At 71.2% G+C, this 115,343-nt stretch carries 90 protein-coding genes, 1 tRNA gene and 2 pseudogenes (2 of these 93 only partly in view); 72 read left to right on the top strand and 21 right to left on the bottom strand.

The genetic code is table 11. The annotated features are described in order from the left end of the window. The 8 genes from ruvB to GGQ54_RS00685 form a co-directional block, all read left to right on the top strand. Positions 1 to 253, top strand: the 3' portion of a protein-coding gene (gene ruvB / locus GGQ54_RS00720) for a Holliday junction branch migration DNA helicase RuvB (RefSeq protein WP_343045808.1). 818 nt of this gene lie to the left of the window's left edge; the window shows 253 of its 1,071 coding nt (coding positions 819–1,071); its start codon lies off the left edge, out of view; it ends in the stop codon at positions 251 to 253. A 149-nt stretch (positions 254 to 402) separates the two neighbouring features. Then, positions 403 to 807 (top strand): preprotein translocase subunit YajC, encoded by a 405-nt coding sequence (gene yajC / locus GGQ54_RS00715; protein WP_179443640.1) that lies wholly within the window; start codon positions 403 to 405, stop codon positions 805 to 807. Positions 808 to 830: 23 nt separating this feature from the next. After that, positions 831 to 2,486 carry a protein translocase subunit SecD gene (gene secD, locus GGQ54_RS00710; RefSeq protein ID WP_343045807.1) on the top strand — a complete coding sequence of 552 codons (1,656 nt, stop codon included), beginning with the start codon at positions 831 to 833 and terminating at the stop codon, positions 2,484 to 2,486. Position 2,487: 1 nt separating this feature from the next. Beyond that, entirely contained in the window at positions 2,488 to 3,729 is a 1,242-nt protein-coding gene (gene secF, locus GGQ54_RS00705) for a protein translocase subunit SecF (protein ID WP_246292502.1), read from the top strand. After that, a complete protein-coding gene (locus GGQ54_RS00700; protein ID WP_179443639.1) occupies positions 3,726 to 4,283 on the top strand; it encodes an adenine phosphoribosyltransferase in 558 nt (185 codons plus the stop codon). The genes secF and GGQ54_RS00700 overlap by 4 nt, the downstream gene beginning before the upstream one ends. A gap of 9 nt (positions 4,284 to 4,292) precedes the next feature. Then, a complete protein-coding gene (locus GGQ54_RS00695; RefSeq protein ID WP_179443638.1) occupies positions 4,293 to 5,405 on the top strand; it encodes a potassium channel family protein in 1,113 nt (370 codons plus the stop codon). 103 nt (positions 5,406 to 5,508) lie between these two features. Next, positions 5,509 to 7,848: a RelA/SpoT family protein gene (locus tag GGQ54_RS00690; RefSeq protein WP_179443637.1), complete on the top strand. Its 2,340-nt coding sequence runs from the start codon at positions 5,509 to 5,511 to the stop codon at positions 7,846 to 7,848. Positions 7,849 to 7,979: 131 nt separating this feature from the next. Next, positions 7,980 to 8,885: an intradiol ring-cleavage dioxygenase gene (locus tag GGQ54_RS00685; RefSeq protein ID WP_179443636.1), complete on the top strand. Its 906-nt coding sequence runs from the start codon at positions 7,980 to 7,982 to the stop codon at positions 8,883 to 8,885. A 128-nt stretch (positions 8,886 to 9,013) separates the two neighbouring features. Here GGQ54_RS00685 and GGQ54_RS00680 read toward each other — a convergent pair whose 3' ends face one another. Beyond that, positions 9,014 to 9,703 (bottom strand): DedA family protein, encoded by a 690-nt coding sequence (locus GGQ54_RS00680; RefSeq protein ID WP_179443635.1) that lies wholly within the window; start codon positions 9,701 to 9,703, stop codon positions 9,014 to 9,016. Between the two features lie 131 nt (positions 9,704 to 9,834). After that, positions 9,835 to 11,202, bottom strand: a complete 1,368-nt coding sequence (locus GGQ54_RS00675; protein ID WP_179443634.1) for a DUF349 domain-containing protein — start codon at positions 11,200 to 11,202, stop codon at positions 9,835 to 9,837. 87 nt (positions 11,203 to 11,289) lie between these two features. On the opposite strand from GGQ54_RS00675, the gene hisS reads away from it, so the two are divergent. From hisS to GGQ54_RS00590, 18 genes are all read left to right on the top strand, one after another. Further along, entirely contained in the window at positions 11,290 to 12,615 is a 1,326-nt protein-coding gene (hisS, locus tag GGQ54_RS00670) for a histidine--tRNA ligase (protein ID WP_179443633.1), read from the top strand. Between the two features lie 72 nt (positions 12,616 to 12,687). After that, on the top strand, positions 12,688 to 13,374 hold the full coding sequence (locus GGQ54_RS00665) for a DUF899 family protein (protein ID WP_179443632.1): 687 nt from the start codon (positions 12,688 to 12,690) through the stop codon (positions 13,372 to 13,374). A gap of 91 nt (positions 13,375 to 13,465) precedes the next feature. Then, positions 13,466 to 14,779, top strand: a complete 1,314-nt coding sequence (locus tag GGQ54_RS00660) for a hypothetical protein (protein WP_179443631.1) — start codon at positions 13,466 to 13,468, stop codon at positions 14,777 to 14,779. Positions 14,780 to 14,932: 153 nt separating this feature from the next. Next, positions 14,933 to 16,771 carry an aspartate--tRNA ligase gene (gene aspS / locus GGQ54_RS00655; protein WP_179443630.1) on the top strand — a complete coding sequence of 613 codons (1,839 nt, stop codon included), beginning with the start codon at positions 14,933 to 14,935 and terminating at the stop codon, positions 16,769 to 16,771. Further along, a complete protein-coding gene (locus tag GGQ54_RS00650) occupies positions 16,768 to 17,142 on the top strand; it encodes a DUF4870 domain-containing protein (protein WP_179443629.1) in 375 nt (124 codons plus the stop codon). The genes aspS and GGQ54_RS00650 overlap by 4 nt, the downstream gene beginning before the upstream one ends. Before the next feature lie 37 nt (positions 17,143 to 17,179). Continuing rightward, a complete protein-coding gene (locus GGQ54_RS00645; RefSeq protein ID WP_179443628.1) occupies positions 17,180 to 17,830 on the top strand; it encodes an alpha/beta hydrolase in 651 nt (216 codons plus the stop codon). Further along, entirely contained in the window at positions 17,827 to 19,188 is a 1,362-nt protein-coding gene (locus tag GGQ54_RS00640; RefSeq protein WP_179443627.1) for a replication-associated recombination protein A, read from the top strand. Before GGQ54_RS00645 ends, GGQ54_RS00640 begins: the two co-directional genes overlap by 4 nt. 70 nt (positions 19,189 to 19,258) lie before the next feature. Continuing rightward, positions 19,259 to 21,256 carry an acyltransferase family protein gene (locus GGQ54_RS00635; protein WP_179443626.1) on the top strand — a complete coding sequence of 666 codons (1,998 nt, stop codon included), beginning with the start codon at positions 19,259 to 19,261 and terminating at the stop codon, positions 21,254 to 21,256. A 45-nt stretch (positions 21,257 to 21,301) separates the two neighbouring features. After that, a complete protein-coding gene (locus GGQ54_RS00630; RefSeq protein ID WP_218843577.1) occupies positions 21,302 to 21,757 on the top strand; it encodes a DUF948 domain-containing protein in 456 nt (151 codons plus the stop codon). Next, a complete protein-coding gene (locus GGQ54_RS00625) occupies positions 21,754 to 22,047 on the top strand; it encodes a hypothetical protein (protein WP_179443625.1) in 294 nt (97 codons plus the stop codon). The genes GGQ54_RS00630 and GGQ54_RS00625 overlap by 4 nt, the downstream gene beginning before the upstream one ends. 672 nt (positions 22,048 to 22,719) lie before the next feature. Next, positions 22,720 to 25,398 carry an alanine--tRNA ligase gene (gene alaS / locus GGQ54_RS00620; RefSeq protein WP_179443624.1) on the top strand — a complete coding sequence of 893 codons (2,679 nt, stop codon included), beginning with the start codon at positions 22,720 to 22,722 and terminating at the stop codon, positions 25,396 to 25,398. Between the two features lie 5 nt (positions 25,399 to 25,403). Next, on the top strand, positions 25,404 to 25,889 hold the full coding sequence (ruvX, locus tag GGQ54_RS00615) for a Holliday junction resolvase RuvX (RefSeq protein ID WP_179443623.1): 486 nt from the start codon (positions 25,404 to 25,406) through the stop codon (positions 25,887 to 25,889). Beyond that, positions 25,886 to 27,070, top strand: coding sequence for an endolytic transglycosylase MltG (gene mltG, locus GGQ54_RS00610; protein ID WP_179443622.1), 1,185 nt, complete (start codon positions 25,886 to 25,888; stop codon positions 27,068 to 27,070). The genes ruvX and mltG overlap by 4 nt, the downstream gene beginning before the upstream one ends. Continuing rightward, positions 27,064 to 27,921 (top strand): shikimate dehydrogenase, encoded by an 858-nt coding sequence (locus tag GGQ54_RS00605; protein WP_179443621.1) that lies wholly within the window; start codon positions 27,064 to 27,066, stop codon positions 27,919 to 27,921. Before mltG ends, GGQ54_RS00605 begins: the two co-directional genes overlap by 7 nt. 13 nt (positions 27,922 to 27,934) lie before the next feature. Next, on the top strand, positions 27,935 to 29,146 hold the full coding sequence (aroC, locus tag GGQ54_RS00600) for a chorismate synthase (RefSeq protein ID WP_179443620.1): 1,212 nt from the start codon (positions 27,935 to 27,937) through the stop codon (positions 29,144 to 29,146). Further along, positions 29,143 to 29,643: a shikimate kinase gene (locus GGQ54_RS16635; protein ID WP_343045806.1), complete on the top strand. Its 501-nt coding sequence runs from the start codon at positions 29,143 to 29,145 to the stop codon at positions 29,641 to 29,643. Before aroC ends, GGQ54_RS16635 begins: the two co-directional genes overlap by 4 nt. After that, positions 29,640 to 30,725, top strand: coding sequence for a 3-dehydroquinate synthase (gene aroB, locus GGQ54_RS16630; RefSeq protein ID WP_343045805.1), 1,086 nt, complete (start codon positions 29,640 to 29,642; stop codon positions 30,723 to 30,725). Before GGQ54_RS16635 ends, aroB begins: the two co-directional genes overlap by 4 nt. Beyond that, positions 30,722 to 31,357, top strand: a complete 636-nt coding sequence (locus GGQ54_RS00590) for an alpha/beta fold hydrolase (RefSeq protein ID WP_179443618.1) — start codon at positions 30,722 to 30,724, stop codon at positions 31,355 to 31,357. The genes aroB and GGQ54_RS00590 overlap by 4 nt, the downstream gene beginning before the upstream one ends. Positions 31,358 to 31,393: 36 nt before the next feature. On the opposite strand, the gene GGQ54_RS00585 is transcribed toward GGQ54_RS00590, so the two are convergent. From GGQ54_RS00585 to GGQ54_RS00565, 5 genes are read right to left on the bottom strand one after another with little or no spacing between them, the layout of a single operon-like run. After that, positions 31,394 to 32,038 carry a pentapeptide repeat-containing protein gene (locus GGQ54_RS00585; RefSeq protein WP_179443617.1) on the bottom strand — a complete coding sequence of 215 codons (645 nt, stop codon included), beginning with the start codon at positions 32,036 to 32,038 and terminating at the stop codon, positions 31,394 to 31,396. Then, positions 32,035 to 32,862 carry a DeoR/GlpR family DNA-binding transcription regulator gene (locus GGQ54_RS00580; RefSeq protein WP_246292500.1) on the bottom strand — a complete coding sequence of 276 codons (828 nt, stop codon included), beginning with the start codon at positions 32,860 to 32,862 and terminating at the stop codon, positions 32,035 to 32,037. The genes GGQ54_RS00585 and GGQ54_RS00580 overlap by 4 nt, the downstream gene beginning before the upstream one ends. 5 nt (positions 32,863 to 32,867) lie before the next feature. Beyond that, positions 32,868 to 33,737 (bottom strand): carbohydrate ABC transporter permease, encoded by an 870-nt coding sequence (locus tag GGQ54_RS00575; RefSeq protein ID WP_179443616.1) that lies wholly within the window; start codon positions 33,735 to 33,737, stop codon positions 32,868 to 32,870. Beyond that, positions 33,737 to 34,672, bottom strand: coding sequence for an ABC transporter permease subunit (locus tag GGQ54_RS00570; RefSeq protein ID WP_218843575.1), 936 nt, complete (start codon positions 34,670 to 34,672; stop codon positions 33,737 to 33,739). The genes GGQ54_RS00575 and GGQ54_RS00570 overlap by 1 nt, the downstream gene beginning before the upstream one ends. Continuing rightward, positions 34,669 to 35,964, bottom strand: a complete 1,296-nt coding sequence (locus tag GGQ54_RS00565; RefSeq protein WP_218843573.1) for an extracellular solute-binding protein — start codon at positions 35,962 to 35,964, stop codon at positions 34,669 to 34,671. Before GGQ54_RS00565 ends, GGQ54_RS00570 begins: the two co-directional genes overlap by 4 nt. A 193-nt stretch (positions 35,965 to 36,157) precedes the next feature. Here GGQ54_RS00565 and galT point away from each other — a divergent pair, with 193 nt between their 5' ends. Continuing rightward, positions 36,158 to 37,318 carry a galactose-1-phosphate uridylyltransferase gene (galT, locus tag GGQ54_RS00560; RefSeq protein ID WP_343045804.1) on the top strand — a complete coding sequence of 387 codons (1,161 nt, stop codon included), beginning with the start codon at positions 36,158 to 36,160 and terminating at the stop codon, positions 37,316 to 37,318. Then, entirely contained in the window at positions 37,315 to 38,433 is a 1,119-nt protein-coding gene (locus GGQ54_RS00555) for a galactokinase (protein WP_179443613.1), read from the top strand. Before galT ends, GGQ54_RS00555 begins: the two co-directional genes overlap by 4 nt. Positions 38,434 to 38,451: 18 nt before the next feature. On the opposite strand, the gene GGQ54_RS00550 is transcribed toward GGQ54_RS00555, so the two are convergent. From GGQ54_RS00550 to GGQ54_RS00540, 3 genes are all read right to left on the bottom strand, one after another. Then, positions 38,452 to 40,386 (bottom strand): CocE/NonD family hydrolase, encoded by a 1,935-nt coding sequence (locus GGQ54_RS00550; RefSeq protein ID WP_218843571.1) that lies wholly within the window; start codon positions 40,384 to 40,386, stop codon positions 38,452 to 38,454. Positions 40,387 to 40,660: 274 nt separating this feature from the next. Continuing rightward, entirely contained in the window at positions 40,661 to 41,818 is a 1,158-nt protein-coding gene (locus GGQ54_RS00545; RefSeq protein ID WP_179443612.1) for a pyridoxal phosphate-dependent aminotransferase, read from the bottom strand. Between the two features lie 32 nt (positions 41,819 to 41,850). After that, positions 41,851 to 42,765: a LysR family transcriptional regulator gene (locus GGQ54_RS00540; RefSeq protein WP_179443611.1), complete on the bottom strand. Its 915-nt coding sequence runs from the start codon at positions 42,763 to 42,765 to the stop codon at positions 41,851 to 41,853. Between the two features lie 82 nt (positions 42,766 to 42,847). On the opposite strand from GGQ54_RS00540, the gene GGQ54_RS00535 reads away from it, so the two are divergent. From GGQ54_RS00535 to nusB, 7 genes are all read left to right on the top strand, one after another. Then, entirely contained in the window at positions 42,848 to 44,035 is a 1,188-nt protein-coding gene (locus GGQ54_RS00535; protein ID WP_179443610.1) for an NAD(P)/FAD-dependent oxidoreductase, read from the top strand. 29 nt (positions 44,036 to 44,064) lie between these two features. Continuing rightward, on the top strand, positions 44,065 to 45,528 hold the full coding sequence (gene hglS / locus GGQ54_RS00530) for a 2-oxoadipate dioxygenase/decarboxylase (RefSeq protein WP_179443609.1): 1,464 nt from the start codon (positions 44,065 to 44,067) through the stop codon (positions 45,526 to 45,528). Then, the gene (gene amaB / locus GGQ54_RS00525) at positions 45,525 to 47,048 is read left to right on the top strand and encodes an L-piperidine-6-carboxylate dehydrogenase (protein WP_179443608.1); all 1,524 of its coding nucleotides are present in this window, start codon (positions 45,525 to 45,527) and stop codon (positions 47,046 to 47,048) included. The genes hglS and amaB overlap by 4 nt, the downstream gene beginning before the upstream one ends. Positions 47,049 to 47,141: 93 nt before the next feature. Further along, positions 47,142 to 48,668 carry an amino acid permease gene (locus tag GGQ54_RS00520; RefSeq protein ID WP_179443607.1) on the top strand — a complete coding sequence of 509 codons (1,527 nt, stop codon included), beginning with the start codon at positions 47,142 to 47,144 and terminating at the stop codon, positions 48,666 to 48,668. Then, complete coding sequence (locus tag GGQ54_RS00515) at positions 48,649 to 49,614, top strand: ornithine cyclodeaminase family protein (protein ID WP_179443606.1); 966 nt, start codon at positions 48,649 to 48,651, stop codon at positions 49,612 to 49,614. The genes GGQ54_RS00520 and GGQ54_RS00515 overlap by 20 nt, the downstream gene beginning before the upstream one ends. Before the next feature lie 87 nt (positions 49,615 to 49,701). Next, positions 49,702 to 50,259 (top strand): elongation factor P, encoded by a 558-nt coding sequence (efp, locus tag GGQ54_RS00510; protein ID WP_179443605.1) that lies wholly within the window; start codon positions 49,702 to 49,704, stop codon positions 50,257 to 50,259. Between the two features lies 1 nt (position 50,260). Then, entirely contained in the window at positions 50,261 to 50,725 is a 465-nt protein-coding gene (gene nusB / locus GGQ54_RS00505; protein ID WP_343045803.1) for a transcription antitermination factor NusB, read from the top strand. A 579-nt stretch (positions 50,726 to 51,304) separates the two neighbouring features. Here the strand turns inward: nusB and GGQ54_RS00500 are convergent. From GGQ54_RS00500 to GGQ54_RS00490, 3 genes are all read right to left on the bottom strand, one after another. Beyond that, the gene (locus tag GGQ54_RS00500; protein WP_179443604.1) at positions 51,305 to 51,781 is read right to left on the bottom strand and encodes a ribose-5-phosphate isomerase; all 477 of its coding nucleotides are present in this window, start codon (positions 51,779 to 51,781) and stop codon (positions 51,305 to 51,307) included. Further along, the gene (locus tag GGQ54_RS00495) at positions 51,774 to 53,525 is read right to left on the bottom strand and encodes a dihydroxyacetone kinase family protein (RefSeq protein ID WP_179443603.1); all 1,752 of its coding nucleotides are present in this window, start codon (positions 53,523 to 53,525) and stop codon (positions 51,774 to 51,776) included. Before GGQ54_RS00495 ends, GGQ54_RS00500 begins: the two co-directional genes overlap by 8 nt. 175 nt (positions 53,526 to 53,700) lie before the next feature. After that, positions 53,701 to 54,840 (bottom strand): PQQ-dependent sugar dehydrogenase, encoded by a 1,140-nt coding sequence (locus tag GGQ54_RS00490; protein WP_179443602.1) that lies wholly within the window; start codon positions 54,838 to 54,840, stop codon positions 53,701 to 53,703. A gap of 118 nt (positions 54,841 to 54,958) precedes the next feature. Here GGQ54_RS00490 and carA point away from each other — a divergent pair, with 118 nt between their 5' ends. The 10 genes from carA (at position 54,959) to metK (ending at position 75,888) form a co-directional block, all read left to right on the top strand. Beyond that, positions 54,959 to 56,107, top strand: a complete 1,149-nt coding sequence (gene carA, locus GGQ54_RS00485) for a glutamine-hydrolyzing carbamoyl-phosphate synthase small subunit (protein ID WP_179443601.1) — start codon at positions 54,959 to 54,961, stop codon at positions 56,105 to 56,107. Further along, positions 56,107 to 59,484: a carbamoyl-phosphate synthase large subunit gene (carB, locus tag GGQ54_RS00480; protein WP_179443600.1), complete on the top strand. Its 3,378-nt coding sequence runs from the start codon at positions 56,107 to 56,109 to the stop codon at positions 59,482 to 59,484. Before carA ends, carB begins: the two co-directional genes overlap by 1 nt. Continuing rightward, positions 59,481 to 60,566: a quinone-dependent dihydroorotate dehydrogenase gene (locus tag GGQ54_RS00475; protein WP_343045802.1), complete on the top strand. Its 1,086-nt coding sequence runs from the start codon at positions 59,481 to 59,483 to the stop codon at positions 60,564 to 60,566. The genes carB and GGQ54_RS00475 overlap by 4 nt, the downstream gene beginning before the upstream one ends. 2 nt (positions 60,567 to 60,568) lie before the next feature. Beyond that, positions 60,569 to 61,378, top strand: coding sequence for an orotidine-5'-phosphate decarboxylase (gene pyrF, locus GGQ54_RS00470; protein ID WP_179443599.1), 810 nt, complete (start codon positions 60,569 to 60,571; stop codon positions 61,376 to 61,378). Positions 61,379 to 61,525: 147 nt separating this feature from the next. Next, entirely contained in the window at positions 61,526 to 72,025 is a 10,500-nt protein-coding gene (locus GGQ54_RS00465) for a DUF7507 domain-containing protein (protein ID WP_179443598.1), read from the top strand. A 59-nt stretch (positions 72,026 to 72,084) separates the two neighbouring features. Beyond that, entirely contained in the window at positions 72,085 to 72,396 is a 312-nt protein-coding gene (gene mihF, locus GGQ54_RS00460; RefSeq protein ID WP_179446336.1) for an integration host factor, actinobacterial type, read from the top strand. Next, positions 72,393 to 72,965, top strand: coding sequence for a guanylate kinase (gene gmk, locus GGQ54_RS00455; RefSeq protein ID WP_179443597.1), 573 nt, complete (start codon positions 72,393 to 72,395; stop codon positions 72,963 to 72,965). Before mihF ends, gmk begins: the two co-directional genes overlap by 4 nt. Before the next feature lie 79 nt (positions 72,966 to 73,044). Continuing rightward, positions 73,045 to 73,395 carry a DNA-directed RNA polymerase subunit omega gene (rpoZ, locus tag GGQ54_RS00450; protein ID WP_246292498.1) on the top strand — a complete coding sequence of 117 codons (351 nt, stop codon included), beginning with the start codon at positions 73,045 to 73,047 and terminating at the stop codon, positions 73,393 to 73,395. 42 nt (positions 73,396 to 73,437) lie between these two features. After that, complete coding sequence (coaBC, locus tag GGQ54_RS00445; RefSeq protein ID WP_179443595.1) at positions 73,438 to 74,652, top strand: bifunctional phosphopantothenoylcysteine decarboxylase/phosphopantothenate--cysteine ligase CoaBC; 1,215 nt, start codon at positions 73,438 to 73,440, stop codon at positions 74,650 to 74,652. Positions 74,653 to 74,697: 45 nt separating this feature from the next. After that, the gene (gene metK, locus GGQ54_RS00440) at positions 74,698 to 75,888 is read left to right on the top strand and encodes a methionine adenosyltransferase (RefSeq protein ID WP_179443594.1); all 1,191 of its coding nucleotides are present in this window, start codon (positions 74,698 to 74,700) and stop codon (positions 75,886 to 75,888) included. A 32-nt stretch (positions 75,889 to 75,920) separates the two neighbouring features. Here the strand turns inward: metK and GGQ54_RS00435 are convergent, their stop codons facing one another. Beyond that, positions 75,921 to 76,751, bottom strand: a complete 831-nt coding sequence (locus GGQ54_RS00435) for an LLM class flavin-dependent oxidoreductase (RefSeq protein ID WP_179443593.1) — start codon at positions 76,749 to 76,751, stop codon at positions 75,921 to 75,923. 98 nt (positions 76,752 to 76,849) lie between these two features. On the opposite strand from GGQ54_RS00435, the gene GGQ54_RS00430 reads away from it, so the two are divergent. Next, the gene (locus GGQ54_RS00430; RefSeq protein WP_179443592.1) at positions 76,850 to 78,850 is read left to right on the top strand and encodes a primosomal protein N' family DNA-binding protein; all 2,001 of its coding nucleotides are present in this window, start codon (positions 76,850 to 76,852) and stop codon (positions 78,848 to 78,850) included. A 12-nt stretch (positions 78,851 to 78,862) separates the two neighbouring features. On the opposite strand, the gene GGQ54_RS00425 is transcribed toward GGQ54_RS00430, so the two are convergent. Then, positions 78,863 to 79,591, bottom strand: a complete 729-nt coding sequence (locus GGQ54_RS00425) for a Type 1 glutamine amidotransferase-like domain-containing protein (RefSeq protein WP_179443591.1) — start codon at positions 79,589 to 79,591, stop codon at positions 78,863 to 78,865. Positions 79,592 to 79,701: 110 nt separating this feature from the next. On the opposite strand from GGQ54_RS00425, the gene fmt reads away from it, so the two are divergent. The 4 genes from fmt to GGQ54_RS00405 are packed head-to-tail and all read left to right on the top strand — an operon-like array spanning position 79,702 to position 83,427. After that, on the top strand, positions 79,702 to 80,625 hold the full coding sequence (gene fmt / locus GGQ54_RS00420; protein ID WP_179443590.1) for a methionyl-tRNA formyltransferase: 924 nt from the start codon (positions 79,702 to 79,704) through the stop codon (positions 80,623 to 80,625). Next, on the top strand, positions 80,618 to 81,994 hold the full coding sequence (locus GGQ54_RS00415; protein ID WP_179443589.1) for an RsmB/NOP family class I SAM-dependent RNA methyltransferase: 1,377 nt from the start codon (positions 80,618 to 80,620) through the stop codon (positions 81,992 to 81,994). Before fmt ends, GGQ54_RS00415 begins: the two co-directional genes overlap by 8 nt. A gap of 37 nt (positions 81,995 to 82,031) precedes the next feature. Beyond that, complete coding sequence (gene rpe, locus GGQ54_RS00410; RefSeq protein ID WP_218843922.1) at positions 82,032 to 82,670, top strand: ribulose-phosphate 3-epimerase; 639 nt, start codon at positions 82,032 to 82,034, stop codon at positions 82,668 to 82,670. A 16-nt stretch (positions 82,671 to 82,686) separates the two neighbouring features. Then, positions 82,687 to 83,427 (top strand): siderophore-interacting protein, encoded by a 741-nt coding sequence (locus GGQ54_RS00405; protein ID WP_179443587.1) that lies wholly within the window; start codon positions 82,687 to 82,689, stop codon positions 83,425 to 83,427. 10 nt (positions 83,428 to 83,437) lie between these two features. Here GGQ54_RS00405 and GGQ54_RS00400 read toward each other — a convergent pair whose 3' ends face one another. Both GGQ54_RS00400 and metH read right to left on the bottom strand, forming a co-directional pair. Beyond that, a complete protein-coding gene (locus tag GGQ54_RS00400) occupies positions 83,438 to 84,292 on the bottom strand; it encodes a PAC2 family protein (protein ID WP_179443586.1) in 855 nt (284 codons plus the stop codon). A gap of 115 nt (positions 84,293 to 84,407) precedes the next feature. Continuing rightward, complete coding sequence (gene metH, locus GGQ54_RS00395) at positions 84,408 to 88,133, bottom strand: methionine synthase (RefSeq protein WP_343045801.1); 3,726 nt, start codon at positions 88,131 to 88,133, stop codon at positions 84,408 to 84,410. Positions 88,134 to 88,208: 75 nt separating this feature from the next. Here metH and GGQ54_RS00390 point away from each other — a divergent pair, with 75 nt between their 5' ends. From GGQ54_RS00390 to GGQ54_RS00350, 10 genes and pseudogenes are all read left to right on the top strand, one after another. After that, complete coding sequence (locus tag GGQ54_RS00390) at positions 88,209 to 88,937, top strand: HAD family hydrolase (RefSeq protein ID WP_246292496.1); 729 nt, start codon at positions 88,209 to 88,211, stop codon at positions 88,935 to 88,937. After that, positions 88,934 to 90,397 (top strand): ABC transporter substrate-binding protein, encoded by a 1,464-nt coding sequence (locus tag GGQ54_RS16785; protein WP_246292494.1) that lies wholly within the window; start codon positions 88,934 to 88,936, stop codon positions 90,395 to 90,397. The genes GGQ54_RS00390 and GGQ54_RS16785 overlap by 4 nt, the downstream gene beginning before the upstream one ends. Then, positions 90,283 to 91,326: pseudogene (locus tag GGQ54_RS16780) on the top strand (tRNA (adenine-N1)-methyltransferase); the annotation flags it as partial. The gene GGQ54_RS16785 and the pseudogene GGQ54_RS16780, both read left to right, overlap by 115 nt. A gap of 96 nt (positions 91,327 to 91,422) precedes the next feature. Further along, positions 91,423 to 93,120 (top strand): proteasome ATPase, encoded by a 1,698-nt coding sequence (gene arc, locus GGQ54_RS00380; protein WP_179443584.1) that lies wholly within the window; start codon positions 91,423 to 91,425, stop codon positions 93,118 to 93,120. After that, positions 93,117 to 93,551 carry a DUF3054 family protein gene (locus GGQ54_RS00375; RefSeq protein ID WP_179443583.1) on the top strand — a complete coding sequence of 145 codons (435 nt, stop codon included), beginning with the start codon at positions 93,117 to 93,119 and terminating at the stop codon, positions 93,549 to 93,551. The genes arc and GGQ54_RS00375 overlap by 4 nt, the downstream gene beginning before the upstream one ends. Continuing rightward, positions 93,548 to 95,065 carry a depupylase/deamidase Dop gene (gene dop / locus GGQ54_RS00370; RefSeq protein ID WP_179443582.1) on the top strand — a complete coding sequence of 506 codons (1,518 nt, stop codon included), beginning with the start codon at positions 93,548 to 93,550 and terminating at the stop codon, positions 95,063 to 95,065. Before GGQ54_RS00375 ends, dop begins: the two co-directional genes overlap by 4 nt. A gap of 68 nt (positions 95,066 to 95,133) precedes the next feature. Then, positions 95,134 to 95,331 (top strand): ubiquitin-like protein Pup, encoded by a 198-nt coding sequence (locus GGQ54_RS00365; RefSeq protein ID WP_179443581.1) that lies wholly within the window; start codon positions 95,134 to 95,136, stop codon positions 95,329 to 95,331. 35 nt (positions 95,332 to 95,366) lie between these two features. Then, positions 95,367 to 96,155, top strand: coding sequence for a proteasome subunit beta (prcB, locus tag GGQ54_RS00360; RefSeq protein WP_179446333.1), 789 nt, complete (start codon positions 95,367 to 95,369; stop codon positions 96,153 to 96,155). A 46-nt stretch (positions 96,156 to 96,201) separates the two neighbouring features. Continuing rightward, entirely contained in the window at positions 96,202 to 96,924 is a 723-nt protein-coding gene (prcA, locus tag GGQ54_RS00355) for a proteasome subunit alpha (RefSeq protein WP_179443580.1), read from the top strand. Beyond that, complete coding sequence (locus GGQ54_RS00350; RefSeq protein ID WP_179443579.1) at positions 96,921 to 98,000, top strand: prephenate dehydrogenase; 1,080 nt, start codon at positions 96,921 to 96,923, stop codon at positions 97,998 to 98,000. Before prcA ends, GGQ54_RS00350 begins: the two co-directional genes overlap by 4 nt. 14 nt (positions 98,001 to 98,014) lie before the next feature. Here the strand turns inward: GGQ54_RS00350 and GGQ54_RS00345 are convergent, their stop codons facing one another. Next, a complete protein-coding gene (locus GGQ54_RS00345) occupies positions 98,015 to 99,544 on the bottom strand; it encodes a glutamate synthase-related protein (RefSeq protein ID WP_343045799.1) in 1,530 nt (509 codons plus the stop codon). A gap of 192 nt (positions 99,545 to 99,736) precedes the next feature. On the opposite strand from GGQ54_RS00345, the gene cmk reads away from it, so the two are divergent. The 3 genes from cmk (at position 99,737) to der (ending at position 104,380) form a co-directional block, all read left to right on the top strand. Beyond that, on the top strand, positions 99,737 to 100,456 hold the full coding sequence (gene cmk / locus GGQ54_RS00340; RefSeq protein WP_343045798.1) for a (d)CMP kinase: 720 nt from the start codon (positions 99,737 to 99,739) through the stop codon (positions 100,454 to 100,456). Between the two features lie 58 nt (positions 100,457 to 100,514). Beyond that, positions 100,515 to 102,914 carry a glycoside hydrolase family 84 protein gene (locus tag GGQ54_RS00335; RefSeq protein ID WP_179443576.1) on the top strand — a complete coding sequence of 800 codons (2,400 nt, stop codon included), beginning with the start codon at positions 100,515 to 100,517 and terminating at the stop codon, positions 102,912 to 102,914. 110 nt (positions 102,915 to 103,024) lie between these two features. After that, entirely contained in the window at positions 103,025 to 104,380 is a 1,356-nt protein-coding gene (gene der, locus GGQ54_RS00330) for a ribosome biogenesis GTPase Der (protein WP_179443575.1), read from the top strand. Here der and GGQ54_RS00325 read toward each other — a convergent pair. Beyond that, positions 104,377 to 104,814, bottom strand: a complete 438-nt coding sequence (locus GGQ54_RS00325) for a DUF2231 domain-containing protein (protein WP_179443574.1) — start codon at positions 104,812 to 104,814, stop codon at positions 104,377 to 104,379. The genes der and GGQ54_RS00325 overlap by 4 nt on opposite strands. Before the next feature lie 53 nt (positions 104,815 to 104,867). Here GGQ54_RS00325 and GGQ54_RS00320 point away from each other — a divergent pair, with 53 nt between their 5' ends. Together GGQ54_RS00320 and GGQ54_RS00315 are read left to right on the top strand one after the other, a co-directional pair. Beyond that, complete coding sequence (locus GGQ54_RS00320; RefSeq protein WP_218843568.1) at positions 104,868 to 105,389, top strand: DUF3995 domain-containing protein; 522 nt, start codon at positions 104,868 to 104,870, stop codon at positions 105,387 to 105,389. Positions 105,390 to 105,420: 31 nt separating this feature from the next. Next, positions 105,421 to 105,494, top strand: a tRNA-Pro gene (locus GGQ54_RS00315). Between the two features lie 461 nt (positions 105,495 to 105,955). Here the strand turns inward: GGQ54_RS00315 and dnaE are convergent. After that, positions 105,956 to 108,018: pseudogene (gene dnaE, locus GGQ54_RS00310) on the bottom strand (DNA polymerase III subunit alpha); the annotation flags it as partial. 218 nt (positions 108,019 to 108,236) lie between these two features. Here dnaE and GGQ54_RS00305 point away from each other — a divergent pair. The 3 genes from GGQ54_RS00305 (at position 108,237) to GGQ54_RS00295 (ending at position 111,242) form a co-directional block, all read left to right on the top strand. Beyond that, positions 108,237 to 109,175 (top strand): LysR family transcriptional regulator, encoded by a 939-nt coding sequence (locus GGQ54_RS00305; protein WP_179443573.1) that lies wholly within the window; start codon positions 108,237 to 108,239, stop codon positions 109,173 to 109,175. A gap of 152 nt (positions 109,176 to 109,327) precedes the next feature. Further along, positions 109,328 to 110,578 carry a PIN-like domain-containing protein gene (locus GGQ54_RS00300; protein WP_179443572.1) on the top strand — a complete coding sequence of 417 codons (1,251 nt, stop codon included), beginning with the start codon at positions 109,328 to 109,330 and terminating at the stop codon, positions 110,576 to 110,578. A 55-nt stretch (positions 110,579 to 110,633) separates the two neighbouring features. Then, positions 110,634 to 111,242, top strand: coding sequence for a relaxase domain-containing protein (locus tag GGQ54_RS00295; protein WP_246292492.1), 609 nt, complete (start codon positions 110,634 to 110,636; stop codon positions 111,240 to 111,242). Between the two features lie 78 nt (positions 111,243 to 111,320). Here the strand turns inward: GGQ54_RS00295 and GGQ54_RS00290 are convergent, their stop codons facing one another. Further along, complete coding sequence (locus tag GGQ54_RS00290) at positions 111,321 to 112,370, bottom strand: DUF4062 domain-containing protein (protein WP_179443571.1); 1,050 nt, start codon at positions 112,368 to 112,370, stop codon at positions 111,321 to 111,323. 373 nt (positions 112,371 to 112,743) lie between these two features. Here GGQ54_RS00290 and GGQ54_RS00285 point away from each other — a divergent pair, with 373 nt between their 5' ends. The 4 genes in view from GGQ54_RS00285 to GGQ54_RS00270 are tightly spaced (at most 53 nt apart) and all read left to right on the top strand, a layout consistent with a single transcriptional unit that may run on beyond the window. Then, positions 112,744 to 113,073 carry a sulfate permease gene (locus GGQ54_RS00285; protein ID WP_246292490.1) on the top strand — a complete coding sequence of 110 codons (330 nt, stop codon included), beginning with the start codon at positions 112,744 to 112,746 and terminating at the stop codon, positions 113,071 to 113,073. 53 nt (positions 113,074 to 113,126) lie between these two features. After that, the gene (locus GGQ54_RS16625; protein WP_218843567.1) at positions 113,127 to 113,633 is read left to right on the top strand and encodes a helix-turn-helix domain-containing protein; all 507 of its coding nucleotides are present in this window, start codon (positions 113,127 to 113,129) and stop codon (positions 113,631 to 113,633) included. A gap of 12 nt (positions 113,634 to 113,645) precedes the next feature. Further along, positions 113,646 to 115,148 carry a hypothetical protein gene (locus GGQ54_RS00275; protein ID WP_179443569.1) on the top strand — a complete coding sequence of 501 codons (1,503 nt, stop codon included), beginning with the start codon at positions 113,646 to 113,648 and terminating at the stop codon, positions 115,146 to 115,148. Then, positions 115,145 to 115,343 carry the 5' portion of a DNA adenine methylase gene (locus tag GGQ54_RS00270; RefSeq protein WP_179443568.1) on the top strand. Its footprint extends 722 nt past the window's final position, so 199 of the gene's 921 nt are visible here — the first part of the coding sequence; the start codon lies at positions 115,145 to 115,147; the stop codon falls past the right edge of the window. Before GGQ54_RS00275 ends, GGQ54_RS00270 begins: the two co-directional genes overlap by 4 nt.

Here is a 115,343-nt window from a genome sequence, read left to right as displayed (position 1 = left end):
CCGGCTCGACCGTGGTGTCCTGGAGGCCATGTGTCGGCGCTTCGCCGGCGGACCGGTCGGACTGTCCACGCTGGCCATCGCCGTGGGCGAGGAGCCGGAGACGGTCGAGGAGGTTGCCGAACCGTTCCTGGTTCGGGAAGGGTTGATGATGCGTACCCCCCGCGGACGGGTCGCAACGCCCGCGGGCTGGGCGCATCTCGGCCTGCTGCCGCCGAACAATCGCAGCGATCCGAGCCTGTTCGACGCCGACTGAGCGCAGCGGGTCGGCGCGGCCGGTGCGGGATTCACGGGTTGTCTGGGTAGACTCCGGCGGTCGGAAGGCACGAGTGTGCGCGCCGTGCCCGCCGGGTAGGCGCGGGGACACGTGCGCAACGAGCAGAGCACCGCCGAACGAGGAGCCGAATGAATCTCGAGAACCTGACCACGCTCGGGCTGATCGCCCTGATGGTCGTCGGTTTCTACTTCCTGATCATCCGCCCGACCCGCAATCGGCAGAAGGAACAGGCGCGGACCCTCGAGTCGGCCACCGTCGGCGCCCGCGTGATGACGGCGTCGGGGGTCATCGGCACCGTCGCCGAGGTCGGCGACCGGCAGGCCCGGATCGAGATTGCCCCCGGGGTGATCGTGACCGTGGTCAAGCAGGCGATCGTGCAGGTGCTGCCCGATGGCGACGGCGACGAGTTCACCGACGTGCCGGCGGTCGAGGATCCGGCAGCGGAGCCCGCCGGACCCGAGAGCATTCCGCCGGCATCCGACCCGGTGAACGACCAGGACACCGGCGGTGCCAAGCCACCCGCCGACCGCTGAACGGCTGATGAGGTAACCGATCCGTGGCAGCACGAAAGATTCATCCTGTCCGCACGCTGATCATCTTCGGCGTGGTGATCGCGGCCCTGGCCGGCGCGATGGCGGCCTTCGGGACCTGGGTGCCCCGGCTCGGGCTCGACCTGCGCGGCGGCACCACCGTCACCCTGACGGCCACCAACACCACTGGAACCGGCGCCGTCGACCCGACCAGCCTGGAACAGGCCCGCCAGATCATCGAGCAGCGCGTGAACGGGCTCGGCGTCGGCGAGGCGGAGATCACCACCTCCGGTGACCGGCAGATCGTCGTCGCCGTGCCGAACGTCGACCAGGAAGAACTGGTCCGCCTCGTCGGCACCACCGCGCAATTGCGGTTCCGGCCCGTGTACCAGATGGAATCGGTGACCCCGCCGCCGAACGCCGGCGGTCAGCCCGGCGCCGAGGCGACCGCACCGCCGGAGGAACCACCGCCGGCCGAGGGCAACCGGCGTCCCGGGCCCGGTCTGCCGACGGCCCCGCCGGAGCCGCTCGCGCCGCGCCCCAGCGTCGAGGGCCAGCCGGGCGCGACGGCGCCCGACCAGGCGCTCAACTGGCAGCCCTCGGAACAAGACCTCGCCGACTTCGCCCAGTGGACCTGCGGTCAGCCGTTCCCGGACGTGGCCGACCAGCCGCTGTTCTCCTGCGACACGGCCGGGACGGCGAAGTTTCTGCTCGGTCCGATGCTGATCAGCGGCCAGGACGTGACCGGCGCGCAGGCGGGCATCCCGCAGGGCCGCTTCGAGTGGGTTGTCACGCTCCAGTTCAACGGTCAGGGATCGGCCGCCTTCGAACGGGCGACCGGTACGCTGGCCACGAAGCAGCAGCCACAGAACCAGTTCGCGATCGTGCTGGACGGCGACACCGTCTCCGCGCCGAGCGTCAACCAGCCCATCGCCGGCGGCCAGGCCGAGATCTCCGGCTCCTTCAACCAGGACAGCGCCAACGAGCTCGCCAACGTGCTGAAGTACGGCGCGCTGCCGTTGTCGTTCACGGTCGACTCGGCGGAGACGGTGTCGCCGACGCTCGGTGCGGACCAGTTGCGCGCCGGCCTGATCGCGGGCGCCGTCGGTCTGCTGCTGGTGCTCGGCTACTGCTTCCTCTACTACCGCGCGCTCGGCATCGTGGTGGTCGCCACGCTGGTGATCGCGGGTGCGCTGACGTATGAGGCAATGGTGCTGCTGGGTTCGATCACCGGTTTTGCGTTGAACCTGCCGGCCATCGCCGGGGCGGTGGCGGCGATCGGTCTGACGGCGGACTCCTTCGTCATCTACTACGCCAAGATCCGCGACGAGGTCCGCGAGGGGAGGACCCTGCGCTCGGCCGTGGAGACGGCGTGGGTCAAGGCCCGGCGTACCATCATGATCGCCAATGCGGTCTCGCTGCTCTCCGCGATCGTGTTGTTCATCCTGGCGATCGGTGGCATCCGCGGATTCGCGTTCACGTTGGCCCTGACCACGCTGATCGACCTCGCCGTGGCGTTCTGGTTCACCAAGCCACTCATGTCGTTGCTGGTGCGGACGCGATTCTTCGGTTCCGGCAAGTACCGGCTGTCCGGCCTGAGCGCTGACCACATGGGCGTCCGCCGACTGCCCGGCGGGCGGACCCGCGGCGCGGAACCCGCACTCGCCGGGAAGGGGGCCTGACATGGCAACCAAGCAGACCGATCCGACCGACGACACGTCGGGCGAGCCGATGGAGGCAGCCGAACGGACCACCGGGCCGGACCGGGGCGGCAGCGCCCTCGGCCGGCTGGCGCACCGGTGGTGGACCGGAAATCTGGCCTTCGAGTTCATCCGCGTCCGCAAGCGCTGGTACGCCGCCTCCGCCGTCGTCATCCTGATCTGCCTGATCGGGTTGTTGGTGCGCGGCCTGTCGCTCGGCATCGAGTTCACCGGCGGCGCCGCCTTCACCGCTCCGGCGCCCGACGCCGCCGCGGCGGTGCCGGTGGTGCGCGAGGCGGTCCAGAACTCCGGCGTACCCGACATGCAGGAGGTCACCGTCCAGGTGACCGGCGCCAGCGTCCGGGCCCAGACCCGTGCCCTGACGCCCGAGGAGACCACGACGGTTCGCACGGCGATCGCCGACAGCCTGCAGATCCCCCCGGACCAGGTCGCCAACAGCGTGATCGGCCCATCGTGGGGCCAGCAGGTGTCCAGCAAGGCCGCGCTCGCGCTGGGCATCTTCCTGGCCCTGGTGATGATCATGATCGCCATCTACTTCCGGGACTGGAAGTACTCGGCGGCGGCCATCGTCGCCTTGATGCACGACCTGATCCTGACCGTCGGTGTCTATGCGCTGCTCGGCTTCACCGTCACCCCGACCACGGTGATCGGCGTGCTGACGATCCTCGGCTACTCGCTCTACGACACCGTGGTGGTCTTCGACCGGCTCCGGGAGAACACCCGCGAGCTGTCCCGCAAGACCTATGCCGAGGAGGCCAACGACGCGGTCAACCAGGTGCTGATCCGGTCGCTGAATACGACCATGATCGGCATCCTGCCCGTCGTCGCGCTGCTCTTCACCGGCGCCGTGCTGCTCGGCACCGGACCCCTGAAGGATGTCGGCCTGGCCCTGTTGGTGGGCATGCTCGCCGGCGCCTACTCCTCGATCTTCATCGCCACGCCGCTGGTGGTGGACTTCAAGCGCCGCGACGAAGACGTGGTACGCCAGGACAAGCGGGTGCACAAGCGCCGCGACGAGGCCGAGCTGAAGGCCCGCAATGCCTCCTCGGCCAAGGTCAGCATCACCGAGACCGCCGACGAGGAAGGCACACCCGACGGCTCGGTACTCACGATGCCGCGGACCAAGGTCGACGATCTCAGACGCGGCGCAGCGGGGCGCCCACAACCCAGCCGAAAGACCCGCAGCGAGAGGAAATCTCGATGACATCTGTGACCCAGAGCCCCAGCGAGGCGAATGCCGGACTGATCGCGGACCTGATCCGCGACGTGCCCGACTTCCCCAAGCCCGGAATCATGTTCAAAGACATCACCCCGCTGCTGGCCCGCCCGTCGGGGCTCGCCGCCGCCGTGACCGAGCTGGTCGCCGCATCGCCGCGCGATGTGGACCTCGTGGTCGGGATGGAAGCGCGCGGGTTCATCTTCGCCGCCCCGATCGCGCTGGCGCTGGGGGCTGGGTTCGTGCCCGTCCGCAAGCCCGGAAAGCTGCCCGGCGCAACGGTTTCGGAGACCTTCGCCCTGGAGTACGGCACCGAGACCCTGACCGTGCACTCCGATGCCATCCCCGCCGGTGCGCGGGTGCTGGTGGTCGACGACGTGCTCGCGACCGGTGGCACGGTGGCCGCCACGGCCGCGCTGTTGAAGCAGCTCGACGCCGAGCTGGTCCAGGTGTCGGTGCTGTTGGAGCTGACCGCGCTGGACGGTCGCGCGAAGCTCGCCGAGCACGGGATCGAGCGGGTCTCCTCGGTGCTGCGCGCCTGAGGCGGGGCGATGCGCAATCCGGTGCGGGCGGGATGGAGTGCCCAGAAGATCCTGGTCAATCTGCCGGTTCGCGACGCCTCCCCGGTCCGCCAGCTCGCCATCCGCGCGCTGGTCGCGGTCGCCCTGGTGACGATCTCGACCGCGCTGGTCTGGTTCGACCGGGACGCCTACATCGACAACACCAACAGCGACGGCGTCTCGCTGATCGACGCGATCTACTACTCGACGGTCACCGTGACCACCACGGGCTACGGTGACATCACCCCGATCGAGCCGCACTCGCGGTTGATCAACGCGCTGGTCGTGACGCCGCTGCGTATCGCCTTCCTGGTGTTGTTGGTCGGCACCACCCTGGAGGTGCTGGCCAACCAGGGCCGGCGCATGTGGCTGGACAACCGCTGGAGGAAGAGGATGCGCAATCACACGGTGGTGGTCGGCTACGGCACCAAGGGCCGCAGCGCGGTCGGCACGCTGCGCCGACACGATGCCGATCTGGCGAAGGTGGTCGTGATCGACCAGAGCCCGGTGGGCATCGAGGACGCCAGCCTGGACGGGGTGGCGTCGATCCAGGGCGACGGTACGCGGCGCGACGTGTTGCGCCGCGCCGAGATCTCCAAGGCCCGCGAGGTGATCATCACCCTGGACCGCGACGACGCTGCCATCTTGTGCACGCTGACCGTGCGTCAGTTGAACCCGAGCGCGCATGTCGTCGTCGCCGTCCGCGAACAGGAGAACGGCTCCCTGCTGCGGCAGTCCGGCGCAGACTCGGTGGTGACCTCCTCCGATGCGGTCGGCCGCCTGCTCGGGCTGTCGGCTGTCAGTCCCGACATCGGCACCACCATCGAGGACCTGCTGGCCTCCGGCGAGGGCCTGGAGGTGGCGGAGCGGCTGGTGCGACCCGACGAGGTCGGCCGCTCGCCGGTCGAGATCGCCGGCGAACAGGTGCTGGCCGTGGTCCGCAACAAGACGCTGCGCCGGTTCTACGATCCGTCGGTGAAGACGCTCGCGACCGGGGACCAGTTGATCGTGGTACGCCGGTCCGAGGCCGAGGTGGCACGGCTGCGGGGCGGCGAGAGCTCGGCCCCCGGCCCCGGACGCGAATCCCGCGCCGAACTGGACTGAGGCCCCCGCCCGCCCTCGCGCACCGCCACGGCTGACTAGACTGGACCGACTGGTCAAAGCCGGCCCGACTCGCCGGGCCGAGCCCGAGGCGGGAGGGGTGCGGATGAGCGATGCGACACCGGACGATGCGCGCGCCGACGCACGGGAGCGGCCCGTGCCCGCGCCGGTGGACGTGCTCGCCGAGCCGATCGGGCGTACCAATCGATTGAGCTCCGGGCCCGAGCAACCTCGGTTGCGGATGCGCCAGCGGCTGGCGCGGCTGGGCGCGTCGCGCAGCCCGCAGATGGCCGTGCTGGATCCGCTGCTGAAGGTGATCAAGTCCCATCACCCGAAGGCGGACACCGCGCTGATCGAGCGGGCGTACCGCACCGCCGAGCACTATCACTCCGGTCAGCAGCGCAAGTCCGGCGACGCCTACATCACCCACCCGCTCGCGGTGACGACGATCCTTGCCGAACTCGGCATGAACGAGCCGACGCTGTGTGCCGCGCTGTTGCACGACACCGTCGAGGACACCTCCTACACGCTGACCCAGCTCGAGGCCGACTTCGGCGCCGAGGTGGCCCAGTTGGTCGACGGGGTGACCAAGCTGGACAAGGTTCGTTACGGCGACTCGGCGAAGGCCGAGACCATCCGCAAGATGGTGATCGCGATGTCGCGCGACATCCGGGTGCTGGTGATCAAGCTCGCCGACCGGCTGCACAACATGCGCACGCTGCAGTTCCTGCGGCCGGACAAGCAGCGCCGGATCGCGCGCGAGACGCTGGAGATCTTCGCCCCGCTGGCCCACCGGCTGGGCATGAACACCGTCAAGTGGGAGCTGGAGGATCTCGCGTTCTCGGTGCTGCATCCCAAGATCTACGACGAGATCGTGCACCTGGTCGCCGAACGGGCGCCGTCGCGGGAATCATTCCTGCGCGAGGTCACCGCGCAGGTGAATGACGACCTTCGCGATGCCAAGATCAAGGCGACCGTGCAGGGGCGGCCGAAGCATTACTACTCGATCTACCAGAAGATGGTGGTCCGCGGCCGCGACTTCTCCGACATCTATGATCTTGTGGCGCTGCGCATCCTGGTGGACAACCCGCGCGACTGCTATGCGGCTCTCGGCGTGATGCACGTGCGGTGGAACCCGCTCCCCGGCCGGTTCAAGGACTACATCGCGGTGCCGAAGTTCAACATGTACCAGTCGCTGCACACCACCGTGCTGGGGCCGAAGGGTGCCCCGGTCGAGCTGCAGATCCGGACCTGGGACATGCACCACAAGGCCGAGTACGGCGTCGCGGCCCACTGGAAGTACAAGGAGACCAGGAACGGCCAGGGCCAGGCGCCGGGCACCGAGCTGTCCTGGGTGCGGTCGCTGACCGAGTGGCAGCGGGAGACGACCGATCCCGGCGAGTTCCTGGACTCGCTGCGGTTCGAGATCAACACCTCCGAGGTGTACGCCTTCACGCCGAAGGGCGACGTGCTGGCGTTGCCGCAGGGGGCGACCCCGGTCGACTTCGCCTATGCCATCCACACCGAGGTCGGGCAGCGCTGCATCGGTGCCCGCGTGAACGGGCGTCTGGTCCCGCTGGAATCGGTGCTGAGCAACGGCGATGTGGTCGATATCCTGACCTCGAAGGCCGAGAACGCCGCGCCGAGCCGCGACTGGCTGAACTTCGTCAAGAGCCCCCGCGCGCGGAACAAGATCAAACACTGGTTCACCCGGGAGCGCCGCGAGGAGGCCATCGAGAACGGCAAGAACGCGCTCGCCCGCGAGCTGCGCAAGGCGGGCCTGCCGCTGCAGCGGCTGCTCACCGGCGCACATCTGGCGGAGGCGGCCCGGCACAACCGGCTGCGCGACGTGGACGCCCTGTACGCGGCCATCGGCGAGGGCAATGTCACCGCCGCATCGGTGGTCAGCCGGCTGCTGGTGCTCGAGGGCGGGGAGTCCGAGGACGAGACCGCCACCGATGTCGGGGTGGAGCGTCGGCGCTGGACCGACAAGGCCTCCGGGACGGGCGTTGCCGTGCACGGCGCCACGGATCTGTGGGTGAAGCTGGCCAAGTGCTGTACGCCGGTGCCGGGCGATCCGATCCTCGGGTTCGTCACCCGCGGCGCGGGCGTGTCGGTGCACCGCCGCGACTGCACCAATGCCGCGGCGCTGCTCGACCAGCCCGAGCGGCTGGTCGAGGTGTCGTGGGCGCCGACCGCGCAGAGCAGCTTCCTGGTCTCGCTGCAGATCGAGGGCCTGGACCGGCACGGCCTGTTGTCCGACGTGACCCGGGCCGTGACCGAGCATCACGTGTCGATCGTCTCCGCGAACGTGAACACCGGCCGCGACCGGGTGTGCAAGATCAGGATGAGCTTCGAGACCTCCGACCCCAAGCATCTGGACGCCCTCGCCAAGGCCGTGCGCCGCGTCGAGGGCGTCTACGACGTCTACCGCGTGACGTCCTAGCTCGCGGCGCGATCCGCGCGCAAACACGGGCACCGCGCCCGGGCAGGTTCACAGCCGCGCCAGCGGCGCCGCACAGCATCCCGCGCGCCCGCGGGGCTAGCTTCGGCCCCGATGAGGCGGAAAGGATGATCATGAACGAACCGACGAGCTATCGGGGCCGGCCGCTGCCCCGGCCGGGCGAGGACGTCGAGGACCAGGGGCTGGCCTTCGATCTCGGCACCCTGTTCGGCCGGCGCCGCATGCTGGCCCTGATCGGCGCCGCGGGCGCCGGGCTCGGGCTCGCGGCCTGCGGGGCGCTCCCGCAGGCCGGCGCGGAGGGTGCCGGAACGGGGGAGATCCCCGACGAGACGGCCGGCCCGTATCCCGGCGACGGTTCCAACGGCCCCGACCTGCTGGAGCGCAGCGGGGTGCTGCGCAGCGACATCCGGTCGAGCTTCGAGACCGGCAGCGCGACCGCGGTCGGCGTACCGATGAAGCTGGAGTTGATCATCACCGACCTCGCCGCGGGTACGCCCTTCGCCGGCGCGGCCGTCTATGTCTGGCACTGCGACCGGGAGGGCCGGTACTCGATGTATGCCGAGGGGCTGGAGGACGAGAACTACCTGCGCGGCGTGCAGGTCGCCGACGCCGAGGGCCGGGTCGGCTTCACCAGCATATTCCCCGCCTGCTACGACGGGCGCTGGCCGCACATCCACTTCGAGGTCTATCCCGCCGCGGACACGATCACCGACGCCGCGAACGCGATCGCCACCTCCCAGGTGGCGCTCCCGCGAGACGCCTGCGAGGCGGTGTACGCGACGGACGGCTACCAGACCTCGGCGGCCAACCTGGCGCGGGTCAGCCTCGCCACGGACATGGTGTTCGGCGACGACGGGGGAGCCTCGCAGCTCGCCACGGTGACCGGGGACGCCGAGACGGGCTATCGGGTCGAGCTGACCGTCGGCGTCGACACCCGGACCGCCCCCGCGACGGGTGGCGGGGGCCCCGGTGGGGCCGTGCCTCGGGCCTCGGGAGCACCGCCGCAGCCTCGCCGATGATCTTCTCCTCGGCCCCGCGGGCGGCGTGAGCACTTTGTGGTCACCTCAGGGCGCGTGAGTGACCACAAAGTGATCACGGCGCCGGGCCGCGCGTCTTGGTGACGCGGACGCCGGCGCAGGGACCGGGGTCAGCGCGGCGAGGAGCTGGACGCGGGGTCGGGTGCGGGGGCGTCGGGGCCGCCCGGCGTACCGACCCCGCGGCGGCGGTTGAACCACTCGAGCACCCGGTCCAGCGCGAAGCCGAGGACCAGCGCGAGGGCCACGGCGAGGGCGGCGGCGAGCAGCGGCTGGTCCTTCACCCAGCTCCCGGCCACGGTGCCGATGCCGATGCCGTACGCGGCCCACAGCGTGCCCGCCAGGATCGTCAGCGGCACGAACCGGCGCCGGGGATAACCGGTCGCCCCGGCCATCATGTTCACCGCCACCCGGCCGACCGGGATGTGCCGGGCGACCAGGATCATCACCGCCGCGCGGTGTTCGAGAGCACGCCGCGCCCACGCGAACGCTCGGGCCATTCGCTCGCCCCGCAGGAATCGGGGTCCGCGCTCGCCCCCGGGATGCAGCACCCGGCCGATCTGGTAGGCGACGTTGTCACCGGCGACGGCACCGAGGGCCGCCGCCAGGAAGAGCAGCGGCAACGAGGGGTTCCCGTCGCTCACCGACAGCGCGGCGAGGGACACCACGACCGATTCGCTCGGCACGGGGGGGAAGAATCCGTCGATGGTGGTCAGCGCGAGGACCACCGGGTACACCCACGGCGTGCTCGCCAGCGCGGTGATGGTTTCGGTGAGGTGCGACAGCACCGCGAGCAGGTCCATGACGCTGATTCAACCCATCAGCGCGCCCCGCCACCAGCCGAGAGCGGTCCCGCGCCGACCTTCCCGGGTCGGACCGGGGTCGGAGTGCGGGTGGTTCGGGGCGGCCGGACGCTGACCGGCCGGACGGCCGACTAACGGGAGAAGTCCTGCACGGCCTTCTCGGCCTGCTCCAGCCAACTGCGGTAGGTCGCCGCCGAGTCGCGCGCCTTCCGGGCCGCCGACGCATCGCCGCGTGCCTCGGCCTTCGCGGCCTTCTCCTCCAGCCCGGCGATCTGCGCGGTCAGCTTGTTCGCCGTGTCCTCCGCGCGCGCCCGGGCCTGCGGATCGGTACGCTTCCACTCCGCGTCCTCGGTGCTCCGCAGCGACTGCTCCATCGCCCGCACCCGGCCGTCCAGCGGCCGGATCGCATCGCGCGGCACCTTGCCGATCTCCGACCAGCGCTCCAGGAACTCCCGGAACGCGGCCCGCGAGCCGGCCAGGTCCTCATCGGGGCGGACCCGCGGCTCGTACTCCGCGAGCAGCGCCTCCTTCGCCTCCTGGTTGCCGCGAAACTCCTCGTCCTGGGCGCTCATCGCGGCATTGCGGGCCTCGAAGAACTGGTCCTGCAGGCCGCGGAAGCGCTGCCAGAGCTTCTCGTCGACCTCCCGCGGCGCCGGGCCCGCGGCCTTCCACCGCGACATCAGGTCCCGGAAGGCACCCGCCGTCGGGCCCCACTCGGTCGAGGTGGCCAGGCCCTCGGCCTCGCGGATGATCTTCTCCTTGACGCCCTTGGCCTGCTCGCGGCGCTCCGCCTGCTGGGCGAACTGGGCCTTGCGGCGCTTCGTGTACTGCGTGCGCGCGGAGGAGAACCGGTGCCACAGCTCGTCGTCGGTCGCCCGGTCGATCCTGGGCAGGCCCTTCCACTCCTCCAGCAGCGCCCGGAACCGGTTCACCCCGCCCCGCCAGTCGTTGCCGGCGGCGAGCTTCTCCGCCTCGGTGACCATCCGCTCCTTGGCCGACCGGGTCTCGGCCTGGTTGCGGGCGCGCTCCTCGCGGCGCTGCTGCTGCGCCTGGGCCAGCACCGGCTCCAGCCCGTCCAGTCGCGCGAGCAGTCCTGGCAGGTCGCCGACGGCATTGGCGCCGTCGATGCTGCGGCGTACCGTCCCGACGGCCTTGCGCGCCTCCTCCGGAGACAGCGCGCCGCCGCGGACCCGCGTCTCCAGTAACTGCACCTCCAGCGCCAGCGCGTCATAGCGCCGGGTGAAGAAGGCCAACGCCTCCTCCGGGGTCGTGTCCGGCACCTGGCCGACCGCGCGCTCGCCCTCGTCGGTCCGCAGATAGACCGTGCCGTCCTCGGCGACCCGGCCGAACGAGTCCGGCGCAGGTCCGGGGGCGGCGGCTTCCGGGGACGGAGCGGTGGGCAGCGGGGCGGCGCCCGGAACGGGCGGGCCGGCCGGCGACCCGGCGGCCGGCGCGGGGCCGGGCGGCGGGGCAGGGGTCGGCTTGTCGGACTCGGTCATGGATCCATACTGCCGCATCCGGCACTCCCGTCCCGGGCAGTGCACGAGGCCGGGCGAGCGGTCGCGCCGTGGCTAGGCTGGGCCGCCATGAGCCCGCGCGTGACCGCCCTGTCCGGATACCCCGAGTACCTGCCCGCGGGGCGCATCGTTGAACAGCGCGTGCTGGACCTGCTGCGGGAGACCTTCGAGCTGCACGGCTTCGGCTCGCTGGAGACCCGAAGCGTCGAGCCGCTGTCGGTGCTGGCCGGCAAGGGCGAGATCGACAAGGAGGTCTATGCGGTACGCCGCCTGCACGCCGACGCCGAGACCGAGGCCGAGCTCGGACTGCGCTACGACAACACCGTCCCGTTCGCCCGCTATGTCACCGAGTTCGCCGGCAAGCTGAACTTCCCGCTGCGCCGCTACCAGATCCAGAAGGTCTGGCGCGGCGAGCGACCGCAGCAGGGCCGCTACCGCGAGTTCACCCAGGCCGACATCGACATCGTCGGCGCCGATCAGCTCGCGGCCCACCACGACGCGGAGATTCCCCTGGTGATGCTGGAGGCATTCGGCCGGCTGAGCGACGAGCTGGGCCTGCCCGAGGTCACCATGCACGTGGCCAACCGCAAGCTGGCCGAGGGCTACTACCGGGGACTCGGCATCGCCGAGCCCGCCGGGGTGCTGCAGCGCGTCGACAAGCTGGACAAGATCGGGTCCGAGAAGGTCGCCGCGTTGCTGGTCGACGAGCTCGGGCTGGACACCGACACCGCGGCCGCCTGCCTGCGACTGGCCGAGATCCGGACCCCCGACACCGGCTTCGTCGAGCGGGTACGCGCCCTCGGCGTGTCCCACGAACTGCTGGACGAGGGGCTCGCCGAGCTCGCCGCGGTGATCGAGACGGCTCGTGCGTACCGGCCCGGCGGCGTCGTTGCCGATCTGCGGATCGCGCGCGGGCTCGACTACTACACGGGCACCGTCTACGAGACCGAGCTGGCTGGCCACCCCGAGCTCGGCTCGATCTGTTCCGGCGGACGCTACGACTCGCTGGCCAGCGATGGCAGGCACAGTTGGCCGGGTGTCGGGATCAGCGTCGGCGTGACCCGGCTGCTCGCCCCGCTCGTCGCCGCGGGGTGGGCCGACGCGTCGCGCAGCGTACCGACCGCGGTGCTCGTCGCCGTCGACGACGAGGCCAGCCGGCCCGCCGCGATCGACATCGCCGGCCGGCTGCGCGCGCGGGGGATCGCCACGGAGGTGGCGCCGAGGGCGGACCGGTTCGGCAAGCAGATCAGGTACGCCGAGCGGCGCGGCATCCCGTTCGTCTGGTTCGGCTCCGGTGAGGTCAAGGACATCCGCAGCGGCGAGCAGGTCGCGGCCGATCCCGATGCGTGGCAGCCGCCAGCGGGCGACCGGCGGCCGGCGGTACGCCTGCACTGAGCCGCAAGATCGGAGAAGCGCGCCCCCTCGCGACGGCCTAGGTTCGCAGAAACCACCGATCGAGGAGGGCACATGCCAACCGCGCTTCCGCCGGTCGCCGACGCGGCGACCTGGCAGGCCGAACTCGACGCGCTGCGCGCGCGGGAGAAGGCCGCGACCCACGAGCTGGACGCGATCGCCGCCCAGCGCCGCCGGCTGCCGATGGTGCAGATGCCGGACTACACGCTGGTCGGTGCCGACGGCCCGGTCCGGCTGGTCGACATCTTCGGCGACAAGCGCCAGTTGATCACCTATCACCACATGTGGTCGCCGGGACAGGAGTGGCAGTGTGCCGGCTGCACCGGGCTGACCAGCCAGTACACGCGGCTGGGCTTCCTGGACGCCTACGACGCCCGGTTCGTGATCGTCACGCAGGGTGCCATCGACGAGGTGCTGGCCTACCGGGAGAAGGTCGGGAACCGGATGGAGTGGTACTCGACGGCCGACAGCCCGTTCGGGGCCGACGTCGGCGCGCCGCCCGGCGGCGGATTCGGGTTCAACGTGTTCCTCCGCGACGGCGATCAGGTCTATCGCACCTGGACCACCGGCGGGCGCGGCGCGGAACAACTGAGCTTCAGCTTCGCGCTGATCGACGTCCTGCCCTACGGCAGGCAGGAGGACTGGCAGGATTCGCCGGACGGCTGGCCCCGGTCGCCGGCGTATTCGGGATGGCTCGGCTCGGAGCAGATCGCGAGGCTCTACGGCGACACCCGGGACTGAGCGGGTCGGGTGGCCCGTCGCGGAGTTAGTCTCGGCGTACCGCTGCCGGGCCCCCGCCCGCAGGTCCCCGCGCATGTTCCAGGGAGTCTCGATGAGCCAGCCGCCGCAACCGCCCAACGGTCCCGGATGGGGCCCCAGCGGGCCCGGTCAGGGACCGCAACAGCAGCCGCCGTGGCAGGGCCCGCCCAACCAGGGGCCACCGCATCGACCGCCCTACCAGGGGCCGCCCAACCAGGTTCCCCCGAACCAGCCCGGCCCGAACCAGCCCGGCCCGAACCAGCCCCCGCCGTCCTACCAGGGCCCGCAGCAGGGATACGGGCAGCAGGGGCACGGGCAGCAGGGGCACGGGCAGCAGGGGCACGGGCAGCAGGGCTACGGCCCGATGCCGCCGGGTGGCCCGGCCCCGAAGAAGTCGCGCAAGCTGCTGATCGGAATCGCGGCCGGCGTGGTCGGGCTGATCGTGCTGATCAGCGGGGGTGTGTTGATCAAGGGACAGCTCGACCGGCAGGCGGCCGAGCAGGCCGCGGCCGCCCACGAGGCGGAGAAGCAGCGTCGTGCGGACGGCGCGACCGAGACGGTCGAGCGGTATTTCGCCGCGCTGTCCGACGGCAATGCCGCCGACGCGCTCGGCCTGCTGAGCAACGTGCCGGACGATGCGCCGCTGTTGGCGGACAAGGCCGTCAAGCAGTCCCGCGACATCGCCGCGGTGGGCGGCGCCGAGGTCGGCGAGGTCACCGTCTCCGACGCGCTCGACAGCGCCCAGGTGGATGCGACCTACACCGTCGGCGGGGACTCGCAGAGCTACACGTTCGAGCTCACCAGTACCGGCGACGGCTGGATGATCGACAACGGGCTCGCAGAACTCACCCTGGTCTCCGACGGGGCGCTGCAGGTGAACGGCCAGGCGATCGAGTCCGGATCGGCTGCGCTGGCACTGCCCGGCGGGTACGCCATGACGACCGGCTCGGACCGGGTGCAGTACACCGAGCGGGAGATCGTGGTCGGCAAGCCCGGACCGGCCGAGTGGACCGGCACGATGGAGCTGACCGACAACGGCCGCAAGTTCGCCCTGGACCAGGCAAAGCGGTCGCTCGACAAGTGCGCCTCGGCCAAGGAGCTCGCGCCGGAGGGGTGCCCGTTCGGCATTCAGGCGGGCACCAGCCAGAAGGTCGACTCGGGCAGCATCGACTGGAACATCAAGAACGACCCGATGCGGGGCGCGAAGGTCGAGTACAGCCCGGACGTGGCGACGATCCGGACCACCGTGAAGTGGGAGTTCAGCGCCACCGGCACCTGCCGCGGTGGAGCGTCGTGCACCTTCGAAAGCGATGGCGAGCCGACGGCGTCCTTCGTGCTGACCGGGGTCAGCGGGGGCAGGCCCACCGGGCAGTGGCTGCCGTTCTGATGGCGCTCGCCGGTGGCGGCGTACCCACCTCGCCGATGCTGAGGTGATGCCGGGGTAATGGGTGTGCGCCGGCTGCCGGGCGGGGCATAGCATCGCCCTGACCGGCGCCCGCACCGTCGATGCGGGGCCACGACGAGAGGAACAGCGACACCCGTGATGCGCACCCACGAGGCCGGGACCCTGACCGCGGCCGATGCCGGAACCACCGTCACCCTCGCCGGCTGGGTGGCCCGGCGCCGAGATCACGGCGGCGTCGCCTTCCTCGACCTGCGCGATGCCTCCGGGATCGCCCAGGTGGTGGTCCGCGACGAGGTGCTGGACGCCTCGGGCGCGCACGACCTGCGCAACGAGTTCGTGATCAAGGTCGTCGGCACCGTGGAGCTGCGCCCCGAGGGCAACGCGAACCCGGACCTGCCGACCGGCGAGATCGAGGTGGTGACCAGCGAGCTGGAGGTGCTCAATCCGTCCGCCCCGCTGCCGTTCCAGATCGATGATCGCTCCGGGGTGGGCGAGGAGGCGCGGCTGCGCTACCGATACCTGGACCTGCGCCGCCGCTCGGCCGGCGACGCGCTGCGGCTGCGCTCGCAGGTCAGCCGGGTCGCCCGCGACGTGCTGGGCCGGCGCGGCTTCGTCGAGATCGAGACCCCGACGCTGACCCGCTCCACGCCGGAGGGGGCCCGCGACTTCCTCGTGCCCGCCCGGTTGGCGCCCGGTTCCTGGTACGCGCTGCCGCAGAGCCCGCAGCTGTTCAAGCAGTTGCTGATGGTCGCCGGGATGGAGCGCTACTACCAGATCGCGCGGTGCTATCGCGACGAGGACTTCCGGGCCGACCGGCAGCCGGAGTTCACCCAGCTCGACATCGAGATGAGCTTCGTCGACCAGGACGACGTGATCGCCCTGGGCGAGGAGCTGGCCCGCGAGATCTGGGCGCTGAAGGGCGTCGAGCTGACCCCGCCGTTCCCGCGGATCACCTGGCACGACGCGATGGATCGCTACGGCTCCGACAAGCCGGACCTGCGGTTCGGCAACGAGATCGTCGAGGTGACCGACTTCTTCGCCGACACCCCGTTCCGCGTCTTCCAGGCCGACTACGTGGGCGCGGTGATCATGCCCGGGGGCGGCGACCAGCCCCGCCGGCAGTTCGACGCCTGGCAGGAGTGGGCGCGCCAGCGCGGCGCGAAGGGGCTGGCCTACGTCACGGTCGGCGCGGACGGCGAGCTCGGCGGCCCGGTCGCCAAGAACATCTCCGACGCCGAGCGCGCCGGCCTGGCCGAGCGGGTCGGGGCGCAGCCCGGTGACGCGATCTTCTTCGGCGCGGGGGAGCGCCGCGGTTCCCAGGAGCTGCTCGGCGCCGCCCGGGTCGAGATCGCCCGGCGTACCGGCATGATCGAGCCCGGCGCCTGGGCCTTCTGCTGGGTGGTCGACGCGCCGCTGTTCGAGCCCGCCGCCCAGGCGGTGGCCTCGGGCGATGTCGCGGTCGGCTCGGGCGCCTGGACGGCGGTGCACCACGCGTTCACCTCGCCGAAGCCGGAATCGATGGACACCTTCGACACCGATCCCGGCTCCGCGCTGGCCTATGCCTACGACCTGGTCTGCAACGGCAACGAGATCGGCGGCGGCTCGATCCGTATCCATCGCCGCGACGTGCAGGAGCGCGTGTTCAAGGTGATGGGCCTGAGCGAGTCCGAGGCGACCGAGAAGTTCGGCTTCCTGCTCGACGCGTTCGCCTACGGCGCGCCGCCGCACGGCGGCATCGCGTTCGGCTGGGACCGGATCGTCGCGCTGCTGGCCGGCACCGACTCGATCCGCGACGTGATCGCCTTCCCGAAGTCCGGCGGGGGCTACGACCCGCTCACCGGCGCACCCGCGCCGATCACCAGCCAGCAGCGCAAGGAGGCCGGCGTCGACGCGCGGCCGGAGCAGGCCGACAAGACCGATCGACCCGCGCAGGACGGCGACCGGACCACCGAGCCAGGTGAGGAGCAGAGATGACGGGCGACATGCGGGCGGGCGGCGACGACCGGACGCTGGCGGTGCTGGCGCACCTGTCCGCGATCATTGCCATGATCATCTCCGCGGGCTGGCTGAGTTTCGCCGGGCCGCTGCTGATCTGGCTGCTGTTCCGCGGGCGCGGGCCCCTGGTCCGAGGTTCGGCGGCCGGTGCGTTCAACTTCAACCTGTGGGCCTGGCTGATGACGGTGATCGGCTGGATCCTGTTCATCACCGTGATCGGGATCCCGGTCGCGATCATCCTCTGGGTGATCGCCGCCGTGCTCACCGTCGTCTGTCACGTCATCGGCGCCCTGCGAGCATCCCGCGGCGAGCTGTACCGCTACCCGGCACAGATCCCGATCCTGCACTGAGCGGTCGTTGTCGGACCGTCCCCCTAACATGGCGGCCATGTCTGCCCTGACCCCAGATCCGGCCGAGCTGCAGGTGCGATTCTCCGCCGACCCGTCGACCTCGGGCGCTGACCGGCTGGTGGTGCTGCTGCACGGTTTCGGGGCCGACGAGGCCGACATGCTCGGTGTCGCGCCGCACCTCCCGGACGGCTTCGTCGTCGCCGCTCCGCGCGCGCCGTTCGCGCTGCCCTGGGGTGGCCGCGCCTGGTATCCGCTGGAGCTGGTGCCGGGCGGGATCGTCGACGCCCCGGCCTATGCCACGCAGGCCGCGGCGGCCGCAGCGACGGTGCTGGAATGGCTGGCTGGCCAGTCCGGGCGCTGGCGCGAGGTCTTCATCGGCGGCTTCTCCCAGGGCGCGAGCGTCGGTCTCGCCGCGATGGCGGCCCGACCGGAGGCCGCGGAGGGCTGGCTGGTCCTGTCGGGCTTCGTGGCGCCGGGTACGCCCGAGCCCGCGCCGGCCGACCCGCTGCCGCGGGTCTTCTGGTCGCGCGATGTCGCGGACCCGGTCGTGCCGGCCCGCTGGGCCGAGGCGACGCAGACCTGGCTCGACGGACACGCGCGGGTCGATGTCCACACCTATCCCGGGCTCGGCCACTCCCTCGACGCGCGGGTGATCGCCGACCTCGATGCGTTCCTGGTCGCCGGATGAGCGAGGACCTCTTCGGCAACACCACACCGGCCGCGACCGGGCGTGGCCGCGGCGGCGGCAGCCTCGATGCCGACCACGACCGGCTGCCGCTGGCGGTGCGGATGCGCCCGCGTACCGTCGACGAGATCCTCGGCCAGCAACACCTGCTCGCGCCGGGCGCGCCGCTGCGCCGCCTGGCGACCGGCGAGGCCGCGATGTCGGTCTTCTTGTGGGGCCCGCCCGGCGTGGGAAAGACGACCATCGCGAGCGTGGTGTCGCAGACCGCCGATGCCCGGTTCGTCGAGCTGTCGGCGGTGACCGCGGGGGTCAAGGAGGTCCGCGCGGTGCTGGAGGAGGCCCGGCGTGATCTCGCGCGCGGCGTACCCACCGTGCTCTTCGTCGACGAGGTGCACCGCTTCTCCAAGGCGCAACAAGACGTGTTGCTGCCGGCGGTGGAGAACCGGATCGTCACCCTGATCGCCGCGACGACGGAGAATCCGAGCTTCTCGGTGATCAGCCCCCTGCTGTCGCGATCACTGCTGCTCACCCTGAAGCCGCTCACCGATGACGACATCGGCACCCTGATCGACCGGGCCCTGGTCGAGCAACGCGGTCTCGGCGGGCGGTACGCCCTGACCGCCGACGGCCGCGAGACGCTGCTCCGGATGGCCGGAGGCGATGCGCGTCGCGCGCTCACCTTCCTCGAGGAGGCCGCCGCCGGGGCGAGCGCCGAGGGCTCGACCAGCATCGACCCGGCGACCATCGAGCGGGCCGTCGACGTGGTCGCGGTGCGCTACGACCGCGACGGCGACCAGCACTACGACGTGATCAGCGCCTACATCAAGTCGATGCGCGGCTCCGACGTGCAGGCCGCATTGCACTACCTGGCGCGGATGTTGCAGGCCGGCGAGGATCCCCGGTTCATCGCGCGCCGACTGGTCATCGCGGCCTCCGAGGACATCGGGATGGCGGACTCCAGCGTGCTGCAGACCTGCGTCGCCGCCGCCCAGGCCGTGCAACTGATCGGCATGCCCGAGGCCCGGATCAATCTCGCCCACGCCACCGTCGCCTGCGCGATGGCGCCGAAGTCCGATGCGGCCTACCAGGGGCTGGAGCGCGCCAGCGCCGATGTCCGCGCCGGCCGGATCGGGCAGGTCCCGCCGCACCTGCGCGACGCCCACTACGCCAGCGCGAAACAGCTCGGGCACGGCGTGGGCTACCGGCACGCGCACAATTCCCCGCACGGCGTCGCCGAGCAGGCCTATCTGCCCGACGAGCTGGCCGACGCCCGCTACTACGAGCCGACCGAGCACGGGCGCGAGGCCGCCGTTGCCGAGCGGCTGCGGGTGATCGAGGAGCTGCTCGGCCGGAGGCGCTGAGCGGGTAGGGTGGGCGACTGTTTGTCGACACCGACCGCCGAGTACGGACCCAGACCAGCGAGGTGCCCGGATGACGTTCCGCCCCGAGATCCACGGCCTGCGCGCCGTAGCCATCGGGCTGGTCGTGCTGCACCACGTCTGGTTCGGGCGGATCTCCGGTGGAATCGACGCGTTCTTGCTGATCGGGGCATTCCTGCTCACCGGGACCTTCCTGCGCCGGCATGACCGGGGCGAGGACGGACGGCCGCTGCAGGTGCTGTTCTCGCGGATGCTGCGCCTGGTGCCCGCGGCCGCGGTGACCGTGGCGGCGGTCGTGCTGGCCACCCCGTTCCTGATTCCCGGTACGCGCTGGGCCGCGATCTGGCAGCAGGCCGTCGCGGCGCTGACCTTCCGGCAGAACCAGGTGCTGATCGACTCGGCCGTGAACTACTACACCGCCGCCTCGGAGCTGACCAGCCCGCTGCAACATTTCTGGTCCCTGTCCATCCAGGGGCAGGTGATCATCGCCTTCTGCCTCGGCCTCGGGGCGATCACCACCATCCGCGACGGGCGGCGAATGCGGCGGGTGCTGGCCGCGGCGTTCGGCGTGCTGTTCGTGGCGTCCTTCGCCCACGGGGTCGCGAGCACCGCGCAGGCGCCGGTCGCGGCGTACTTCGCGACCAGCGGCCGGTTGTGGGAGTTCGCGCTCGGCGGGCTGCTGGCCCTGGCGGTCGAGCGCTGGCAGGTCGGTGGCCGGGCCGGCACCGTCCTCGGCGCGCTGGGGCTGACGACGCTGCTGGGCGCCGCATTCGTGCTGCCCGCCGATGTCCGCTATCCGGGTGTGGTCGCCCTGGTTCCGACGCTGGCGACCGCGGCAGTCATCCTGAGCGGCGGTGGCGGGCAGATCACCCGGGGCCTGCTGCAGCACCGCGTGACGGGCTGGCTGGCCGAGCGTTCCTACGGGCTGTTCCTGTGGCACTGGCCGCTGCTCACGTTCTGGATCATCGTCACCGACGACCCGTCCGTCGGGGTGGTCCAGGGTGCCGCGGTGATCGCCGCGAGCCTGGTCCTGGCGGCGCTGACCCGCCGCTTCGTCGAGGTGCCGCTGCGGGACTGGCGCCCGCGGTTCGGCCCGCTGCCGGGGTGGACCCGAGACGGCGCGGTGGCCGGCGTGACGCTGGTCCTGGTGGTCGGCCTGGTGCTCGGCGTCCAGCGCTGGGAGGACGCGGAGGCCGCCCGGGCGTCGGCGCAGCCCATCTCGGCGAATCCGGGCGCGCGGGTGCTCGAACCGGGCTACGACCCGGCCGACGCGGTGCCCGGGCCGCTGCTGCCGCTGCCCAACCGGCTGTCGGCCGAATGGGCGCCGGAGATCGACGTGTGCCCGGACTATGCCTTCGGCGAAGGCGTCGCCGCCCGCTGCAAGCTGTTCGAACCCGAGGGGGAGACGACGGCGACCGTCGCGGTGGTCGGCAGTTCGCACGCCGCGCAGTGGGTGGGTGCCCTGCTGCCGATCGCCCGGGACCGCGGCTGGCGGCTGCTGCAACTGGAGATGGCCGACTGCGAGCTGCGCGGCGAGCTGGACGACGCCGCCGCCGACTGCGCGGCCTTCAACCGGGAGGCCACCCAGAAGGTGCTCGACGAGCGCGCCGACGCCGTGCTGACCGTGGCGACCCGGACCGGCTGGCAGGAGCCGGACGAGATTGCCGTTCCGGGGTACGCCGAGGCGGTCGCCCCGTTCGTGCAGGCCGGGATGACCGTGCTGGCGGTCCGGGACAACCCGCGCTGGGCCAAGGATCCCGCGGAGTGCCTGGCCCGGTACGGCAGCGATTCACCGCTGTGCGGGGCGCCGGCCGAGGAGATGCTGGCGGCGGATTCGCCGCTGGCCGAGGTGTCCGGCGACCCCCGGGTGGTCGGCATCGATTTCACCGACCTGCTGTGCCCGGACGGGTACTGCCCGGCCGCCATCGGCAATGTCGGCGTCTACCTCGACACCCACCACCTCACCCGCAGCTATCTGCAGACCGCGCGGCCGCAGGTGGAGAAGGCCCTGGACCGCGCGACGGGGTGGACCGTCGACGGGCCGCGGTGACCACCGGGCGACCCCGGCCGGCGCCGGACGGCTAGGCTCGCGGCCATGACTGTGACCCTTGGCGGAGTGGCCGGCCTGCTGGCCGCCATTGCCCTGTTGATCTTGGTCGGTTTCCTGGCGGTGCCGCTGTACAAGCTCGGCAAGCTGTTCGACTCGATGCGGGAGACCGTCGACGAGATCGGCGACGAATCGGTGCCGATCCTGACCGAGCTGCAAGGCACCGTCCAGGCGACCAATGTCGAGCTGACCAAGGTCGGAGTGGTCACCGACGATGCCGCGAAGCTGTCCGGCAGCGTGAGCACCATCGCCGAGAACGGCGCCCAACTGTCCAATCTGATGACCACCGCCGTCGGCGGCCCGATCATCCGGCTGACCGCCTTCGTGCACGGGCTCCGGCTGGCCGTGGGGCAGCGGCGTCGGCGTGGCGAACGCAGGCGGGCGCGCGGCCCCCGTCCCGATCGGGCCGACATCGTCACCCGGACGGATCTGGAGCCCCGGTGATCCGCAATGTCGTCCTGCTCGGCGTCGGCGCCGTCGCGGGGGTGCTGGTCTTCCGCTGGGCCCGACGCAAGGTGGATGCCGTGATCGCCGAGACCCGGCCGGACGCCGTCGTGGCCCGCGTCGCCCGCGGGGCCCAGCACGTCGGCAACCAGATCGCCGACTTCGCCGACGATGTGTTGATCAACACCCGCCGCCGCGAGTCCGAGATCCGGGCCGAACTGGGCATGGCCCCCGTCGTCGAGCAGATCGACCCGGAGCCGGCCGAGTCGTTGGCCCGCCGCCGCGCCTGAGCTGGTCGAGCCTCGTCGGTCAGCCCGGCAAGATTGGTTGGTCGAGCCTGTCGAGACCGGACGGGCGCTTCGCGCCGAAAGCGACCACTCGTCGGGCTTTCGGCTGCCTTGGGCCTGGGAAGTCCACCACAATCGGGGCGAGTGGTCGGTTTCGGCGGGCGGGGTGGGTACGCCGCGCGCTCGGGCTGTGCTCGGGGCTTGGTCGGCGCTGGCTTCCTCGCTTGCTCGACCGGCGCTGGCTTCCTCGCTTGCTCGACCGGCGCTGGCTCCCTCGCTTGCTCGACCGGCGCTGGCTCCCTGCTTGCTCGACCGGCGTTGGTCGAACCTGTCGAGACCGCTCGGGGCGCTTCGCGCCGAAAGCGACCACTCGTCGGGCTTTCGGCTGCCTTGGGCCTGGGAAGTCCACCACAATCGGGGCGAGTGGTCGGTTTCGTCGGGCGGGGTGGGTACGCCGCGCGCTCGGGCTGTGCTCGGGGCTTGGTCCCGACGGCGCCCGCTTCGCGAGCTTGCTCGACCGGCGGTGGATGGGTGGTCTCGACGGCGCCCGCTTCGCGAGCCTGCTCGACCGGCGGTGCGATCGCTGCTCGACAGGCGTTCGGCGGGCGCGGCGCTAGGCTGTACGCCGCCCGCCCGCGCGGGCGTACCCACATCGCTCGACCCCGAAGGAACTCGATGAAGACGGCCGACATCCGGCGTACGTTCCTGGACTTCTTCGTGCGCAACGGCCACGAGCTGGTCCCGTCGTCGTCGCTGGTCTACCCGGACCCGACCCTGTTGTTCGTGCCGGCCGGGATGGTGCCGTTCAAGCCGTACTTCACCGGCGAGGAGAAGCCGCTGTGGGACCGGGCCACCAGCGCCCAGAAGTGCGTGCGGACGCTCGACATCGACGAGGTCGGCAAGACGACCCGGCACGGCACGTTCTTCCAGATGCTCGGCAACTTCTCCTTCGGCGACTACTTCAAGGCCGACGCCATCCGCTACGCGTTCGAGCTGATCACCACCCCGCAGGGCGCCGGCGGCCTCGGCTTCGACCCCGACCAGCTCTGGGTCACCGTGCTCGGGCCGGGCCACCACCCGGACTATCCGGACGGCGACGTGAAGGCGCGCAAGCTGTGGCGCAAGGTCGGCATCCCCGACGAGCGGATCCAGGGCCGGGGGCTGGCCGACAACTTCTGGCAGATGGGCGTACCGGGCCCCGGCGGCCCGTCCTCGGAGATCTACATCGATCGCGGGCCGGCCTACGGCCCGGACGGCGGCCCGATCGTCGACGAGGACCGGTTCCTGGAGATCTGGAATCTGGTGTTCATGTCCGAGGAGCTGTCGGCCGTGCGGTCGAAGTCCGACTTCGACATCGCGCACCCGCTGCCCAGCAAGAACATCGACACCGGCATGGGGCTGGAGCGCACGGCGTACCTGCTGCAGGGCGTCGACAACATGTACGAGATCGACGAGATCTTCCCCGTCATCGAGCGCGCTGCACAGCTCGCGGGCAAAACCTACGGCGCGGACCGTGAGGACGATGTGCGGCTGCGCGTCGTGGGCGACCACGTGCGGTCCTCGCTGATGCTGCTCACCGACGGGGTACGCCCCGGCAACGAGGCCCGTGGCTACGTGCTGCGCCGCCTGCTGCGCCGCTCGGTCCGCGCGATGCGGCTGCTCGGCGTCGACACCGCGGTGCTGCCCGAGTTGTTGCCGGTGAGCAAGGACCTGATGGCGCAGTCCTGGCCGGAGGTGGAGGCCAACTGGGACGGCACCTCGACCGCGGCCTATGCCGAGGAGGGCGCCTTCGCGCGTACCCTCACCGCGGGCACGCAGATCTTCACCGGCGCCGCGGCCCGGACCCGCGCGGCCGGCGGCGACACGCTGTCCGGCGAGAGCGCGTTCCAGTTGCACGACACCTACGGCTTCCCGGTCGACCTGACCCTGGAGATGGCGGCCGAACAGGGGCTCAAGGTCGACACGGAGGCGTTCGCGTCGCTGATGGCCGAGCAGCGCGACCGCGCGAAGGCCGATGCCCGCGCCCGCAAGGGGCTCGCGACCTCGACCGAGGCCTACCGCCAGCTCCGCGCCGACGGCGAGACCCGGTTCACCGGGTTCACCGAACTCGGCGAGGAGACCCGGATCCGCGGCCTAATCCGCGACGGCGCGGTGGTCCCCGCGGCCACGGCCGGCGAGGTCGTGGAGGTCGTGCTGGAGGAGACCCCGTTCTATGCCGAGGCCGGCGGGCAGGACTCCGATTCCGGCACCATCCGCGCCGACGGCGCCGACCTCACGGTGCTGGACGTGCAGCGGCCGGTGCCGGGGCTGATCGTGCACAAGGTCCGCCTGGAGGCGGGCGAGCTGCACCCCGGGCAGCGGGTCACCGCCCAGGTGGATGCCGACAACCGGCGCGGCGCCTGCATGGCCCACACCTCGACCCACATCATCCACGCGGCGCTGCGCGAGGCGCTCGGCCCGACGGCGGTCCAGGCCGGCTCCTACAACCGGCCCGGCTACCTGCGCTTCGACTTCCGCAGCAACCAGCCGCTGAGCAAGGACCTGCGCGACCAGATCGAGGGGCGTTCGGCCGAGGCGATCGGTGACGACCTGCCGGTCAGCGCGACCGAGATGAGCCTCGACGAGGCCAAGGCGCTCGGGGCGATGGCGATGTTCGGCGAAAAGTACGGCGAGCGGGTCCGGATGGTCGAGCTGGGCGGTGCCTGGTCGCGGGAGCTGTGCGGCGGTACCCACGTCGCCGACACCTCCCAGATCGGCCTGCTGACCCTGACCGGGGAGTCCTCCGTCGGTTCGGGGGTACGCCGGGTCGAGGCGCTGGTCGGCCGCGACGCCTTCGACCGGCTGGCCGCCGAGCGCAGCCTGGTGCTCGGCCTGGCCGACACCCTCCGGGTCCAGCCGGACCAGCTCGCCGACCGGGTCTCCCGGATGGTCACCCAGCTCCGCGAGGCCGAGAAGGAGATCGCGGCCCTGCGCGCGGAGCGGGCGCGGGCGGCGATCGGGGACCACCTGGCCGGGGCCAAGGACCTCGGCGGCGTGGCCTTCGTCGGCGTGCGGGCCGACGCCGCCGGCAACGACCTGCGGACGCTCGCCCAGGAGGTACGCGACCGGCTGGGCGAGCGGCCCGGCGTGGTGGCCCTGATCGGCGGGCCGGACGACAAGCCGGGCATCGTGGTCGCGGTCAACGGCCCGGCCCGCGATCGCGGGCTGAACGCCGGGGAACTGGTCCGGGTCGGCGCGTCCGAGCTGGGCGGCAAGGGCGGCGGCAAACCCGACCTGGCCCAGGGCGGCGGCACCGACGGGTCCCGCGCCGACCAAGCGCTCGGGGCGGTCGAGCGCGCCGTGTCCGGCGGCTGAGCGCCATGCGGACCGGGACCCGGCTCGGGATCGACTGGGGCGAGGCACGGATCGGGGTCGCGGCCTGCGACCCGCGCGGCGCCCTGGCGTACCCCGTCGAGACGGTGCCCGCCTCGCCGGCCCCGGTGGACCGGATCGTTGCGCTGGTCGCCGAGTACGATCCGATCGAGATCGTCGTCGGTCTCCCGCGCTCGCTCGCCGGCGGTGAGGGTCCGGCGGCGGCTCGCATCCGGGAACACGCAGCACAGCTCGCCCGGGCGTTGCCCGAGGTTCCGCTACGGTTGGTGGACGAACGATTGACCACCGTCAGCGCCTCGCGGATGCTGACCGGTCAGGGTCGCAAGGCCCGCCGGCAGCGCTCCGTGATCGACCAGGCTGCGGCGGTGGCGATCCTGACCGACGCGCTGGAGGCCGAGCGCTCGACCGGGCAGCCGCCCGGCGAGGAAGTGACGATCCGGCGAGAGCCGGACCGGGGAGGTACGCAACAGTGAGTGACCCGGTGGACACCAGACCGCACGGGCGGGGCGCGGCGGGCGAGGCGCCGGAGCCGCGCGACGGCCGCGGCGAGCTGCCCACCCCGCCGTCGGGGGTCAATCTGCGTTCGGTCGCCTATCACGGCAAGAGCGCCATCGCCGTGCTGATCTCCCTCGCTGTGCTGGTCGGTGGCGGCTGGTTCGCGATGACCAAGCTGCAGAGCGGCATCGAGGGCTTCCTGACCGCGGAGGACTATCGCGGCCCGGGCGAGACCGAGATCCTCGTCGAGGTGCCGTCCGGCTCGAGTGTCAGCGAGATCGGCGCGCTGCTGGTCGAGAAGGATGTGATCAAGTCCACCGAGGCCTGGCGCAATGCCGTCCGCAACCGCACCGACGAGGTGAACCTGCAGGCGGGCTACTACCAGTTGCTGACCCAGATGAGCGCTGCCCAGGCGCTGGACCGGATGCTCGCCCCCGATGCGCTGAAGCAGGAGAAGGTGACCATCCGCGAGGGCCTGCGGATCGGCGAGCAGTACGAGGCGCTGGCCAAGGCGACCGGGATGAGCGTCGAGGAGTTCGAGGCGGCGGCCAAGGACGGCAAGTCCTACGGGCTGTCGCCGTGGGCCGAGGGCAATCCCGAGGGCTTCTTGTTCCCCGACACCTACAACGTGCAGGTGGCCGCCGGCCCGACCCCGGTGCTGGCCGCGATGGCCGGCCAGTTCGACAAGGTGGCGGGCGACATCGACCTGGAGAAGCGGGCGAAGGAGCTCGGTCGCTCGCCGCGCGAGATCGTCACCGTGGCCTCGATCATCGAGGAGGAGGTACGCCGCGACGAGGACCGGCCGAAGGTCGCACGGGTGCTGTACAACCGCCTGGACAAGGGCATGAAGCTGCAGCTCGACACCACGGTCATGTACGCCAACAACAAGCGGGGCGGCGCGTCCACCAGCGAGGAGATGCGGAAGAACCCCTCGCCCTACAACACCTATGTCGCCGACGGCCTGCCGCCGGGCCCGATCGCGGCGCCCGGCAAGGCCGCGCTGGAGGCGGCGGCGAATCCGGCCGACGGCAACTGGCTCTACTTCGTCGCGGTGAACCTGGAGACCGGCGAGACCAAGTTCGCCGACGATGCCGCCGGGCACCAGCGCAATGTCGAGACCTGGCGACGCTGGTGTTCTGAGAACAAGGGCAAGTGCTGAGGCCGGAGATCTCCCTCGCGATCCGGCGCTGTGCGGTGATCGGCAGCCCGATCGCGCACTCGCTGTCGCCGGCCATGCACCGCGCCGCCTATGCCGAGCTCGGCCTGGACTGGGAGTACGGCGTGGTCGAGGTGCCGCGCGGCGGGGTGGCGGCACTGATCGAGGGCCTCGACGTGAGTTGGCGCGGGTTGAGCGTGACGATGCCGAACAAGCCCGAGCTGCTCGATCTGCCCGGCGCCAGCATCGACCCGGCGGCCCGGCTGGCCGGCGGCGGCAACACCGTGATCCTGGACGCGCCGGCGGACCGGCGTACCGTCACCGTGTACAACACCGACATCGCGGGGCTGGCCCGCGCCGTGCGCCGCTGTGCCCCGGGGCTCGCGCCGCGGACGGCGCTGCTGCTCGGCAGCGGCGCGACCGCCCGCTCGGCGCTGCTCGGGCTGGCCGACCTCGGCGTCAGCCGGGTGCTGGTCGCCGCGCGGGCACCGGAGAAGGCGGCCGCGCTCGGCGAGCTGGCCGCGCGCGCCGGGGTGGGCCTCGAGATCGCGGACTGGTCCGCGGCGGCACCGCCTACCGATCTGGTGGTCAGCGCGCTGCCCGGCGGTGCGCTGACCGAGGCGGTCGCGGCGCGGTTCGCGACGGCGCCGGTGGTCTTCGACCTCGCCTACGACCCCTGGCCCAGCACCCTCGCCGCCGTCGCCGCCGAGCGCGGGGCGCAGGTGCTCGACGGGCTCGAGCTGCTGGCCGACCAGGCCGTGCTGCAGCTGGAGCTGATGATCGGCCGCGGCGTGCCCGCGGCGACGCTGGTGACCGCCGGCCGGGCGGAACTGCGTCGGCGCGCGGCCCCGTGACACACTGGCGCCCATGCTCCGCTGGATGACCGCCGGCGAATCCCACGGGGAGGCCCTGGTGGCCATCATCGAGGGATTGCCCGCGCACGTGTCGATCACCACCTCCGAGATCTCCGAGGCGCTTGCGCGCCGCCGGCTCGGTCACGGTCGCGGGGCGCGGATGAAGTTCGAGGCCGACCGGGTGCGCCTGCTGGGCGGGGTACGCCACGGGCAGACGATGGGCTCGCCCGTCGCGATCGAGGTCGCCAACACCGAATGGCCCAAGTGGCAGACCGTGATGTCGCCCGATCCCGTCGACCCGGAGGAGTTGGCCGGGCAGGCGCGCGGCGCGGCGCTGACCCGGCCGCGGCCCGGGCATGCCGATCTCGTCGGGATGCAGAAGTACGCCCACGACGAGGCCCGGCCCGTGCTGGAACGCGCCTCGGCGCGCGAGACCGCCGCGCGGGTTGCCGTCGGGCGGGTGGCGCAGAACTTCTTGTCCCAGGCGTTCGGCGTCGCGATCCTCTCCCATGTCGTGGAGCTCGGGCCGGTCTCGGTGGCGCCCGGCACGCTGCCCGGGCCGGGTGACCTGGCGGCGATCGACGCCGACCCGCTGCGCTGCCTGGACCCGGAGGCGGCCGCGGCGATGTATGCCGAGGTCGAGGCCTGCCAGAAGGCGGGCGACACCCTCGGCGGGGTGGTCGAGGTCGTCGCCTGGGGGCTGCCGCCCGGCCTCGGCAGCTACAGCCAGGGCAATCGGCGCCTGGACGCGCGGCTGGCCGGCGCGCTGATGGGTATCCAGGCGATCAAGGGCGTCGAGATCGGCGACGGTTTCGCGCTGGCCCGCACCCGGGGCTCCCGGGCACACGACGAGATCGAGCCGGCGGCCGGCGGGGTGCGGCGCGCCAGCGGTCGCTCCGGCGGCACCGAGGGCGGGATGAGCACCGGCGAGGTGCTGCGGGTACGCGCGGCGATGAAGCCGATCGCGACGGTGCCGCGCGCGCTGCGTACCGTCGACACGGCCACCGGCGAGGCGGCCTCGGCGCACCACCAGCGCAGCGATGTCGCCGCCGTCCCGGCTGCCGGCGTGGTGGCCGAGGCGATGGTCGCGCTGGTGCTGGCGGAGGCGGCGCTGGAGAAGTTCGGCGGCGACTCGGTCGGCGAGACCCGGCGCAATGCCGAGGCCTATCTCGCCGACATCGCCGCGCGTGGACTGGCGGTCGCGCCGGCGGAGGTGCACGCGTGAGCCTGGTCCTGGTCGGCGCCCCCGGCTCGGGCAAGTCGACGGTCGGCCCGGCGCTCGCCGAGCGGCTCGAGCTGCCCTTCGTCGATGTCGATCAACTGATCGAGGCCGGCACCGGCCGCGCGATCGCGGAGATCTTCGCGACCGACGGCGAGAAGGCGTTCCGGGACCTGGAGCGCGAGGCCACGCTGGCGGTGCTCGCGGAGCCGGGGGAGCGGGTGGTCTCCCTCGGCGGCGGTGCCGTGCTGGACCCGCAGGTCCGCGACGCGCTGGCCGCCCACGAGGTGGTGTGGCTGAAGGTGAGCGCGGGTCGCGCCGCCGATCGAGTGGGCCTGAACGTGGCGCGGCCGCTGCTGCTCGGCAACGTCCGCGGCCGGTTGATCAAGCTGCTCGGCGAGCGAACCCCGCTGTATGCGGCCGCGGCCGGACTGACCGTCGACACCGACGACCTGGCCGCCGCCGAGGTGGCCGACCTGATCATCGCGGAGCGCTCCGGGTGAGCACGATCGAGGTGGCCGCCGAACGGCCGTACCCGGTGATCATCGAACGCGGCGCCAGTGAGCGGCTGGGCGAGCTCGCGGGCGATGCGTCCCGGGTCGCCGTCCTGCACCCGGCCGTGCTGGCGGAGCGGGCGGAGCGGCTCGCGGCGGATCTCGGCGTACCGGCCAGCCTGATCGAGGTTCCCGACGCCGAGGCGGCGAAGACCCGGACGGTGCTGGCGCGGTGCTGGGACCGACTGGCCGCCGACGGATTCACCCGCTCGGACCTGGTCGTCGGTCTCGGCGGCGGTGCGACCACCGATCTGGCGGGATTCGTCGCGGCGAGCTGGCTGCGGGGGGTACGCCTGATCACGATCCCGACCACCGTGCTCGGCATGGTCGATGCCGCGGTCGGCGGCAAGACCGGGATCAACATCGCCGCCGGCAAGAACCTGGTCGGGGCCTTCTGGGAACCGTCCGGGGTGCTGTGTGACCCCGCGCTGCTGGACACCCTGCCGAGGGCCGACCTGGTCGCCGGGCTGGCCGAGGTGATCAAGTGCGGACTGATCGCCGACCCGGAGATCCTGGACCTGATCATGGATGATCCGGCCGACGCGGTACGCCCGGACTCGGCGCGGCTGACGGAGTTGATCACCCGCGGCGTCGCGGTCAAGGCCCGCGTGGTGTCGGCCGATCTTCGTGAGGCGACCTCGGAGGGTACGCGGGTCGGTCGGGAACTGTTGAACTACGGGCACACGCTGGCGCACGCGATCGAACGGGTGCACGAGTACCGCTGGCGGCACGGCGAGGCGGTCGCGGTGGGCATGGTCTATGCGGCGCTGCTGGCGCGCCGGCTGCGGCTGGCCGACGATGCGCTGGTGGACCGGCACCGGGAGGTGCTTGCCGCGGTGGGGCTGCCCACGACCGGGGCGGGTGCCGGGGAGTGGTCCGGACTGCGCGCGGCGATGGCTTTGGACAAGAAGGCTCGCGGCGCGGTGCTGCGCTTCGTGCTGTTGGACGGGCTCGCGAGCGCGTGCGTGGTCGCCGGCCCGGACGAGTCGGCGCTCGCCGCGGCGTACCGAGAACTCGGAGGTGACGCGTGAGCGAACCGCAGCCGGAGCCCGGCGCGCAGGATGCCCCACGGCTGCTGGTCTTCCTGCACGGACTGGGGGAGACGCCGCTGGTCTGGCAGGACCAGGTGGTGGCGATGGCGCCGGGTTGGCAGCCCCTGACGCCGTGGATCGCGGGAACCAAGCCGACCGACAGCGGCGCGTTCGATCTGGGCGCGGCGGTCGACGCGCTGGCGCGGCTGCCGCAGTTGCACGGTGTGCAGCGGATCAGCCTGTGCGGGCGCAGCCTCGGCGCGGCGGTCGCGATCCGGCTGGCCGCCGACCATCCCGAGCTGGTCGACCGGCTGGTGCTGGTGGATCCGCTGCTCGGCCTGCCGGGCTGGGCCCGGGCGAGCCAGCGGATGGCGGTGAAGCTGATGCCGCGCAGCCGCCTCGCCGACCGCAATATCGACAAGGACCGGCTGCTGGCCGCCATCGATGCGCTCGGCCGGGTCGATGTCACCGGGCGCCTCGGGGAGGTGCGGGCTGCGTCCCTGGTCCTCGCCGATGGTGCCGACGAGCGCGCGGTCCGGCTGGTCGAGCGTGGATTGCCCGACGGGCGGTACGCCCGACTCGGTGACGGGGGCCTGAATGCCGCCATCTGGGAGTTCCTCGAGCCCGCCTGAGCGCCCCGGTGCCGCGGGCGCAGGTGTGGCTGCGGGTCAGGCGTCGTTCTTGACGACCAGCTCGATGCCGAGGGCGCCGGCGAGCTGCCCGGCGAGCTCGGCGAGATTCACCGGTTCGATACGGGCGCCGGCGAGCGAGGCGACGCCGGTCAGCCCGGTCATCGTGCAGCCGACGAACCGGACCGAGGACAGCCGCGCCCCGGCGAACCGCGCGTCGGTCAGGTCGCAACGATCGAAGGTGACCGACTCCAGCTCGGCGTCACCGAAGTCGGCCCCGGACAGCCGGCAGCCCGTGAACGCCGCCCGGCGCACGCGCGCCTGCCGCCAGTTGGCGAGCTCGGCGACGGTATCGACCACCGTCAGATCGGCGATCCGGCAGCCCGCCAGCATGAGCCCGGTGGCGCGGCAACGCTCCAGCGCGACCCGCGACCAGATGCTCTCCCGAAGCACCAGATTCGCCAGATCGGACCCGACCACCTCCACGTCGGTCCAGCGCGTCCGATAGAGCTGCGCGTCCGCGAGCGAGCCGCCGTGCAGCGCGACCTGCAGCAGCTCGGCGAACTCGGTGTCGGTCGCCGCCCAGCCGGGTGCGTCCACGGACACGGCCTCCAGCACCGTGTCCGAGCGCAGCTCCGCGCGCGTGCCGACCGGCTCCCCGAGCCGCGGACGCGCCGGCCTCATCCGTCTCCGCCGGTGAGCACCAGCGGCTCGCCGGCGCCGGGATCCACCAGGGTGAGCCGCCCGACCCCGTCGGCCAGCAGCGCGCGCGCCCCCTGGTCGAGACCGACATCGCTGATCACCTCGTCGACGTCGTCGAGGCCGGCGAAGGAGCTGATCCCGAGCAGGCCCCACTTGCTGTGGTCGGCCAGCACCACCCGCCGGCGCGCCGATTCCAGGAACGCGCGGTTGGCATCGGCCTCCAGCATGTTCGGCGTGGTGAACCCGGCGCGTTCGTCGATGCCGTGCACCCCGACGAACAGCAGGTCGATGTGCAACTGGCGCAGCGCCGACACCGCGATCGGACCGACCAGCGCGTCGGAGACGGTTCGCTGGCCGCCGGTGAGCACGGTGCTGGCCCCGGCATGTTGCCGCAGGGCCTCGGCGATCGGCACCGAGTTCGTCACCACGGTGAGCTCGCTGACCCGGCCGAGCAGGCGCGCCAGCGCGAGTGTGGTGGTGCCGGCCGACAGTCCGACGGCCTGTCCCGGCTGGATCTGGGCCAGCGCCGCCTCGGCGATCGCGGCCTTCTCGGCCTGCTGCTGCCGTGCCTTCTCGCCGGGCCGGGGCTCCTCCGTCGCGCCGTGTCGGGCCAGCCGGGCGCCGCCGTGCACGCGTTCCAGCAGCCCCTGCTCGTGCAGCCCGTCGATGTCGCGGCGGATGGTCATCGGGGAGACCTCGAAGTCGTCGGCAAGATCGCTGACCCGGACGATCCGTCGCTCGCGTACGGTCTGCATGATCGCGGCCTGCCGCTCGGCGGCGATCATCGTGCGCGTGCGTTGGTTCATCGCTCTCATCCTTTGCTCGATCCCAGCGTAAGCCCGGCGACGAAGTGGCGTTGCAGGAGCAGATAGACGATCAACGTTGGGATGAGAGTGATCAGCGCGCCCGCGGCCAGCAGGTTGTAGTCGCTGAAGAACTGGCCCTGCAGATTCTTGATCGCCGTGGTCACCGGTAGCCGGTCCCCGGAGGTGATGAACAGCAACGGCCAGAAGAAGTCGTTGTAGATGAAGATGATCTCCAAGGTGGCCAGCGCGGCCAGCGCGGGTCGGCACAGGGGAAGCACGATCGACCAGTAGCGACGCCAGACGCCGGCGCCGTCGACCAGGGCGGCCTCGGTGAGATCGGGGGAGAGCGCCTTCATGTAGTTGGCGAGCACGAAGGTGCAGAATCCGACCTGGAAGGCCAGGTTCACGATGATCACCGAGATGTAGGTGTTGAGCAGCGAGCCGGAGTCGGAGAACCAGTAGGGCAGTCGCAGGTTCTTGAAGATCGCGAACAACGGGGCGGCCAACACCTGGGGCGGCAGCAGGTTTCCCGCGGTGAAGGCGATCAGCAGCGGGATGCTGAGCGCCCAGCGCACCCGGGTCACCGCATAGGCCATCATCGACGACAACGCCAGGGTGAAGAAGACGGTCGGGACCACGATGATCACGGAGTTCGTCAGGTAGGTGAGGAATCCGCTCTGGGTCCACGCCCTGGCGAAGTTGTCCAGGTTGTACTCGCCGCCGACCGAGAAGTAGCCGAGGCGCTGGGTGGAGCCGTAGGGCCGCAGCGCGGTGTAGGCGGCCCAGAGCAGCGGGGCCAGCCACATCACGGACATGGTCAACAAGAACAGATGGGTCCCCCATCGGGGTCGGATGGTACGCGCGGTGGTCGCCATCAGTCCTCCCTTCCGAAGGCGCGGGTGAGGTAGAAGATGATCGGCCCGAGGGAGACGACCAGCAGGATCACCGCCAGCGCGGAGCCGATGCCGATCACCTGGCCCTCGCCGACCAGGTTCTGCACGACCAGCGCGCCGAGCAGCTCCAGGCCGTTCGTGCCCCGGTTGATCACATAGACGATGTCGAAGGCGCGCAGGCACTCGATGATCGTGATCACCACGATGATGATGTTGATCGGTCGCATGGCGGGGAAGACGACCCGGAAGAACGTCTGCCAGCCGTTCGCGCCGTCGATCGCGGCGGCCTCGCGCAACGCCGGGTCGACGCCCTTGAGGCCGGCGAGATAGAGGATCATCACATAGCCCGCGTGCCGCCAGGTCGCCGCCACCATCGCCGCCAGCAGGTTGACATCTGGATCGCCGAACCAGTCGATCGCGGCCGGCGTACCTGCCGTGCCGAGGACGTTGTTCAGCAGGCCGTTGTCGCGCTGGTAGAACAGTTGCCAGATCACGCCCGTCAGAGCCAGCGAGATCATCACCGGGACGAAGAACACGCTCTGGTAGATCCGGCTGCCGGCGAGCTTGCCGTCCAGCAGCACGGCGAGCAGCAGCCCGAGCGGAGTGGCGATGCCGGCCAGGAAGAGCAGCCAGATGACGTTGTGCGCCACGGCGGGCCAGAACGGCGGGTAGAGCGAGACGATGTAGTCGTAGTTGGCCAGTCCCGCCGGCTCGATGCGGTCGAGATCGATCCCGTTCCACCGGGTGAAGGACAGGCCGATCGAGGCCAGTGCGGGCAGCCAGACCAGCAGCAGTTGCACCAGCGTCGGGACGCCGACCATGATCGCCAGCGCGATCTTGTCGGTGATCGAGAGCGTGCGCAGGGGGCGGCGCGGCCGGACCCGGTCGCGGGCCGGCGCATCGAGCGTTGCGGTCACTGGGCTGCGTAGAGCTGGGCGGCCTGCGCCTCGATGTTGGCGAGGTCGATCTTGCCGTCGCGGGTGAACTCCTGCAGGGCCGGAGCCAGGACATTACTGGCCATCGCCGGCAGGGCATCGCGGTCGAAGAACTGGCTCACCGCACTCGCCCCGGCGATCAGCTCGGCCGCCTTGGTCAGCATCGGGGTCAGATAGCTGCGATCGGCCTCGGCTGCCGTCGGCAGGTTGGACGTGTCCTTGGCGGAGTAGGCATCCTGCCCCTGCGGCGTACCGACGAACTTCGCGAAATCGCGGGCGACCGGATTCTCCCCGCCGCGGCGCGACAGCAGCAGCCCGTCGATCGGCGCCTCGACCGCGCTCTGCCCCTCGTCGCCGATCGCCGGGAACGGGAAGAAGTCGATGTCGTCGAGCACCTCGTTGTTGTCGGCGTACTCCTGGGTGACGAAGGTGCCGATCAGGTACATGGCCGACTTCTTCTCGCCCAGGTTCGCCGCACCGTCCTGCCAGGTCATGCCCAGCGCGCCGGGATTCTGGAAGGGCAGGATCTCGCGCCACCCGTCGAAGACCGCGGCCACGTCCGGGCTGTCCCAGCTCGACCGGTGGGCGCACAGGTCGGCATGGGCCTGGTAGCCGTTGGTCCGCATGTTGAGGTAGTCGAACATGCCGAACGCGGGCCAGCCCTCCTTGTTGGTGAACTCGATCGGAATGATCTTGTCGCCCTGGATCTGCTTGCAGAGCGCGACGAACTCGTCCCAGGTCGTCGGCACCTGGTAGCCGCGCTCGGCGAACAGGCTCTTGCGGTAGTGCACGACCCACGGATAGTTGTAGTTCGGCACCAGGTACTTCTTGCCGTCCAGCCCCGTCGAGGCGGCCGCCAGAGCCGGTGAGAAGTTTGAGCCGATCTCGGCCCAGACGTCGTCCACGTCCGCCAGCACACCCTGCTCGGCGTAGTACTGCATCCGGTAGCCGGCGAACCAGGTGAAGACGTCGTCCGGGCTGCCCTGCAGGTAGGTGCTGATGTTGTTCTGGAAGTCGTTGTGCGGGACCGTGTTGGTGGTCACGGTGTTGCCGCCGGCGGAGTAGGCCTCGACCACCGCGGCATAGGCCGCCCGGGGCACCGGGTCGGAGGCGTTCGAACCGAAGGTGGCCGAACCGGTGGCCCCCGGCGAGCCCGCGCCCGGCGGGGTCGTGGTCCCGGTGCAGGCACCGAGCGCTGGTACGGCGCCGATGGCGGCGGCCCCGAGTCCGAGCCCGAGAAGGCGGCGGCGGGTGAGGGCGGGATGAGTGGTCACGCTGACTCCTGACGACATTGTCCAGACCGACGCGGCCGACCGCGGCGGGTGAACGCCGACTGACGTTCTGAAACGACCATAAACGAAAAAACCTGCACATGGTTGGTGCGTATGAACGCGTTTGTGTAACGAAGTGTTAGTTTTGCCCCCGAAACGGGGTCGGCGGGGGCGTGGCGGCGGGAGGATGACACACGTGGCATCGCGCAGCGGACGAGTGGCGACGACCCGGCGGGAGCCGGCATCGGAGGTCACGCAGCGCGCCGGGCGGCTGGCCGACGGCCGCGAGATCATCTACTTCGACGACCCGGGTACGCCTCCGCGCCCGGTGCCTTCGGTTGACCGCCGCAGCCTCGCGCCGCGCCCCGAGACGCCGCAACTGCGGCGCGATCCGCTGACCGGCGACTGGATCACGATGGCCACGGCCCGCCAGGCCCGCGCCGTGCTGCCCACCCTGGATCCGCTCGCACCGCAGGGCACCGACAACCCCAACTCGGAGATCCCGGACGACTACGACGTCGCGGTCTTCGAGAACCGGTCGCCCGCCTTCGGCCCGGACGTCGCGGAGTCGGTCGGCGCCGGCCCCGGCGATCCCGGCCTGTTCGACCATCGGCGCGCGGTCGGCCGCTGCGAGGTGGTCTGCTTCAGCCCCGACAGCACGGGCTCGTTCGCCACCCAGACCGCGACCCGCGCGCGGACCGTGGTCGAGGCGTGGGCCGCGCGCACGGCCGCCCTGAGCCGGGTGCCCGGGGTCGAGCAGGTCTTCGCGTTCGAGAACCGGGGTGTGGAGATCGGCGTCACCCTGCACCATCCGCACGGTCAGATCTACGGCTATCCCTACATCACTCCGCGGACATCGGCCCTGCTGCGCCAGATCGACAGCTACGGCCCGACGCTGATGGGCGACATCGTCGCCGCGGAGCTGTCCGGGCCGCGCGTGGTCCTGCGCGGTCAACACTGGTCGGCCTATGTCCCGTTCGCCGCCCGCTGGCCGCTGGAGGTGCATCTGGTCCCGCATCGGCAGCTTCCCGATCTCGCCGCGACCAGTTCCGAAGAGCGCGCCGAGCTGGCGGTTGCCACGCTGGAGCTGCTGCGCGGGGTGGACGCGCTCTACGACACCCCGACGCCCTATATCGCCGGCTGGCACCAGGCCCCGGTGCACCAGCACCGTGACACGGTACGCCTGACCTGGCAGATCACCTCGCCGCGCCGCGGCCCGGACAAGCTGAAGTACCTCGCCGGCAGCGAGGCCGCGATGGGTGGCTGGGTCGGTGACGTGGCCCCGGAGGAGCAGGCCGACCGGTTGCGCGAGGCGATCGCCCGGGCCGAGCGGGAGCATCCGGTGGTCGCGCGATGAGCACGACCTGGTCGGCGCCCGGCCGGGTGACCCTGATCGGCGATCACACCGACTACAACGCCGGCCTGTCGCTGCCGTTCGGCCTGGACCGCAGGACGTCGGTCACCGTGCGCCGCGCCGACGAGCCGATCCTGCGGGTGCGCAGCGACAGCCCGGGTGCCGGGCCGGTGAGCGTCCCCGCCCGGGTCCTGGAGCTGCCCGAACCCCCGGCCGTCGACGGCTGGGCGGCGTACCCGATCGGGATGGCGTGGGCGCTCGCACAGGCGGTGCCGGGGGCGATCGGGCCGTTCGAGGCGACCGTCACCTCCGACGTCCCGGTCGGCATCGGCGTCTCGTCGTCGGCCGCCCTGGAGATGGCCGTCGGGACCGCGCTGGCCGAGCTGTTCGGGCTGGACCTCGGTCCCGCCGAGCTCGCGGCGGCCGGTCAGCGGGCGGAGAATGTCGCGGTCGGCGCACCCACCGGCATCCTCGACCAGACCGCCGTGATGTTTGCCCGGCGCGATCACGGCGTACTGATCGACTTCGCCGATCTCGCCCGGCGTGCGGTCCCGCTCGGCCTGGCCGCCGCGGGGCTCGGCGTGTTGATCATCGACTCCGGGACCCGGCACGAGCACGGCACGGGCGGCTACGGGCAGCGTCGGGCCGAGTGCGCGGAGGCGACCTCGGTGCTCGGCCTGACCTCGCTGCGCGAGCTGGGCGTCGATGATCTTGATCGGGTACGCCCGCGCCTGGCCCCGAATGTGTTTCGCCGGGTCCGCCATGTCGTCACCGAGAACGCCCGCACGGCCCGGGTGACCGAGCTGTTGGACGCCGGCCGCGCGGCCGAGATCGGCGACCTGCTCACAGCCTCGCACGCCTCGATGCGCGACGACTTCGAGAACTCCGTGCCCGCGATCGACGCGGCCGTGGCGGCCGCCGTCGATGCGGGTGCGCTCGGGGCCCGGCTGTTCGGCGGGGGATTCGGCGGTGCGTGCCTGGCACTGGTGCCGACCGACCGCGCGGAGCAGCTCGCGGCCGCGATCACCGCCGGGGTCGTCGCGGGCGGGCACCCGGACCCGGTGATCCGGCTCGCGGCGGCGGCCGACGGCCCCCGCCGCGAGCCCGATCCGGGCTGACCTACCTGCCGGACAGACTCACTTGCCCGGCAGGGCCAGGCGGAACCTGCCCTTGGCCGGTGGAGTCATCGGCTCGTCGGCGGTGTAGGCGGCGATGTAGCGATCGAGGAACGGTGCGCGCTCGCCCTCGGCCGCCACGTCATCGGTCGTCGACTGCAGGGCCAGGTCGAGCTTGGCCGACTGCACGGTGACCTGTTGCCCGGAGGGCTCCGGCCACCAGTAGCCGTCGGTGAGCGTACCGATCGTCACCGCGAGCGAGTCGCCCCGATGGAGCGTCCACTCCATCGACTTCAGGTCGAAGCGGGTCCTCCCGTCGGCCTCCAGCACCGCGACATTCTCGTTGATCATCACCGCGGTGCCGTCCGGCGAGACGTCCCACAGTCGCACCATCACGTTGCGCTCGCCCTTGGTCTTGAGGTTGATCGCGGGCGTACCGGTCAGGCGTACCTCGCGGCGCACCGGATCGGAGAAGGTCGCGTAGTTCTGGCCGACCTCGCCGTGCCGCGGGCCGCCACGCTTGTCCCGGTCCTTGCGCAGGCCCGGGGGCGTGCGCTCGACATACTCCATGTCGCCCTCGCGGGCGGCACCCTCGCCGGATCGGCCCCGGTCCGCCTGCTTCTGGTCTGCCTGCCTCTGGTCTGCCTGGGTCCGGTCTGCCTGGGTCCGGTCCGGGGCGGGGCCCTGGGCCACGCCGTCGTCGAGATAGCGACCGCCGCCGAGGCTGACCGAGACGGTGCGGGCCTTGCCGGGCCAGGTCTCCTGGCCGCGCCAGTTGCCGTCGCTGTCCTGGATCAGGAAGTTCGGGTAGTCGACGGTCGGCTCGACGCCTTGGAGGTACTCGTCGTAGAACGACATCACCTCGTCGAACCAGCCCTCGCGGCCCATCGCGAGCGGGCTGTTCGGATCATCGGGGTCGTCGAGATCGTTGCCGCGGACGTGGTTCCACTGGCCGAGCCAGCCGCGCTGCGGGCCGGCGTGGTTGGCCAGGTAGGTGTCCATGTCCTCGGGCTTGGTGTTGGTCTCGATGAAGCCCTGGGTGACGAACAGCGGCACGGTCGAACCCTGCGCCTGCGCCGCGAGATCGCGGGCCTGCCAGTACGCCGTGTCGAGGCTGGTGTTCTCGGCGGGCTCGCGGGAGTTCGTCTCGTAGCAAGCGCCGGCGGGCGTACCCGTGTAGGCGGCGTTGTCGCGGTAGCGCTGGCTGTCCTCGGGGAAGCCCGGGATGCTGGCGATCGAGTTGTACGCCGAGGGCGTGTAGATCTGGTTGGGCCGCGGCACGTTGTTGGAGTACAGGTAGTTGTACATGTTCCACACCGGCTCCTGGGCGATCACCGCCTCGAGCCCGTCGGGCTGCAGGTTGGCACCGATCAGGCCGGTGACGGCGTCGTAGGACTTGCCGTACATGCCGACCTTGCCGTTGGACCATTCCTGGTCGGCGGCCCACTCGACGGCCGCCTTCACGTCGGCCTGCTCGCCCGGCCCCGCCCAGTCCAGGCAGCCCGAGCTGCCGCCGAAGCCGCGCAGGTCGACCATCACGAAGGTGTAGCCGCGATCCATCAGGTCCGCGCCCTCGATCAGGTCGTTGAACCGCTCCGAGGGGCCGGTCGCCGACTGCTCGACGCTGGTCTGTCCGGCGTGGGCGAAGTAGGGCCCGACGGACAAGATCACCGGGGTTTGCTGGTCGGCCGGGATGTCGGCCGGCCGGATGACGTCGGCATGCAGTTCCACGGGGCTGCCGTCGTTGGAGGCGACGGGGGAGTCGAAGTACTGCTCGTACCAGACGGCGCCCTCGGGTACGCGGGGATTCTCCGCGCGGGTGATCCCGTCGGCGGGATCGAGCGGGTCGGCGCCGGCGATCTGTGGCGGCGACGCCACGAACAGGCCGGCGGCGGCGAGCGGCACGGCGGCGATGGCCGCGGCGAACCGCCGCGGGGCGGATCTGTACATCGGCATTGATGTTTCCTTCGGTCGGACGGTCGGGGGTGCCGGCCACCCGCGAGTGGCAGCCGGAAAGGTCAAACCACTGCGACCCTAACCGTCACCGCCCGAGTGCCGCCAGCCTTTGGGCAGCCTCGGCCGACGCGATTCGAAGCCGTCGACATCGCGCCGCCACAACCGCGACCAGTGGTCGGTAACGGCGAGTGCGAACGCCGCAGGCCGGACCAAACCCCGACCAGTGGTCGGTTGTGGCGCGCTCTGCCGCCGACCCGGACCGCGACCTCGGCGATCAGCGATGCAGCGCCGACAGCCGGTCCGCGGCCTCGGCCAGCACGTCGGGTCGCTTGCAGACCGCGAAGCGGACCAGCGGTCGGGGCGTCTGCTCGGCGTAGAACACCTGGCTGGGGATCGCCGCGACGCCGCACCGCTCCGGCAGGGACCGGCAGAAGGCGAGCCCGTCGCTCTCGCCGAGCGCCGACACGTCCGCGGTGACGAAATAGGTGCCCTGGCTCGGCAGCACGTCCAGGCCCGCCTCGGCCAGCGCCGGCACCAACACGTCGCGACCGGCCTGCAGGTCGGCGCGAATCTGCTCGAACCGCTCGGGCGGCAGCCCCAGCCCGGCGGCGATCGCGTGCTGGAACGGCGCGCCGTTCACATAGGTCATGAACTGCTTGACCGTGGTGACCGCGTTGATCAACTCGGGCACCGCGCAGACCCAGCCGATCTTCCAGCCGGTGACCGAGAAGGTCTTGCCGGCAGACGAGATCGAGATCGTGCGGTCCCGCATGCCGTCGAACCCGGCCAGCGGAAGGTGGGCATGATCATCGAACGTCAGGTGCTCATAGACCTCGTCGGTCACCACCAGCAGGTCGCGTTCGGTTGCCACGTCGGCGATCGCTTGCAGCTCGGTGCGATCGAGGACGCGGCCGGTCGGGTTGTGCGGGGAATTGACGATGATCAACCGGGTACGCGGACTCACCGCGGCGCGCAGGAGATCGGGGTCCAGGCGCAGGTCGTGGCCCTGCAGCGGGACCGGCACCGCCCGCGCGCCGGCCAGGGCGATCGAGGCCCAGTAGGAGTCGAAAGCGGGCTCGAGCAGGATCACCTCGTCGCCCGGCTCGCACAGGGCGAGGATGGTGGCGGTCATCGCCTCGTTGGCGCCGGCGGTGATCAACACCTCGGTGTCGGGATCCCAGTTCTGGCCGTACCAGGCGCGCTGGTGTTCGGCGACCGCGCGGCGCAGGGCCGGGATGCCCCGGCCCGGCGGGTACTGGTTGTGCCCGTCGGTGATGGCCCGTTGCGCGGCCTCGAGCACCTCGGGTGGTCCGTCGGTGTCGGGAAAGCCCTGGCCGAGATTGATCGCCCCCGTGGCGTCGGCGAGTGCCGTCATCTCGGCGAAGATCGTCGTGCCGAAGCCCCGCATCCGATCGACCAACGGGTTGTGCATGCTGCCTCCCTCGCTCGCGTGCCCGGCCGACGTTACGGCACGCCGGCGGCGCCCCCGGCCGTGCCGATCGTCGCGCGGGTGAGCGCGTCCGCAACGGCACGCACGCTCGGTCGCGACAACTGGGCCCGCCGCGCGCGAATCACGACCTGTCGGTACGCCGGGACCGGCAGCGGCACCAGCGGTGAGCTCGTCGGGCGCAGCCGCACCATGCGGGCGGTGACGGGAGTGATGCCCGCGCCGGCCTCGGCCAGCGCGATCGCCACGGCGGTGTCGGTGACCTCGTGTCGCACCCGCGGCGTGATGCCGGCACGCCCGCAGGCGACCCGGACCGCCCGACCGAAGTAGGAACTCGCCGGCCCGAGAATCCAGTCGAGCCGATCGGCCAGCGCGGCGCGGCCGGCCGGATCCGGATCCGATCCCGGGGGCAGCGCCAACAGCAGCTCCTCGGTCTGCAGCACCTCGGTGTCGACGCCGCGCAGGGGCGGTTCCGGCGCATCGGCGTACCCCACTCCGAGGCCGAGATCGACCCGGCCGGCGGCCACCGCGGCGCCCAACTCGTCCACGCCGATCTCGCGGGTCTCGACCGCGATCGCCGCGTGGCCCGCCAGCTCGTGCATCGCCGCCGGGACGATGGTGGCCGCGGCCGACCCGAACACGCCCAGCGTCACCGTCGCCCGCCGGGTCGCATCGGCCGCCAGTGCCTGCTCGGCCTCGCGGGCGGTGGCGAGGATGCGCTCGGCGTACCGCGCGAAGGTGCGGCCGGCGTCGGTGGTGACCAGGCGCCGACCGTCGCGGACCAGCAACGGTTCGGGCAGTCCGGCCTGCAGGGCCGCGATGCGCTGGGACACCGCGGCCAGGCTGAGGCCCAGCCGGTCGGCGGCCTCGGCCATGGTCGCCTCGCCGGACACGGCGAGGAATGCCTCCAGTTGCTGCGGTGACCACTGCATCGGGAAAGCTTCGCAAGCTGTGAAGTGATTGGTCAAGGAAACTTCACTTGACGTAAACGGATCGGCGGGGTGGGATGGCGCCATGTCCGCACCGCTCCCGGACCGCGCCGCTGCGGTCGTCATCGGCGGCGGCGTGCTCGGGGTCTCGGTGGCCCACCACCTCGCCGCCGGCGGGCTGTCGGATGTCGTGGTGCTCGAGGCGGCCGAGCTGGGCGCCGGATCTTCGGCCAAGCCGCTGGGCGGGGTGCGCGCCACCTTCTCCGATCCCGCCAATGTCGAGCTGGCCGCATGGAGCCTGCGGCGCTATCTGGACTTCGGCGCCGAGGTCGGCTGCGACATCGGGCTGCACCGGGTGGGCTACCTGTTCCTGGTCCGCGACGATGCGGACCTCCCGGTCTGCGAGGACGCCGTCGCGGTGCAGAACGCGTTCGGCGCGGGCGCCCGGGTGATCGGCCCGCAGGAGGCGGCGGCGCTCTGTCCGCCGGTGGATCCCGCCGCCCTCGTGGCGGCGTCGTGGTCGCCGCGCGACGGATTCGCCCAGCCGGCCCGCGTCGTCGACGGGTACGCCGTCGCTGCCGCCCGCGCCGGCGCCACCATCTGCACCCGCACCGCGGTGACCGGCATCGAGCTCACCGGCGGCCGGGTGGCCGGGGTCCGGGTCGGCGACCGCCTGGTCGCGACCGACACGGTGATCTGCTGCGCCGGGGCGTGGAGTGCCCGCGTCGGGGACTGGGTGGGCGTCGACCTGCCGGTCACCCCGGTGAAACGACAGATCGCGATCACCCCGCCCCGGCGCGGAGGATGGCCGCGGGTGCCGTTCACCCTCGACCTCGCCACCACCATGTACTTCCACAACGCGAGCTTCGGCGCCCGGACCGCCGCGGCCGACGACGGATTGCTGGTCGGCATCTCCGATCCCGACACCCCCGACGGTTTCGACCGCGAGCCGAGCGAGGAGTGGCTCCCCGGGTTCCGGGCCGCCGCACGGGTCTGCGCACCCGGGCTGGCCGACCTGCCCACCACCGGCGGATGGGCCGGGCTGTACGAGAACACGCCCGACCACAACGCCCTGATCGGGGCGAGCGATCGGGTGCCGGGATTCCTCTATGCCACCGGCTTCTCCGGCCACGGATTCCTCCAGGCGCCCGGTGCCGGGCGGATCGTCGCCGATCTGGTGCTCGGCCGGCGCCCCTTCATGGATCCCGCGCCGTTCAGCGCCGAGCGGTTCGCCCGCCGTGCCGAACGGCCGCGCGAGTTGCACATCATCTGAACCGTCCACGATCGATCGAAAGGGCAGCGATGAGTTTCGTCCCGGCCTGGCAACTGCGGGCCGCGTTCGCCCGCAGGCTGTCGGCCATGTACGGGGCCGAGGTGCCCGCCTACACCACGCTGGTCGAGGTCTCGACGGAGGTGAACACCGATGTCGCGGCCGCCGACCCGGCGGGCGCGGAACGGCTCGGGTCGATCCACCGGGTGACCGCCGAGCGGCACGGCGCGATCCGGGTCGGTTCCCCGCGCGAGCTCGCGGAGGTGGCGCGGGTGTTCGGCGCGTTCGGGATGAGCCCGGTCGGCTTCTACGACCTGCGCGATGCGGCCGCCTCCGCGGTGCCCGTGGTCTCCACCGCGTTCCGGCCGACCACGGCCGACGAGCTGGCCCGCAACCCCTTCCGAGTGTTCACCTCGATGCTCACCCCGGGCGATCGGCGCTTCTTCGATCCCGAGCTCGGCGCCCAGGTCGAGGCCTTCGTCGCCTCGCGGCAACTGTTCGGCCCGGAGCTGCTCGAACTCGCCGATGCCGCGATCGCCGGCGGCGGGCTGCGCGATGACGACGCCGAGCGACTGCTCGAGCTCGCCACCGGCGCGTTCGAACTGTCGGCGGAGCCGGTCGACCACGACTGGTACCGGCGCCTGGAACGGGTCAGCGCGGTCGCCGCCGACATCGCGGGTGTGACGTCGACCCACATCAACCACCTGACGCCCCGGGTGCTGGACATCGATCAGCTCTACGACCGGATGGAACGCCGCGGGATCACCATGATCGACGAGATCCAGGGCCCGCCGCGCTGGAACGGGCCCGACGTGTTGTTGCGCCAGACCTCGTTCCGGGCGCTGGACGAGGAACGCAGCTTCCGCTTCGCCGACGGCACCGAGGGCCCCGGCGCGCTCCGCGTCCGGTTCGGCGAGGTCGAGGCGCGCGGGATCGCGCTGACCCCGGCGGGACGGGACCGCTACGACGAGCTGCTCACCGAGACCGACCGCCGACTGGCCGCCGACCCGGACGGGCCCGCCGAGGCGGGGCCGAGCGGCGACGGGCCACGGATCCGGGCCCTGGGCACGCCCCGCCAGCGCACCGCCCGGACGGTCTGGGCCGCGGGACTGCCGGACACCGAGTCCGGGCTGGCCGAGCAGGGCCTGGGCTGGTTCAGCTACACCGTGGGCGAGGACTCCGTGGTACGCGGCGGCGAGCACGACCTTGCCGACCTGGTCGCCGGCGGCGTGCTCGTCGCCGAACCGATCGTCTACGAGGACTTCCTGCCCCGCTCGGCCGCCGGGATCTTCCAGTCCAACCTCACCGGGGAGGGTACGCGCGATGCCTCCCGGTCGGGCGAGGACTACGATCTCGCCCGACTGTCCGAGCTGATCGGCGTCGCCATCGCCGATCCCCAGCGGCTCTACGCCGCGCGTCGTACCGAGTCGCTGGCCGCCGCGGCCGACCGACTCGGCATCAGCATCCGCACCGAACCGATTGGAGATCGATCATGACCCTGCCCGGCACCGCGACCATCGCCGGATCCGTCACCGACGCCCTCGCCGCCTGCGGCGTGGCCCCGGATCGGATCGGCGGCGACTTCGCCACGCGTACCCCGATCACCGGCGGTGCGCTGCCCGGCGCGACCGGGGACGATGCGGCGAGCATCGACGACAAGATCTCCCGTGCCGCTGCGGCGTTCCCCGCCTGGCGCGACACCCCGGCACCGGTGCGCGGCAATCTGATCAAGCGCTGGGGAGAGCTGCTCACCGAGCACAAGGCCGACCTGGCCCGGATCGTCACCGCCGAGGCGGGCAAGATCACCTCCGAGGCGCTCGGTGAGGTCCAGGAGATGATCGACATCTGCGACCTGGCCGTCGGCCAGTCGCGCCAGCTCTACGGCAAGACGATGCCCTCGGAGCGGCCGGGGCATCGCCTGATGGAGACCTGGCACCCACTCGGCGTGGTCGGGATCATCTCCGCATTCAACTTCCCGGCCGCGGTCTGGGCGTGGAACACCGCCCTCGCGCTGGTCTGCGGCAATACCGTGGTGTGGAAGCCGAGCGAGCTGACGTCGCTGACCGCGCTGGCCGCGGACGCGCTGCTGGGGAAGGCCGTCGCCGAGGTCGGTGCGCCGGCCGACCTGCACCACGTGATCGTTTCCGACCGGGCCGGCGGCGAGCGGCTGGTCGACGACCCGCGGGTGGCGCTGGTCTCTGCCACCGGCTCGGTCCGAATGGGCCGCGAGGTCGGGCCGCGCGTCGCCGCGCGGTTCGGCAAGTTGCTGCTCGAGCTGGGCGGCAACAACGCGGCGATCGTCACCCCGAGCGCCGATCTCGATCTTGCGGTACGCGGCATCGTCTTCGCCGCCGCCGGCACCGCCGGGCAGCGCTGCACCAGCATGCGCCGCCTGATCGTGCACTCCTCGATCGCCGACGAGCTGGTCGGCCGGATCACCGCCGCCTACGGCACGCTGGCGATCGGCGACCCGGAGGCCGAGGGAACGCTGGTCGGCCCGTTGATCAACGAGAAGGCATTCGAGGGGATGCGGCGGGCGCTGGACGAGGCCCAGGCCCAGGGCGGCAAGGTCCGCGCCGGTGGCGAGCGGGTGCTGGCCGACGAGGCGCCCGAGGCGTACTACGTCGAGCCGGCCGTGGTGTCCATGCCGGGCCAGGAAGCGATCGTCACCGAGGAGACCTTCGCCCCGATCCTCTATGTGATGACCTACGACGACATCGAGGACGCCATCGCGATGAACAATGCGGTTCCGCAGGGCCTGAGCGCGGCGATCTTCACCGGCGACCAGGCCGAGGCCGAGCTGTTCGTCTCCAGTGCGGGCTCCGACACCGGGATCGCCAACGTCAACATCGGCACCTCGGGCGCGGAGATCGGCGGCGCCTTCGGCGGCGAGAAGGAGACCGGTGGTGGCCGGGAGTCGGGTTCGGACTCCTGGCAGTCCTACATGCGGCCCGCGACCAATACGGTCAACTACTCCGGCCAGCTCCCGCTCGCCCAGGGGGTCGAGTTCGTCTGATTCGGGCGAAACGCTGGACGCGGCAGCCTCGGGGAGCGAGCCTGAATCAGTGGACGACCGTACGGGGGAACCGAGCGGGAAGGGGAGTTCGCCATGAGCACGACCCGAGAAGGGGGAGGACCGCCGCCAAGCGGCGGGCTGTTCTCGACCGGTGAGCGGGGGATCTTCCGGCGTACCCTGCCGGCGGATGTGCCGAAGGATCAGACCTTCACCCGGTCGCTGACGCTGTTGCAGTTGACCATGATCGGCGTGGGCGCGATCATCGGCGCCGGCATCTTCAGCCTGGCCGGCGAGGTGGCGCGCAACACCGCCGGCCCGGCGGTGGTGATCAGCTTCCTGATCGCGGGCGCGGCGTCGCTGTGCGCGGCGTACGCCTATGCCGAGTTCTCCTCGCTGGTGCCGCGCGCCGGCTCGTCCTACACCTACGGCGCGGCCGTGCTGGGCGAGTTCGTCGGCTGGCTGATCGGCTGGGACCTGCTGCTGGAGTACACCGCGATCGTCGCCGTGGTGGCGATCGGGGTGTCGGGGTACCTGAACTATGTGCTGGAGGCGATCGGCCTCGGGCTGCCGCAATGGGCGGCCGCCTCGCCGTTCGCCGAGGAGAATCCGGGTGTTGTCGATCTCGGCGCGGTGATCGTCTGCCTCGGCGTCGGGTTCCTGCTGACCCGCGGCACCAAGTCGTCGGCGCGGGTCGAGACCGTCCTGACGATCATCAAGATCATCATCGTCTGCGTGGTGGTCGGGGTCGGCGTGTTCTACGTCGACCCGGGCAATCTGGCCGACTTCATGCCGTTCGGCTGGTCCGGCGTCTTCGCCGGCGCGTCGGTCGTCTTCTTCGCGGTCTTCGGCTACGACGCGCTGTCCACCGCCGCGGAGGAGTCGGAGGACTCCCGGCGCAAGATGCCCAAGGCGATGCTGCTCAGCCTGGGCATCTGCATGGTGCTCTATGTGGCCGTCGCGCTGGTGATGTGCGGCATGGTGCTCTACACCGAGCTCGACCCCGAGGCCGCGCTGGCCTACGCCTTCCAGGCCCACGGGCTGGGCTGGCTCGGGTTGGTGATCGCGATCGGCGCGGTGGTCGGCATCGTCACGGTCTGCTTCACGTTCATGATGGCCGGTGCCCGGCTGTGGTACGCGATGAGCCGCGACGGGCTGATGCCGCGCTGGTTCGCGACGATGCACCGCAAGAACAAGGTCCCGCACCGGCCGACCTGGGTGATCGCGGTGCTCGCCGCCATCCTGGCCGGCGTCGCGCCGATCGGCATCGTGGCCGAGCTGGTCAACATCGGGGTGCTCGCCGCCTTCATCGTGGTCAGCCTGGCGGTGCTGGTGCTGCGCTACCGCCGCCCGGACCTGCCGCGCGAGTTCCGGATGCCGCTGATGCCGGTGCTGCCGATCGTCGGCGTCGGGTTCTCCTTGTTCCTGATCGCCCAACTGCCGCTCGACACATTCATCCGGTTCTTCGGCTGGATGGCTATCGGCATCGTCGTCTACGTGCTCTACGGCTACCGGCGTACCCGGCGGGTGATGCCGGGCGGTTCGGTCGACATCGCCAAGATCACCACCGACGACACCGGCACGGAGCCGGCCGGGGGACCAGGTGCCGATCCGCGTTCTTGATCACGCGACGGTCGCGGCGTTGATCGACCCGCTCGCGATCATCGACTCCCAGCGCGCGGTGTTCGCCGCGTATGCGCGCGGGGAAGTGGCATTGGCACCGCGCGGCCTGCTGCCGGGGCCCGACGGCAGCACCGCCTTCGCCTACGCGGCGAGGGCGGGCGAGCGGGCCGGGGCAGTGGCCAAGTTCGGCAGCGTGAATCCGGCCAATGTCGCGGCCGGGCGGCCCGCCATCAGCGCGACGATTCTGGCGCAGGATCCGACCACCGGCCGGCTGGCCGCGATCCTCGACGGCGAGGCCGTGACGACCGCGCGGACCGCCGCCGCCAGTGCGGTCGCCGCGCAACTGCTCGCGGCGCCGGGACCGGGCCGGGTCGCGGTGCTCGGCGCCGGGGTGCAGGCCCGCGCCCACCTGCGCGCCCTGGCCGCGGTCGGGCTGCTCGGCGAGGCCGTGGTGATCGGGCGCAGCGCGGGTTCGGCCGACGCCCTGGTCACCGAGCTCGGACCCGAGTTGGGCGTACCGCTCGCCGCGGGAACCCTGTCCCAGGTCGGCGATGCCGCGATCGTGGTCTGCGCGACGACCAGCACCGAACCGGTCCTCGATGCCGGCGACGTGGCGTCGGGGGCGCTGGTGATCTCGGTCGGTTCCTTCGCCCCGCATGCCGCCGAGCTGACCCCGGCGTTGCTCGACCGGGCCGGCCTGGTCGTGGTCGACGACATCGCGACCGCGCGGGAGCAGGCGGGCTGCCTGGTGCGGGCCGGTGCCGCGGGCGTACGCCCACGGCTGCATGCGCTCGGCGAACTGCTGAACGATCCGCCCGGCCGCGACCCGGAACGGATCGTCGTGTACAACTCCGTCGGGCTCGGCTTCCAGGATGCGGCTGCGGTGGCACCGATCCTTGCGGCGGCCGCCGAGCAGGACGCGGGCCGGCTGATCGAGTTGGGCTGAACGGCGCCGGAGGCGGCTAAGCTGTGGCGTTGTTCCCCGCCGGTCCCGGCGGGCCGGACAGCACGACTCGACGAGAAGGGGCAGCGGGTGGCATCCACCAACGACATCAAGAACGGCATGGTCCTCGACCTGGACGGTCAGTTGTGGCAGGTGCTGTGGTTCCAGCACCACAAGCCGGGCAAGGGCAATGCGGTCGTGCGGACGAAGCTCAAGAATGTGCTGTCCGGCAAGGTGGTCGACAAGACCTTCAACTCCGACTCCAAGGTCGACACGGCCAATGTCGACCGCCGCGAGATGCAGTACCTCTACCACGATGGTGCGGGCTTCGTGTTCATGGACACCGCCACCTACGACCAGATGACCATCCCGGACGCCGTGGTCGGCGACGCGAAGGACTTCTTGCTGGAGGAGGCGCTGGCCACCGTCGCGCTGCACCAGGACAACCCGCTGTCGATCGAGCTGCCCACCTCGGTCGAGCTGGAGATCACCTACACCGAGCCCGGGCTGCAGGGGGACCGCTCCACCGGCGGCACCAAGCCCGCCACGCTGCAGACCGGCAAGCAGATCCAGGTTCCGCTGTTCCTGACGACCGGGGAGCGGGTCAAGGTCGACACCCGTACCGGTGAATACCTGAGCCGGGTCTGAGGTGGCCGCCGATCCCGCGGCGGGGCACGAACCCGCGCCGGGCCCGGAGCGGCGCGGCCCACGGGCGAAGCTGTCCACCCGCTCGAAGGCGCGTAAGCACGCCCTGGACATCTTGTTCGCCGCGGAGCTGCGCGGTTTCGACCCGGCGCGGCTGCTGGCCGACCAGATCGCGGCGGCCGACCCGCCGGTGCGCGACTTCACCCGGGAGTTGGTGCGCGGGGTGATCGACAATGCCGACCAGATCGACTCCGCCCTGCGCGAGTCGCTGTCCAGCGGCTGGAGCCTGGAGCGGATGCCCCGCGTCGACCGGATCGCTGCCCGCCTGGGCGTCTACGAGATCCTGCACACCGATGTCGCCGACGACATCGCCATCGCCGAGGCCGTCGCGCTGGCCGGCGACCTGTCCACCGACGACTCGCCCGCCTTCCTCAGCGGCGTACTCGGCCGGGTCGCCCAACGCTCCTGAGCCCCTCGCCCGGCTCACCCCCGTTGCACCATCCGCGAACCCAACCGGCACCCGCGGACTCATCCGGCACCCGCGGACTCATCCGGCACCGGAGGACTCAACCGGCATCCATGGGTCGAACCGGCAGTCGCGGGCGTTACTCGGTTCGCGTCTGCCGGTTGAGTTCGCGTCTGGGCTCGGCGGTTTTCATCCGCGGGCCGAACCGGCACCCGCGAGGGTAACCGGCACTAGGGGACTCAACCGGCATCCACGAGCCGAACCGGCAGCCGCGGGCGTTACTCCGTTCGCGTCTGCCGGTTGAGTTCGCGTCTGGGCCCGGCGGTGTCTATCCGCGGGCCGAATCGGCACCCGCGAGGGTAACCGGCACCAGGGGACTCAACCGGCATCCATGGGGCGAACCGGCAGCCGCGGGCGTTACTCGGTTCGCGTCTGCCGGCTGAGTTCGCGTCCGGGCCCGGCGGTTTCCATCCGCGGGCCGAACCGGCAGCCGCGGGCGCTACTCGGCCCGCGCCTGCCGACTCGGCCCGCACCTGCCGACTCAGCCCGCGGCTGCCGACTGACCCCGCGTTTGGCGAGGAACTAGCCTGCGCGGCCGCCCGCGGTCTCGTACTCGGTCAGCACGGCGACCTTCTCCGCCGACGCGCTGGCCGGGTCGAAGGTGTAGCCGATCCACTCGGCCGCCAGGCGCCGGGCCAGCTCGCGACCGATCACCCGCTGGCCCATGCACAGCACCTGCGCGTCGTTGCTGAGAATCGACCGCTCGACCGAGTAGGAGTCGTGGGCGGTGACGGCGCGGATCCCCGGCACCTTGTTCGCGGAGATCGCGACGCCGAGGCCGGTGCCGCAGATCAGGATTGCCCGGTCGGCGGCTCCGTCGTTGATCATCTCCCCGGCGGCGATCGCGACGCTCGGATAGGGGGTGTGCTGGTCGGCGCCGACACCGACGTCGAGCACCTCGGCGACCCGGCCGTCGGCGGCCAGGTCGGCCTTGATCATCTCCTTGTATTCATAGCCGGCGTCGTCCCCGCCGACCACGATCCGCAGCCCTTCACTCATCTCGCGCCTCCTGGTCTGGTTGCTGCTGGGTGTCGCCACGATCGGCCAGCACATCGGCCACCGTGGTGAGGATCATCGCCATCGACACCGCGCCGGCATCGGGGTGGCCGAGGCTCTTCTCGGCCAGCGGACGGGCGCGGCCGACCTGCGGTCGCAGGTCCGCGGTTGCCTCCGCCGCCGCCCGGGCGCTGGCGGCGGCGGCCGCCCACGCGCCGGCGAGATCGTCGCCGGCGGCCAGCCGGGTGTCGAGCTCGTCGACGAAGGGGTAGCTCGCATCGAGCAGCGTCTTGTCGCCCGGGCGAGCGCCGCCGAGTTCGGCGATCTCGTCGACGAAGGAACGCGCCGCGGCCGCGACATCGGTCGGCGTGATCTCCGCGGCGGACTGGTCCAGGCTGCGCCCGAAGGCCTCGAGAGCGGCGCCCCAGAGCACGCCCGAGGTGCCGCCCGCATGGTCGGCCCAGGCGCGCCCGGCGAGGGCGGAAAGCGAGGCAATGCCGCTGTCGGTCGGCGCGGCATCGATGGCCGCCACGGCCGCGCGCAACCCGCGTACCATCCCGCGCCCGTGGTCGCCGTCGCCGGCGATCGCGTCGATCCGGCCGAGCTCGGCCTCCTGCGTGGTGATCATGTCGGCCGCCGCGCGGATGGCCTCGGCGAACGCCTCGCCCGCCCGGACCCCGGCCGGCGACGCGGGTTCGGCGGCGGCCGCCTGCCCCTCGCCGGCCGCCTCGGCCGCGGGCGGCCGCAGACCCGCCAGCGGCGCGGCCTCCTTGCGGTACGCCGGAGTGTAGGCGTCGGCCCGCCACAGCGGTTCGAGCTCGGCGTCGAGCCACATCAGGGTCAGCGAGCAGCCGCCCATGTCGAGGCTGGTGACCAGCTCGCCGACCTCGGGCTCGACGATCTCGAGGCCACGCTCGCGCAGCAACCGGGCGACATGGCCCCAGAGGAGGAACAGCTCCTCGTACTTCGTCGTGCCCAGGCCGTTCAGGATCGCCGTGACCCGCGTGCCGGCGCCCTCGGGCGTGGCCGCCAGCAGGTCGTTCACCAGCAGCTCGGCCAGCTCGCCGGCCGGCAGCATGTCGATGTCGCGGATCCCGGGCTCACCGTGGATGCCGAGGCCGAGCCCGAGCTGACCCTCGGGCACGGAGAACAGGGGCTCGTCGGCGCCCGGCATGGTGCAGCCGGAGAAGGCGACGCCGAGGCTGCGGGTGGCATCGTTCGCCGCCCGGCCGAGGCGCTCGACCTCGTCGATGTCCAGGCCCCGGGCAGCGGCGGCGCCCATGATCTTGAAGACCGTGAAGTCGCCGGCGATCCCGCGGCGGCGCTCGGGTTCGTCGGCGGACGCGATGTCGTCGGTGACCACGACGATCCGGGCGTCGATGCCGTCATCGGCGAGCCGCCTCGCCGCGATCCCGAAGTTCATGTTGTCGCCGGCGTAGTTGCCGAAGCTGAAGATCACGCCGCGGCCGCGGTCGGCGGCCCGCGCGACGTTGTAGGCCTGGGTGGCCGACGGCGAGGTGAAGATGTTGCCGACCACCGCGCCGGCGGCCAGGCCCGGGCCGACGGTCCCGCAGAACGCGGGGTAGTGGCCAGAGCCGCCGCCGATCACGACGGCGACCTGGGGCTCCTCGGCGTGGTGGGCGACGACGCCGCCCGGTACGGCGCTGAGCCGGTCGGCGTAGAGATCGCAGAAGCCCGCGAGCTGTTCCTCGGCGAACTGGGCGGGGTCGTTGAAGATCTTGGTCATCAGCCGTCGCTTCGGGTCGGTCCGGGGCCGAGCGGCCGGGCCAGTCCGAACGGACGAGCGGGGACCGACAACCCCCGTTGGTTGGGTGTGCGAGCAGCCTGTCGAGTGCCTGAACGAATGTCAAGCACATCTGTTCAGCAGGACGTTCCCGTGGGAGCACCGCCGAGCGATCGCCTCAGCCGAGCGCGACCCGCAGGATCTTGTCGTCGCCGTCGCGCGGATCGCCGCGGCCGTCGGTGTTGGAGGTGCCGACCAGCAGGGAGTCGCCCTCGCCCAGCACCGCGCGCAGCCGGCCGTACTCATCGGCGAAGTGGGCGCGCGGCTCCCCGGTGCCGTCGGCGGTCAGCGGGATCTCCCACAGCCGTTCGCCACGCAGCCCGGCCATCCACAGCGAACCGCGGGCATGGGCCAGCCCGGACGGCGAGGCCTGATCGGTACGCCAGACCCGCAGCGGCGCGATGAACTCGTCGCTGTCGGAGCCCTGCGTGCCCTCGACCTCCGGCCAGCCGTAGTTGCCGCCGCGCTCGATCAGGTTCAGCTCGTCGAAGGTGTTCTGCCCGAACTCGCTGGCGAACAGCCGGCCGGAGTCGTCGAAGGCGAGACCCTGGACATTGCGATGCCCGAGCGAGAACACCTCGTTGTCGAACGGATTGTCCGGCGCCGCCCGGCCGTCCTGGGTCAGTCGCAGGATCTTGCCCGACAGGCTGTTGCGGTCCTGGGCCGAGCCGCGCTCGGTGGCATCGCCGGTCGAGGCATACAGCAACTCGTCCGGCCCGAACGCCAACTGCCCGCCGTTGTGGATGCTGGCGACCGGGATGTTGTCCAGGATCACCTCCGGGTCGCCCGTGATCGCGCGCCCGTCGAACGGATAACGGGCGATCCGGTTGTCCCGCGCGGTCGAGTAGTAGACGAACAACCCATCCCCGGCGGGGTTGATCGCCAGCCCCAGCAGGCCGCCCTCGGAGCTGGCATCCACATCGCCGACCCGGGCCAGTTCGACCGCCCGGTCGCCGTCGAGGCGCAGAATGCGGCCGGTGTCTCGTTCGGTGACGAAGATCGTCTCGGCGTACCGGGCCAGCCCCCACGGGCTGGTCAGGCCGGTCGCCACCGGGGAGGGGTCGCGCGGCTCGGGCGGGGTGGTGGCGGTAGGGCTGCTCGGTGTGGAGGGTGTGCCCGTTGCCGCGGGCGTGCCCGTTGCCGAGGGCGTGCCCGGGGGCGCGGTGGACGGCGCGGGCGGATCGGCCGGCGCCGCGCAGGAGGCGAGGACCAGCGGCAGAACGGCGGCGGGCACGGCGAGCAGGAGGCGCGGGCGCATGTGCCGAGTGTGGCCGACGCCGCAAATCCGGCGTACCGGAATCCGGTCGGGGATGCGCTAGAGTCGCTGGGACAGCCACCCTTTAAGTCCTGTCCTGTGAGGCAGGAAAGGACGGTTCATGCCCGCACCATCATCGCCCGCGCCCGCTCTGTTGGTCCTGGAGGACGGCCGCACCTTCCGCGGACGCTCGTTCGGCGCCGAGGGCGAGGTCTTCGGCGAGGCCGTGTTCGCCACGCCGATGACCGGCTACCAGGAAACCCTCACCGACCCGAGCTACCACCGCCAGGTCGTCATCGCCACGGCGCCGCACATCGGCAACACCGGATGGAACGATGTCGACGACGAGTCCGGGAGGGTCTGGGTCGCCGGCTACGTCGTTCGCGATCTCGCCCGCCGGCCGTCGAACTGGCGCTCGACCCGCTCGCTGGCCGACGAGCTCGCCGAACAGGGCGTGGTCGGCATCAGCGATGTGGACACCCGCGCGCTGACCCGGCACCTGCGCGAGCAGGGCGCGATGCGCGTCGGCGTCTCGACGACCACTCTCGATCCGGACGCGCTCCTGGCGAAGGTACGCCAGGCCCCCGCCATGTCGGGAGCGCGGCTGTCGGGTGAGGTGAGCACTCCGGAGCCGTATGTCGTGCCCGCGGTCGGCGAGCGGCGCTTCACCGTCGCCGCCATCGACCTCGGCATCAAGTCGATGACCCCGCACCGGATGGCCGAACGGGGCGCGGAGGTCCATGTCCTGCCCGCCGACACCGACTTCGCCGCGATCGAGGCGCTGGCCCCCGACGGTGTCTTCTTCTCCAACGGCCCCGGCGACCCCGCCGCCGATGATCATGCGGTGGAACTGTTGCGACGCACCCTCGATGCGGGCCTGCCGTTCTTCGGGATCTGTTACGGCAACCAGATCTTCGGCCGCGCGCTCGGCTTCGGCACGTTCAAGCTGAAGTACGGACATCGCGGCATCAACCAACCGGTGATGGACCTGGCGACCCGCAAGGTCGAGGTGACCGCGCACAATCACGGATTCGCCGTCGACGCCCGGCCGGGCGAGGAGCGCGAGACGCGGTGGGGCAGCGCCCGGGTCAGTCACGTCTGCCTCAATGACGATGTGGTCGAGGGCCTCGAACTGGTCCGCGACGACCGGGTGGTGGCCTTCTCGGTGCAGTACCACCCGGAGGCCGCGGCCGGGCCGCACGATGCGGCGTACCTGTTCGATCGTTTTGCCGACGTGCTCGGTGAGCGCAGCGGGGAAGGGAAGCGCTGATGCCGCGCCGCGACGACATCTCCTCGATCATGGTGATCGGCTCGGGTCCGATCGTCATCGGCCAGGCCTGTGAGTTCGACTATTCGGGTACGCAGGCCTGCCGCGTGCTGCGCGAGGAGGGCTATCGGGTGATCCTGGTCAACTCCAACCCGGCGACGATCATGACCGACCCGGAGTTCGCCGACGCGACCTACGTCGAGCCGATCCGACCCGAGTATCTGGAGAAGATCATCGAGCTCGAGCGCCCCGATGCGCTGCTCGCGACGCTCGGCGGTCAGACGGCCCTGAACGCCGCGGTGTCGCTGCACGAGAGCGGTGTGCTCGAGAAGTACGGGGTGGAACTGATCGGTGCGTCGATCGAGGCCATCCAGCGCGGCGAGAACCGCGAGGAGTTCAAGGAGATCGTCCGGCGGATCGCGGGTGCCGAGCCGGCAGCCGGCGACGCGAGCGAGGCCCGGGACGGGTCGTCCTACCAGGGCCCGGTCGCCGAGGTGGCCCGCAGCCGGATCTGCCACAGCATGGACGAGGTGCTGGCCGCCGCCGAGGACCTCGGCTACCCGGTGGTGGTGCGGCCGTCGTTCACCATGGGCGGCGTCGGTTCCGGCTTCGCGCACACCGAGTCCGACCTGCGCCGGATCGCCGGCGCGGGGCTGGCCGCGAGCCCGACCAGCGAGGTGTTGATCGAGGAATCGATCCTCGGCTGGAAGGAGTACGAGCTCGAGGTGATGCGCGATCGCGCCGACAATGTCGTGATCATCTGCTCCATCGAGAACTTCGACCCGATGGGCGTGCACACCGGCGACTCGATCACGGTCGCGCCGGCGATGACGCTGACCGATCGGGAGTACCAGCGGATGCGCGATGTCGCGATCGGCGTGATCCGCGAGGTCGGCGTCGACACCGGCGGCTGCAACATCCAGTTCGCGATCAATCCGGCCGACGGCCGGATGGTCGTGATCGAGATGAATCCCCGCGTCTCGCGCTCCAGTGCGCTCGCGTCGAAGGCCACCGGCTTCCCGATCGCCAAGATCGCGGCCAAGGTGGCGGTCGGCTACACCCTGGACGAGATCGACAACGACATCACCGGCGTCACCCCGGCCAGCTTCGAGCCGACCCTGGACTACGTGGTGGTCAAGGTGCCGCGATTCGCGTTCGAGAAGTTCCCGAATGCCGAGGCGACGCTGACCACCCACATGAAGAGCGTCGGCGAGGCGATGGCGATCGGCCGCAACTTCACCGAGGCGCTGAACAAGGCGCTGCGCAGCGTGGAGAAGCCGGAGGCGATCTTCGACTTCGCCAGCCCGGTCGAGCGGTCGGCCGGCGACCTGCTGGCCGAGGCGATGCGCCCGCACGACGGCCGGCTCGGCCTGGTGCTGCAGGCGATCCGGGCCGGTGCGAGTGCCGACGATGTGTACGCCGCGACCGGCATCGACCCCTGGTTCGCCGACCAGCTCGTGCTGCTGGTCGAGGTGGCCCGCGAGGTCGCGCAGGCGCCGGAACTGACCGCGGAGGTGATCATCCGCGCCAAGCGACACGGCTTCTCCGATGCCCAGCTCGGCGCCCTGCGCAATCTCGACGAGGACGTGGTACGCGGCGTGCGCTGGGCGCTCGGCGTACGCCCGGTCTACAAGACGGTCGACACCTGTGCCGCCGAGTTCGCGGCCCGCACGCCCTATCACTACAGCAGCTATGACGACGAGACCGAGGTCGCGCCGCGGAGCAGGCCCGCGGTGATCATTCTCGGCTCCGGGCCGAACCGGATCGGGCAGGGCATCGAGTTCGACTACTCCTGCGTGCACGCCGCGCTCACGCTGAGCGAGGCCGGTTACGAGACGGTCATGATCAACTGCAATCCGGAGACGGTGTCGACCGACTACGACACCTCCGACCGGCTCTACTTCGAGCCGCTGACCGCCGAAGACGCGCTCGAGGTCTACCACGCCGAATCCCAGGCCGGACCGGTCGCCGGGGTGATCGTGCAGCTCGGCGGGCAGACCCCGCTCAAGCTGGCACAGCGGCTCAAGGACGCCGGCGTACCGATCATCGGGACCAGCCCGGAGGCGATCGACCTGGCCGAGGAGCGCGGCGCGTTCGGGCAGGTGCTCGCGCGCGCCGGGCTGCTGGCACCCAAGCACGGCATGGCGACATCGCACCAGCAGGCGGTGGCGATCGCTGCCGAGATCGGCTACCCGGTGCTGGTCCGGCCGTCCTATGTGCTCGGCGGTCGCGGCATGGAGATCGTCTACGACGACGATTCGCTGCGCGGCTACATCGAGCGGGCCACCACGATCACCCCCGAGCATCCGGTGCTGGTCGACCGGTTCCTCGACGACGCCGTGGAGATCGACGTGGACGCGCTCTACGACGGTGATCAGCTCTACCTGGGCGCGGTGATGGAGCACATCGAGGAGGCCGGCATCCACTCCGGCGACTCGGCGTGCGCGCTGCCGCCGATCACCCTCGGCGGCGAGGTGATCGACCGGATCCGCAGCGCCACCCGGGCCATCGCCGACGGGGTCGGGGTACGCGGACTGATCAACATCCAGTACGCCCTGGCCGGCGACACCCTCTACGTACTGGAGGCCAATCCGCGCGCCTCGCGTACCGTGCCGTTCGTCTCCAAGGCCACCGACACCCCGCTGGCCAAGGCCGCGGCGCGGATCATGGTCGGCGAATCGATCACCGACCTGCGCACGGCCGGCCTGCTCCGGGCGAGCGGCGACGGCGCCGACGCCGAGGACCACGGCCCGATCGCGGTCAAGGAGGCCGTGATGCCGTTCAACCGGTTCCGCACGCCGGACGGCTCGTTCGTCGACACCGTCCTCGGCCCGGAGATGAAGTCAACCGGTGAGGTGATGGGGCTCGACACGACGTTCGGGACGGCCTTCGCCAAGAGCCAGGCCGGCTCGTTCGGCTCGCTGCCGATGCAGGGCCGGGTCTTCGTCTCGGTCGCCAATCGCGACAAGCGCAGCGTGATCTTTCCGGTCAAGCGGCTCGCCGACCTCGGCTTCGAGGTGCTGGCGACCGCCGGGACGGCCTCGATGCTGCGCCGCCACGGTGTGGCCGCCCGGCCGGTCCGCAAGTTCAGCCAGGGCACCGGTCCCGACGGCGAACCGACGATCGTCGAGTTGATCAACGACGGGCAGGTCGATCTGATCTTCAACACCCCGCACGGGGCGAGCGATCACGGCAGCCCCCGGATGGACGGCTACGAGATCCGCACCGCCGCGGTACTGAACGACATTCCCTGCATCACCACGGTCCAGGGGCTTGCTTCGGCGGTCCAGGGGATCGAGGCGCTGCGGGCCGGCGGCGTCGGCGTGCGATCGCTGCAGGACTGGGCCGCGAAGCAGTCGGAGCCCGGCGGCCCGGCGTGACCGATCCGCTGCTGATCGGTTACCGGCGCCTGCTGCGGCCGGCGCTGTTCCGGCTCGGGCGGGGCGATCCCGAGTCCGCGCACGAGCGCGCGCTCGGCCTGCTGGCCCGGGTCTCGGCGATACCGGCGGCCCGGGCCGGGCTGTCGGCCCTGCACGCCCCGGGCGAGCCGATCGAGGTCGCCGGCATCGCGTTCGGCAATCGGGTGGGGTTGGCCGCGGGTCTGGACAAGCAGGGCGCGGCGGTCCGCGCCTGGGGTCCCCTCGGCTTCGGCCATGTCGAGCTCGGGACCGTCACCCCCCGACCGCAGCCGGGCAACCCCCGGCCACGGATCCATCGCTTCCCGCGCTCGGGCGCCATCGTCAACGCGATGGGATTTCCCAGCGAGGGAGCCACCGCTCTCGCCGCGCGCCTGGCCCGGCTGGGCATCCGTCGCGGCGATGGCGCCGCCGGCGCCCGGATCGGGATCTCGATCGGGAAGAACAAGGACACCCCGCTGGCGGACGCACCCGGGGACTACCTCGCCGCATTCGCCGCGCTGCATGCCCACGCCGACTACATCGCCGTGAACGTCTCCAGCCCCAACACCCCCGGCCTGCGGACCCTGCAGGATGCCGGCACGCTGGGCGAGCTGTTGCGGGCCCTCACCGCGGCCGCGCGGTCCGCCGATCCGGCGCGGCCCGTGCCGATCATGGTCAAGGTGGCGCCCGACCTGGGACCGGATGCCCTGGACGAACTGCTCTCCGTCTGTGTGGGGGCCGGAGTCGCCGGACTGATCGCCGGCAACACGACGCTCGACCGCACCGGGCTGGCGCCCGCCGACCGGCGCCCGGCCACCGACCTCGCCGGTGGCCTCTCCGGTCGGCCGTTGACCCGGCGCGCGTTGGGCGTCGTTCGCCACCTCGCCCGACGCGGGCCGTTGCCGGTGATCGGAGCGGGCGGCATCATGACCCCCGACGACGCATGCGCGATGTTCGACGCGGGCGCCCGGCTGGTGCAGCTCTACACGGGCTGGATCTATTCGGGTCCCGCGCTGGTCAATGCGATCAATCGGCTCCCGTACCCGTGCCGACCCGAGGAGTGACCATGACCGAGCCCTACTCGAAACGCCTCGCGCTCGCGGTCGAGGAACGCGGCCGGCTGTGCGTGGGCATCGATCCCCACCCGTCGCTGGTCTCCGCCTGGGGACACACCCCCGATGCCGCGGGGGCCGAATCCTTCGCTCGCGGGTTGATCGAGGCGATCGGCTCCCGGGTCGCGGTGTTCAAGCCCCAGTCGGCACTCTTCGAGGCCTACGGCTCGCCCGGTGTCGCCGTGCTCGAGCGGGTCCTGCGGTCGTGCCGGGAGGCCGGCGCGCTGGTCATCCTCGATGCGAAGCGCGGGGACTTCCAGCCGACGATGCAGGGCTACGCCCGGGCGTACCTGATGGCGGACTCGCCGTTCGCGGCAGATGCCCTGACCGTCAGCCCCTATCTCGGCGTCGGGTCGCTGCAGCCGGCTTTCGACGCGGCTGCCGAATCCGGTCGTGGCCTCTACGTGCTGGCGCGAACCTCCAACCCCGAAGGCGGCATCGTCCAGTTGGCCAGCACCGGCGAGGGCACCTCGGTCGCCCAGCAGGTGGCCGACGACGTGCAGGTACGCAACGACGTGGTCGGCCCGGAGTTCGGGCTCGTCGTCGGCGGCACGCATGACGATCTCGGGCTGGATCTCGCGCGCTTCACCGGCTCGGTCCTGGTGCCGGGGCTCGGCGCGCAGGGGGCGACCATGGCCGACATCGACCGGCGCTTCGCCGGGACCGGCGCCTCGTTGCTGCCCACCACGAGTCGTCAGGTCGCCGGAGCCGGTCCGGATGCCGCTGCCCTGTGCGAGGCGGTCGACAGGCTGCTCGCGGGCTGAGGGCCGGCGGCGGCGCGTCGCGTGCCGATCTGGTACTCGCGGCGCCGCGATGCAATACTGCAGCCGTTCTGTCTCTGCAGCTCCCGTGGTGGGAGCGTGATCGGGGGATCGCCGGAGACAGCGGGGTTCAGGGGAATGGGGATATCGGTGCGCAGTGCCTTTTTCGCTCGGCTGTGGGTATTGCTGGGACTCGTGCTCCTGGTCGGCCCGATGACCGTGCTCGCGCCGGCGCCCGCGCAACTGCCGCGCGCGGCAGCCGTCGGTCCCTTCGATTGCAGCGCGCTCTATTCCGTCCAGGGAACGGGAACCCGAAACATCTGGCAGGTCAACCCCACGAGCGGTGCCCAGACCACGGTCGGCAATTTCACGTTCAGCCCGGCCACCAACGCGATCAACGGCTTGGGAATCACCGGGGACGGCGCTTTCGCCTACGGTGTCTACCCGGTGGCGAACAGCAATGATCGCCAGATCTATCGCTACGACGCGGCGGCCGGTACGACCACCCTGATCGCGACGGCTGCCACGGGTGGGCTGGTCACCCACGGGGCATTCAACGCCGCGACGGGTATCTACTACTACGGCGGCTTCAGCGCTGGCCAGATCAACATCTACGGCGTGAACGTCGCGACCGGGCAGCCGCTCGGCCTGGTCGCGCAGGGGACCATCCCGACCGCGGGCACGAACGGCGACTGGGCGTTCGACAGCCAGGGCAATCTCTACGTGGTCGGCGGTGGCGCCGCCGCCGAGACGAGCATCATCTCGGTGATCAATGAGCCGATTCCGACCACCCCGCAGGCGACCCCACTGACCATCACCGCGACGTCGCTGGCGACGATCGCGCGGGGCGCGGGCAACGGCATCGCATTCGGCAGCGACGGCTACCTCTACGTCACCACCGCGACCGAGCTGCTGAAGATCAACCCGACGACCGGCGCACTGGTCAATTCCGTCCCGTTTGCCAGTACGGGCACGGTCGATCTCGCGTCCTGTGCCTCGCCGAACACGATCAGTGTGCAGAAGGACTTCCCGCAGGGCCGCGTGAGCGCGAACGACCAGGCCACGCTCACCGTCACCGGGGGCGGCCTCAGCCGTGGCAACACCGCAACCACCGAGGGCAGCGATCCCGGACTGCAGGACACGCCGGCCGAGGTGGCCGGACCGGTTCTCGCCCTGGTCGGAACCACCTACACGGTCTCCGAATCCGGCTCCGGGACGCGCAGCAGCAGCGCTACTGCGTTCGGCTATCGGCAGAGCTGGACCTGCGTCAACGACAACAATGGCGAGACCATCGCGAGCGGGACGGGCACCTCCGGCGAGTTCACCATGCCCTCCGGCGGTGCGGCCGGTGTTGCCGCGGTCTGCACGTTCACCAACGAGGCACAGATCACGGCCGTGACGCTGGACAAGCAGGCGGCTGCCCCGAGCAGCAATACCGCGGGCGGCACGATCGCCTACACGTTCGTGGTGAGGAACACCGGCACGGTGCCACTGGACACGATCAGCGTGTCCGATCCCAAGGTCGGCTCGGTGAGCTGTCCGCCCGGCCCGCTGGCGGTCGGGGCAACGGTCAACTGCACCGCCAGTTACACACTGACCCAGGGCGACGTCAACGCGGGCGGGGTGACCAACACCGCGACCGTGACGGGCACCGCGGCGAACCTGCCGAACGCGACGGCCAATGACAGCGTCACGACCCCCATCGCGGCGGCTCCCGCCATCGACCTGGAGAAGACCGGTGAGGCGACGGGATCGGGGCCGGACGGCCAGATCCTGCCCGGCGACCCGGTGCGCTACCGGTTCACGGTGCGTAACACCGGTAACCTGGTCCTGACCGATATCGCAATCACCGATCCCAAGATCGGCTCGGTCACCTGCGCGAACACCACGCTGGCCCCCGGCGCCAGCACCGAGTGCCAGGCGGATGCCGCGTATGTGCTGACTCCCTCGGACCTCGATGCGGGTGAGGTGAACAACACCGCCACGGTCAGGGCGAACAGCCTCGGGGGCGCGGTCACCGACACCGACGAAGCCACGGTCCCGTTGCCGGCCGCGCCCGCGCTGGAGCTCACCAAGACCAATGATGTCCCGGCCGGCCAGCAGGTCTCGGTGGGCCAGGTGATCAACTACACCTTCACCGTCCGCAACACCGGCAATGTGTCGATCGGCGACCTCGCGGTCACCGATCCCAAGGCCGGAGCCGTGACCTGTCAGCAGACCAGCCTGGCGATCGGCGCCGAGACCAGCTGCACGGCGAGCTACACCGTCAGCCAGGCCGATGTCGACGCCGGCGCGGTGATCAACAATGCCAGCGCCACCGGTACGCCCGCGCGCGGCGAGCTGACCGACCCCACGGCCCGCAACGAGGTACCGACGGTCGACGCGGCGCCGGGGATCGGCCTGGAGAAGATCGCCAGCCGCGAGGGCAAGGCACCGAACGACCCGCTGGTGGTCGGCGACGTGATCAGCTACTCGTTCGTCGTGACCAATACCGGCAATGTGACACTGACCGAGGTCGCCGTCACCGATCCCCAGATCGCCGGCATCACCTGCCCGGCGCCGCTCGCGCCCGGAGCTTCCGTTGTCTGTGAGACCGACCAGACCTACACGGTGACCCAGACCGATGTCGACGCCGGCGAGAAGTCCAACACCGCCACGGCGACAGGTACGCCCATCCGCGGTGACGAGGTGGACGCGACCGACACGGCCACCACGCCGAGCGAGCCAGCTCCGGCGATCGCACTGCAGAAGACCTCGAACGTGGCCGAAGGCGACAAGGTTGCCGCGGGCGACCAGATCACCTATTCGTTCCTGGTCACCAACGTCGGCAACGTCACGCTGGCCAATGTGGGCGTCACCGACACCATGCTCGGCGGGCCGCTCGAGTGCGCACCGACCACCCTCGCGCCGGCCGGCACGGCGACCTGTGAGGCCAGCTACACGGTGACCCAGGCGGATGTGGATGCCGGGTCGATCGTGAACAACGCCGAGGCCGCTGGCGTATCCCCGGGCAACGTGCGGGTGACCGCGCCGGACACGCTCACCATCGACACCGTCGACGAGGAGCCGTCGATCGGCCTGACCAAGACCGCCGATGTCGGCGACGAGCGGGTCCGGGTCGGCCAGGTCGTGACCTACACGCTGGTGGCCCGCAACACCGGCAACGTCACCTTGTCCGAGGTGTCGATCACCGACGACCTGCTCGGCGCGCTCACCTGCGACGACACCTCGACGCTGGGACCGGACGACACCTTCACCTGTACCGGCACCCACACGGTGACGCAGGCGGATGTGGATGCCGGGTCGATCGTGAACAACGCGACCGCGACCGGCACGTCGCCGGCGGGTGCGAAGCCGACGGCTGATGATCAGGTGACGGTGAACACGGTCGAGGAGGATCCGTCGATCGGCCTGTCCAAGACCTCCGACGTGCCGGCCGATGGCCGGGTGGCGGTGGGTGATGTGATCACCTACTCGTTCGCGGTGACCAATACCGGCAATGTGACCCTGCGCGATGTCGCGGTCACCGATGACTTGATCACGGGTCCGGTGACGTGTGATCCGACCACGTTGGCGCCGACGGAGACGTCGAACTGCACGGCGACCTACACGGTGACGCAGGCGGATGTGGATGCCGGGTCGATCGTGAACAACGCGACCGCGACCGGCACGTCGCCGGCGGGTGCGAAGCCGACGGCTGATGATCAGGTGACGGTGAACACGGTCGAGGAGGATCCGTCGATCGGCCTGTCCAAGACCTCCGACGTGCCGGCCGATGGCCGGGTGGCGGTGGGCGATGTGATCACCTACTCGTTCGCGGTGACCAATACCGGCAATGTGACCCTGCGCGATGTCGCGGTCACCGATGACTTGATCACGGGTCCGGTGACGTGTGATCCGACCACGTTGGCGCCGACGGAGACGTCGAACTGCACGGCGACCTACACGGTGACGCAGGCGGATGTGGATGCCGGGTCGATCGTGAACAACGCGACCGCGACCGGCACGTCGCCGGCGGGTGCGAAGCCGACGGCTGATGATCAGGTGACGGTGAACACGGTCGAGGAGGATCCGTCGATCGGCCTGACGAAGACTTCCGATGTCGGTGACGACAAGGTCGAGGTCGGTCAGCAGGTGACCTACACGCTGGTCGCGACGAACACCGGCAATGTGACGTTGTCGGGGGTCTCGATCACCGATTCGAGGCTGGAGACGCTGGACTGCCCGGATGCCGCGACGGTCGCGCCGAACGGCACGTTCACCTGTACCGGCACCTACACGGTGACGCAGGCGGACGTGGACGCGGGCGAGATCGTGAACGACGCGACCACGAGCGGGACCTCCCCGGCGGGGACCGCGGTGGAGGCGCCGGCCCAGGCGGTGGTGGACACCGTCGAGGAGGATCCGTCGATCGGCCTGACGAAGACTTCCGATGTCGGTGACGACAAGGTCGAGGTCGGTCAGCAGGTGACCTACACGCTGGTCGCGACGAACACCGGCAATGTGACGTTGTCGGGGGTCTCGATCACCGATTCGAGGCTGGAGACGCTGGACTGCCCGGATGCCGCGACGGTCGCGCCGAACGGCACGTTCACCTGTACCGGCACCTACACGGTGACGCAGGCGGACGTGGACGCGGGCGAGATCGTGAACGACGCGACCACGAGCGGGACCTCCCCGGCGGGGACCGCGGTGGAGGCGCCGGCCCAGGCGGTGGTGGACACCGTCGACGAGGATCCCTCGATCGAGCTGACCAAGACCTCCGACGTGCCTGCGGACGGGACCTACCAGGTCGGTCAGCAGATCACCTACTCCTTCGTGGCGACGAACACGGGCAATGTGACGTTGTCCGATGTCGGCGTGACCGACCCGATGCTGGGCGGCGCGCTGACCTGTACGCCGACGACGCTCGCGCCGGGGGAGGAGTCGACCTGCCGGGCCACCTACACGGTGACCCAGGCCGACTTCGACGCGGGCGAGATCGTGAACACCGCGACCGCGCAGGGCACATCGCCGGCCGGCGAGCAGCCGACCGACGACGCCGGCGTGACAGTGAACGCCGGGTCGGGCGAGCCCGCGATCGAGCTGGACAAGATCGCCAGTCGCGACGGCAAACAGCCCGACGATCCGCTCGTCGTGGGCGACGTGATCGCCTACACCTTCGTGATCACCAACACGGGCAACGTGACGCTGAACTCGCTGGCCGTGGACGATCCGCAGATCGACAACATCACCTGTGATCCGACCTCGATCGCGCCCGGCGGCATTGCGACCTGCACCACGGATGTGACCCACGAGGTCACCCAGGCCGACGTGGACGCAGGCGTCGTCACCAACACCGCCACCGCTTCCGGAACCGGAGCGCGCGGCGGCGACGTCGAGGACAGCGACGACACGACCACCCCGGCCGACCAGCAGCCGTCGCTGGTGATGGTCAAGACCTCCGACATCGCGGACGGCGACACCGTCGCCGTCGATCAGGTGATCAACTACACGTTCACCATCACCAACACCGGGAACGTCACGCTGACCGACCTCGCTGTCGACGACCCCAAGGTCGGCGCCGTCACCTGTGACCCGACCCTGGTCGGCCCGGGCGCCTCCGTTGCCTGCACGGCCAGCTACACCGTCACCCAGGCCGATGTCGACGCCGGGGTCGTGGCGAACACTGCGGAGGCGAGCGGCATTGCCCCGGACGGCAGTTCGGTCGGCGACGACGACTCGCTCGACGTGCCCACCGACCCAGCCGTCCCGGCGATCGCCGTCGACAAGCAGGCGGCGATCGGTGACCAGCAGACGGTATCTGCCGGCGATCCGATCGATTACACGTTCGTGATCACCAACACGGGCAACGTGACGCTGAGCGATGTCACGATCGACGACCCGCGACTCACCGAGATCACCTGTGATCCCGCTGCCGACCGCGTACTGGCGCCGAACGAGACGCTGACCTGCACCGGTACCTACGTGGTCAGCCAGGCCGACGTGGACGCGGGGACCATCGAGAACACCGTGACCGTGTCGGGCACCGATCCGTCCGGCGACGAGCCGCCGCCGGGCACCGATACCACCGAGGTGCCCGCGGACCCGGCCGAGCCGGGCCTGGCCGTGGTGAAGACCTCCGACGTCGCCGACGGTGACACGGTCGCCGCGGGCGACCAGGTGACCTACACCTTCACGGTCACGAACACCGGCAACGTGACGCTGACCGATGTCGCGCTGACCGACCCGCTGATCGCCGACCTGGTCTGCACCGCGCCGTCGCTGGCGCCGACCGACCCGCCGCTGACCTGCACCGGCAGCTACACCGTCACGCCGGCGGACGTGGACCGCGGCCAGATCGACAACACCGCGACGGCCAGCGGTCAGCCGCCGAGCGGGGACCGCATCGAGGGCAGCGGCTCGGCCACGGTGCCGACCGATCCGGCGGCGCCCGCGGTGACGCTGGACAAGTTCTCCGACGTGCCGCAGGGCACCCAGGTCGCGGTGGGTGACCAGATCACCTACACCTTCCGGGTGACCAACACCGGCAACGTCACGCTGACGCAGTACGCGGTCACCGACCCGAAGATCGGCGACGTGACCTGCCCCGGTGGGCCGATCGCGGCCGGTGCCTTCGCCGACTGCACCGCGACGTACACAGTGACCCAGGCCGATGTGGACGCCGGCAACGTGGTGAATGCCGCGAGCGTGACCGCGACCGGCGCACGCGGCGGCTCGGTCGACGCGCAGGACGACGACACGGTGCCCACGCAGCCGGCGGCGCCCTCGATCGCGATCGAGAAGACCGCGGCCCACGACGGCGCCGACGTCAGCCTCGGCGAGGTGATCGACTACACGATGACGGTGACCAACACCGGCAACGTGACCCTGACCGGCGTGGTGGTGAGCGATCCGCTGATTGGCGCGCTCACCTGCGATGCCGACGCGATCGCGCCGGGGGAGTCGCTGACCTGCACCGGCAGCTACACCGTGCAGCAGTCCGATGTCGACGCGGGCGCAGTGATCAACACGGCCTCGGTGTCCGGGCAGCCGCCGACCGGCGGGCCGGTGACCGACGACGACACCGTGCAGACCCCGGCCGAGCCGGCCGACCCGGCCATCGCGCTCGACAAGACCGGCAGCTTCGGTCCCGACGCCCAACTGCGGGCCGGCGATCGGATCGACTACACGTTCGCCGTCACCAACACCGGGAACGTGACGCTCTCCGGCGTCACGGTCGACGACCCGAAGGTGGGCGGCGTCGAGTGTCCCGCCGGGCCGCTCGGGCCGGGGCAGTCGCGTACCTGTGTCGCGACCGGCTACGTCGTGACCCAGGCCGATGTGGACGCCGGCCAGGTGGTGAACACCGCGACCGCGACTGGCACGGCGCCCGACGGGCGATCGGTCTCGGCGCGAGACGATCACACGGCCGGCGTCGCCGACCCGGCTCCGGGCATCGCGCTGGACAAGATCGCCTCGCGGGACGGCAAGTCGCCGGACGATCCGCTGGCCGTCGGGGACGAGATCGCGTACACGTTCGTGGTGACCAACACCGGCAACGTCACGCTCGATCCGGTCGCCGTGACCGACCCGCTGGTCGGCGCGGTCACCTGCCCGGACGGCGCGCTCGCGCCGGAGCGGTCGGTGACCTGCACCGCTGACGCGACCTACACCGTGACCCAGGCCGACGTCGACGCCGGGGTACGCGAGAACACCGCGAGCGCCACGGGCCAACCGCCGACCGGTGACCCGGTCAGCGCCGAGGACTCCACGACCACGCCGGCCGATCAGCAGCCCGGCCTGGCGATGGTCAAGTCCAACAACGTCGCGGACGGCGACACCGTCGGCCTCGGCCAGGTGATCGATTACACCTTCACCCTGACCAACACCGGCAACGTCACCCTCGACCGGCTCGCGGTCGCCGACGCCAAGGTCGGTGCGGTCACCTGCCCGCCGGAGCCGCTCGCACCGGGGGCCGCGGCCGACTGCACGGCGAGCTACACCGTCACGCAGGCCGACGTGGACGCCGGCCGGGTGGTGAACGACGCGGTCGCCTCCGGCGTACCGCCGTCGGGTACGCCGGTCGAGGCGCGCGACAGCAACCAGGTGCCGACGGTGCCCGCCGACGCGGCGCTCGTGCTGGACAAGCAGGCGCTGCTGCCGCCGGGGGCGACCGTCGCCGCCGGCGACCAGGTCGCATACCGGTTCCTGATCACCAATGCCGGCAACGTCACCCTGACCGAGGTCACGGTGGACGACCCGCTGTTGGGCTCGGTCACCTGCCCCGAGGGGCCGCTGGCGCCGGGACAGACGATCGAGTGCACGGCCGACGCGAGCCACACCGTCAGCCAGGCCGAGGTGGACGCGGGCCAGGTGGACAACACGGCGACGGCGACCGGCCGGCCGCCGAGCGGTGAGCCGCCGACCGCGACCGACACCACGTCGATCCCGGCGACGCCGGCCGCCCCGGCGATCGCGCTGGAGAAGCTGTCCGGCGTGGCCGAGGGCGCCACGGTCGCGGCGGGCGACGAGATCGACTACACGTTCCGGGTCACCAACACCGGCAACGTGACGCTCAGCGACATCGCGATCGACGACCCGTTGGTCGGCAAGGTGACCTGCCCGCCGGAGCCGCTGGCCCCGGGGGCGAGCACGGACTGCGCCGCCGACGAGGCGTACGCGGTGACCCAGGCCGACGTGGACGCCGGCCGGATCGTGAACACCGCCACCGTTTCCGGTACGCCGCCGAGCGGCGAGCCGGTGACGGCCAGTGACGACAACGTCGTGCCGACCAGCCCGGCCGCGCCCGCCGCGACGCTGGAGAAGTTGTCCAGCGTGCCGGCGGGGGAGACGGTCGCCGCGGGCGATCGGATCGACTACACGTTCCGGGTCACCAACACCGGCAACGTGACGCTGACCGGCGTGGCGATCACCGACCCGAAGATCGGCGCGGTGAGCTGCCCGCCCGCCCCGCTCGCGCCGGGTGAGGTCACCGAGTGCACCGGCACCTACGCGGCCACCCAGGCCGACGCCGACGCCGGCCAGGTGCTGAACACGGCGACCCTGACGGCGACCGGGCCCAACGGCGAACCGGTCACGGCCACCGACGACAACGTGGTGCCGACCGATCCGCGCGTACCGGGGCTGACGACGACCAAGGTCGCGGCCCGCACCGGGTCCCCGGACTCCCCGATGACCGTCGGCGAGTCGATCGGCTTCTCGGTGATCGTCACCAACACGGGCAACGTCACCCTGGAGGGGGTCGTCGTGGCCGACTCGATGGTCGGCGACATGACCTGCCCGCGGACCACGCTGGAGCCGGGAGACGTCGTGTCCTGTGTCGGCAACCGCACCTACACCGTGACCCAGGCCGATGTCGACCGCGGCGTGCTGACCAACGTCGCGACGACGACGGCGGTGCCGGTGGGCGGCGGCGAGCCGCTCACCTCGACGGCGACGACCACCACCCCGAGCGAGCCGCGGCCGGCCATCGCGCTGCAGAAGCTGTCCGACCTCCCGGCCGGCGAGACGCTGTCGGTCGGTCAGCCGGTCCGCTACTCGTTCCGGGTGATCAACACCGGCAACGTGACGCTCGACCCGGTGGCGGTGACCGACCCGAAGATCGGGGCCGTGAACTGCCCGGCCGGCGCGCTCGCGCCGGGCGCCGAGATCGAGTGCGCGGCGGCCGATGCCTACGTCGTGACCGCGACGGAGGCCGCCGAGGGCAAGGTCACGAATACCGCCGAGGCCACCGGACGGCCCACGGTCGGCGACGATCCGGTGCGGGCGAGTGATGACCTCGTGCTCCCGGCCACCGTGCCGGCCGCCCAGCTCACGCTGATCAAGGCCTCCGATGTCCCGGCCGGTGACACCGTGCGCGCCGGACAGCCGGTTCGCTACCGCTTCACCGTGACCAACACCGGGAACGTGCCGGTGCGCGACCTGCGGATCAGCGATCCCAAGATCGGCTCGGTGACCTGCCCGAGCGATCCGCTCGCGCCGGGCGCGGAGGCCTCCTGCACGGCCGACCGGGCCTACACCGTGACCCAGGCCGAGGTGGACGCGGGCGGCGTCGACAACGTCGCCGGCGTCACGGGCATCGACCCGGGAGGCAATCCGGTCACCGCGCGCGACGAGCTGGCCATTCCCGCCGAGCAGGCCGCCCCGGCGCTCGACGTGGTCAAGGAGGGATCGCTGGTCGATCCCGACGGTGACGGGTATGCCGAGATCGGCGATCACGTCCGCTTCGTGATCCGGGTGACCAATGTCGGCAACGTGACGATCGACGACATCGCGGCCGACGACCCGCTGGTCGGGAAGCTGCGCTGCTCGGCCGACAGCCTCGCCCCGGGCGCCTCGCTGACCTGCGAGCCCGAGACCGGCTACGTCGCCAGCGCGGCCGACCTCGGCCGCGGCGAAGTGGTCAACCGGGTTGCGGTGACCGGCGAGCCGGTACGCGGCGGGGACCCGGGTCCGGACGGTCGGCCGATCGTGACCGGCGAGGACACGGTGACCGTGCCGCTGCCGGCCGAGGTCGAGCCGGGCGAGCCGCCGGTCGGCCGGCCGCCGCTCGGCCGGACGGGTGGCGAGGACCTGTCCGCGCTGCTGGCGGGGCTGGCGTCGATGGCCGCGGGCGCCTGGCTGATCCGGCGGGGCCGCCGCGACTGAGACCGGTCGAGCGCGCCGGAATGGCAGTCGCGCGGCCCGCTCGATAGGTTGACGCCGTGATCTCGGTTCCCCCGCTCTCGGCGGACCAGCGGCTACAGGCGCGGGCCGCGGCCACCCAGGCCCGGCGCCACCGGGCCGCGGCCAAGGCCCGGTTGCGCTCGGGCGACCTGCGGCTGTCGGAGCTGCTGGAGTTGGCGCAGACCGATGACGTGCTGGCGCACCTGCGCGTGGTCGAGGTGCTCAAGGCCCTGCCGCGGGTGGGGGAGAAGCGGGCCGCCGAGACGATGGACCGGCACGAGATCGCGGCGAGCCGCCGGCTGCGGGGGCTCGGCCGGCACCAGCAGGCCGGCCTGTTGGCGGAGTTTCGTTGAGCGCGCCCGGGCGGGTCTTCGTGCTGGCGGGGCCGACCGCCGTCGGCAAGGGGACGGTCGTCGCGGCACTCCGGGAGCGCCATCCCGAGCTGTGGGTGTCGGTCTCGGCCACCACCCGGCGCCCGCGCCCGGGCGAGGTGGACGGCCGGCACTACCTGTTCACCAGCGACGTCGAGTTCGACGACCTGATCGCCCACGACGGGCTGCTGGAATGGGCGGTGGTGCACCGCAAGGCGCGCTACGGCACCCCGCGCGCCCCGGTCGCGGCCGCCGTGGCGCAGGGTCACACGGTGCTGCTCGAGATCGATCTGCAGGGCGCCCAGCAGGTACGCCGCAGCCTGCCGGAGGCGCACTCGATCTTCTTGATGCCACCGTCCTGGCAGGAACTGGTCCGCCGGCTGAACCTGCGCGGCACCGAGGACGCCGAGGAGCGGGCCCGGCGGCTCGAGACGGCCCGGGCCGAGATGACCGCCTTCGACGAGTTCGACGATGTGGTGGTCAATGCCGACCTCGACACGACGGTCGCCGAGATCGCCGAGATCTTGGGCCTCGACGGCTCGGTCGGGTAGCATTGGCGCGGTTGTCCGCAGTGCGCCGCGAGCCGCTGCCCCCACACCGTTTCCCAGAACCGTCGCGAAGGCATTTCTCTTGACGAACACCGAAGCCGTCGGCATCACCAATCCGCCGATCGACAACCTGCTGACCAAGGTCGACTCGAAGTACCGCCTGGTGCTGTTCGCGGCCAAGCGCGCCCGGCAGATCAACGCCTACTACTCCCAGCTCGGCGAGGGCCTGTTGGAGAACGTCGGCCCGCTGGTGGACGCCGGCGTGCAGGAGAAGCCGCTGTCCATCGCCCTGCGCGAGATCGAGGACGGCGTGCTGGAGTGCGAGGAGTTCGATCCGGACGCCGAGCCCGCAGCCGACGAGACCGAACGTCCCTCGCTGACCGCGGTCGACGGCGACGACGAGTTCTCCCGCGACCCCGACTTCTCCGCCTGAGCACACGTCCATGACCCGCCCGTGCGAGCCCCGGGGCCGGACGTGAGCCGGATCGTGCTGGGGGTCGCCGGCGGCATCGCGGCGTACAAGGCGTGCGAGCTGCTGCGTCGGCTGACCGAGTCCGGGCATGAGGTCACCGTGGTGCCGACCGCGGCCGCGCTGAACTTCGTCGGGGCGGCGACCTGGGAGGCGTTGTCCGGTCGCCGCGTGCACACCGGGGTCTTCTCCGCCACCGATCAGGTGAATCACGTGCGGCTCGGCCGGGAGGCCGACCTCGTGTTCGTGGCTCCCGCCACCGCGGACCTGCTCGCCCGCGGGGCGACGGGCCGGGCCGACGACCTGCTCACCAACGTCCTGCTGACCGCGAGCTGTCCCGTGGTGATGGCCCCGGCGATGCACACCGAGATGTGGCAGCACCCGGCGACCCGGGCGAATGTCGCCACTCTGCGCGAGCGCGGCGTGTTGGTCGTCGACCCGGCGGCGGGCCGGCTGACCGGCGCGGACTCCGGTCCCGGACGCTTGCCGGAGGCCGCCGAGCTCGCCACCATCGCCGGCACGGTGCTGGAGGATCCGACGATCCTCGGCCGGGGCCGCGACCTCGCCGGTCGGCGGGTCGTCATCTCCGCGGGCGGTACGCGGGAGCCGCTCGACCCCGTCCGCTACATCGGCAACAACTCCTCCGGCCGGATGGGCATCGCACTGGCCCGGGCCGCGCGGCTGCGCGGCGCCGAGGTGACGCTCGTCCTGGCCCACACCGAGGAGGACGCGCCGAGCGGCGTCGGCATCGAACGCGTTGCCAGCACCGCCGATCTGGATGCGGCGATGGCGCGGATGGCGCCGGGAGCCGACATCGTGGTGATGGCGGTCGCGGCGGCGGATTTCGCCGCCCGCGAGCCGGCCGGCGCCAAGATCAAGAAGGACGGCTCCGGCACGCTCACGCTCGACCTCGTCGAGACCACCGACGTCCTGGCCCACCTCGGGCGGGAGCGGGTCGGGTCCCGGCCCGTCCTGGTCGGCTTCGCCGCCGAGACCCCGCGCTGCGCCGAGGAGCTGATCGCGCTCGGGCGTACCAAACTGGAACGCAAGGGCGCGGACCTGCTGGTGGTCAACGATGTCGGCGACGGCCGGATCTTCGGACAGCCGGACACCTCGATCAGCATCCTCGGGCCGGACGGGGTGATCGCCGAGGGGCAGGGCTCGAAGGAACGCTGCGCCCATGTCGTCCTCGACGCGGCCGCCCGGGTGCCGGCCAGATGATGATCGGGCCCCGCTGCGTGGGAGTGTTTCGCTAGGGTCGGGCGCATGAGCCGACGACTGTTCACGTCCGAATCCGTGACCGAGGGGCACCCGGACAAGATCGCCGACCAGATCAGCGACAGCGTGCTGGACGAGCTGCTGCGGCAGGACCCGAACAGCCGGGTGGCGGTGGAGACGCTGGTGACCACCGGACTGGTCGTGGTGGCGGGCGAGGTGACCACCGAGGCGTACGCCGAGATCCCCCGGATCGTCCGCGAGCGGGTACTCGAGATCGGGTACGACTCCTCGCACAAGTCCTTCGACGGCGCATCGTGTGGGGTGCAGGTCAGCATCGGCGCGCAGTCACCGGACATCGCCCAGGGCGTGGATCGCGCGGAGGAGGCCCGCGACGGGTCCGCGGAGTCCTACGACCTGCTCGGCGCCGGCGACCAGGGCCTGATGTTCGGCTACGCGAGCACCGAGACCCCGGAGCTGATGCCGCTGCCGATCACGCTGGCGCACCGGCTGGCCGAGCGGCTCGCCGACGTGCGCAAGAGCGGCGAGGTGCCCTATCTGCGCCCGGACGGCAAGACCCAGGTGACGGTCGAGTACGACGGCGACCGGCCGGTACGCCTGGACACCGTCGTGATCAGCTCCCAGCACGCCGCCGACATCGACCTGGCGAATCTGTTGACGCCGGACCTGCGCGAGCAGGTGGTGAAGCCGGTGCTGGAGGCGTTCGACCTGACCCACCACGACTACAAGCTGTATGTGAACCCGACCGGGCGCTTCGAGATCGGCGGCCCGATGGGCGATGCCGGACTGACCGGGCGCAAGGTGATCGTCGACAGCTACGGCGGGATGGCCCGGCACGGGGGCGGCGCGTTCTCGGGCAAGGACCCGTCGAAAGTCGATCGCTCGGCCGCCTACGCGATGCGCTGGGTCGCCAAGAATGTCGTCGCCGCGGGGCTGGCCGAGCGCTGCGAGGTCCAGGTGGCCTATGCCATCGGTCGCGCACATCCGGTCGGCTTCTATCTGGACTGCTTCGGCACCGAGAAGGTGCCGGTCGGCCAGATCGAGGCCGCGGTCCGGGAGACCTTTGATCTTCGCCCGGCGGCGATCATCGAGCAGCTCGACCTGCGCCGCCCGATCTATGCCCGCACGGCGGCCTACGGGCACTTCGGTCGCGAGCTGCCCGAGTTCACCTGGGAGCAGACGCCGTACGCCGACACGCTCGCCGCGGCCGTCCGCGGCTGAGCGCAGGACCGGTCACGGTTGTCCCGCGCGAGTCAGGCGAGCCGGCGGCCCACGCGGGCGAGCAGGCCACCCGTCGCGTCGGCGTCCCTGCCGACGGGGTAGACACACGGGATGCTGATCCCGGCATCGGCGTAGGCGTGCAGGCGCTCCACGATCAGCGCGTCGTCGGGCTCGGAGACGCAGGTCTGCGCGACGAGCTGCTCGGGCTCGGTGATCTGGATCCGGGCGAACTGCCGGGCGTAGTTCGGCATCGCGAGATAGGCGGCGGCATCGCCGGAGACCTTCGCGTACGGCCCGGTGCGCATGATCAGCGCACTCTCGGCGCCGCCGTCGCGGGCCAGCGCGGCGGGCGCGGCGGCGGTCTCGGGGGTGAGCCAGTTCAGCACGACGCCGTCTGTGTCGGTGACCGCGAACTCGATCATCTTGGGGCCGAGCGCGCCGATCCAGATCGGCGTCGCCGAGCCGAAGGCCGGCCGATTGTCGCGGACCGCGGCGACATAGTCGCGCAACTCGCTCAGGGGGCGCTCCGGGATCGGCAGACCGAGCCGCTCGAGCACGCGGTGATGTGAGGTCCCGAGGCCGAGCACGAACCGACCACCGGACAACTCGGCGAGCGTGGCGGCCTGGACCGCGGTCAGCCGGGCCGGCCGGGCGGGTGCGACCGCGACCGCCGTCGCCACCACCAGCCGCTCCGTGGCGGTGAGCGCCGCCGCGGCGACCAGGAACGGGTCGCGCCCCTCGTCGCCGCTCAGGCCGGTCTCCGGCAACAGCAGGTAGCTCGCGCCGGCCGATTCGGCCGCCCGCGCCACCGTCACGATGTCGTCCACGGAATGATCTCGCCGCGCCACGCCCCACGTCCGCATCTGGCTCCTTCGCTCGTCTGCCGGCCGTGCGCTCACCCTAGTGATCGCCGGGCCCGCGGCCGGTCGTGTCCGTCGGATACCGCGCCTACCATGACCCGGTGACCGAACCAGCCGCCCTGATCCCGGCGCCCCGGCCGGCATCGGCGCGGGTGGCCAGGGTGGCGGTGGACGTGTCCCTGCCGCACCTGGACCGCCCGTTCGACTATGCGGTCACCGACGAGCAGGACGCCGCCGCCGTGGTCGGCGCGCGGGTCCGGGTCCGCTTCGCCGGCCGGCTGCGCGACGGGTTCGTCCTCGAGCGAACCGAGCAGACCGATCACGAGGGTAGGCTCGCACCGCTGCACGCGGTGACGTCTGCCGAGCCGGTGCTCACCCCGCAGGTGGCCGCGCTGATCCGCCGCGTCGCCGATCACTACGCCGGCACCTTCGCCGATGTCTCGCGGCTGGCCGTGCCGCCCCGGCACGCCGCCACCGAGAAGGCCGAGCGGAGCGCCGAGGCGGACCCGGCGCCGGCCGATGCGCCGTCGGTCCTCGACCGCTACCCGACGGGGCGCGAGCTCGCCGAGGCGCTGGCCCGCGGGGAGAACCCCCGCGCGTACTGGCAGGTGACCCCGACCGCGGGGCCGGACGGCGACTGGGCGGGCGGGCTGGCCGAGGCCGCCGCCGCGACCCGGCGGGCCGGGCGCGGCGCGATCATCGTCGTTCCTGATCACCGCGACCTCGATCGGTTGGCGCGCGCCTGCGCCGCCCGCTTCGGGCCGGACGGCTTCGCCCGGTTGACCGCCGAGCTGGGCCCGTCGGCCCGCTACCGGGAGTTCCTCCGGGTCTCCCGCGGTGAGGTCCGGGTGGTGATCGGCACCCGGGCGGCCGCCTATGCGCCCGTCCGCGACCTGGGCCTGGTGGCGCTGTGGGACGACGGCGACGACCTGCTGGCCGAGCCGCGAGCGCCCTATCCGCACACGCGCGAGGTGCTGGCGTTGCGGGCGGCGGGGGACCGGACCGCGGTCGTCCTCGCCGGCTACGGGCGCAGCGCCGAGATCGAGCAATTGGTGCAGACGGGCTGGCTCACCCCGCTGGCGCAGCCGCGGGGCACGGTGCGCCGGGTCGCGCCGCTGGTCCGGATCGCGGCCGACACCGACCGCGCGCTCGCCCGCGATCCGGCCGCCCGGGCCGCCCGCCTGCCGCACGACACCTTCGAGGTGGTACGCCGGGCGCTGCCGCAGGGGCCGGTCCTGGTCCAGGTACCGCGGGCGGGCTATCGGCTCGGGCTGGTCTGTGCGCAGTGCCGCAGCCCGCTGCGCTGCCCGCACTGCGCGGGACCGGTGCGGGCCGAGGCGGGCGACCGGCTGGACTGCGGCTGGTGCGGCCGAATCCTCCCCGGTTGGCACTGCCCGCAGTGCGGGGAGACCCGCTGGCGGGCGCCCGTGGTCGGTGCGACCCGGCTGGCCGAGGAGCTCGGCCGCGCCTTCCCCAACACCCGGGTGATCAGGTCCTCGGGGAACAAGGTGGTAGCGGCCGTGGACGACGAGCCGGCCCTGGTCGTGGCGACGCCCGGTGCCGAACCGGTCGCCGCCGGGGGGTACGCCGCGGCGGTGCTCGTCGATGCCACCGCGCTGCTCGCCCGGCCGGATCTGCGGGCCGGGGAGGAGGCGCTGCGGCGGTGGCTGAACGCGGCGGCCCTCGTCCGACCGGCCGGTGACGGCGGCACGGTGCTCGCCGTCGGGCCGCCCGAGGCGCGTGCCCTGCAGGCGCTGGTCCGCCTCGATCCCGCCGGATTCGCCCGCCGCGAGCTCGCCGAGCGGGCGGAGGCGCACCTGCCGCCCGGGGCCCGGGTGGCGACCCTGGAGGGCGGCGGGGCGGCGATCGGCGAGCTGCTCGACCCGATCCGCGACGAGCTGCCCGCCGGGGCGGAGGTGCTCGGCCCGGTCGCGGTCGGGGAGCTGCCCGACGGTGGCGAGCTGCAGCGGCTCACCCTGCGGGTGCCGCGCGGTGCCGGCGAGGAGCTGGCGCGGTTGCTGCGGGAGGCCCAGGGCATCCGCAGCGCGCGCAAGGCGGCGGGCGCGACGCGGGTTCGGATCGACCCGCTGGTGATGGAGTGAGGGGCGCGGGCCTCAGCGGAGCAGGCGGGTGTCCAGCCGCTCCTCGGTGGCGGTGCCGTCGCCGCCGGGATCGACCCGGTAGGCGTAGCGGCCGGGCTCCTCGCTGAGCGCCTCGACCAGCTCGGTGTCGCGGTAGAGCAGCCCGGCGCCGTCGTCGGTGGCGTACCCGCCCGGCAGGGTGCCGTCCGCGATCAGCCGCTGGAACAGCGGGCGGCGCTGCGGCTCGGAGTCGTGGTGCACGCCGTTGGCGTACGGCAGGAAGCCCAGCCCGTCGGTCACGGCGCGCAGGCGCGGGCCGAACGAGTCCGTGGTCCCGCCGGCGTGCCAGCACAGCGAACCCGCGGAGACTCCGGTGAGCACCACGCCGGCGCGCCAGGCGGCATGCATCGCCGCGTCGACCCCGTGCATCCGCCACGGGGCCAGCAACCCGGCGACGCTGCCGCCGCCGACGAAGATCACGTCCTGGTCGAGCAGCAGCTCCGCAGGTTCGGCGACGTTCGGCATCGGGAACAGCGCGAGATGGCTGGGCGAGAACCCGGCCGCCTGGGCGGCGGTGTAGAAGTTCACGAGATAGGCCGAGTCGTCGCCGCCGGCCGTGGCGAGGAAGCAGACCCTTGGCGTACCCGCGACACCGGACAGGTCCACCGCATGACGGGTGAGGGCGGTGAACTCCCATCGGGTACGCGTGCCCGGGCCGATGCCCCCGGACGTGGCGAGGATGGTGGGTGCGTCGGCGGGCATGCCGCGAGCCAACCACCGCCGCGCGGTGCGGGCAAGGGCATTCCGCTCGCCTGTGGCTCGGGCGCGGGTGGTCCGGCTTCTGGGCTGGTTGCGGCTCCTAGGATGGCGAGGTGCGCCTGCTGCTTGCCGGAACCCCCGAGGTCGCCGTCCCCTCCCTGGACGCGGTCGCCGCATCCGGACACGAGCTGCTCGGCGTGATCACCCGGCCCGACGCCCCGGCCGGGCGCGGCAAGAAGCTGCGCGCCAGCCCCGTGGCCGCCCGCGCGGACGAGCTGGGACTGCCGGTGCTCAGGCCCGGCCATCCCCGCGACCCGGAGTTCGTCGCCCGCCTGACAGAGCTCGCGCCGGACTGCGTTCCGGTGGTCGCCTACGGCGCGCTGGTCCCACAGCAGGTGATCGACATTCCCGAGCGGGGCTGGGTCAACCTGCACTTCTCCCTGCTTCCGCGCTGGCGCGGCGCGGCGCCCGTCCAGCACGCGATCCTGGCCGGAGACGCCGAGACGGGCGCCTGCACGTTCTCCCTGGTCCGCGAGCTGGACGCCGGCCCGATCTATCGGACCCTGCGCACGCCGGTCGGCGCGGAGGAGACCGCCGGCGAACTGCTGGACCGACTGGCCGTCGACGGCGCCGGCCTGCTGGTCGAGACCCTCGACGCGATCGCCGCGGGGGAGCGCCCGGTCCCGCAGCCCGCCGACGGCGCGACCCGCGCGCCCAAGATCGACACCGGTGACGCGCGGCTCGACTGGGCCGACCCCGACGACCGCCTCGACCGGCAGATCCGGGCGTGCTCGCCCGCGCCCGGCGCCTGGACCACCCTGCGCGGCGAGCGGTTCAAGATCATCCGGGCGCGCATGGTCGGTGGTGATCAACTTCCGCCGGGCGAGCTGCGGATCGAACGTGGCCGGGTGCTCGCCGGCACCGGGACCCGACCGCTGGAGTTGATCACCGTGCAGCCGCCCGGCAAGCGCGCGATGCCCGCCCCCGACTGGGCCCGCGGCGCCGGACTCGCCGCCGGTGAGCGGTTCGATGGCTGAGCGGCGCGGACCGGCCCGGCGCCGCAGCCACGGCCGGCGCCGGATCGATCCGGCGCGGCGCGCGGCGTACCGGACGCTGCGTGAGGTGTCCGAACACGATGCGTACGCCAACCTGGTGCTGCCCGAGGCACTGCGCGGCGCGGGGGTGTCCGGGCGCGATGCCGCCTTCGCGACCGAGCTGACCAACGGCACGCTGCGGGCGCTGGGCAGCTACGACCTGATCATCGAGGCGGCCTCGGGTCGCGCGCCGGGCGAGTTCGACCCGCCGCTGCTCGACGTGCTTCGCCTCGGCGCCCACCAGGCCCTGGCCATGCGGGTGCCGGACCACGCGGCCGTCGCCGCCAGCGTCGACCTGGCCGGGGTGGAGGTCGGCGAGCGGGTGACCGGCCTGGTGAACGCGGTGATGCGCAAGATCGCCGCGCGCGACCTGCCGGCCTGGACCGAGCTGCTGAGCGCCGGGGAGGACGAGCTGGGCGCGATCGCGATCCGCACGCACCACCCGCGCTGGATCGTGCAGGCCTATGCCGACCTGCTGCCGGCAGACGAACTGGTGGCCGCGCTCGAGGCCAACAATGCCCCGCCGCAGACCTGGCTGACGGTGCGCCCAGGGCTGGCCGAGGTCGACGAGCTGGTCGCCGCGGGCGCCGCGCTCGACCCGATCGCCCCGTTCGGGGCGCGCTGGTCCGGTGATCCCTCGGCTGCTCCCGGGGTACGCGAGGGCCGCGTCGGGGTCCAGGACCCGGGCTCGCAGCTCGTCGCGCTCGCGCTGGCCCGAGGAGACGCGCCGGCCGGGCGCTGGCTCGACCTGTGTGCGGGTCCGGGCGGGAAGGCGGCGCTGCTCGCCGGGCTGGCCCGCGAGCGCGGCGACGAGTTGATCGCGGCCGAGCCGCAACCGCACCGGGTCCGGCTGGTGGAGCGGGCGCTCCGGGCGTACCCGTCGCCGCCGGAGGTGGTCGTCGCCGACGGCACCGCGCCGCCCTGGGCCGCGGGCAGCTTCGCCCGGGTCCTCGCCGACGTCCCCTGCTCCGGCCTGGGCGCGCTACGCCGGCGCCCGGAGGCGCGCTGGCGGCGCGACCCGGAGGACATCGCCGCGCTGCGGCCGCTGCAGGAGACCTTGCTCGGCTCGGCGCTGGACCTCGCCGAGCCGGGCGGCCTGGTCGCCTACGTCACCTGCTCCCCGCATCGCGCCGAGACCGCCGAGGTCCTGGACGCCGTGCTGGCCGCCCGCGCCGACGCCGAGCCGGTCCGCGCGGAGCTGCCCGAGGCGCCCGCGGCGACCGGCCCGGACGGTCGCGTCCAGCTCTGGCCGCACCGCGACGGCACCGACGCGATGTTCATCGCGCTGCTGCGCAAGCGCGCGACCGGCTGAGCCGGCGCGCAACCGCTAACCTGCCGGGGTGGAGACGATGATCACCCCGAGCCTGCTCAGTGCCGATTTCGCCAACCTGCAGCGCGACATCGACGCGGTCGCGAATGCCGACGGGCTGCACATCGACGTGATGGACTACGACTTCGTCCCCAACCTGACCGTCGGATTGCCGGTCGTCGAGTCGATCCGCAAGGCGACCGACCAGTTCCTCGACATCCACCTGATGATCACCGACCCGGACCGCTGGGCGCCGTCCTATGCCGAGGCCGGGGCCGAGTCGGTGACCTTCCACATCGAGGCCGCCAAGGCGCCCATCCGCCTCGCCCGCGAGCTGCGCCGGATCGGCGCCCGGGCAGGCATGGCGCTCAACCCGGCGACCGACATCGACGGCTACCGCGACATCCTCGGCGAGGTCGACATGGTGTTGATCATGACCGTCGAGCCGGGCTTCGGCGGTCAGAAGTTCCTTGACCTGTGCCTGCCCAAGATCACCCGCACCCGCGAGCTGCTCGGCGACCGCGACATCTGGTTGCAGGTCGACGGCGGCGTCGGCCCCGAGACGATCGAGCGCTGCGCCGAGGCCGGGGCGAATGTCTTCGTCGCCGGCTCCGCCGTGTTCAATGCCGACGATCCGGCCGCGATGGTCGACCTGCTGCGCGCCGAGGTGGCCGGGTGAGCGTGCCGGCCGCTCGATGAGCTGGGTCGAGGCGACGGTACGCGCGTCCAGCCGGATCGGGCCGCACCTGCAACGGATCACCCTGACCGGCGAAGGCGTGCGGGGCTACCGGGCCGAAGGGCTGGCCGACGACTACTGCCGGGTGCTGTTTCCCGACCCCGGCCGCGAGCGACCGGTGATCGGGCGGACCGGCCGCGACCCGGCGGAGTCGGCGCCGATGCGCAACTACACCATTCGGCGACTGGACCGGGCCCGCGGCGAGATCGACCTCGACTTCGTCCTGCACGGGCGAGGCGTCGCCGCCGACTGGGCCCGACAGGCCGCGCCGGGCCGGTCGGGCGTGGCCCTGTCGCCCGCCTTCGGCAGCTACCGCCCGCCCGCCGGGGCCGTGGATCGGCTGTTGGTCACCGACCTCAGCGGGCTGCCGGCGGCGGGCCGGATCCTGGCGGAGGCCGCCCCGGACGAACGCTTCCGGGTGGTCGGGATCGTTCCCGGCAACGCCGATGAACTGCCGCTGACCAGCCCCGCGGCGCTGGACCTGCGGTGGCTGCACGTGCCGTTCCCCGGTCAGGGCGCGGCGCTGGCGCGGGCGGTCGTCGATCAGGTGGCGGAGCTGCCCGCCGACACCTATGTCTGGGGCGCCGGCGAGTCGGCGGGTTGCCGGGCGGCCCGCAACCATCTGTGGCGGGTGCTGCGGCGACCGCCCGCCTCCACCTGCGTGTTCGGTTACTGGAAGGCGCGTACGCCCGTCGGCTGACGCGCGATGTTCAGGCGTCGCGGCGGCGCAGGTAGCGCTGGAACTCGGCGGCGATCGCGTCCCCGCTGGCCTCGGGCAGTCCGTCGGCGTCCTGGCTCTCCTCGAGCTGCGTCACGTACTCCGCGATCTCGCCGTCCTCGGCCGCCAGCTCGTCCACGCCGCGCTGCCATGCCCGGGCCATCTCCGGCAGCTCGCCGACCTCCAGCGGCAGGTCGATCACGTCCTCCAACCGGCTGAGCAGCGCCAGCGTCGCCTTCGGGCAGGGCGGGTGCGCGACATAGTGCGGGACCGCCGCCCACAGGTTCACCGTCGGCCAGCCCGCCTCGCTGCACGCCTCCGAGAGCAACCCGACGATCCCGGTCGGCCCCTCGTAGTCCGGCAGGTCGAGCCCGTGCCGCTCGAGCAGATCGGGATGCACCGTGCTGCCCGAGACCGGCACCGGCCGGGTGTGCGGGCAATCCGACAACAGCGCGCCGAGCATCACCACGACGGACGGCTGGGCGCTGCGCAGGGCCGACATCACCAGCCGGGTGAAGCCGCGCCAGCGCAGGTTCGGCTCCGGCCCGGTGACCAGAACCAGGTCACGCGTCTCGCCGCTGCCGCCGGCCACCCGGGCCACGCTGACGGTGGTCTCGGGCCAACTGTGGATGGCCTCGGTCGGGGAGTCCCGGCGTACCGTCGGCCGGTTCACCTGGAAGTCGTAGAAGTCCTCGCCGTCGATAGCGAACGCCTGCTCCGCCCCGAGCGTGTCCCGCAGGTGCTCCAGGCAGGAACTCGCGGCGCTCGCCGCGTCGTTCCAACCGGAGAAGGCCATCACCACGACCGGGTCGTGCAGGTCCCTCAGCTCGGGGCGATGTTCTGCCATGCCCGCCACTGTAGTTGCCCGTTCGGGAACCCGAGCCGATCGCGAGACGTTGCCCGGTGTTGGCAGCCATCGCCTGCCGCCCGAACAGTCCGTGCGGCCACGCCCCGGGACCTGCTCAGCCGACGGGCACGGGCTCGGGCCGATAGCCGAGGTTCGGGGCGAGCCAGCGCTCGGCCTCGGCAAGGCTCCAGCCCTTGCGTTGGGCGTAGTCGGCGACCTGATCCGCGCCGAGGCGGCCGACCACGAAGTACTGGCTGTCGGGATGGGCGAAGTACCAGCCCGAGACCGCCGCCGCCGGCCACATCGCCATCGACTCGGTCAGCTCGATGCCGGTCCGCTGCTGTACGCCGAGCAGCCGCCACAGCGTCGCCTTCTCGGTGTGGTCGGGGCAGGCCGGGTAGCCGGGCGCGGGCCGGATCCCGCGGTAGCGTTCGGCGATCAGCTCCTCGTTGCCCAGCCGCTCGGCCGGGGCGTACCCCCACCACTGCGTGCGCACCAACTCGTGCATCCGCTCGGCGAAGGCCTCGGCCAGCCGATCGGCCAGCGACTCCAACAAGATCGCGTTGTAGTCGTCCAGTTGTTCCTTGTAGCGGGCCGCGGCCTCCGCCGCGCCGAAGCCCGCGCTGACCGCGAACCCGCCGACCCAGTCGGTCAGCCCGCTCGCCCGGGGCGCGACGAAGTCGGCCAGGCTGCGATGCGGTACGCCCGGCCGGTGCTCGCCCTGCTGGCGCAGGTGGTGCAGCAGTTCGAGCCGCCGCCCGCGGCCGGCATCGGCGTACACCTCGATGTCGTCGCCCACCGCATTCGCCGGGAAGAAGCCGACCACACCGTTCGCGCGCAGCGACCCGTCGGCGATCAGCCGGTCGAGCATGGCCCGCGCGTCGGCATAGAGCTTGCGCGCCGCCTCGCCGCTGGCCGGGTTGTTCAAGATGTCGGGGAAGCGGCCGCGCAGTTCCCAGGCGGCGAAGAACGGCGACCAGTCGATGTAGTCGACCAGATCGGTCAGCGGGTGATCGATCAGCTCCTTGATCACCGGCTGGCCGTCCGCCGCGAGCTGCGGCACGGGCGGGGTGTAGCCGGACCAGTCGATCGGCGAGGCGTCGCTTCGCGCATCCGGGTACGCCAACAGCTTCTTCTCCGCCTTGCCGGCGTGCCGCTCGCGCAGCGCCGCATAGTCGGTGGCGACCTCGTCGAGCAGCGCCGGCCGCTGCTCGGCCGACAACAGCCGGGACACGGTCGGCACCGACCGGGAGGCGTCCTTGACCCAGACCACCGGTCCGGAGTATTCGGGCGCGACCTTGACCGCGGTGTGGGCGCGCGAGGTCGTCGCCCCGCCGATCAGCAGGGGAGTCTGCAGGCCACGCCGCTCCAGCTCGGCGGCGAAGCGGACCATCTCGTCCAGTGACGGCGTGATCAACCCGGACAGGCCGATCACGTCCGCGCGCTCGTCGGCGGCGGCGTCCAGGATCCGCTCGGCCGGCACCATCACCCCGAGGTCGACCACGTCGTAGTTGTTGCACTGCAGCACCACGCCGACGATGTTCTTGCCGATGTCGTGCACATCGCCCTTCACGGTGGCCAACACGATCTTGCCCTTGCTGGGCGCGCCCTCGTCGGTCTCGGCCTCGATGAACGGCACCAGATGCGCGACGGCCTTCTTCATCACCCGCGCCGACTTCACCACCTGCGGCAAGAACATCTTGCCGGCGCCGAACAGGTCGCCGACGACGTTCATCCCGTCCATCAGCGGCCCCTCGATCACCTCGATCGGCCGTCGCCCCTGCCCGGCCAGCTCCGCCCGCAGTTCCTCGGTGTCGGCCTCGATGTGGGCGTCGATGCCCTTCACCAGGGCGTGCGTGATCCGCTCGGCCACGGGCAGCTCGCGCCACTCCTCGGTGCGCTGCTCGGCGGCCGCGCCGTCGGCGGCGTAATCGCCGGCGATCTCCAGCAGCCGCTCGGTGGCGTCGGGCCGCCGGTTCAAGATCACGTCGGTGATCCGCTCCCGCAGCTCCGGGTCGACCTCGTCGTAGACGGCGAGCTGGCCGGCGTTGACGATGCCGGCGTCCATTCCGGCCTCGATGGCGTGGTAGAGGAAGACCGCGTGGATCGCCTCGCGCACGGGGTTGTTGCCGCGGAAGGAGAACGACACATTGGACACGCCGCCGGAGACGGAGACGCCGGGCAGGTTCTGCGTGATCCAGCGGGTCGCCTCGATGAAGTCGCGCCCGTACTCGGCGTGTTCCTCGATGCCGGTCGCGACGGCAAAGATGTTCGGGTCGATGATGATGTCGGTGCCGGCGAAGCCGATCTCGGTCAGCAGCCGGTACGCCCGCTCGGCGATCTCGATCCGGCGGGCGTAGTTGTCGGCCTGACCCTGCTCGTCGAAGCACATCACGACGACCGCGGCGCCGTAGCGCTGGCACAGCCGCGCGTGCTCGAGGAACGGCTCCTCGCCCTCCTTCAGCGAGATCGAGTTCACGATCGCCCGGCCCTGGATGCAGCGCAGCCCGGCCTCGATCACCTCCCACTTGGAGGAATCGACCATGATCGGCACCCGAGAGATGTCGGGCTCGGAGGCGACCAGCTTGCAGAACCGGTCCATCGCGGCCACGCCGTCGAGCATGCCCTCGTCCATGTTGATGTCGATCACCTGCGCGCCGGCCTCGACCTGCTGGCGGGCGACCTCCAGCGCGGTGTCGTAGTCGCCGGCGGTGATCAACTTCTTGAACCGGGCCGAGCCGGTCACATTGGTCCGCTCGCCGATGTTGACGAACAGCGACTCATCGGTGACGTTCAGCGGCTCCAGCCCGGACAGCCGCAGCGCCGGCCCGGCCTCGGGCACCTCGCGCGGCACGGTGCCGGCCACCTGTTCGGCGAACGCGGCGATGTGCTCGGCGGTGGTGCCGCAGCAGCCGCCGACGATGTTGACCAGCCCGTCGGTGGCGAACGATCCGATCACCTGCGCCATCTGCTCCGGCGACTCGTCGTACTCGCCGAAGGCGTTCGGCAGGCCCGCATTGGGGTACGCCGAGACGAAGCAGTCGGCGACCCGGGACAGCTCGGCCAGCCAGGGCCGCACCTCGGCGGCACCCAGGGCGCAGTTCAGGCCGACGGCGAGCGGGCGCGCGTGGCGTACCGAGTTCCAGAAGGCCTCGACGGTCTGCCCGGACAGGGTGCGCCCCGACGCGTCGGTGATGGTGCCCGAAATGATCACCGGCCAGCGGCGGCCGTGCTCGGCGAACAGTTCCTCCAGCGCGAAGATCGCCGCCTTCGCGTTCAGGGTGTCGAAGATCGTCTCGATCAACAAGGCGTCCACGCCGCCCTCGACCAGCCCCTCGGCCTGTTCCCGGTAGGCGGCCACCAGCTCGGCGAAGCCGATATTGCGCGCGCCGGGGTCGTTCACGTCCGGGGAGATGGACGCGGTCCGGTTGGTCGGGCCGAGAGCGCCCAGGACATAGCGGGGACGCTCCGGCGTGGAGTACGCATCCGCTGCGGCGCGGGCCAGCCGCGCGGAGGCGACATTGAACTCGCGGGCCAGGTCAGACATCGCGTAGTCGGCGAGCGAGATCGCCTGGGCGTTGAAGGTGTTGGTGGAGATGAAGTCGGCGCCGACCTCCAGGAAGTCGCGGTGGATCCGCTCGATCACGTCGGGGCGGGTCAGGCTGAGCAGGTCGTTGTTGCCCTGCAGGTCGACCGGCCAGTCGGCGAACCGCTCCCCGCGGAAGTCGGACTCGGTCAGCCCGAGGCCCTGGATGGTGACACCCATGGCGCCGTCGAAGAGCATCACCCGGCGCAGCAGGGCGTCGGTCAGTTCGGCGGTGCGATCGGGTTGCGGGCTCACCGGGCCATTGTTGCTCACGCGGCCCACGGGCGGCGCTTTTGTCCGGACGGCGACGGGTTTGGGAAGATGACGCCGATGAACATGTCAGCCTCGCAGGCCGCCGCCGAGCGGCCGCCCGTCCCGGCACGGCCACCCGCCGCCGCGCTGTGGGATTTCGACGGGACGCTGGTCGACACCGAGCCCGTCTGGGTGCAGGCCCAGTACGCCCTTGCCGACCGGCTCGGCGTGCGCTGGACCGATCAGGACGCCGAGCGGCTGGTCGGCAACGCGCTGCTCGACTCGGGGCGCTACATCGTGTCGGTGCTCGACGCCCAGCTCGGTCCGGGGCACGGCTGGACGCCGGCCGGGGTGGTCGATGAGTTGGTGACCCGGGTGGTGGCGCACATCCGCGAGCACGACATCCCGTGGCGCCCCGGGGCCCGGGAGCTGCTCGCCTCCTTCGCCGCGGCGGGCGTACCGTCCGCGCTGGTGTCGGCGTCGTACCGGGTGATCCTGGACGCCGTGCTGGACCGGTTGGCGCCGGACACCTTCGCCACCGTGGTGGCCGGGGACGACGTGACCCACGGCAAGCCCCACCCGGAGCCCTACCTGACCGCGGCCCACCGGCTCGGGGTGTCGGCCGCCGACTGCGTCGTGCTGGAGGATTCCGTGCCGGGCGCGGCGTCGGGCAATGCCGCGGGCGCCGTCGTCGTCGGGATCCGGCACCTGGTCGCCCTGCCCGCGCAGCCGCGCCGGGTGGTGATCGACACCCTGGCCGGCCTGGACGCGGAGGCCATGGCCCGGCTGGTCGCCGGCGCGTCATGAGCCGCGCGCGGCGCCTCGCCGCCCGCCTGGTCGCGCTCACCGCCGCCGCCACGCTGCTCGCGTCGTGTACCTGGGCCGGTAACCAGCCGGGCCACCCCGAGCGCAAGGCGTTCACCGTCGGTGTCACCGAACCGTTCAACCGGCTCGATCCCGCGGCCAACGGGGTCGGCATGTCCGACGCCATGGTGCTGGCCAGTTTCCAGCGCCTGCTCGCGCTGGATCCCGGCGACGGGCTGCTGAAACCCGACGCGGCCAATTGCGTCTATCGGACCCCGGTGAGCTATCGGTGCACCCTGGTGGAGGGCCTGGAGTTCATCGACGGTACGCCGGTCGACCCCGCGGCGGTGAAGTTCAGCATCGAGCGGGCGATCGCCCTCGACGACACCGGCGAGGCGCGCACACTCTTCGCCGCGCTGGCGGGCATCGAGACGGGCCCCGACACCGTCGTCTTCCGGCTGAGCCGGCCGGACAATCAGTTCGGGTACGCCCTCGCCGCACCGGTCGCCTCGCTGGTCAGCCCGGCCGCCTACCGGCCGGATCGGGTCCGCCCGGCCAGCCAGCTCGCGGTGGGCAGCGGGCCGTACCGGATGGAGATCATCACCGAGCACCGCGTCGGCTTCACCGCCTACCCCGACTATGTCGGATTCGCGCCCTCGGGCCAGGAGCGGCTCAGCATCCAGCGCTACGAGGCGAGCGAGTTCTTGCGCAATGCGATGACCAATGCCGAGGTCGATGTCGTCTGGGGCGGCCTCGACGAACAGCAGGAGGGCGCGCTGGGCGTGCAGGTCGAGGCGAATCCGCTCGGCACCACCCGGGACGGATTCCGCCGCCTGGTCGAGCCGGCCGGGCGTTCGTGGACGCTCGCCTGGTCGCCCCGCTCGGCCCTGCGCGCCGACGCCGAGTTGCGCGGCCGGGTGGCCGACGCGGTCACCCCGCTGCGGACCGACTTCTCCTTGCTGCCGCCGGACGCGCCCGGCTACCGGGCCGTGTTCGGCGACGCGACCGAGCCGCGGACCGGCCCGCCGGTTCGGGTCAGCCTCGGCTTCGACAACGACGTCGCCGACGAGGCGCTGCGCGCCGAGCGGGTGTCCGCCGCGTTGCGGGGGGCCGGGTTCGACGTGCTGGTCCAGCCCGACGAGCGGCGAGCCGACCTGTGGCTGGGCTCGCCGGAACCGGCGACCGACAGCCCGATCGCCCAGTTGCTGCCCTGGCTGGCGGCGCCCCTGCCGGAATCGGCCGACGAGGCCCGCGCGCTCGCGGCCCGGCTGGGCGCGGCGGCGACGCTGGCCGACCGGCGGGCAGTGCTGGCCGACCTGCAGGTGCTCTCCGCCCGCGACGCCACCGTGTTGCCGCTGTGGCGCGAGGACCGCGACACCTGGATGGGGCCGGGTATCTCGACCACCGGCCGGGCCTACCTCGGGCCCGGCGGACAACTTGCCGTCTGGGGGTTTCGCTGGTGACCGACGAAGTTTCGTCCGAGCACACGAACGGACCGGGGCGCCCGCTGGCGGGGGTCGGGCGGGGCCCGCTGGCGGCGGGGGACCGGGTGACGCTGCACGACCCGAAGGGCCGGCGGCACTCGGTGCTGCTGGAGGCCGGGCGCTCCTTCCACACGGCCAAGGGCGCGATCGCCCACGACGACCTGATCGGCGGCCCGGAGGGCGTGCTGGTGACGTCCACCGGAGGCGTGCAGTACCTAGCGCTGCGCCCGCTGCTCGCCGAGTTCACGGTCACCATGAAGCGCGGTGCCGCGGTGGTCTACCCCAAGGACGCCGCGCAGATCCTGATGGCGGCCGACATCTTCCCGGGCGCCCGGGTGGTCGAGGCCGGTGTCGGTTCGGGCGCGCTGAGCATGTCGCTGCTGCGCGCGATCGGCCCGACCGGGACCCTGTACTCCTACGAGCGTCGCGGCGACTTCGCCGAGATCGCCGAGCGGAATGTGACGAACTTCTTCGGCGTACGCCCCGACAACTGGCAGGTACGCCTCGGCGACCTGGCCACCGATCTCGGCCCGGAACCGGTCGACCGGGCGATCCTGGACATGCTCGCGCCGTGGGACTGCGTACCCGCGGTGGCCGACGCGCTGGAGCCGGGCGGCGTGTTCTGCGCCTATGTCGCCACCACGACCCAGCTCGGCCGGATCGTGGAGACGCTGCGCGCCCACACCGGCTTCACCGAGCCGGAGGCGACCGAGTCCTCGCTGCGGCCCTGGCACGCCGAGGGACTGGCCATCCGGCCCGGTCACGCCGCCACCGGTCACACCGGCTTCCTGGTCACGGCGCGGCGGCTGGCCCCGGGCGTCACGGCACCGCCGCGCAAGCGGCGGCCCGCGCCGGGCGCCTACGGCCCGGACTACACCGGGCCGCGACCGCCGGGGGTGGGCGGCTGACCGGCGCGGGTGTGAAACTCCCGGGCCGCGGGTCGACCGGTGGGTAGGCTCGTGGGACACCCCCAGTCGGGGGAGGCCGAGCCAGGGGAGGCCAGGATGACCCAGAACGTCACGGGTGGTACGCCCGAACCGGACCGGGCGGCACAGCTCACCGCGCTCGAGCGCCGGCTCGCCGAGGCCCGCGGCCAGGTCCGCGAGCTGACCGGCCAGAACGAGCGGCTGTCGGCGACGCTGAGCCAGGCGCGCGAGCGGCTGACCCAGGTCCGCGCCGAGGTGGAGCAGATGGCCCAGCCGCCGGTCAGCTTCGGCATCCTCGACCAGATCGTGGAGGCCGCCCGCACCGGCGCGGAGCCGCTGGTCCATGCCGATGTCTGGCTCGGCGCCCGGAAGCTGCGGGTCAGCGTCGCGCCCGAGGTGGATCAGGCCATGCTGACGCCGGGCGCCGAAGTGGTGCTGAACGAGGCCCATGTCGTGGTCGATGCCTTCGCCCCGATCGCGGTCGGCGATGTCGCCGTGCTGAAGGATGTCCTGGAGGACGGACACCGGGCCGTGGTGGTCGCCCAGGCCGATGAGGAGCATGTGGTCCGGCTGGCCGACCAGCTCCGCGGCCAGACGCTGCGGCCGGGCGACTCGCTGCTGGTCGACCGGCGCATCCTGTACGCCTTCGACGTGGTGCCGAAGGTGGACGTGGAGGATCTGGTGCTGGAGGAGGTGCCGGATGTCGAGTACACCTCGATCGGCGGCCTCGGCCGCCAGATCGAACAGATCCAGGACGCGGTCGAGCTGCCGTTCCTGCACCGCGATCTGTTCGCCGAGTTCGAGCTGGCGCCGCCGAAGGGCATCCTGCTCTACGGACCGCCCGGCTGCGGCAAGACCATGATCGCCAAGGCGGTGGCCAATTCGCTGGCCCGCAAGGTGACCGAGACGACCGGCCGCGAGGGACGGAGCTGGTTCCTCAACATCAAGGGGCCGGAGCTGTTGAACAAGTATGTCGGCGAGACCGAGCGGCACATCCGGCTGATCTTCACCCGCGCCCGGGACAAGGCGTCGGAGGGGATGCCGGTAATCGTCTTCTTCGACGAGATGGACTCGCTCTTCCGCACCCGCGGTAGCGGCGTCTCCTCCGATGTGGAGAACACGATCGTCCCGCAGTTGCTCGCCGAGATCGACGGCGTCGAGGGTCTGGACAATGTGATCATCGTCGGCGCCTCCAACCGCGAGGACATGATCGATCCGGCCATCCTGCGACCGGGGCGATTGGACGTCAAGATCAAGATCGAGCGGCCCGACGCGGAGGCGGCACGGGAGATCTTCGACAAGTACCTGTCGGCGACCCTGCCGCTGAATCCCGACGACCTGGCCGAGTTCGACAACGATCCGGCGCGCTGCCGGGCGGCGATGATCGACCGGACCGTCGAACACATGTACGCCGACTCCGACGACAACCGCTTCCTCGAGGTGACCTATGCCGGCGGCGACACCGAGGTGCTCTACTTCCGCGACTTCAACTCGGGCGCGATGATCAACAACATCGTCGGCCGGGCGAAGAAGCTGGCGATCAAGGAGCGACTCGCGACCGGCGTCGGCGGCATCCGGATCCAGCATCTGCTGCAGGCCTGCACCGACGAGTTCGCCGAGAACGAGGACCTGCCCAACACGACCAATCCCGACGACTGGGCGCGCATCTCGGGCAAGAAGGGGGAGCGGATCGTGCACGTGCGTACCCTCTTCACCTCCAAGCAGGCCACCGATCGCGCCGTGGAGAACATCAGCACCACGGGGCAGTACCTGTGACCGACGTCGACGACCGGACCGCGGCCACCGGCCGGATCGGGCCGGTCAACACCGTCGTGTTGGCCGCGCTGCTGGACGCGATCGTGATCGTCGGCTTCGCCACCGCCGGCCGGGCCAGTCACGGCGGCGCGCAGGACGCCAGCCAGGTGCTGGCCGTGGCCGCGCCGTTCGCGGCGGGAGCCGCCATCGGCTGGCTGGTCCTCGGCGCGGCACGGCGATGGCGGCGAGCGGACCGGATCTCCTCCGGCGCGATCGTGGCCGCCGCCACGCTCGGCGTGGGCCTGGGCTACCGGATCGCGGTCGGCGCCGGGGCGCCCGCGTTCCTGGTGGTGGCGACGCTGACCCTGCTCGCCGGACTCCTGGGCTGGCGGGCGCTGGTCGCGCTCGTCCGCGCCCTCGCCCGCCGCGCGGCATCGGCCGGGGCGCGATGAGTCCGATCTTCGGGATCGAGACCGAGTACGGCATCACCCTCGCCCCGGGCGCGGAGTTGGACCTGCACCCGATGTACCTGTCCAACCATCTCGTGCGCGCCTATGCCGACGAGATCGCCGGCGGCCGGATGCGTTGGGACTACGAGACCGAGTCTCCGTTGCGCGACCTGCGCGGCTTCGACGTCGATCGCAGCGGCGCGAGCCCCGACATGCTGACCGATGTCGAGGACGGGCTGGCCAATGTGGTGCTCGCCAACGGTGCGCGGTTCTATGTCGATCATGCCCATCCGGAGTACTCCGGGCCCGAAGTGACCAGCGCGCTGGACGCCGTGCGCTACGACGCCGCCGGCGACGAGATCCTGCTCCGCGCCGCGCGGGCCGCGTCCCGGCGGTTCGGCGCGCAGTTGCGGATCTGGAAGAACAACACCGACGGCAAGGGCGCCTCGTACGGGACCCACGAGAACTATCTGCTGTCGCGCCGCACCCCGTTCCACCGCGTGGTCGTCCAGTTCACCCCGTTCCTCGCCTCGCGTCCGGTGATCACCGGCGCCGGGCGGATCGGCATCGGCCAGCACAGCGAGCGCCCGGGGTTCCAGCTCAGCCAGCGCGCCGACTTCTTCGAGGCAGAGGTCGGCCTGGAGACGACCATGAACCGGCCCTTGATCAACACCCGCGACGAGCCGCATGCCGATGCCACGCTGCATCGCCGGCTGCACGTGATCACCGGCGATGCCAACTGCTCGCAGACCGCGACCTTCCTCAAGATCGGTACGGCGGCCCTGGTGCTGCGCGCCCTGGAGGCCGGCGACCTGGACGGCTCGCTCACCCTGACCGATCCGGTGGCCGCCTTCCGGGCGATCAGCCACGACGCCGATCTGGATGCGGGCGCGCTCGGCGAGCTGGTGCCGCTGGCCGACGGTCGGGCGATGAGCGGGTTGGACCTGCAGGAGGCCTATGCGGAGGCGTGTCGGCGACACCTCGAACGGGTCGATCCGGGCGGCGCGGACGCCGAGGCGTACCGGGTGCTGGAGGAGTGGCAGGCGGCGATCGACGGGCTGCGCGCCGATCCGCTGGCGATGGCCGACCGGCTGGACTGGGTGGCCAAGTGGCGGCTGGCGGAGTCCTACCGGCGCCGCGACGGCCTCGGCTGGGATGCGCCCAAGCTGGCGCTGGTCGACCTGCAGTACGCCGACCTCGATCCCGCCCGGTCGCTCTACCGGCGCCTGCTCGACCGCGGCCGGATGCGGCGGCTGGTGACCGACGACGCGATCGCCGCCGCGATCACCGAGCCGCCGGACGACACCCGCGCGTACTTCCGTGGCCGCTGCGTCGCCGAGTACGGCCGCTCGGTGCTCGCCGCGTCCTGGGACTCGCTGATCTTCGAGGTGCCGGGGCGGGCGAGCCTGCTGCGGGTGCCGACGACCGATCCCGCGCGCGGCACCCGGCGGCACGTCGGGGAGCTGATGGATGCGGCGGACGGGCTGGCCGACCTGCTGGAACGGCTTCACCTGTGAGGGTCGGTCGCGGTCGCTAGGCTGGAGTTCCGGCCAGGGCGGCCGGACGCAGGGACGGAGGTGCCGACATGGCGCAGTCGCAGGAACGCAGCAATCGGCCGGGCTCGGGCGACGGCGGCGAGGACGCCGACGCCGGTGCCCCCGGCCAGGCGCAGGCCCAGCCGCAGACCGACGACTTCGACGACCTGCTCGACGAGATCGACGGCGTGCTGGAGACCAATGCGGCCGAGTTCGTCCGCTCCTTCGTGCAGAAGGGCGGCCAGTGACCGACGCACAGCGCAGCCCCGGCAAGCTCCTGCCCATGACGATCGCCGACCTCGCGGCGGCGGGCTCGCCCGGTTCGCTGCCGGGCTCCTCGACCGCCGCCGACGGCACGCGCGCCGCCGAGCTGGCCCCGCACGGCACGACCATCGTCGCCGCCGGATTTCCCGGCGGGGTGGTGATGGCGGGCGATCGCCGGGCCACGATGGGCAACATGATCGCCCAGCGCGACATCGAGAAGGTGTTCGCCGCCGATGAGTACTCCATGATCGGAATCGCCGGCACGGCCGGGATCGCGGTCGAGCTGGTGCGGCTGTTCCGCGTCGAGCTGGAGCACTACGAGAAGATCGAGGGAGCGCCGCTGTCGCTGTCCGGCAAGGCCAATCACCTGGCGTCGATGATCCGCGGCAACCTCGGCCTGGCCATGCAGGGCCTGATGGTGCTGCCGTTGTTCGCCGGCTGGGATCCGGTGCGCGGCGTGGGCCGGATCTTCTCCTACGACGCGACCGGCGGCCGCTACGAGGAGACGGCCTTCCATGCGGTCGGTTCCGGCTCGACCTATGCCCGGGGTTCGCTGAAGAAGCTCTATCGCGACGACCTGGATGCCGAGGGCGCGGCGACCGCGGTGGTGCAGGCGCTCTACGACGCGGCCGATGACGACTCCGCGACCGGTGGGCCGGACCTCACCCGGCGGATCTTCCCGGTGGTGATGATGGCCACCGCCGACGGCGTCCGTCGGCTCACCGACGACGAGGTCGGCGAGATCGTCGACCGGGTCGTCGCGGCCCGGATGCAGCGTCCCGACGGTCCCGCGGCGCCGCTGCTCTGAGCCGGAGGAAAATGATCATGGATGACCCGACAGGCAGGAGACCGCGATGAGCATGCCGCTCTACGTCGCGCCCGAGCAACTGATGAAGGACCGGGCGGACTTCGCGCGCAAGGGCATCGCCCGCGGGCGTTCGGTCGCGGTCAGCCGGTACGCCGACGGCATCTTGCTGGTCGCCGAGAACCGCTCGCGCGCGCTGCACAAGATCTCCGAGGTCTATGACCGGATCGGCTTCGCCGCCGTCGGCCGCTACAACGAGTTCGAGCACCTGCGGGTGCTGGGCATCCGCTCGGCCGACCTGCGCGGCTACTCCTACGCCCGGGCCGATGTCACGGGCCGGGCGTTGGCGAACATGTACGCCCAGTTCCTCGGCACGATCTTCTCCACCAGCGGTGAGAAGCCCTATGAGGTGGAGCTCGCCGTCGCCGAGCTCGGCGAGGAGCCGGCCGGCGACGTGATCTATCGGCTGAGCTATGACGGGTCGGTCGCCGACGAGGAGACGTTCGCCGTGATGGGCGGATCGGCGGACGCGATCACCAAGGCCATCGAGCCGGACTGGCGGCCCGACCTGCCGCTGGCGGAGGCCCTGCAACTGACCGTGCGCGGGCTCGCCACCTCCACCGACGGGGCGAATGCCGCGACCGGCGAGCCGGGCCTGCTGGCCCCGGAGGCACTGGAGGCCGCGGTGCTCGACCGGACCAGGCCGCAGGAGCGCAAGTTCCGACGGTTGACCGAACCGGCGCTGGCCGAGCTGCTCGGCGCCAAGGCGTGACCGCTGCCGGCTCGCCGCTGGGCCCGGTCGTCCTGATCGGCGCCGGCCTGGTCGGCGCCTCGATCGGGCAGGCCCTGACCCGGGCGGGCGAGACCGTGCACCTGGTGGACGCCAATCCCGCCCACGCCCGGGTGGCGGCCGAGCGGGGGGCGGGCACACTGACGTCGGTTGCCGCGCCGCACGAGGTCGGCCTGGTGATCGTCGCCGTGCCGCCGCGGGCCATCGCGGGCGTGGTCGACGAGGCGCTGGACACCTACCGCTCCGCGGCCGTGACCGATGTCGGTTCGGTCAAGGAACCCGTGCTGCGTGAGCTGATGGAGCATCGCTCGCTCGGCCGCTATGTGGGCTCGCACCCCATGGCGGGATCGCACCTGCCGGGTCCGCTTGCTGCCGATCCCGAGCTGTTCGTCGACCGGACCTGGGCGATCACCCCGCACCCCGACGCGGAGCCGGCGGCGGTCGCGGCCGTCACCCGGCTCGCCGAGCTGTGTGGCGCCCGGGTGATCAGCCTGGCCCCGGACGAGCACGACCGGGCCGTCGGCCGGGTCTCCCACCTGCCCCATCTGGTCTCCGCGGCGATGGCCGGCCACCTGCTCGGCGTACCGCCCGAGGAATTGTCGCTGGCCGGCCAGGGGCTGCGCGATGTCACCCGCATCGCCGGCAGCGATCCCGCGCTGTGGCAGCAGATCGTCTCGGCCAACGCGCGGATGCTGGTGCCCGAGCTGCGGGCCCTGACGAAGCGGCTGACGGTCGTTGCCGACCAGCTCGCCGAGCCGGGCGCGGATGTGGCGCAGTGGCTGGGCGACGGCGTCGCCGGCACCCGGCGGCTGCCCGGCAAGCACGGTCGCGCGCCGGTGGACTATGCCGAGGTCGTCGTGGAGATCCCCGATGCGCCGGGCTCGCTGGCCCGGCTGTTCGCCGATGTCGACGCCGCCGGGGTGAACGTCGAGGACATCGCGATCGAGCACGATCCCGCGCGGCTGGTCGGGCATCTTCGGTTGTCGGTACGCCCGGAGCGCCGCGCGGAGCTGGACCGGGTGATGACCGGGTCCGGCTGGACCGTCCGGCCCGCCTGAGCAGCGCGTTCTGATCAGCGATGGGGCCCGAGCAGCTCCTCGCAGGCCGCGATCGCGGCGGGGGTCGGCACGTTCCAGCCGGGCCGGTAGCCGTAGACCTCGCGTACCGTGGCCGAGCCGGAGGCGCCGTCCATGATCTCGACATCGTCGGGGGAGACCAGGGCCGGGTGCGGTACGCCGACCGCCTCCGCGACGCGCGCGAGGTCGCGGCGCAGCGTACCCAGATAGTTCGCCACCCGGATCGACTTGTCGTGCGGGTCCAGGCCGTGCGCGAGCCAGCGGTTCTGCGTCGCGACGCCGGTCGGGCAGTGGTCGGTGTGACACTTCTGCGCCTGGATGCAGCCGACGGCGAGCATCGCCTCCCGGCCGACGTTGATCAGGTCCGCGCCCAGGGCGAACGCGACGATCGCATTGTCGGGTACGCCGAGCTTGCCCGATCCGATGAAGATCAGATCGTCGGCCAGCCCCGCCTCGGCGAACCTGGACCAGACCTTGGCGAACCCCACCCGGAACGGGAAGGCGACCGAGTCGGCGAAGATCAACGGAGCGGCGCCGGTGCCGCCCTCGCCGCCGTCGATGGTCAGGAAGTCGATGCCGCGGTCGCCGCGGGCCTGGGCCTCGATCAGCTCGTCGAAGAAGGTCAGGTGCCCGACGGCGGTCTTGATCCCGACGGGCAGGCCGGTCTCGGCGGCCAGCAGCTCCACGAAGTCGAGCATGGAATCGACGTCGCCGAAGGCCGTGTGCCGCGACGGGCTGGCGCAGTCGACGCCCTCCTCGATGCCACGGATGCGGGCGATCTCGGGCGTCACCTTGACCCCGGGCAGCATCCCGCCGAGGCCGGGCTTGGCGCCCTGGGACAGTTTGATCTCCAGCGCCCGCACGGGCGCGGAGGCGACCAGGTCCTTGAGCCGGGCAAGATCGAATTTCCCGGCGGCGTCGCGACAGCCGAAGTAGCCGGTGCCGATCTGGAAGATCAACTCGCCGCCGTGCCGGTGATGAGCGGACAGGCCGCCCTCGCCCGTGTCGTGCAGCACCCCGGCCAGCCTGGCGCCCGTGTTCATTGCGCGCACGGCATTCGCCGACAGCGATCCGTAGGACATTCCGGAGATGTTGACCACCGAGTCGGGGCGGAAGGCGTGCCGGCGCCCGCGCGCGCCGCCGAGCACCTTGACCGAGGGCAACCAGGCGTCGTGGGAGTCCATCCGGGTGGGCGGCGCGACCCGGGCGAAGGTGCGCTGCTTGATGATCGGATAGCCGCCTGTGTATTCGACGTCGTTGTCGGTCCCGAACCCGAAGTAGTTGTTCTCCTGCTTGGCCGAGGCATAGATCCAGCTCCGCTGGTCGCGGCTGAACGGTCGCTCCTCGTTGTTGGAGGCGACGATGTATTGGCGCAGCTCCGGCCCGATCCGCTCGATGGCGTACCGCGCTCGACCAAGGACCGGGAAGTTGCGCCGGATCGCCCGCTTGCGCTGGACCAGGTCCTGGGCGGCCAGCCCGGCGAGGCCGGCCGCAGCGAGCGTTGCTGCGATCCATGGTGCGCGCACGAGAGCCCATTGTGCCGTGCACATCCCGAGAGGTCATGTGCCGTGCACATCCCGAGAGGTCATGTGCCGTGCACATCCCGAGAGGTCATGTGCCGTGCACATCCCGAGCGGGGCGGACCGGTGCAGGTTTGGCCAAACCGTCCGGGTGTCGGCAAGCTTGGCCCGATCATCGGGCCGGAGGAGGGAAGCCGCGTGGGCACAGGACAGGAAGCGACGATCCGCCTCGTCGTGGCGATCGACGGGCCGTCGGGTTCTGGCAAGTCCAGCGCGGCCCGCGGGGTGGCCCGCCGGCTCGGTCTCGCCTTCCTGGATACCGGTGCGATGTATCGAGCGGGCGCCTGGCTCGCCCTCGACCGCGGCGTGGATCTCGCCGACACCGAGGCGACGGCCCGGCTGGTGCGTGCTGCCCGTCTTGACATCGTCACCGATCCCGATGCCTTCGCGATCGCGATCGCCGACATCGACGTGACGGCGGCGATCCGGGAGCCGCGGATCTCGGCCGCCGTGTCGCGAGTGGCCACCAATCTCGCCGTCCGCGAGGATCTGATCGCCCGGCAGCGGGCGATCATCGCCGGCGCCGAGCGCGGGATCGTCGCGGAGGGTCGCGACATCACCACCGTGGTCGCGCCGGATGCGGATGTCCGGGTGCTGTTGGTCGCCGATGCCGATGCGCGGGTGCGGCGCCGGCACACCGAGCTCGGTCAGCGGGTCAGCGCCGCCGACGTCACCGACCAGGTGGTACGCCGAGACGCCGACGACTCGACGGTGGCGAACTTCACCACCGCCGCCGACGGCGTCACCGTGATCGACTCGACCGCGCTGGATCTGGCCGGCGTGATCGATCGGATCCTTGCACTGGCCGACGCCGGGACCGGGACGGAGATTCGGCCCTCGCGCCCCGGTCGGCCCTGAGACATCCGATCAATCGTGTAGCTTGTCGCGCAGCGACAGTCTCGCGAAAGGGTCAACGATGATTCCCGCCCCCCGCCTCCGGCGCCTGGTCGCCGTCCTCGCCGGCTCGGTGCTCGCCCTCGGCACCGCCCTCACCCTCGCCCCGCCCGCGGCCGCCGCACCGCCGGGCCGCGTACCGGTGATCTCCCCGACCCCGCGGGAGGTCCGAGCCGCCGGGCCCGACCTCCCGTTGGCGGGTCGCGTTGCCGTGGTCGTCGGCACCGACACCGATCCCGCGGCGCGTGACCTGCTGCTCGGGGTGTTGCGCGAGCGCGGCGCCCGCCCGCAGGTGGTCGAGGGTGCGGTGCCGCGGGGTGTGCTGACCTTCCACCTCGGCGGCCCGGAGCGCGCCGACGTGCGCGACGCGCTGGGCGACACGGCGCCCGTCTCGGACGAGGAGGGCTATGCGCTGCGGGTGACCCGCGGCGGCGGTTCCGTCGGCCGGGTCGCGCTGGCGGGCGCCGACGGGGCCGGGCAGTTCTATGCGGTGCAGACGCTGCGCCAGGTGCTCACGCCGCGCGGCAGCGGCTGGCGGGTGGCCGGGGTGGAGGTACGCGACGCGCCGGCGATGGCGCTGCGCGGCACCATCGAAGGGTTCTACGGCAAGCCGTGGAGCCAGGCCGAGCGGCTGGACCAGCTCGCCTTCTACGGGCAGATCAAGGCGAACACCTACATCTACGCCCCGAAGGATGATCCCTACCACCGCGAGCGGTGGCGCGACCCGTACCCGGCCGAGAAGCTGGCCGAGCTGCGCGAGCTCGTCGAGCAGGCGGCGGCCAACCACGTCCGGTTCACCTTCGCCCTCTCCCCGGGCAACACCATCTGCTTTAGCGGCGAGTCCGACCGCGCCGCGCTGCTGGCCAAGTTCGAGGCGATGTATGCGGCCGGGGTCCGCGCCTTCTCCATCCCGCTGGACGACATCGCCCTGCAGTTTCGGTGCGCCGCCGACACCGAACGCTACGGCGCGGCGAATCAGGGCACGGTCGGGCGGGCGCAGGCGGAGCTGTTGAGCTTCGTGCAACGTGAGTTCGTGGCGACCAAGGGCGATGTGTACCCGCTGCAGACGGTCCCCACCCAGTACGGCGACCTGACCGAGACGCCCTACAAGGCGGCCTGGCGCGAGTACCTCGATCCGGCGGTCGTGGTGATGTGGACCGGTACCGATGTCGTCCCGTCGAGCATCACGGTGGAGCAGACCGAACGGATCCGCGAGCTCTTCGGTCGCGAGGTGTTCGTCTGGGACAACTACCCGGTCAACGACTTCGCCCAGACGGCCGGGCGATTGCTGCTCGGCCCCTACGACCACCGTGAGCCGGGGTTGTCCGACACCACCCAGGGCATCGTGTCGAACCCGATGAACCAGGCCTACGCGAGCAAGCCGGTGATCTTCACCATGGCCGACTTCGCCTGGAACGACCGGGCCTACGACCCGAAGGTCTCCGGAGCGCAGGCGGCGCGGTTCCTCGCCGACGGGGACCCCGAGGTGGCGGCGGCGCTGGAGACGTTCGTCGATCTCAACCATGCCGCACCCCGCTTCAATGGCGAGAACTGGTTGCCGCAGGCGCCGCGGCTCGCGGCCGAGCTGGCCCGGTTCTGGGACCGCTGGGACGCCGATCCGCCTGGCGCGTTGGCCGAGCTCGATCCGGTGGTGACCGGGATCGAGGAGGCGCCCGCCCTGATTCGCGCCGGCACGGAGGCGGGCTTCGTCGCCGACGCCGACCGGAACCTCACTGCGACGACGTTGTGGGGCGAGTCGCTGCGGGCGGCGTACCGCCTGCTCGGCGCGCTCGACACTGGCGACGCCGACGCCGCCGAGCGGGCGCGGGCCGAGATGGATCGCGCGGCCGCCGAGGCAGCGGCGGTCCGTTCCGAGCCGGGGAAGACCCGGATCGAGGGCCCGGTCAAGATCGGCGATGGGGTGCTGGACGTGTTCATCGCCGACGTCGCCGCGCTGCACGACCGGTCGATGGGGCTGGAGCCGCTGGTGAACGCCAGCCGGGGCAAGCAGGCGACCGCGATCTCGCAGTGGGGCGACGGCTTCGGCCCGGAGCGCGCCGTGGACGGCAACACGGGCAACCTCTTCGCGAGCTCGGGCCGCGAGGCGCAGCCGTGGTGGCAGGTCGACCTCGGCGGGGCGTTCGACGTGGAATCGGTCGCGGTCTACAACCGGACGGACTGCTGCACCGCACGACTGGCCGACTACTGGGTGCTGACCTCGGAGCGACCGTTCCCGGATTCGCTGGACGCCGCACTGGCGGACCCGGCGGTGACCAAGGTGCGCCGCGACGATGTCGCGGGGGTGCCGACGACGCTGCCGTGGGACGCCCGCGCCCGCTACGTGCGGATCTGGTTCCCCGGCGACGATGCCCGCGAACTCGATCTTGCCGAGGTCGAGGTCCTCGGGCGGGCGGCCTCCTGACCTGCGCCCGCGTTCCGCAGGCCGGCGGACGGCGGGAGGGGGTAGGGTGTGGCGGCCTCCGCGGCGTCGAGCTGCGGGGACGCTGATCACTGACGGCCGGAGGACATGCGATGACGGAACCGGAACCCGCCGCACCCGCGGTCCCGGCCAGCAGGCCGGTGCTGGCGGTGGTCGGCCGACCGAATGTGGGCAAGTCCACGTTGGTGAACCGGATCCTCGGCCGCCGGGAGGCGGTGGTGCAGGACACGCCGGGGGTGACCCGGGACCGGGTGAGCTATGACGCCGTCTGGAACGGGCGCGAGTTCGTGGTCGTCGACACCGGCGGCTGGGCCTCCGACGCCGACGGGATGGCCGCGCGGATCGCGGAGCAGGCCGAGCTGGCGATCGGCGCGGCCGATGCGGTGCTGTTCGTCGTGGACGCGACGGTCGGCACGCTGGACGAGGACGAGGCCGTCGTGCGCGTGCTGCGGCGGTCGAAGAAGCCCGTGGTGCTGGCCGCGAACAAGGTCGACGACCCGCGCGCCGAGGCCGAGGCGGCGGCGATGTGGAATCTCGGCCTGGGGGAGCCGTATGCGGTCTCTGCCCTGCACGGCCGGGGCAGCGGCGATCTGCTGGATGCCGTGCTGGAGGCGCTGCCGCCGGCGCCGCCGGAGAGCTTCGAGGAGGTACGCGGGCCGCTGCGCGTCGCCATCGTCGGCAAGCCGAATGTGGGTAAGTCCTCGCTGCTGAACAAGCTGGCGGGCGCCGAGCGGTCGGTGGTCGACAACGCCTCCGGCACCACCGTGGACCCGGTGGACGAGCTGGTCGAGCTGGACGGGCGTACCTATCAGTTCGTGGACACCGCCGGGATCCGGCGGCGGGTGAAGGAGGCGTCGGGGCACGAGTACTACGCGAGCCTGCGCACCCAGGGCGCAATCGAGCGAGCCGAGATCTGCGTGATGGTGATCGATGCGGCCGAAACAGTGAGCGACCAGGACCTGCGGATCCTGACCAGCGTCGTCGAGGCCGGCAAGGGACTGGTGCTGGTCTTCAACAAGTGGGACCTGACCGACGACGAGCGGCGCTACTACCTGGCGCGCGAGGTCGAGAAGGATCTGCAGACCTACTGGTGGGCGCCCCGGGTCAATCTGTCGGCGCTGTCCGGACGGCACGTGGACCGGCTCGGCAAGGCGATCGAGGAGGCCTACTCGGGCTGGGAGCAGCGGATCTCCACCGGCAAGCTGAACGCATTCCTCGGCCGGCTGGTCGCTGCCCATCCGCACCCGGTGCGGGGCGGCAAGCAGCCGCGGATCCTGTTCGGCACCCAGGCCCAGGCCGGGCCGCCGACCTTCATCCTGTTCACCACCGGTGATCTTGATCCGCAGTACCTGCGCTACGTCGAGCGGCGGCTGCGCGAGGAGTTCGGATTCCCGGGTACGCCGATCCACCTGCAGGTGCGGGCCAGGGAGAAGCGCAAGAACCGCTAGCCCCAGACGGCGGTTGCGCCGGAGTGTCCGGCGAGGATGGTCAGCACCAGCGCGCCGAGGCCGCCGACGACCGTGATGATCGTTCCGATCCAGCGCAGGGCGCGGGGCCGGTCGTCGGTTCCGGTGGCCCACAGCGTGATCAGGTAGCCGACCACCAGCGCGATCACCCACCACAGCACGGGGCTGCCGAACCCCATGTGGGTGGTCATCGCCGGCGTCGGGCGCGGGATTGATTCGTAGAGGTCCTTGCCGGACTGGCGGGCGGTCAGCGTGGCGACCAGCGCGATGATCGCGAAGACGGCGATCAGGCTGCCGTACCGGCGCCGGGCGGCGGGCCAGAAGACGGTCACGATGGCCCCGATCGCGACGAGCGGGACCAAGATCACGACGGCGTGGATGATCAACGGGTGCAGCGGGAGGCCGAGGATCGACATGGGTCACCCTAACCCGGACCGTGACGCGTGGCTGGTCGCGAGAGGATGGTTGCGTGAGGGCGCCCGGAGGTCGGATGGTCGGTACGCGCTGGCTGTGGCTGGCGGCCGCCGCGGGTTGTCTGCACGCGGCGTTCAGCCTGTACTGGGCGGTCGGCGGGACCTGGCTCTTGGCGACGGTCGGGCAGTGGGCGGTACGCGCGCGCGCCGAGAGCCCGCTCGTCGTGGGCGGGGGCCTGGCGGCAATCGGGGTGATCAAGCTGGTCGCCGCCCTGGCGCCGGTGCTCACCGAGCGCCGGGGGCCAAGCTGGCTGCGGCGGGCGGTGCGCGCGATCGCCTGGATCGGCGCGGGTGGGCTGGTGCTCTACGGGGGAGCGAACATGCTGATCGCCTGGCTCGTGCTCGGCGGCGCGATCCGGCCCGATGGCGGCTACGACCGTGACGCGATGATCGGGCACGCTGCGCTGTGGGACCCGCTGTTCCTGATCTGGGGCGTCTGCCTGGCGATCGGCCTGTGGCTGACCCGCCGACGGTCGACGGCGCAGCCCCACGAAGATGACCCGGACGAGTCCGACTGATAACCTTCCACCCGCGCCGGGATCGGCGCGGCGGGCTGTGGCGCAGCTTGGTAGCGCACTTGACTGGGGGTCAAGGGGTCGCAGGTTCGAATCCTGTCAGCCCGACAAAAAGCCCTGGTGGAAGCATGTTTCGACATGATTCTCGCCAGGGCTTCATCGTGTCCTGAGCCGGTCGCCGGTGCCCGAGCTGAGGGCTGCGGCGGAACCTCGGCGAGTGTCGGCTTCGCGGGCGTCACGACGCGCTGTGGGCGTTGAAGTGCACCAAAAAGTGCCTGTGAAGTGGACCAATTCTAGGGCAGGGGGGTGCTCCGACCGGTGTTCGGGCGGCCGGAGCGGCGGGAGTGTGGCGTGTAGCCCGAGGCTCATTCATTCGCTGATGGAGATGACTCCACGCCGTTCGGGCCGAGGAGGACCTTGACTTCGGCGTGGAGGCCACCGGTGACTGTGACGGGGTAGGGCGGGAGGGTGAAGACGGTGGTACTGGTCTCCTTGGTGAGCTTGAGGCGGGTCTCGGTGTCGCCGGGGTGGCGGGTGAGGATGTCGCGCAGTTCGCGGACGACGGGGGGCACTTTGCGTAGGAAGTCGTGAAAGCCTTCGAATCGGCCCTTGTTCTCGCGGGCGTCGATGATGTGGCCGACGACGTGGGCCCCTACGTTACGGATGACTTCGAGGCCGAAGCGCACGTCGTCGCCGACGGCGGCGAAGTAGCGCACGGACTCGTTGACGTCCGGTGGGAGGACCTTGATACCCATGCGGCGTGTCTCATTCAGGTACAGGGCCATCTTGTCCTTGGACTGGTGAGCAGCGCTGCCATGTACTCGGGGCGGTAGTGCGCTTTGAGGTAGGCGGTCCAAATAGCTGAGCAGCCCGTAGGGGGCCGAGTGGGCCTTGTTGAAGGCGTAGTCGGAGAAGGGCAGCAGGATGTCCCAGATCGCCTGAACCGCCTCGGTGCCGTAGCCGTTCTTGTGCATGCCGGCGGAGAAGGCCTCGAACTGTTTGTCGAGTTCGGCCTTCTTCTTCCCCATGGCACGGCGCAGTAGGTCGGCTTACCCGAGGGAGAACCCGGCGAGCACCTGGGCGGCGGTCATGACCTGTTCCTGGTAGACGAACAGGCCGTAGGTCTTGGACAGCACCTCATCGAGGGGTTCGGCGAGTTCGGGGTGGATCGGGGTGATCTGCTGCTGGCCGGTCTTACGCAGGGCGTAGTTGATGTGGGAGTTCGCGCCCATAGGCCCTGGCCGGTAGAGCGCGGCGACGGCGGTGATGTCTTCGAAGTGGTCGGGTTCGGCCAGGCGCAGCAGGGAGCGCATGGCGTCACCGTCGAACTGGATGACGCCCAGAGTGTCGCCGCGGCGCATCAGTTCGAACACGCCCGGGTCGTCGAGCGGGAGGTCTTCAAGGACGACGTCCTCGCCGCGGTTGGTGCGCACGTTCTCCACCGCGTCGGAGAGGATGGTGAGGTTGCGCAGCCCGAGGAAGTCCATCTTGATCAGCCCGAGGGCTTTCACAGGTCGAGTAGTCGAACTGGGTGACGATCTGGCCGTCCTGCTCGCGCTTCATCAGCGGGATGACGTCGATGAGTGGATCGCTGGACATGATCACTCCGGCGGCGTGGACGCCCCACTGGCGTTTGAGGTTCTCCAGACCGACCGCGGTGTTGTAGACGGACTTGGCCTGCGGGTCGGAGGCGATCAGCGAGCGGATGTCGGCGGCCTCGGCATAGCGCGGGTGCTCGGGGCGTGGATCCCGGTCAGCGGGATGTCCTTGCCCGAAACGGTCGGGGGCATCGCCTTGGTCAGCTTCTCCCCGGTACTGAACGGAAACCCCAGCGCAGCGTGTTGTCGCACGCTTCGGGGTAGTCGCGGAACAGCTCCCGCATCTGCGCGGCCGACTTTAGATAGAACTCATCGGCATCGAATTTGAACCGCTTCGGGTCATCGAGGGTGCTGCCGGACTGCACGCACAACAACGCGGCGTGGCTGGTGGCGTCCTCGGCGGCGACGTAGTGCAGATCGTTGGTTGCCACCAACGGCAGGGTCAGCTCTTTGGCGAGCCGGAGTAGATCGGTCATGACGCGGCGTTCGATGCCCAGGCCGTGGTCCATGACCTCGCAGAAGAAGTTGTCCGGTCCGAAGATGTCGCGGAAGTCCGAGGCGGCCTGGCGGGCTTGGTCGTACTGGCCGAGGCGAAGACGAGTCTGGACCTCGCTGGAGGGGCAACCGGTGGTCGCAATCAGTCCCGAGCCGTACTGGCTAAGCAGGTCGCGGTCCATCCGCGGTTTGAAGTAGTAGCCCTCGATCGAGGCCAGCGAGGACAGCCGGAACAGGTTGTGCATCCCCGCGGTGGTCTCGGCCAAGAGCGTCATGTGCGTGTACGCGCCCGACCCAGAGACATCATCACCCGAACTGCCGCCCTCACCCCACCGCACCCGGGTACGGTCCTGCCGCGCGGTGCCTGGTGTCAGGTAGGCCTCTGTACCGATGATCGGCTTGATCCCGGCATCGGTCGCGGCCCGCCAGAACTCAAACGCGCCGAACACGTTGCCGTGATCGGTCATCGCGACCGCCGGCATGCCCTGCTCGACGGCCGCAGCGATCAGCGGGTTCACGCGTGCTGCCCCGTCGAGCATCGAATACTCACTGTGAACGTGCAGATGCACGAACGAGTCCCTCGAAGTCACGCTGACCACCCCGCTGATACTCCGGCCTCGTACGCTCCGCCCACCTGCACGACCTCCATCCACAACCGACTGTTGACTACATAGATTCGATCAATCGGACGTAGGCGGCGACAAACAACCAGACCGTCGGAGAGCCACAACTAGAGGTTGTTGAAGTAGGATGGCGGATGGATGTGGAGGCCGTACGGACGTTCGCGACCGCGGCCGACCTGGGCCAGTTCCAGGAGGCGGCGATCGACCTGGGCGTCACCCAGCAGGCGATCTCCAAGCGCATCGCCGTGTTGGAGCGCCAGCTCGGGGTCGCCCTGTTCACCCGGACCGCGCGCGGTGCACAGCTCACCATCGACGGGCAAGCGTTCCTCCCGCACGCACGCGAGCTGTTGCGCGTCGCGGCGCGCGCAACCGAGTCAGTGCAACCCGGCAGACGCGCGTTGCGGGTCGACGTGACCAACCGGCGGATCGCCCCGGCCGTGATCCTGCACGACTTCCACCGCGCTCATCCCGAGATAGACCTCGACATCGTCACCCTGATCGACAGCGACCTCACAGCCGCGATCGCCGCGGTCCACGACGGCACCATCAATGCCTCCTTCCGCGTCGTCACAGTGCCCCCGTCGCAACTACCCGACGGGGTTGCAACTGTGCGAGCCATCGACCACCGGCTCGAAGTCCTGCTTGGCCCCCACCATCCGTTGGCGAACGCACGAGAGCTGGCTCCCTCGCAGCTCGCCGGCCACCGGATTTGGATTCCCGGCATTGTCGAAGGAACCGAGTGGGCGACCTTCTACAGCGACCTCGCTGCCGCTTTCGACCTGACCATCGATGCCCTCGGCCCCCACTTCGGCGACGAAGCCCTCATGGACCAGCTCGCCGAGTCTGCCGATCTGGCGACGCTGGTCGGTGAGCGCGACCGCTACCTCTGGCCGGCCCGCTACGACCTCCGACGTATCCCGTTACGGGACCCGACCCCGATCTACCCCCACTCGCTCATCTGGCTGCAGGCCAACCCGCAGCCAGGGCTCGCCGAGTTACGCGCGTACCTCGCCGCGATCCGAACGACGTCCACCGACTCCGACGGCTGGACACCTGCCTGGACTGCACGCTGAGCCTTGGCGCACAACAAGCAGCGAGCCAACCACCTTCGTCCACCACCACCGAGAGCTGCCACGCGTCTTGCAGATCGAGGCAAGGTCGCCACTGAGGCGGCGCGCTGGTCGTAGGCTGACACCCAACGACGAACGGGCGCTGAGGAGCGAGAGTGGGCAGAGGCGGGTTGTACTCAGGTTTTGAGGCGTACCGCGTCCTCACAGCGGAAGACATCAAGAGAGCGCTCCAGCACGGCGTCGTTGCCCTTGACACCAATGTGTTGCTGAATCTCTACCGGTACAACGAGAAGACTGTCGATGACTTGCTGCGCGTGGCCGAGGCTGCCGCAGAGCGCCTCTTCGTACCGCACCAGGTGGTCAGAGAGTTCTGGCGTAATCGCCAGTCGGTCATCGCGAGCCTAGGCAGCGCGTCCAGGGACGCCCAAGCAGCGCTGGCGAAGAACTCGACCTCAACGAAGGACGCGATAACCCGTTGGGCCAAGAGTGTTGCCCTTCCTGGTGCGGAAAGGGCCAACCTGACCAAAGAAGTGGACGACTTCTACGACGGGTTGCGTGAACGAGTAGGTGAGGAGCCCATCAGAGTCTCCGCTCACGCGCCCACGTCCGAAGACAGCTTGTTGGCACGACTGGAACAATTGCTGGAAGACTCTGTTGGCCCCGCGCTCTCGGAAGAGGACTGGAAGAAGGCGGTCGAAGAGGGCGAACGACGGGTAGAGAACTCGATCCCGCCTGGCTATATGGATGTAGAAAAGCTTGAGTCTGACCTCCCGGAAGGGGCGTCAGGGGACTATCTTGTCTGGCATCAACTGCTTCTTGAGGGCGGTGAGCGTGGAGTCGACCTGGTGCTTGTGACCGCAGACACGAAAGAAGATTGGTGGAACCGGGCAGATCGAGGGTCGATCATCGGTGCCCGCCACGAGCTGGTCGACGAGTACCTTCAAGCGACTAAGTGTCGGTTCTTTCTTCTCGAACCAGCGGACCTGATCAAGCACTCTTCGGCGCTGAATGTGGGAACCAGCCTTGAGTCCGTCCACGACATCGAGCGAGTGCGTGACGAGGAACCAGAGCATGTCCCGTGGAGCGCTGACGCGGCGAGAGCAGTTCTGAGGGAGCTCGATTCTCAGGGTCATACGCAGGCTGATGTGATCAGAGAAGCGATTGCGAATGGCGGAAGAATCTCGCGGGCGCGCGTCTATGAACTGGATAATCGTGACGAGAGCCAGATGCTGCGTGGATTCACGCGACCCGTCAAGCGCGTCACGGCCGAACTTCAAGCAAAGGGGGATGTGCCATACGGCGTTCCCGCTTTGCTCGACGCCGTGTATGAGACTGGCGTGAAGTCGTCTCACTTTGCGGTACCCCATGAGGTCGTGGGGCTGCTTGGCGAGGAGCGCCCTATCTAATAGCTCCTCGAAGTGAGTCGCGCACCTGGGTGGTGTGACCGTCTCGATGCGGGTGATGAGCGCGGGCGATGGCTACAGATATCTCCTGCGTACGGTCGCGGCTGCGGATGGCGACCGTGAGCTGTCCACGCCGTTGACGAGGTATTACGTGGAGGAGGGAACACCGCCAGGCCAATGGTTCGGCGCTGGTGTCACTGGTCTCGGGAAGGGGCAGCTCGCGGTCGGTGATCGGGTGTCGGAGGCCCAGCTCCAGCTCTTGATGGGCATGGGCCGCGACCCGATCACCGGCGACCCGCTCGGGCATGCGTTCCCGGCCTACAAGTCGGTGCCGGAGCGGATCGACGCCCGGATCGCCGACCTCGACCCCGGCCTGAGCCCAGGCGCGAAGGGGGAGGCGGTCGCGCGGATCGAAGCCGAGGAGACCGAACGCGGCAAACGGCGGGCGGTGGCCGGGTTCGACTTCACCTTCTCGATCCCGAAGTCGGCCTCAGCGTTGTGGGGCATCACCGACGACATACCCCTGGGTGCCCTGCCCGCATCGACCGCGCAGAAGATCGACGCCGCCCGCGCGAAGACCGCCCTCGACCACGCCAGCCGAATCATCAACAGCGCGGATGAGCCCACGACGCGTCGCACGCAGGAGCGGGACTCGCTCAGTCTGTAATCACATGAACCTGAAGCAGGCTTGGCCGATCCACAAGACCCGCACCACGCAGGTCCATCCCCTGAGCGCCCGTCTCGATCACAGGCCCATCACGGTTCCGTCGATCGAGACGGGGGCTGGGTCAGGTTCGTTCACATAGACCTGCGGCGGGGTCCAGGTGGCCCGTAGCCGGCGTGCGCCTTGGTGGGAGGGGCCGAGCGCGAACGAGTCGATCCTGGACGCGGCCTGGTCAGTGATCAGCCGCTCAGCGAACAGGAGGCGCGCCACCGGACGCAGGACACTGTCGTCCAGGCCCAGTCCCCGCAGCGATGCCAGCGGATCGATCGGGCGTGCCATCCACCCCATCTGCTGGCCAAGCAGCGAGGTGCCGAACAGCCCGTCGGACAGCGCCCGCTGCCCGACCTCGTCGGCCGATACTCCGTTGATGGATGCGCGCATACTCGAGCCCCGCTGCTCCTGTGCGACCAACGTCAGCCGCTCCTCATGACCAATCGTCGAGACGGTCCTGGTGGACAACTCCACGATCTGCACCGACAGCGCCGTGTGAGGGGAGGCGAACGGGACACCGCCGGCCCGGTTGTCCCGCAGGCGCACCAGCTCGGCATGGACCGCGTCGCTGCGCACCGCCGCAGTAAGTGAGATCGTCTTCCCGTCGTTGGTGATCTCCCGCGCACGAAACAGTGTCCGGCCCACCCGCACCCACGGCGCCAGTTCCTCCGCCGCCAACTCCTCCAGACGACGCCGCACCCGCCGACCGAGGTCGTCCGGGTCACTCCACGGGCTCGTCGTATACAGGTTGCGGGCGCCCTGAACCAGATCGCGCTGCGCACCATCCATCTCCCCGCCGGTCTCGCCATGCACGAACAGACACAGCCGCAGGCCGTTGCGCTCGGCCTCCAAGAACTCCGCATGCGTGGCCGAGTACCCGTCAGGCATCCGCACGCCGTAGCGCGAACCCCACATGCCCACGTAGACCTCGGAGCTGCGCACCCCGGAGAGGTAGGCCTGCTCGGCCGAGACGTCCTGTGCTCCGAGATCCTCGAACATCACCGCCGTCGCCCCGGCCGACTCGATCGCTGCCCGCACCGCGGCCCGCTCGTCGGGCATGTCGGTGATCAGGCTGGACACGAACACCCGCCGCCCGCTCGCCCACGCCCGCACATCCTCCCCGGCGGCAGCCAGGGAGGCCGAGCGCTGGTCAATCAGCAACGACGCATTATCCATGCCTCAAGTCCACCACGGACACGCCCAGACGCGGAGCGCACACGCGAGCGTTGGGGCGGGCAAGCTCGCCTTGCCTCTTCCGGGTGTCTGCGCGGCGTCGTAAACCGGCTGCCGAGGCGGCCTCTTATGTGGTGCTGTCGCTCCTTGCGACGGTATGACCTTCCCGGCAACGGGCGGTCCTTTCAGGTTCTTGTCGCCGAACCTTTGAAGAGGTCTGTCCATGCTCCGACTTATCTGGGCTCTCAGCGTCCACACTCGCTACTTCCTGCGCCGCTACATGCCTACCAACATCCTGCTCGACGCGATCCGCACCCGCCGGGGACTGCGCTGGGGCCTGCCGGCGATGCTGCTGGCCATCCCGTACCTGTACACCGCGAACCTCTGCGTGCAGCTCATCGCCGGCGGCGGTCTCGGGTGGCTGCACCTGATCGTGCTGCTGTTCATCTACAACGCGATGAAGTTCGTCATTATGGGGCCGGTCAGCCTCGTCCTCCTGCTCCGCGCCCGCCTCCGCGAGCACGCCGCACGCCGCCGCGAGCAGCGGGCCGGCCACCGGCCCATGGTCGCCGCCAGGTCGGGCGGGTCACGGCGCCCGCGCGGACGGTGAACTGTCGTTCGTCGTAGCGACGCCGGGCGGTCTTCTTCACGTACGTGCCCATCATGCACCTCCCCCTCCTGCACAAGCTCTGCGAAGCCCTGATCCGCCTCACGCTGCAAGAGGTCGGTCAGTCACGGGGACACTGCGGCGACCGGGAGGCTCTCGATGCCTATCGGGCTTCCTCGTTCCCTAACGCGACGAACCGGCTTTCCCTCGCGGGCAGCACGGGCGGCACCGCCACTCCGCGTGGACCGACGTCGCTGACGGCTGTCGCTGATAGCCTGACGTTAGACCCCGCAAGAGGAGCGTGCGAGAAGATGGCGGAAGAACACGAAGTTCTCACGACGGAGGAGGCTGCCGCGCTGCTGCGCGTGAGCACCAAGACCGTGCTCGCGCTCGCCCGCGAAGGCTCCCTGCCGGGCGAGAAAGTTGGACGGGCCTGGCGCTTCCTCCGCAGCGACGTTCTCGCAGTGGTCCGAGGCGGCAAGGACACCGCGAAGAGTGGGGGAATGAGTGACAGCACGCGATACCGTCCGCACGTCCCTTACCAATCGAGACGCTCTCGCTGAACGGAGGACGTCATGATCGACATGTCTACGTGGGAGGAGTTGGTCGTCGACGTTGTCAACGACGTCCGACTCGACCCGCGCAACGTCCGACTCGACATCCCCGAAGGCGTTCCGGAATCCGACATCGTCCAGGACGTGTTCACCAACGAGAAGGCACTGAGCCTCGTTGAAGGTATCGCCAAGGTCGGCCTGCTGACACACGAGGTTCCCATCGTCCTGGAGCGTGACGGTCAACTGATCGTGGTCGAGGGAAATCGACGTGTCGCCGCGCTGAAGGCTATCCAGAACCCGTACCTCGCGCCCGATCACCAAGCGCGCATCGGAAAGCTCGCACAGGCGGTGCCCGATCGTGCCGCGATCCGCCGTATCACCGTCAAGAAAGCGCCTTCGCAGGACGATGCCGACCAACTCGTCGCAGCACTTCACACCGGCAATCAACGCGTGGCGTGGGGTCCCGCCAGGCAGGCCGCGTTCTTCCAGGCGCAGCTCGACGCCGGCAAATCGCCGGAGGAGCTGATCGCCCAGTACCCAACCATCGACGTCCGGAAGTTCATCACGCGGAGCAAGATTCTCGAACTGTTCCGCAACGTCACCTACGACGACCCGTCATTGGGCGACTACGCACGCAAACGCCGCTTCCCGGTGTCGACCCTCGCGCGCCTCTACGAGAACGAGAGATTCCTCGACCTCGTCGGAATCCACATCCAGAACGGCACTGGAGAGGTCTCCCTCGTGTCCAGCGCCGGCTTGTTCAAGCGAGTCGCGACGAAGATCGTGAGCGACATCCGCGACGGCGTGATCAACACGCGTACCCTCAACAAGACCTCAAGCGACCGATACGTCGAGTACATGGATGACCTGCGCGACCTGCTCGAAGAGCATAAAGACGACGAGCCAGCTAACGGCGAGACGGCCAGCACACACTCCGAGGCGTCGAACTCCCCGGCGAACGGGAGTCAGCCCCCGGGCTCCGACGGTCAGGGCCAGGGATCGCAGGCTCATGACGGCGCAGTTGGCGACTCTCGCGGATCGAACGACGCTGGACGGGACAAGCCGAAGCCGCTTCCGCGGAAGAGGAACTATCTGAACACCGACAACCTGACGGTCCCGACGTCGTTCCCCGCTTCGATACACGAGATCGTGAAGGAATTGTCGGCGCTCAACATCCAGCGCTTCCCAAACGCGACACTTGACTTGCTCCGGACTTTCCTGGAAAAGACGATCAAGGCTCACGCCGAGGTGCTCGGTGAGGAGATCAAGAGGAGCTCGAACGAGCAGGGATTTGTGTACCTCTCGAACTGCCTCGTTTGGCTCGAACAGCACTTCAAGTCCACCGGACAGACCGCATTCATCCAGCCTGTTCAGAAGATCCGAGGTGGACGTTACGGCTTCGTGGGCTCCAAAGCACAGCTCGATGCCACCAACCACAACCATCACATTTTTGCTACACCCGACGACGTTCGTGAATGCTGGGCGACCATCGAAGGAGTCATGAAGACGGTTCTCAAGCCATGACCCAGACAGCGACATCTGTACGTAAACGAGTGACCATCTCACCGCTGCGTTACCCCGGCGGCAAAGGCCTGCTCTACTCACGCCTGCGGACCATTATCCGAGAGAACAACCTCACCTCAAGCGTGTACATCGAACCCTACGCAGGAGGTGCAGGCGCGGCCCTCGCGCTGCTCGTCTCCGGTCAGGTCGAGCGGA

The organism is Naumannella cuiyingiana (assembly GCF_013408305.1).
Lineage (GTDB): Bacteria > Actinomycetota > Actinomycetes > Propionibacteriales > Propionibacteriaceae > Naumannella > Naumannella cuiyingiana.
Note: the sequence above shows the minus strand (reverse complement) of the source record. Positions and strands in the feature narration are given on the sequence as shown.

Excerpts from the sequence above, each read along its gene's own strand:
- GGQ54_RS00500 (WP_179443604.1), bottom strand. The coding sequence starts at position 51,781 with ATGAGTGAAGGGCTGCGGATCGTGGTCGGCGGGGACGACGCCGGCTAT.
- GGQ54_RS00700 (WP_179443639.1), top strand. The coding sequence starts at position 3,726 with ATGACATCTGTGACCCAGAGCCCCAGCGAGGCGAATGCCGGACTGATC.
- yajC (WP_179443640.1), top strand. The coding sequence starts at position 403 with ATGAATCTCGAGAACCTGACCACGCTCGGGCTGATCGCCCTGATGGTC.
- GGQ54_RS00650 (WP_179443629.1), top strand. The coding sequence starts at position 16,768 with ATGACGGGCGACATGCGGGCGGGCGGCGACGACCGGACGCTGGCGGTG.
- GGQ54_RS16625 (WP_218843567.1), top strand. The coding sequence starts at position 113,127 with ATGCACCTCCCCCTCCTGCACAAGCTCTGCGAAGCCCTGATCCGCCTC.
- rpe (WP_218843922.1), top strand. The coding sequence starts at position 82,032 with ATGATCACCCCGAGCCTGCTCAGTGCCGATTTCGCCAACCTGCAGCGC.
- hglS (WP_179443609.1), top strand. The coding sequence starts at position 44,065 with ATGAGTTTCGTCCCGGCCTGGCAACTGCGGGCCGCGTTCGCCCGCAGG.
- GGQ54_RS00545 (WP_179443612.1), bottom strand. The coding sequence starts at position 41,818 with ATGCACAACCCGTTGGTCGATCGGATGCGGGGCTTCGGCACGACGATC.
- der (WP_179443575.1), top strand. The coding sequence starts at position 103,025 with ATGACGGAACCGGAACCCGCCGCACCCGCGGTCCCGGCCAGCAGGCCG.
- GGQ54_RS00690 (WP_179443637.1), top strand. The coding sequence starts at position 5,509 with ATGAGCGATGCGACACCGGACGATGCGCGCGCCGACGCACGGGAGCGG.
- GGQ54_RS00415 (WP_179443589.1), top strand. The coding sequence starts at position 80,618 with ATGGCTGAGCGGCGCGGACCGGCCCGGCGCCGCAGCCACGGCCGGCGC.
- GGQ54_RS00645 (WP_179443628.1), top strand. The coding sequence starts at position 17,180 with ATGTCTGCCCTGACCCCAGATCCGGCCGAGCTGCAGGTGCGATTCTCC.
- GGQ54_RS00635 (WP_179443626.1), top strand. The coding sequence starts at position 19,259 with ATGACGTTCCGCCCCGAGATCCACGGCCTGCGCGCCGTAGCCATCGGG.
- GGQ54_RS00400 (WP_179443586.1), bottom strand. The coding sequence starts at position 84,292 with ATGGCAGAACATCGCCCCGAGCTGAGGGACCTGCACGACCCGGTCGTG.
- GGQ54_RS00275 (WP_179443569.1), top strand. The coding sequence starts at position 113,646 with ATGATCGACATGTCTACGTGGGAGGAGTTGGTCGTCGACGTTGTCAAC.
- GGQ54_RS00325 (WP_179443574.1), bottom strand. The coding sequence starts at position 104,814 with ATGTCGATCCTCGGCCTCCCGCTGCACCCGTTGATCATCCACGCCGTC.
- GGQ54_RS00295 (WP_246292492.1), top strand. The coding sequence starts at position 110,634 with ATGAGCGCGGGCGATGGCTACAGATATCTCCTGCGTACGGTCGCGGCT.
- GGQ54_RS00305 (WP_179443573.1), top strand. The coding sequence starts at position 108,237 with ATGGATGTGGAGGCCGTACGGACGTTCGCGACCGCGGCCGACCTGGGC.
- GGQ54_RS00685 (WP_179443636.1), top strand. The coding sequence starts at position 7,980 with ATGAACGAACCGACGAGCTATCGGGGCCGGCCGCTGCCCCGGCCGGGC.
- GGQ54_RS00695 (WP_179443638.1), top strand. The coding sequence starts at position 4,293 with ATGCGCAATCCGGTGCGGGCGGGATGGAGTGCCCAGAAGATCCTGGTC.
- GGQ54_RS00640 (WP_179443627.1), top strand. The coding sequence starts at position 17,827 with ATGAGCGAGGACCTCTTCGGCAACACCACACCGGCCGCGACCGGGCGT.
- GGQ54_RS00365 (WP_179443581.1), top strand. The coding sequence starts at position 95,134 with ATGGCGCAGTCGCAGGAACGCAGCAATCGGCCGGGCTCGGGCGACGGC.
- GGQ54_RS00285 (WP_246292490.1), top strand. The coding sequence starts at position 112,744 with ATGCCTACCAACATCCTGCTCGACGCGATCCGCACCCGCCGGGGACTG.
- GGQ54_RS00490 (WP_179443602.1), bottom strand. The coding sequence starts at position 54,840 with ATGCGCCCGCGCCTCCTGCTCGCCGTGCCCGCCGCCGTTCTGCCGCTG.
- GGQ54_RS00335 (WP_179443576.1), top strand. The coding sequence starts at position 100,515 with ATGATTCCCGCCCCCCGCCTCCGGCGCCTGGTCGCCGTCCTCGCCGGC.
- GGQ54_RS00550 (WP_218843571.1), bottom strand. The coding sequence starts at position 40,386 with ATGCCGATGTACAGATCCGCCCCGCGGCGGTTCGCCGCGGCCATCGCC.
- GGQ54_RS00580 (WP_246292500.1), bottom strand. The coding sequence starts at position 32,862 with ATGAACCAACGCACGCGCACGATGATCGCCGCCGAGCGGCAGGCCGCG.
- alaS (WP_179443624.1), top strand. The coding sequence starts at position 22,720 with ATGAAGACGGCCGACATCCGGCGTACGTTCCTGGACTTCTTCGTGCGC.
- GGQ54_RS00575 (WP_179443616.1), bottom strand. The coding sequence starts at position 33,737 with ATGGCGACCACCGCGCGTACCATCCGACCCCGATGGGGGACCCATCTG.
- GGQ54_RS00390 (WP_246292496.1), top strand. The coding sequence starts at position 88,209 with ATGAACATGTCAGCCTCGCAGGCCGCCGCCGAGCGGCCGCCCGTCCCG.
- GGQ54_RS00540 (WP_179443611.1), bottom strand. The coding sequence starts at position 42,765 with ATGCAGTGGTCACCGCAGCAACTGGAGGCATTCCTCGCCGTGTCCGGC.
- pyrF (WP_179443599.1), top strand. The coding sequence starts at position 60,569 with ATGACCGAGCCCTACTCGAAACGCCTCGCGCTCGCGGTCGAGGAACGC.
- GGQ54_RS00520 (WP_179443607.1), top strand. The coding sequence starts at position 47,142 with ATGAGCACGACCCGAGAAGGGGGAGGACCGCCGCCAAGCGGCGGGCTG.
- GGQ54_RS00585 (WP_179443617.1), bottom strand. The coding sequence starts at position 32,038 with ATGAGGCCGGCGCGTCCGCGGCTCGGGGAGCCGGTCGGCACGCGCGCG.
- dop (WP_179443582.1), top strand. The coding sequence starts at position 93,548 with ATGAGTCCGATCTTCGGGATCGAGACCGAGTACGGCATCACCCTCGCC.
- GGQ54_RS00535 (WP_179443610.1), top strand. The coding sequence starts at position 42,848 with ATGTCCGCACCGCTCCCGGACCGCGCCGCTGCGGTCGTCATCGGCGGC.
- prcB (WP_179446333.1), top strand. The coding sequence starts at position 95,367 with ATGACGATCGCCGACCTCGCGGCGGCGGGCTCGCCCGGTTCGCTGCCG.
- GGQ54_RS00425 (WP_179443591.1), bottom strand. The coding sequence starts at position 79,591 with ATGCCCGCCGACGCACCCACCATCCTCGCCACGTCCGGGGGCATCGGC.
- carA (WP_179443601.1), top strand. The coding sequence starts at position 54,959 with ATGCCCGCACCATCATCGCCCGCGCCCGCTCTGTTGGTCCTGGAGGAC.
- GGQ54_RS00680 (WP_179443635.1), bottom strand. The coding sequence starts at position 9,703 with ATGGACCTGCTCGCGGTGCTGTCGCACCTCACCGAAACCATCACCGCG.
- prcA (WP_179443580.1), top strand. The coding sequence starts at position 96,202 with ATGAGCATGCCGCTCTACGTCGCGCCCGAGCAACTGATGAAGGACCGG.
- amaB (WP_179443608.1), top strand. The coding sequence starts at position 45,525 with ATGACCCTGCCCGGCACCGCGACCATCGCCGGATCCGTCACCGACGCC.
- GGQ54_RS00660 (WP_179443631.1), top strand. The coding sequence starts at position 13,466 with ATGAGCCAGCCGCCGCAACCGCCCAACGGTCCCGGATGGGGCCCCAGC.
- arc (WP_179443584.1), top strand. The coding sequence starts at position 91,423 with ATGACCCAGAACGTCACGGGTGGTACGCCCGAACCGGACCGGGCGGCA.
- hisS (WP_179443633.1), top strand. The coding sequence starts at position 11,290 with ATGAGCCCGCGCGTGACCGCCCTGTCCGGATACCCCGAGTACCTGCCC.
- GGQ54_RS00675 (WP_179443634.1), bottom strand. The coding sequence starts at position 11,202 with ATGACCGAGTCCGACAAGCCGACCCCTGCCCCGCCGCCCGGCCCCGCG.
- metK (WP_179443594.1), top strand. The coding sequence starts at position 74,698 with ATGAGCCGACGACTGTTCACGTCCGAATCCGTGACCGAGGGGCACCCG.
- GGQ54_RS00665 (WP_179443632.1), top strand. The coding sequence starts at position 12,688 with ATGCCAACCGCGCTTCCGCCGGTCGCCGACGCGGCGACCTGGCAGGCC.
- GGQ54_RS00435 (WP_179443593.1), bottom strand. The coding sequence starts at position 76,751 with ATGCGGACGTGGGGCGTGGCGCGGCGAGATCATTCCGTGGACGACATC.
- ruvX (WP_179443623.1), top strand. The coding sequence starts at position 25,404 with ATGCGGACCGGGACCCGGCTCGGGATCGACTGGGGCGAGGCACGGATC.
- GGQ54_RS00495 (WP_179443603.1), bottom strand. The coding sequence starts at position 53,525 with ATGACCAAGATCTTCAACGACCCCGCCCAGTTCGCCGAGGAACAGCTC.
- GGQ54_RS00630 (WP_218843577.1), top strand. The coding sequence starts at position 21,302 with ATGACTGTGACCCTTGGCGGAGTGGCCGGCCTGCTGGCCGCCATTGCC.
- secF (WP_246292502.1), top strand. The coding sequence starts at position 2,488 with ATGGCAACCAAGCAGACCGATCCGACCGACGACACGTCGGGCGAGCCG.
- carB (WP_179443600.1), top strand. The coding sequence starts at position 56,107 with ATGCCGCGCCGCGACGACATCTCCTCGATCATGGTGATCGGCTCGGGT.
- aroC (WP_179443620.1), top strand. The coding sequence starts at position 27,935 with ATGCTCCGCTGGATGACCGCCGGCGAATCCCACGGGGAGGCCCTGGTG.
- GGQ54_RS00405 (WP_179443587.1), top strand. The coding sequence starts at position 82,687 with ATGAGCTGGGTCGAGGCGACGGTACGCGCGTCCAGCCGGATCGGGCCG.
- GGQ54_RS00555 (WP_179443613.1), top strand. The coding sequence starts at position 37,315 with ATGAGCACGACCTGGTCGGCGCCCGGCCGGGTGACCCTGATCGGCGAT.
- GGQ54_RS16785 (WP_246292494.1), top strand. The coding sequence starts at position 88,934 with ATGAGCCGCGCGCGGCGCCTCGCCGCCCGCCTGGTCGCGCTCACCGCC.